Below are 98080 nucleotides of genomic sequence, written 5' to 3' on the forward strand. Positions count from 1 at the left end.
CACGAGCGCAACGCTCACAACTTCCCGCTCGACTTGGCTGCTGCCCAAACCACTCCTGTGGCATTGGTTGCTCCTTCCATCAACGGCTAAGTTTTAGTCCCAGATAACCTCAAGCGCTCCTAGAAATAGGGGCGCTTTTTGTTTGGGGAAATATATTTTTATCACGTTCGTAGTGACGACTTTAGTCCTCTGATTTGGATGAGGACTGAAGTCCGATGCTGCGAACGAATTTGATTGTGGTTGTTATGGCGGACAGAATATAATTAATGACTAATAATTAGGTGGATGGAAATAAATCGGTCTGCGGGGAGGGCTGCCGCTTCTTCTCAATATACTGCTGGTGGTAATCCTCTGCCATATAAAATTCACCAGCGGGTTTGATTTCGGTGGCAATATCTTTGTCGTATTTACCGGAAATTTGCAATTTTTGTTTGGAAGCGCGAGCGGCTTTTTCTTGTTCCCAATTGTGATAAAAAATGACAGACCTGTACTGTTCGCCTCTGTCGGGGCCTTGGCGATTGATTTGGGTTGGATCGTGACAGTTCCAGAATATATCTAGCAGTGCTTCGTAACTCACGATCGATCGATCGTACTCCAAGAGCACTGCTTCAGCGTGACCGGTGACTCGGGCGCAGACATCGAGGTAGCAGGGATTCGGCCAGTGACCTCCTGTGTAGCCCGCAGCAGTCGAGATGACACCCGCAACGGTGCGAAACTTGTGTTCGACTCCCCAAAAACAACCGGCGGCAAATGTGGCTTTTTCCATTGTGTTAAGTAGAAGGAAGTTCGGCAACGGATTGTGTAACGGATGTAACGGATGTAACGGATGGAAGGAACAAGGAACAAGGAAGACGGAAGACGGAAGACGGAAGAAGGCTTTAGTTATCGTCCCGAGAGAAGTGATAAGACATATACAGCAAGCTTTTTAGCGATCGATATTTTATGTTTAATTAGGTAGATTTACTTACTCATGCTATTGGGATAAAAATTGGCACTCTTATTAGGGTTGACAAATTCCCATTAGTGTGCATTCCCAAACTAATCGCGGCTGTACGTAGTTTAGCAAATATTGTCGCGCTTTTTCTAAGGGCTCTAAGGGCGATCGGCTAATCCGCCCTGCTAAAAATTGCTGCCAGTAACAGTGCTGTAAATAATCGATCAACCACAACTGAGATTCAGTATCCAAAGTTTTATCAATTTCCTTCGCCAATTCCAAAGCTGACCGCAGGTTTTGAGGCAATTGCTTGACTTTTTGCAGCAAATCCTCGGGTATTGATTGCAGTTGCTGCCAAATAGCAATTGCTTCCCCAGGGCTTCCCTGAGCCATCCCCATTACCTCGGGATGGGATAAAATCTCGGTGAATCCCGCTTGCTGCAAAACTTGTGCCATTGCTTGGGGATTCAGCCGAGAAAACTGGATTTTTTGACACCGGGAAATCAAAGTGGGCAGCAAAGCTTCCACAGTCGGAGCAATTAAAATTAGGGCTGCTTTTCCCGGTTCTTCCAGCGTCTTCAACAAGCCGTTAGCTGCTCCCTCGCCCATTGTTTCTGCTTGTTCCAAAACTACGACTGAACGCCCAGCTTCTAGCGGCGGCCTGCTCAGGAATTCACCGATTTCTCGAATTTGTTCAAGGCGAATTTGGGGCGGTGCTTTCCGCTTTAAGCCTGCTTCTTCTGCTTCTTTTGGGGACAGCCGTTTGCCTTGGTTCATGTAAGTTGGTTCTACCCAGAGCAAGTCTGGATGGTTTCGCTGTCTCACGCGATTTTGTACGGATTCTATCGATCGCCTTTCGGGAAGATTGACTGAGAATAAAAGTTCGATGAAACACTGAGCTGCTAAACTTTTGCCGGTGCCGTTAGATCCGACAAATAGATAGCCGGGAGCAATTCGGTTGCGCTCGACTGCTTGGGTTAGCAATTCTACTGCTCGATTTTGTCCGATTAATGATGTGAAATAATCCATGTGACAGTTGACAGTTGACAGTTGACAGTTGACAGTTGACAGTTAACAGTTGACAGTTGACAGTTGACAGTTGACAGAAGGAATTCGTCAAGCGTAAGTCGGAAGAAGGAAGGAGGAAGAGGGAAGTTCGGCAACGGATTCGCTCGACGGATGTAACGGATTTAATGGATGGAATATTTTTTTAGTTATTGTAGGGTGCGTCAGGGGGGCTGAATGTGATGAGCACCTATTGAATAATTTTCGCACCCTGTCGCACCCTATGGTGAGTTAGTTACAACGAAGAAACCGCGTTTTTCCTCGATCTTGAGGATTTTTAGCAAATATTTCGTAAAAAACCCGGTTTCTGGCTATCTATGTCAGCTTACTTTTCAGGATTGGGATTATTTAGATAGCCCCAAGCTTCTAACTTGCGAGTTACGATAGCTTGAATTTCCTGAGCGACCTCATCTTCGGTGCGATCGGCATTTATCCGGACAATTCGAGATTTATTTTCCTGGGCTAACTCTGCAAAACCTTGCTGTACCAGGCGGTGAAACTTCAAATCAGCTTGCTCGATCCGATCGCGCTCTCCCCGAGCCCTTACCCTCGCCAAACCCGCTTCCACATTAATATCCAGCCACAAAGTCAGATCGCTTTCCAAGCCGCCGGTGGCAATTGCATTCAACTGCTTAATTAAATTTAAGTTAAGATTGCGGCCGTAGCCCTGATAAGCAATCGTGGAGTCTGCAAAGCGATCGCATAAAACAATCGTTCCCTTGGATAACTCTGGTTTAAGAAAAATTTCGACGTGCTGAGCGCGATCGGCCGCGTACATGAGTAATTCTGCTCGCTCGGATACAGATTCACCCGGAGCTTGTTTGAGTAACAAATGCCGCAGTCCTTTTCCCAACTCCGTACCCCCCGGTTCGCGAGTAGCCACCAACCGGACTTTCTGAAAACAACTTGATTGCAGCAAATGTATCAATCGCTGCATTTGAGTAGTTTTTCCCGCACCTTCTACCCCCTCAAATACGATAAGTTTCCCCTTCATTGCCTAACTTTCCACCTGCATAAAATAAATCTATATTGTTCTGTAAATCTGTTCTAGGTTCGGTATGATGATAAAGTCTAAATGCCTCACGGTTGGAGTTTTCTATGGCTCGCTATACTGGTTTTTTTATCGTTGCCGTTCCGATCGACCGTCTCCGTCAGTCCCTGATTGAAATTTTAGAGTCATGCAATCTTGATATTATCTACAATACAGGAGATTCCGTCATGGCTCGCGAACTTCCCGGTCAAGTTTCGATTCCCAAACTTGTCACCGCCGAAGTCCTAATTGAGAAAAACACGGCCAGCGAATCAGAGGTTCGCATGAATTTCGTGATCAAAAACGAGGAATTGCCCCTGCAAACCAACAACCACTGCCGTCAAATGTTCGAGCTCGTCAGTCGTTCAATTATGAAAAACAATAACTGGCGACTCTTGGAAAGTATGGCACTGTAGCCATACATCATCAGTCATCAGTCATCAGTCATCAGTCATTAGTTCCTGGCTAATGACTAATTACTGATGACTTTTATGTGGAAGGTCTAAATTTAAGCTCGAAACTTCCGGCGCAGCAGCAAAGAATTGGTAACAACGCTAACAGAACTAAACGCCATAAATGCCCCGGCCGCGGCAGGACTGAGTAGAATTCCGGTTGCAGGCAGCAAGATACCCGCTGCAACCGGAATTCCCAGAGTATTGTAACCAAAAGCCCAAAATAAATTTTGGCGAATCTTGTTGAAAGTAGCGCGCCCGAGCTCTATCGACTCAACAACATCCATCAAAGCATTTCGCATCAGCACAATTTGAGCAGTCTCAACCGCGACATCAGTGCCGCAGTGCAAACCGATACCGACATCAGCTTGAGCCAAAGCCGGGGCGTCATTGATGCCATCCCCCACCACAGCCACTTTACAGCCTTGGGCTTGCAAACTGGCGATCGCCCTCGCCTTCCCCTCCGGCCGCACTTCGGCCAAAACATCAGCCGCCGCCAAACCTAGCTGCTGCGCAGTCGCCACCGCCGCCGACGCCGTATCGCCCGTCAGCATCATCACCCGCAATCCCATGCCCCGCAAACGTTCCACCGCCGCCTTAGCATCCGGCCTCAGAGTATCTTTTAGCCCGATTACCCCCAGCAAAACGCCCCCAGAAGCGACGTAAACCGCCGTTTTGCCTTGGCAAGACTCCAAAAGTTCCGCAGCCACAGCGACGCCCTGCTCGCTCATCCACTCAGCATTCCCCGCGAACACCCGCCGGCCCTCTACTAAAGCAGAAACCCCCAAGCCCGGTTCAGTGTAGAAATCCTCAGCAGGTAGCAGCGGCAAACCTTGCTGTTGAGCTTCCTGCAAAATCGCGGCGGAGATGGGATGACAAGCGCCTCTTTCCACCGCTGCGGCAATTTGCAGCAGTTTTGAGTCAATTGTGGAACAGGCATCTTGTTTGTTGCCAACATTAATATCTGAGTTCAAATCCAACTCATAATTCTGGAAAATCGGCAAATAATCTGTGAGTGCGAGATTTCCGGTTGTGAGAGTGCCTGTTTTGTCAAAAACCACGGTATCTAATTGATGCACTCGTTCTAAAACATCGCCACCGCGAATCAACAGCCCGCGCTCCGCCCCGATGCCAGAACCGACTAAAATTGCAGTTGGGGTAGCCAGTCCCAAAGCGCAAGGACAAGCAATGACTAAAACTGCGATCGCCAATTTCAAACTTAACAGCAAAGGCGATTGGTAATCGGTAATTGATAATTGATTTCCCATGCCCAATTGCCCTGTTTGGCCGATGCCCGATTGCCCTGTTTGGCCGATGCCCCATGCCCCATGACCCATATCGTGTCCTAAAAGCACCCCAGGCCAAATATGAGTCCCGGCAAAATACCAAAATAGGAAAGTTAAAGCCGATATCGCCATTACGCCATAGACAAAATATCCGGCGACAGTATCAGCTAAATGTTGAATCGGCGCTTTGCGAGTTTGGGCGGCTTGCACCAAAGCCACCATTTGAGCTACAGTTGTTTCCTGACCCGTGCGAGTTGCCCGCATCACAACTGCCCCGGATTTATTGATAGTTCCCGCCGCAACTGTATCTCCTGGTTGCTTCAAAACAGGCATCGATTCGCCAGTCAGCATCGACTCATCTACGGTTGTTTTGCCTTCGCAAATTTCGCCGTCTACCGGTATTTTTTCCCCTGGCAAAACTTGCAGCCATTCTCCGACTCGGACGCGATCGGCTGGAATTTCAATGTATTGTGGATTGTAGACTGCAGATGTCGAGTTTGCAGGCAATTCTTGAGAGTCCCAATCTAAAATCTGGAGTTTAAAATCAACTAAGCGGGCTTTCGCCGGTTGCAGTGCGATTAAAGCTTGCAAAGCTGATGCAGCGCGCCGTCTGGCTTGCTGTTCGAGAGTTTTGCCCAACAAAATAAAGCCCAGCAGCATCACCGGTTCGTCAAAAAAGCACTCCCATCCCATCCGTGGAAACAGCAGCGCCGCGTTGCTAGCGGTGTAAGCTGTGACAGCGCCTAAAGCTACCAAAGTATTCATGTTCGGTGCATTTCGCCACAAACTGCGGCAGCCGTCAACGATAATCGGGCGGCCCGGTAGCAGCAAAGCTAGGGTGGCGAGTCCCCAGTGAAACCAAATATTGGTGAGAATTGGGGCTTTTGTGCCGAGTACGTGACCTAAACCGGATAGAATAATTAGGATAAGGGCGATCGTCAATTGCTTGATTTGCTGTCTAATTTCTTGTCGCCGCCGTTCAATTGTTGCCGCTTCTGCTTCCGGCTGATTTTCACCTAAACGAGACTGAGAGGGAAATCCATTATCAGTCAACTTTTTCGCTAAAGCCTCTGCATCGACAGCCCCCGGTTGACACTCAACCGTCGCGACTTCTACGGCTAAGTTAACGCAAGCTGAAATTACGCCTGAATGCTGCATGAGTTGGCGTTCAACTGCTTTCGCGCAGCCGGCACATTTCATCCCGCTGACATCGAAAGTAACAAGTTCTGGCGGCGGGGATTCTTTAACTGGGATGATTTCTGGTTGATTTTCGGCGAGTGTTTTGGGAACAAATTGCATTTGTTTTTTCGGTATAGATTAGAATATTTTGGTGAGAAGAGAAAGTGTTTAATGCACGGTTTAGACAAATGTCTATATTTTTATCATAGATAAATTTTCTGGCATCTTCCGAAAGTGTTAGTTTTTTTTAATTCTTATCCCAATGCTGAACAGAAACCGGGCGGTTGAAACCATGTTTACACGAGACTTTACCCGCCTGCGCGGGTTGAAGATTAGACGGCGGTTGAAACCAGGTTTACACGAGACTTTACCCGACGGGAGCGGGTTGAAGATTAGACGGTTATTGTCTTCAGTCGGCCCGAAAGCGGACATCGTTTGTATAGACGCGGTTTCAACCGCCGTCTTATATTAGTTAGTATCCAGTTTTTAGGTGATGAATTTAGCTATGACAGCAACACCAAAATTCTACATTGTCAAACGTCCTGCTGGTAATTGCGAGATTTTGCCCATCGCCCAAATCGCACAGCAAAGCCCCACTATTATAGAACAGTGGGGCCCTTACGATTCTGCAGAAGATGCGATCGCCCGACGCATCGGTTTAATTCGCGCCGGCAAATGTCAACCGCAATAAATTAGATTGCACAAACTGTTCGTAGTAAGGACTTTAGTCCTGCAAAACTTAAAAAAAGACTGAAGTCCTTACGACAAACTTGCTACTTAGATTTAGCAGGTGCCGCACTCGGTTTAGCCTGCGCCACAGTCGGTTTAGCGGGCGCCGCCTTCGGTTTCGACTCAGCCTTACTATCTCCTGTTTTACCAGTAACTTTATTAGTCAAAACTTCCAAAGCTTTCGCGTACTGCGGATCTGCTGCCGTAGCGATTTTATCGCGATCGCGCCTCAACTCCTGTTTTTGAGCGTCAGTGAGTTCAACCACAACATCCGGTTTAATTCCCATGTGATTGATATCAGTGCCGTTGGGAGTAAAATACTTGGCAATTGTCACCGCCAAACCTGCACCTTTTCCCACGCCACGCACTGACTGAACTAAACCTTTACCAAACGTCTTCGTTCCCACTAAAACCACGCGCTTGTTGTCTTGCAAAGCACCCGATAGAATCTCGCTAGCGCTTGCTGAACCGCCGTCTACGAGTACAACTAAAGGTTTGTCTGTAAGCTCTGCCCCCTTTGCGGTTTGTCGATCGGCTTCACCGACGCGATCGACCGTCGAGACGATCGTACCTTCTTTGAGCCACATCCGAGCAATTTCTATACTTCCGTACAGCAACCCGCCGGGATTGGAACGCAAGTCTAGAATATAGCCCGTCACCTTTTTCTGTTCCAAATCCTTAATTGCCGATCGCATTTCCGATGCAGCATTCGCACTGAACTGATTTAAGCGAATATAGCCGACTTCTCCGATCGGGCTTTTCTGCACAGACTTCCGCACAGGATGAATTTCAATTTTAGCGCGCTTCAGCTTAAATTCTAATTCCTTGCTTTGCCGCAAAACAGTCAGCGTCACCTCAGTATTCGCCTGGCCGCGAATCAAACTTACCGCTTGATTCGTATCCATACCTTCGGTGCTCTTGCCGTCAATCTTAGTAATGATATCTTTTGCCAGAATACCAGCAGTAAAAGCAGGGGTATCTTCGATCGGCGAAATCACCACCAACTTTTTAGTTTTCTCATCTTGAGTCAACTGAATCCCCACTCCTGTCAGTTCCCCAGAAGTTTCAACCTGCATATTCTTGAACTCTTCAGGGTCCATAAACCGCGTATAAGGATCGTCCAGCTTCTTCAGCATTTCCCGAATTGCTTTGTAAGCTTCCTCATCGCTGCTATAAGTCCGGTTCAAATAATCATTCCGCACCGCTTTCCAGTCAACCTGGTTAAAAGTGCCATCAACATAACTTTTGTCAATAATTTGCCAAACTTCATCAACCAACTCTTTAGGACTGTCCCTAAAAGAAGGTAGAGATTTAGGATTGCAACCGCTGTTGGCAAGAGTTACAGCAGTGAGTACCACCGCTGCTGCACTTAGAACAAGCCCTCGTTTTGTTATAACCATTTGTCTGACGCGCGGGAGGAAAAGAGTTCAGAATAATCACGCCCAATCTAACACAGGCAAGGCTCGGTCGGATTTTGGATACATATTTATTCAACTTTGCCGAGTTGTATTCCCGAAGCAGAGGCTACCGCAGCCGGATGCGGACGCAGGTGTAGGGGATGGATTTGCGAATGCCTAAAATCCTTTGTCTGCTGTGTATTCGAGCGTCGAGCCCCCTCGCATACCCCGATCGCGCAGGGGAGTAGGGGTTGACTTTGAGAAGGCTTTCTTCTCCCCCCCTCTTCTTAAAGGGGGCTAGGGGGACTGTCGATCGCTCTTGTCCCCCCCCTTAAGAAGGGGGGCTAGGGGGGATCTGGCCTCGGATCAAAGCGAGATTTTTCAACGGTTTCAGGCTTAAGTTGACACCCTTTGCTTTGAGCATCGCCCCAAACCTCAAAACTAAATCCAGTCAAGCCTACTCAGGTTCAACCCAGCGATCGTCCGATTTAATCAAATTAATCAATTCTTCCACGCCTCGGTCTTCCGGCACTTTCTTAATTTCTTCCCGGCCGCGGTACAGAGAAATATAACCCGGTTGCTTCCCAACGTAGCCGTAATCAGCATCAGCCATTTCTCCCGGGCCATTGACAATACAGCCCATTACTGCTATGTCCAAACCCGTGAGATGCTTCGTAGCCTCTCTCACTTTGTGTAACACTTCCTCTAAATTAAACAAAGTGCGACCGCAGGAAGGACAAGCGACATACTCAACCATCGTTTTCCGCAGTCCCAAGGCTTGCAGAATGCTGTAGCAAACAGGAATCTCCTTTTCTGGGGCCTCTGTCAGCGAGACGCGGATGGTGTCGCCGATACCGTCAGCTAACAAGGGTGCCAGGCCTGCGGTGGATTTGATGCGGCCGTATTCGCCGTCTCCTGCTTCCGTGACGCCGAGATGCAGGGGGTAATCCATGCCGAGTTCGTCCATCCGGTGCACCATCAAGCGGTAAGCAGCCACCATCACGGGCGCGCGGGAGGCTTTCAGGGAAATTACGATGTTGCGGAAGTCGAGGGATTCGCAAATTTTGATGAATTCCAGGGCGGATTCTACCATGCCTTCGGGGGTGTCGCCGTAGGTAAACAGCATCCGTTCGGCGAGGGAACCGTGATTGACGCCGATTCGCAAGGCTTTGTCTTGGTCGCGCAGGGAAATTACCAGAGGTTCCAGGGTTTCGCGGATTTTTTCGCCAATTTCGGCGAATTCGCTGTCGGTGTATTCGCTTCTGTCGGCTTTCGGCTTCTCGAACACGTACAGTCCGGGATTGATTCTCACTTTGTCTACGTGTTTGGCGACTTCCAGGGCAATTTTCATCCCGTTGTGGTGGACATCGGCGACGAGGGGTACGGGTTGGTAGGTGGCGTGCAGTTTTTGCTTGATTTCGGCTAAGGCTTTGGCGTGGGCCATGCTGGGCACGGTGACGCGGACGATTTCGCAGCCTATCTCGTGCAATCGCCGTATTCCGGCGACTGAACCGTCGATGTCGAGGGTGTCTTCGTTAATCATCGATTGTACGACGACGGGGTTGCCGCCGCCGATCGTGACGCTACCGACTTTGACGGGTCTGGTTTTGCGGCGTTTGATGGTGGTGTCGAATACTGGTTGGCTAGATGCGGTTTTAGTTGGATTGGGCAGAGTTTGCATAATTGATTGCTAGTTTTCTGTTACCAAGGTCTATAAAATTCTGTTTCCTGTTTTTTAGGTTGCCATAGAAATGACCTGTTTGGACAAACAGGTTTTGGGTTTTGGGATTTGGGATAAAAATGCTCGCGTACCTCTCACTCACATGATGTAGGTTGGGCTTGTCGTGTTACGCAGCCATCACCGGGAGGGCGAAGATACGTTGATGAAGATTTTGGGTATAATTTATCGTTACAATCTGGGTTAGGATCTGGCAAAATTATATAAATACTTTGTTTGGAGCGATCGGCAGTTATGCCAGATGAAATGATTAGCATTGCGACTAGCGGCGATACTCCCGATGAGTCACCGGAAGCACCTGATTTGGAGGGTGCGAAGATTGGGGCACATACAGGAGACTATTCTGGTTTTTTTGATGCACAACAGCCAACTGAGTCTGCACACAAGCAGGTGACAAAAGCGGTGGATAGCTTGCGGCTGCACAAAGTCAGTATCAAGAAATTAGAAAAAGAACTGGCTGAGTTCATGAAAACGGTGGATAAAATGTTCAGTGCAGCGGATCTGGAAGCTGACATGAAGGCGATCGAGTTATCTGAAATTGAGTTATCCGTTGGTATTAATGCTGAGGGTTCTTTCAGTTTAATGGCTATGGGGGCAAAAGTTGCAGATACAAGAACTGTATTGTTAAGGTTTAAACGTAAGTCTTAAGGTGAAATGGGAAGAAATAGGGCAATATCAATTGGCATTAATAAATATGAATTCTCGCAACCGTTGAAGTATGCCAAACTGGATGCAGAATTAATGCGAGATTTTCTTGTCAAAGAAGCGGGATTTGAGCAAGTATTGTTGTTTTCAGAGGACTCGCCCAATATTTCAGGTGAATCGACTCGTGCTTCTTTTAGCAACCTGAGAAGAGTTTTGAGGACGAAGTTTGAAAAACCATTTATGCAAGCTGGGGATAACTTTTGGTTTTTTTTCAGCGGACACGGAATGCGGCATAATGGGTGTGATTATCTGATGGCTTCTGATAGCGATTGGGGGGACATTGAACATACAGCGATTTCCATTAATTACTTGACAGAACGCTTGCGTCGCTGCGGTGCTGATAATGTTGTCCTAATTCTGGATGCTTGTCGGAGTCAAGGAAGTAAATCAGGAGAAGGAGTTGGCAATCAAGCCGCTCAAGTTGCGCGAGAAAAGGGAGTGATTACAATTTTTTCTTGCAGTCCTAATGAGTTGTCCTATGAAATTGATGATTTACAGCAAGGAATTTTTACAAAAGCACTGCTGGAAGGGTTAGGCGCTCAAGGTCGATGTGCAACTGTTGAGCGATTGAATCATTATTTGAATGGGCGAGTTCCCGATTTGATTCGGCAATACAAAAAAGGTGATACGTCGCGACAAACTCCTTATATGATTGCTGAGCCAGCCAGCAAGTATCACTTGATTCTTTGCCCCCAATATGCAACTAAAGCTGATGTTGCACCGATGAAAAATGATGCTTTCTCTGCTGAGATTCACAAAGATTTCGATCTGGCAGAACAGTTATGGATTCGGGTGTTGGCTGCATCTCCTGGTGGCGATATGGATGCGATTAAAGCACTAAAAAGAATTGGCATTGCAGAGACACAGCCAGCAGCTATACCATATCAACCGAGTTCTAAAAATAGTGCTACAACCGACAAATCCCCGGAAGCTGCACCTCCTAATCCTACTCCTATTGAGCCTGATGTTACCCTCAAGTCAGAACGCGGAGTAGACTACACTAAGTTGCGCGATTTATTAGCAACTGGAAAATGGCAAGAAGCGGATGAGGAAACGGTGAATAGGATGCTAGAAGTAAAGGATAGAACAGGCAAATTCTGTCTGAGTTATGAAGATATTGATAGATTTCCCTGTCAAGATTTACGCACCATAGATCTACTTTGGGTGAAATACAGTAATGGACTTTTTGGCTTTTCAGTGCAGAAGCGCATATATGAAAATCTGGGCGGAACTAGGGAAAATGATAAGAAAATTTGGGAAGCTTTTGGCGATCGGGTAGGTTGGCGTGTACAGAATAACTGGTTGTTGTATGAAGATTTAAAATTTGACACCAAAACACCAGGACGACTCCCGCGAGGTAGGATTGGTTGGTTGAATGGTAGGAGAGGGTCTCTCTTCTATCGCATCGATATTTGTAATCTGGCAGTAGATTATAATGAGACATGCTCATCCCCAGTTTGTCCACCTCCACCGCCTACAAATGTATTATTACCTATTCCAATTTCTGCTGATGTTACCCTCAAGTCAGAACGCGGAGTAGACTATACTAAGTTGCGCGATTTACTGGCAACTGGACAATGGAAAAATGCGGATAAGGAAACGACAAATATGATATTGAAAGCAGCCGGGAGAACAGGCGAAAGCGGTCTGAGAATTGAAGATATTGATAGATTTCCCTGTGAAGATTTATGCACCATCGATCAACTTTGGGTGAAATATAGTAATGGACGTTTTGGTTTTTCGGTGCAGAAGCGCATCTATCAAAGTCTGGGGGGAACAAGGGAAGATGATCGGAAAAATTGGGAAGCTTTTGGCGATCGGGTAGGTTGGCATGTGAATAGTGATTGGTTGGGGTATAACGATCTAAAATTTAATACCAAAGCACCAGAAGGACACCTCCCAACCGAGGGTAGGCGGTTGAGGTTCATGGGAGTGGGTTTCTCTGCTCTCGGGTCGAGATTTGTAAAGTGTAACATCTAAGGATTTTGGGATTTCATTAAAATTGGCATAAAATTTACAAACAACGAATGAATCTCAACGAGATCATAGAAGCAATATTAGCAAATCGGGTGCGAATTACAGACCATGCTGATGAAGAAGCAGAGGATGATAATCTCTCATTTGATGAAATCTACTTTTCCGTCCTTTATGGTGAAATCATCGAAAATTATCCCAAAGAAAAACCCTATCCCCGATACTTAATCTATGGTGAAAGCTTTAGAGGCGATCCTATTCACAGTGTTTGGTCTTATGTCCCTAGCAATAAACTAGCTATCCTAATTACAGTTTATCGGCCCGATGCGAATCGATGGATTAATTGGATACAAAGGAGAAATTAACAATGCTATATGTAGAAAAATGCCCGATTTGCGGCGGTGAAATAGTTATAAAAGAAGTCGATAAACTTTTGCGGGGTGGCAAGCATACTGCTATCTTAAAAGTATCCGCTGAAGTTTGCCTAAGCTGTGGAGAACGGTTGTACTCTGTGGAAACAGTTAGGAAATTTGCCAAAATTAGACAGCAATTGCAGCGAGAAGAGACTCAAGAATTTCAAGCGATAGGCCAATCTTTTCGCGTTGGGTAAGTAACAGTGAAGTAGGGTGTGTCGCCTCGAAAATTCCCAAACAAAAATCGACAATCTCATAGCGACGCACCTTACAAAATACTCGATCAAATAAATATTGGCGTAGTTAAATCTTCAAAATATTTAACTTTCCCCCGCATATCCTTAAATAATTCTTCCGTTGAAAGAGACTTTTCATACTGCGAAATTCTCACAACTGGTTTATTCCCATCCATCACTAAAATCTCTTCGCCTTCTAGCTCGACAAGTTGTAATAATTCTAGTAATTGAGCGGTTAATTGACTTTTGTCAACGGTTTTCATAGGACAATGATTTGTGTTGTGTTAAAACTAAATTATATCTCAATGCGATTCACTTAGAAGTAGGGTGCGTCAGAAGAGTGAGATTGTCGCTACTTTCCTGACAGTCTCACAACTGACGCACCACGGAATAAATGGTGCGTCAGAATGAGATTTTCGGTACTCATTGAGAATTACCACACTGACGCACCCTACCGCTTGAGATTGCTTCACTTCGATCGCACCCCGTGACATACAAAATCGCAGCTACCAGAAATCATATCATTTGACACTTAGGCTTTTACTAAATAGAGTCATGGAAGTCCACAAGCGTGAAATTCAAACCTATGAAACCTTAGAGGGAAAAATCCCTTTTGAAGACTGGCTTGATGCTTTGCGCGATCGCGAAGGGAAAGCTAAAATAAAAGGTAGACTTCAGCGAGTTGCTCTTGGTAATTTAGGAGACTGTAAATCCGTAGGAGAGGGTGTTTCCGAATTGAAAATTGACTGGGGCCCCGGCTACCGGGTTTATTTCGCAGAAAGAGACTCAACTATTATACTCCTCCTTTGCGGTGGAGATAAAAGTACCCAAGATCGAGATATTCGCAAAGCCAAAGAATACTGGATAGAATTCAGGAGTAGAGACGATGCCTAAAACGCACAGTTACCATGATTATCTGATTAACTCGCTTCAAGACATTGAAGAAACTGCTGCTTATATTCAAGCAATTTTAGAAGAAAAAGCACCGGAACCCGAACTGTTACTGACGGTACTCAGAGACATAGTTAAAGCTCAAAGTCAAGTCTCTATAATAGCTGAAGACGATTTACAAAATTGGGATCAACTTCAGAAATTGCTGAAAGCATCAGGGGGAGAAGAGATTTATAGATTTATGGATTTGCTGAAGGCTTTAGGATTAAAGACAGAGATTGCAGCTAGTCAAAGCAAAACACCAGAGGAATCAATAAATTCTCGTGAAGTAGGGTGCGTCAGCTAGGGAGATTGTCGCTACTTTCCTGACAATCTCACAACTGACGCACGCCGGAATAAATGGTGCGTCAGAATGAGATTTTCGGCGATCGTTGAGAGTTACTAAACTGACGCACCCTACCACTACTACTTTATGCAAATATGTTGAAGTTTAACTTGGAAACCAAATTTGTAGTTTGCATTAACAATCAAGATTATCAAGCATCCTTGGAAGTCCGAAAAATTTATCGAATTATACCCGATAATCTCGCTGCGGAACATCAATATATCCGAGTTATTGATGAATCAGGCGAAGATTATTTGTATCCAGCCGCATATTTTGTGCCGATCGCATTGCCGAAAGCCGTAGAAGCCGTATTTGCCTAGACAAAGGTTCTGTAGGGGCGGGTTCACCAACATCTATGTCGCTCAATAACAATCTAAATAAACCCGCCCCCGCCCAATGAATTACTCTAATTAATTGGCGGATTTAATCTAAACTAGATGGGAAATTCACCGATAATCCGGTGGGTGGGGGCGGGTTTACAATATTTTTTGTTGTGTCTGATAAATTAGGGTGAACCCGCCCCTACAGGCGTAATAAATCATCCGAATTAATTCACGAAAATTATCTCAAATCCTCAACCGATTTAATTGTAGCCCCCATCAACTCCAGAAATCTCTCTCGCGGATGATGCGATCGCCCTTCCTCCCCAGCCAAACTAAAAAATGTACTGGCAAATCCCTACACAGCCTGAGGCTCAGCAGTTAAAGCATCTGAGGTTTTCCATTGGACGATCGTACAAACTCACCCGCCACCACAGTTAACAACCGCCGACCTCTAATTATCGCAGGAATTCTCCTCGGTATCGGTCAAGCAGGCTTTTTTGACGGCATTGTGCTGCACCAACTCCTGCAGTGGCACCATATGTTTAGCAGCGTTAAAACCGATGCTACCGTCGCCGGTTTAGAATTAAATACCCTCGGAGACGGACTGTTTCACGCTGCGGATTGGTTGGTAACAGTGGCAGGAATCTTCTGTTTGTGGCGTGCGGTGAAGCGCAAAGATGTTCCTTTGTCAACTCAAACTTTTTTCGGTTCCATATTAATTGGTGCTGGATTGTTTGACTTTGTTGAAGGCATTGTTGACCATCAAATTTTGGGAATCCACCACGTCAAACCCGGTGTTAACGAGTTAACTTGGGATTTAGGATTTTTGGCGATCGGTCTTATTTTAGCACTCTTAGGTTGGATGCTCGTACAGAGAGAAGTCCCCGCAGATACTAAAGTTTAAATGAATGCAGAGATTGGGAATTCTACCAAATCCGCGTTAAAAATCCCTGACCGAAAGCATCCATGATACAAGCCCCAGTATTAATTTATGAAAAAATAAAAAATTTGTATCCGATGAAACTTGCCCCCCGAATTTATCCGTGGGGTCAATGCTTCAATTCTTTAATCTAAAATCTAAAATCTAAAATCGCGCAATCGATTGACTCTCTTTTTAACTCATGAGTTCATCCCGCCACCGACTCCAACCACGCCATCAAATCCTCTTGACTCCTAAAATCCAACAAAGCCTCTCCCAAATCATCCAACTGTTCCGCAGATAACCCCTGGATGCGAGTTTGAACTTCCTGTCTAACATCACCCACCCGCCGCACAATCTGACGCATAATTAATCCTATTTCTCCCTCAATTTTACCTCTTTCTATTCCCCTTTCAATCCCTTGTTCGATTCCCCTTTCAATCCCTTGTTCGATTCCTTGTTGTATTCCCTGTTCGATTCCCTGTTCGATTCCCTGTTGTATTCCCTGTTCGATCCCCTGTTGTAGACCAATTTCTATCCCTTTCATAACAGAGCCTAGCTGGTCTTGAATAAACATTTCTCGCTTGTCCAAATCCTCCGCTTCTTTCACTGTTAAATTAGTTCGCTTGGCAATTTCCAGCGCGGTATTAATCTCTTCGACAGACTCCAATGTCTCTGGTACTGCTTCCAAAGAGGGGGCGTTCTTCATGAAATAAATCCACTTTTCCGGCAGAGTTTGGAGTTCATTCAATTCTTTTTTGAATTTCGGCAACTCGACAAACACTAGCTTTAACTCGCAGTTGGGATAGGCGAAGTTCTCTTTGATTTCTTTGAATTCAAACTGAGAAATTAGTTGTTCGGTGTTTTCAAATAAGATAAAGTCAGTGATGGTTAAAGCAATGACCGGATTTAATTTTAAATAACCTTCTCCAGCTTTGAGTTGAGTAGAATAGGTTTTGGCGGCGTTGTACACGACTCGTTTTTCAAAGGCGGCGACGTTGAGTACCTGCATTTCAACTATCACGGTTTTGTTACCGGTAATCTTGGCTTTGACATCTAGGTAAGTGTCTTTCAATCCTGTGACGCTGGCGGCTGAATAAGGGTCAATTATTTCTAATTCTTGGATTGTGGGTTCTCCGTTATACAGCATTGCATTTAGGAAGCTGATTAGGATTTCTGGATGTTCGGAAGATGCGAATATTCTTTTGAATGCAAAATCTGTCTTGGGGCTGATGAAACGCATATATTTTATATAATTTTTTTGAAGTAAATGCAGAGGGCGCTCTTGACCCAGAGGATGAGAAAGATGGACGTTCAGAAATAGGGGAAGGGCTGGATTTTGTGAGGTTGGGTTTTGCTGTCTCAACCCAACCTCTTATTATAAATGCAGTTATCAGCCTGTGGCTTGAGTAGTTGTTACAGGTGACATAACTAGCTTTCCAGCTATGTCCATTGTGGCCAGTTTCAACACTTCATTAAAAGCTAAACCCCGAATTTTGAGTTCCCACCGAATGCCTTTTGCTTTCATCCGCTTGGCTTTTCGCATATCGACATCGGCAGCTTTTTGATGCAGGAGCAAATGTTTCATTGCTGCTGTGGCTTCTACTTTTGTGGGATATGCAATGTAGGTGATAAATCCGCCGTCCCAGTGGTTGGCGTTGCGGATGCTGCTGATAGTCGCGACTCTCGGACTAAATCGGTTCCAGTATAAGTCGCTGTATCCGATCGACTGTGTGTTCACTTGGAGTTTGTTTGCCATGTGACTTAACTCCCATAACCTTGTGTGCGGGGCTAGCAGTACCGTTTTGGTTTTGCTATTTATATTATAGCAAATTATTTAGGAATTGGTCCTGGGGAATTGGTCCTGGGGAATTGGTCCTGGGGAATTAGTCCTGGGGAATTGGAAATTGGAAATTGTCTGAGTATGCAAAGGCCAAGAAACCCGGTTTCTTACAAGATTTGGGTTGGGTGGCAAAATATTTGGGAAGAAACCGGGTTTCTGCGGATATGACAATTATTCGTAATAACTAAAATCTCAATTCGTATTCGGCGGTGACGCGATTGTCTCCTTGGAAATTGGTTGAACCTCTGAGCAAAATTTTGTCGTTTAAACGATACCGCACGTTAAATTCTGTTGGCTGATTTGCTGACAAAACTCGAATGATTGATGCTGAAATATTGCGCGTGATATCGGCCCCAACTTCCAAGCCTATACCGAGGGAACCCGCACCGGCAGCGGCCCCAGAACTGGAACTAGCTGTTTGTCCTTCGTTGCCTCTGATTCGAGTGGGAAATAAGCGAAATTCGCTCAACCCCGTGGCGTTAGTAACCGCAGATTGAATGTTGTTCAATAAACCCGCACCCGCTAAATTTGCGATCGCCAGCGTACTGTCTCCCTGTCCCAATGTTTGCACGAAACTGCCGCCTAATAGCGCTACAATCTCTGTCTGCGATCGACTCGGAGAGCTCCTCAACTCCAGATTTTCCGCTAACCCAGAGGCTTTTCCCTGCACTAACGCTTGAATTCGCACGCTTCGCACGCTGCCGAAACTTGTCGGTTCGTCGGCTATTTCAGAGGCTACAGATGTTCCCGGAGTGCGGAAGCGCGATACTTCCTGTACCGACGTTGCTAATCTCACATCCAATGTCGGATCGAGTCCTTGTGTTGGTACAAAGGTAGCAGTTTGTGGATATCCTTTATCGAGTCTAAACTGCGTTGTAAACAAATTCACCGAGCCCGAAGTCAAGCGAATCGTACCCGCAGGGCGAATATCGTCTAAAGTTCCATTCACCGTCAAAGCCCCTGTCGCCTGAAAATTCAATATCGGCGCACTCGTTACCCGCACTCCCCGGCCCAACTTCAGCCCCAAATCGTTTAATCCAACTTCAAAGGAAGGGGAAGATGTGGAAGGGGAAGATGTCGAAGGGGAAGATGTCGAAGGAGAATCGGAAGGAGAAGATGTTGAAGGAGAATCGGAATCGGAAGGGGAAGAAGAAGAAGCTAACCGAGTTCCGCCCCCGCCGGCGCTGGGGAGAAATACCTCGCCGTCGTACAGTTCAATGTTACCGCTCAACTGCGGCCGCAAAGCCGTGCCCGTTGCCTGGACTTGACCGACTGCGCCGCCGCGGTACAATCCTCTGAGATTCAATGCCAACTTGTCCAGATTGACAGCCAAAGGATTCGCCGCATCGACATCGCCCGCAGCAAAGGGCACAGACAGCGGAATCACGCCCTGGGCTACGACTTCTCCCTTACTCAACTGTCCCCGAATTCCCTCTACCCGAATGCGATCGCCCTCAAAGCGCACCGTCCCAGTCAGCCCTGTCAGCGGTTCTGGGAAAGCCCTCGCCCGGACGGTTGCATTTTCAAAATTCGCAATTCCTTGCGCTACAGGCTGTTGCAGCGTCCCTCCCACGCGAATTTGCACCTGTCCCTTACCGCTGACCCAGGCAACTTTTGGAGTCAATACATTAATAATTGCCAAACCCTCATTTTGCAAATTCGCCCTCAAATCAATTTGATTGCTGTCAGCTTTCACCGCAGCAAACGGCAACTCAAAAGGCAAACTTCCCTGCACTTCAATTGGTTCGGTTTGAGTCACCAAAGCGCTGCCGCCAAAATTCAGGCGGGCGTTGCTGTAACTGAAACTGCCGTCGGCTTTTTTAATCGGTTCTCCGTTTAGCGTCCCGTCAAGCAAACTCAATTCGCCGGTGGCTTGCGGATTTTCTAAACTGCCGGCCAAGTTCGCCCGCAAATTTAAGTTTCCGGTTACATCCACAAAGGGCAATTCCACCAGTTTTGCTAACTCTTCCACGGGTACGTTTTCGATCCGCAACTGCCCGGATTGAGCTTTTTGTCCGAGTTGTCCCGAAAACCCGATCGCACTTTTGCCCGATCGAATTTCCAGAGGCAAAACAGTTAAAATCCCGTCCTGAAAACTGCCATCAATGCTGAACTGTTCGGCGACATATTTTCCCCACTGCCAATTATCGCCTTTGACGTTAAATTGAGCTTGCACGCCCGTTCGCAAAGAACCGGCGACTGCAATTTCCCCGCCAAAAGTTCCCTGCAATTGAGATAAGGGAGGCAATTTTTCCGATGATTTTACTGCTTGCTGCTGCTGCAAAATTACTTCAATTTCTGCCAAGCGGCGCAACTGTTCGATTAGCGGGGCTTCCGGTTCTCCGACTGCTACAGTTTGCACAGAGGCGGCCCTAGCGTAAACCGGAGGTTTTAAGCCGCGGGCGAAATCTCCTAAATTGAAATATTGCAAAGCGGCTAAAACTTGCTGCAAATTCCCCTGCTGGATGTTCACTTTCCCGGCAAATTCGGGGTTGGCGCCTGCTTTGACGTTGCCGGAAATTAAGTATTGACCGCTGCCTTGGCGGAAGATGCCGTTTGTGAGGGTGGCGCTGCCGTTAGCGTAGCTGAATTCGGCTTGGAAACTGTCACCTTTAATGTAGCCGATCGCTGGTTGGGCGATCGCAATTTGTCCGCTTGCTTGCAAAGTCGCTGGATTTAACGGCATCTTCCAACCGGGCACGTTGACTTGTCCCGAAACAGTACCAGTTATCGGCCCCAAACCGGCCTCTTGTCCCGGCGAGAGATTCAAAGCAGCCAGGGGGAAATCGCTTAAATTAACTCGCAAAGTTTCGCCCTCTGTTTGGCCGCGGGCTACCGATTCCCCGCGTTTAACTAAGAATGATGTCGGCAAAAACGACTGATTTAAAGCGACTTCGATTTTGTCTTGGGTGCCGGCCAAACGCAAATCTACACTTTTATCGGAACTCGCAGTCACTTTCCCCGCCAGTACCGGATCAAAAGCGACTTCATTTACTGCTAAATTCCGCACTTCCACGTCGCCAACTAAACTGAGGGCGGCGAGGGTGCCGGTGAGGCGCCCCGTGAAATCCACATTGCCGCGTACAGGCTGATTTTTCTCTGAAGCATTTTTGAGACCAATTGGTCTCAAAAATGCCAACTGTTCTGTCGGTAAGGCTTCCAGGTTAAAATTGGAGAGTTTCACATCCAAATCTAGATTGGAAATTGAGGGCAATCCTTTACCCGCCAACTCGACGTTAATAAAACCGTTGGCCCTCAAACCGGGAGTTGTAGCTTTCTCAACTTCTATCCGCTTGCCGTCCCAATTAAATATCGCCTCCAAAGGTTGTTGCAAAAATGGCAATTGGGAGATGCGGAAACTGCCGCCGGCGCGAACTGTTTGCGCCGAAGCAGCGGCTATCGGGCCGGATAAATTGACATTGCCGTTAAACAGTCCTCGCAGCAGCGGGAGATTTTGGGCTTGGGAGACTAAGCCTCCGGCTTGCAAGCTTTGGCGCTGGGCTTCAAAGGCTTGCTGGAAGCGACTTAGGGCAATTTGGTCGCCTTCGATGGAGGCGCGCCAATTCCCAGATGCAGCGCTACCTGTGGCGTTGACAATTCCGCCGCCGCCCACGAGTCGAATTTGTCCGTCGCCGTTGGCGGTGATGCCGTTGGCGGTTAAATTATCTGTAGTTCCCAAAATTCGGACTTTGCCGTCGAGGGTGCCGGCAATTTCTGGCGGTAAATTGGCTGTCAGTACACCTGTTTGTTTGAGGGTTTGTTCTAAGTTGCTGACGGTAACTCCGTTGGTTTCCAGCAATGCTTGCCAGTTGCCGTTTTCCAATTTGGCTGTAGTGTCGATCGCCCCGAGTCGATCGACCAAAATCCGTCCTTCCCCGCTAGCACGAATTCCTTTAGCTGTCAAGTTATCCAAACTGCCCGCTGCTTGGAATTGGCCGTTAACTCTGCCGTCAAATCCTTTAGGTAAAGTCGCCGTGAGAGTAAACAGTTGGAGATTGCGAACTGTTTGTTCTAAGCGACCCAGAATAACTCGATCGAGATCCGCGACAGCTTGCCATTGTCCAGCATCTAATTTTCCCTTAAAATCAACAGTACCGCCGGCAATATTGAGTTTGCCGCTGCTGTTGACAGCTATATCTGCTGATTTGTCAAGACTTCCCGCCGCTTGAATTAGATTTGATATTTGTCCGTCAAGCGATTTTAGATTTTGGATTTTGGATTTTAGATTGCTATATTGTTGTTGATTTTCGGGATTGAAGGCAGAAGCCACATCTAACAGCGGCAATCCTAAATTTACCAGGCTGCTGATGGAAGTGCGATCGGTTTCTGCGGTTCCTTGCCAATTTCCCTGTGCCAATTCTCCTTGAAAATTGACATTGCTGCCGCCCAGATTTAGTTGGCCGCTACCGTTGAGATTAATTGCGCTAGCCGTCAAATTGTCAAGACTTCCCGAAGCTGTAAATTGACTCGATAACTGGCCCTCGATCGATTTTAGATTTTGGATTTTGGATCTTAGATTGCTATCTTGTTGATTTTCGGGATTGAAGGCGGAAGCTACATCTAAAATCGGCAGCGCTAAATCTACTAAGCGGCTGATGGAAGTGCGATCGGTTTCTGCGGTTGCTTGCCAATTTCCGGCTGTCAATTCTGCTTTGAGATTGACACTGCTGTCAGCAATATTGAGTTTACCGTTGGCGCTAAGATTGATGGCGCTAGCGGTCAAATTGTCAACATTTCCCGCAGCTTGAAATTCACCTGCTAGCTGGCCGTCCAACGATTTTAGATTTTGGATTTTGGATTTGAGATTGTCTAGATTTGCGGCGGGTGATGTCTGAGATTTTGATGCAGATAAAAACGGCAAGCCAATATCAATTAAGCGATTGATAGCAACTTTTTCAGTCTTGCCAGAAGCTTGCCAGCTACCTGATTCCAGTTTGGCATTGACATCAACTATACTGTCAGCAATATTCAGCGTTCCTTTGCCGCTAGCTGCGATCGCATTTAAACTCAAATCGTCCAGATTTCCAGCAGCTTCGGCGGTTCCGGTGAACAAACCTGCTAATTCAGGAGGTAAATCCAGTCCGGGAATCAGTGGCTGTAAACTTTTCAATGCCACGCGATCGCCCTTGATTATAGCTTCCCACTGACGGTCTTTGAGCGCCGCGTCCACATTCACAGCAGCGCCGCCAATTTTCACCACTGTATTTTGCAAATCCGTCGAATTGCGATCGGCTCTAATTTCGCCCGTAGCCGGGAAAGTCCCTTGCGGTGCTTGCCATTGAGCTCGGGCTTGAATGTTGTTTAAGGGGCCGAAAACTTGAGCTTTTGCCCAGACACTGCCAATTTTAACAGTAGCAGGAATCGGGACAGCGTAAATTTGGGCGAGAGCGTCTCCGGGTACATTTTCCGCTTGGAAGTCAAACACCAAACCCGATCGCGAATTGTCACTTCCCAATGTTAGATCGACTTCACCTTTGCCGCCAATTTTACCGCCCGCAGCCGGCACAACCAATATATCGCTCAATGTCAAAGCTAAAGAGGAAAACTGCCCGTTTGACGGTGAAGAATTGGGAGTGGGAGTTTGAGGCATTCTCCCCCGTTCCAATTTAAAATTAGTGCTAATATTGTTTAATTGCAGGCGATCGACTGTCGCGGGTTTTGTGGAGGCGATCGCACCAGCCAAGACTGGCTGCGCCCGAGTTCCAGTCAGCTTAGCATCCGCCTTGACTTCCGCCGCAACCGCGATCGGCAACACGACTTTCTGCCCTAACTCTGTCTCCACCGCACTGAGAACACTTGCAAAAGCGACTGGTTGCACGTTAGTTGTCAGATTGAAGCTAGCTTGTTCGAGATTAAAATTAGCTCCTGTTGCAATTGTTCCTGCTATTTGCAGGGGAATTAAACCGTAATTACCCGTCAAACTATCGACAATCAAATTAGTTCCCTGAAACCGCAATTGACCGCTGCTATTTTGTACGAGCTGTTTCAGCGGCTCAATTCTCGCTTGCAGTCCGGCAAAACTCGCCGTTCCAGTAATTCCCGATAATTTATCATCTCGCAGTTGCACGGTCAAGTTGCCATTTGCCAAGCCTTTTTGTAAAGAAATGCCGGGAAGTTTCAGCAAGCGAGCGAGGTCTGGCAGAGGCAAATTTTGACCTTGCAACTGCAGGTTAGTTTGAGCAGCAGGTAACAGAGAATCAGCTTTAACGATAAAGTTATCGCTGTTAGTAAAGTTACCGTTTAGTTCGTAGAGAACGCGCTGATTTTTCTCGCGAAAGAGAGCGCTGCCATTTTTCAAAATTACAGCAATCGGAGCCGAAGTTTTTTGTCCGACTGCGGGACTAGGCACCAAAACCGCGCCGACATCTTCCACTCGCACGGCATTAATTTCAGTTTTAAATAAACCCGGAGATTTCTGTTGGGCAGTTTGAATGTTAATCCAGCGGCCTTGATTATCCTGTTCGATATAAGCCTGGGGTTTAACTAAAGTAATATCTAATTTGAGCGTGCGGTTGAACAGCAGCGGCCAGATGGAAAATCGCACTTCCACTGCTTCTGCAGAAGCGTAATCGGGATCGGTAGGAGTTGCGGGTAAAGCCGATCGACCAAACCGCAAACTCGTCGGAGAAAATCGCTCCAAACGTCCGATTTGCACGGGCCGCTTCAGTGTCTGACTGACCTCAGTTTCCACTAAGGGAGCTAACTTTTTGAGCACCCACTCCCGTGCGGCTACCGCCCCAAGCAAGGCGAGAATGCCCGCTCCCGTACCGCTAAGCAGCAGCAGACGCCACCAGCGGCGCCCTGGACGGGGTGCGAGTTGTTTTTTGTCATCGTCCGAGTTAGTCATGCGTGTTTCTCAAAGCTTGTGAGAATTCAGGAATTGAGGAAATCAGACAGGAGAAGGAAGTTCGGCAACGAGCAATGTGCGGGATGTAACGGATGTAACGCCTTTAAGGCAGAAGGAAGAATCAATAAAAGTTCATATTTGGGCAATGCGAGAACGTCCTAACCGTCTTCGTGGTGCTATATAACTTTTTTTGATTCGATCGCGTGGCGAATGCCTTTGGTAGACTCAGAACTGAGGTTGGAAGTGCCGACGGTCGCGCCACGCGAGCGAAGCTTGCAGCTATTAAATCGAACTTCCAGATTCACTCCCCCCACCCTGGGGCAGACTCCAGAAACCTTTACCAAACTTAATCAAAACACGCCACACCTCCTAAAACCCAGAGTCAATCTCAAATCTTCAATGCGAAAAATGGAAAATCGCCACACCTCCTAAAACCTGCTGTCAATCTCAAATCTCAAATCTTCAATGGGAAAATCGCCCGATCGCTCCCCCACGCCGGGGCAGACTCCAGAAACCTTTACCAAACTTAATCAAAACACGCCACACCTCCTAAAACCCAGAGTCAATCTAAAATCTAAAATCTCAAATCTAAAATCGCCACACCTCCTAAAACCGACAGTCAATCTCAAATCTAAAATCTCAAATCTAAAATCGCCCGATCGCTTCTAAGATAAAAAAACGGTGGTTAAGAAGGTCTTTAAAACTTATGCGAGTGTTCGTCTTACTCTTCAATGCCCGCACCGAGAATGAGGGAATTCACACCATTCAACTCGGCGATCGCAACAAAGTTCTGATGTTTGAGTCAGAAGACGACGCCACCCGCTTTGGCGTGATGTTGGAAGCTCAGGATTTCCCCGAGCCCGCTGTCGAGGCGATCGACGATGAGGAAATTAAGGAGTTTTGCGACAGTGTTGATTATGATTGGGAACTGGTGCCGGCGGGCGCGCTAGCGATTCCGCCAGAAGACAATGTAGCACAGACTCAGTGGCAGGCCGAGGGGCAGTCGGAACCGGAGTCGCAGCCGGAGTCGGATTCTGACGTTTCCCAAGACGAACTGGATTCTATGCGTCGCCGACTCGAAGGACTTTTGTGAGAAGAAGGAAGAAGGAAGAAGGAAGAAGGAAGAAGGAAGAGGTTCGAGGGAAGAGGTTCGAGGGAAGAAGGATAAATTTGATATCTCCTTTGCATTCTCAATCCTAGACTCGATTTCTAGATACAGGCTTCCAGGCTGAAGCTGGGACTCTGTATGTCTCCTGACTCTGCCCGCCCGATCCCAAAATTGCCAACTGACCATTAATAACTGAGAAAAAATGAAGAATTTGGAAGAACGCGGGCATCTGCTGACGGAACAGGTGAATGCCAACAGCGAGAATTTAGACCAACTTAGCTCGATCGAATTGGTGGACTTGTTCAACCGGGAAGACGCCCAAACCTTAAGTGCGATCGCCCGTGCCCGAGAAGATTTAGCCCGGGCGATGTCGATCGCCGCCGAATCCCTGCGTCAAGGAGGCCGTCTATTTTACGTCGGTGCGGGTACTTCCGGGCGTTTGGGGGTGCTCGATGCAGCCGAATGTCCCCCCACCTTCTGCACGCCGCCAGAACTCGTACAGGGCATAATAGCCGGGGGTGCGGGGGCTTTGGTGCGGAGTTCGGAGGATTTGGAGGATCGGGCTGAGGATGGGGCTGAGGCGATCGCCCACCGTAACATTAACAATCTGGATGTGGTTGTCGGGATTACGGCTGGGGGTACGACGCCGTTTGTGGCGGGTGCTTTGCAGGCGGCGCGCCAGCGGGGGGCGAAAACGGTGTTTATCGCCTGCGTACCCGTCGAACAAGTGAGTTTTGATGCTGATGTGGATATTCGGTTGTTGGTTGGCCCGGAGATAGTCGCGGGTTCGACGCGGTTGAAAGCGGGTACAGTGACAAAAATGGCTTTGAATATTCTTTCGACTGGCGTAATGGTGAAGCTGGGGAAGGTTTACGGCAATCGGATGGTTGATGTGGCGGTGACTAATCAGAAATTGCGCGATCGGGCGGTGCGGATGTTGCAGGATTTAACAGATTTGGGTCGGGATGAAGCGGGTTTTTTGTTGGAAAAAAGTGGCAAGTCTGTAAAGCTGGCTTTGATGATGCACTGGACTGGTTTGGAGAAGGAAGAGTGCGATCGAATTTTGGGCGAATTTCAAGGAAATTTGCGATCGGCCGTGGCATCAATAAAATTGTAAAGTGTCCGAAGAGAGGAACTAAGCAATCGCCAAGACTATGACGCTTCTCAATTAATAAGACTCGGCGGTTGAAACCGCGTCTATACAAACACTCACGCACTCCAAGCGGGTTGAAGATTCGACTGTAACTGGTTCCCAGACCAAGTGCCTGGGAACCAGTAATATTTCGGTTTCTAAATTGCACTCACAAAAACAGAAGATGTAAGCTGACTTTGACTGACGCCCTGCACGATACCCAAATAATTGCTACCCGACTTAATCGCCCAAGAAGCGACGCTTGCGCCTCCATCCAACTGCAAACTCACAGCTTCAAAAGTCAAGTTTGTAAATCCGATACCGTCAGTCAAACCAATCTTATCCCCGATCGCAAAATCGGTAATAACATCCGCACCAATTAAAGTAGCCGAAGCAGACAAACCTCCTGCTAGAATAAACGTATCATTTCCAGCACCGCCGGTGAGAATGTCTTGCCCGCGATCGCCCGCCAAGACATCATCGCCGTTACCGCCAATCAAGATATCGTTTTCCTTGCCGCCCCGGAGAGTATCGTTACCGTCTCCTCCGATCAGTCGATCGTTATCATTGTTGCCGCTGATAAAATCATTACCAACACCGCCATCAATTGAATCCGAATCTTTGCCGCCGGATAAAAGGTCATCGCCGCCTGCGCCGTTAATTGTATCAGCGCCTTGCATTCCATTAATCGTATCAGCGCCTGCTCCTCCAGTGAGATTGTCTTTGCCAGAAAGGGCAAAAATTGGCAATCCCGCAGCACTTGCAGGTATTTGAGTATCAGCAGCATCTGATAGGAAATAATTGCCGCCGCTGGCTGTATTCTTCGGTGCTGTCGTCGGGCTGCCGTCCCCTGTAGCATTGGGTATTGGCGAAGTAATGGAGACTAATGTGTTGGGAGTTGGAGTTGGAGTTGGAGTTGGAGTTGGTGTCGGCGCGGGATTGACACTACCGTCAAGCGAAGTAGCAAAAACTTGCGTCCAATAGTGATTGTAATTGACGCTGCCAGTATCGTTGGCTAAGAAATAGTAACCAATGCCAATTTCTTTCAGATTCGGGTTAAGAATGTTCCTCCGGTGGCCGTCGCTGTTCATCCACGATGATAGAACTTGTTCGGGTGTAGAAGATCCCGCAGCGATGTTTTCTGCTGCCGAGCTAAATTTATAGCCTGTTGCAGTAATCCGACTTCCCATTGACGAACCATCTTTTCCGGTGTGATCGAAAAAGTCTTGCAGCGCCATGTTTTGGGTGTGATTTTGCGCCGCATTCAACAACTGAGTATTTAAGGTTAGGGGGGACAAACTCAATTTGCTGCGTTCTACGTTCGTGAGTTCTAAAACTTTATAAATAAAGTTTTGATTGGTTGTGGCTGGTGCAGGTTGTGATAGTTGAGAAGCCGATCGCTCTCCTGTTAAAATGTCCACAGATTGAGAATCGGAATTTTGTAGTTGTTCAAGCATGGGGATGATAAAAATGTTTAAGACTGGGCTGAGCTGGTAGATGGCTTACCGTCTTAACGATAATTTCCCCGATCGCACGCTGGGCACACTTCAATAATTGTGTTAATCCCTGCCACTGTTGTATCTATTGTTATTATAGCTATTCTTCAACTGCGGATGTCAATATCCGGGATCGGGTTGGGAAAGGGCAGAGTGCGATCGCCTGTAGCATCAATACCACCCACATTTCGCAACCGCGAGCGCCTCACGCAGAACAATTACCCAAAATCTTTTTTTTAAAGTAATTTATTATACTTGCTTATCAAGCTTAACCGTTAATATACGTACAAAAATATAATTTATAGTTTAATTGCTCGATCGAAATAAGTAAAAACCGATTGTGACAGTTGACAGTGCCCAATGTGGGATAGAGTTTTAGATTTGAGATTTTTCCTGATTAGTAAGGTTCATATTGCGCGCCCTGTTCGCGGGCTGGGGGGCTAGAAACCCGGTTTCTACGAGTTTTGCGTTTAGTTACGAAAAATATACGTAGAAACCGGGTTTCACCGATTAGCGATCGCGCACTAATTTTTTAGTAGAATCCTCACAAAAAATTCTCAATTCATTGAAAATTCACCGCTCAAAACTCACAATTTCAAAATATTATCTTGTCCGACTTTAGCCTCCTGAGCAACTTGCTCAACATCATCTTTGGCGAGAATTTCTAAAGCCGCCTCTGCTTCGGCACCGCCCAACCGCCCCAAAGCTTGGGCGACTCTATAACGAATTTGCCAATCTGCATTGGAAGCGTAGGGAAGCAGCAGCGGCAGGGCCCGTTTATCTCCTAATTCTCCTAACGCACTGATGGCAATAGTTTGGATCAACTCGTTTTCAGAACCCAGGGCATTTTCTAACATCGGAAAAGCTTTTGGATCGCCCATTTCTCCCAAAGCTGCGACAATGCTCAGTTGCACCAACCATTCAGATGTACTGCTGTAAACTTGCTGCAAATCTTCTAAAGCATCGGTTAATTTCAAGGCGCCCAAAGCATCGGCTGCTGCTGCTTGCACGTCAGGTTCTGGATCGTTGCGTAAGCTGTGAAGCAGTACCTCTAAAGCGTTTGGCAGATTTTGCTCGCCGAGGGTTGACATTTGGCTGACTGCTGCGTACCGAACCCGCACGTTTTTGTCGCCGATCGCAATTTGAATCAAATTGTAGGCGATCGCAGGTTCTAGCTGCCGCAGTTGGTTGACAGCCCGCAACCTTTCGCCAAAATCCTCGGAATTCAGCAATTGTTCGACAGATTCAGGAGTAATGCTCATGGAATTTGGTAATTGGTAATTGGTAATTGGGAAGAAGGAAGAGGGAAGTCGGAAGAAGGAAGAAGGAAGAGGGAAGAGGGAATAAGGAAGAAATATTTCTGCCTGTATTCCTGACTTTTTTGTCGCGAATCTAGAGACTTATTGCATAAATCTTTGATTAATAGGGAAACCGGAGATCAACGCAAATAAACGCAGATAATTTTCCAAAAAGCGAACGAATCAAAGCAATTAACGTCTTAGGTAATTGGTAATTGCCAAAACTTGAGAGATTATCCGAGCGATCGGCTCATTTTCTGATACAATCCTTCAACTGCAACAATTAATTAAGACTCGGCCGCCATCGCTCGGATAATATCTCCCCTAGTGAGGATGCCGATTACTTTGCCCGCAGTATCCAGCACAGGCAATCGGTGGATGCTGCGATCGTGCATTAGTTTTGCAGCTTCTTGAACAGATTTGTCTGGTTCGATGGTAACGGGCTCTTTACTCATCGCTTCTCCTACAGTTTGTCCTAAAGCCTTGTGAAGTTCTCGCTCGTAACGCGAGGGATTTTCTAGGTAAATCACGCTGTCGAGCACCATAATGTAAGCGGGCGGAGTGACGCCGGTTTCCCGCCACATCAAGTCGGTTTCGGAGATGACTCCTACCAATAAGCCATTCTCATCTACAACGGGAAGGCCGCTAATACGGCGATCGGCTAAAATTTTAATGGCTTCGTTCAAAGGCATTTCGGGACGCGCCAAAATCGGATCGCGGCTCATCACATCGGCTACTGTTTTGGGCATGATTGGCGGTTGATTTAGTTGTTGCTCTACATCCGATCATATAGGGAAAGCGCGGCACAGATAGCAGAAAGGCAGCCGGGGAGAAGGGATTCGTGACAAGCTAGAAGGACCCAAAAAGTTTGAATGCCAGAATTTATAAAGGTTTTTGCGATCGCACTTACGAATTCTGCCGTTTGTCAGGCCCAGACGGGCGATCGACCTCACAACATTGTTAAGATATATTAAACAGCGGATCTAGTAACCGCGCCCGACGATTAGGAAGTTCTGGCGTTGCCGAAACCCCTACCGAAGATGCCCTCTTCCCTCTTCCTTCTATCCTTTACATCCGTTACATCCGTTAAATAATCCGTTGCCGAACTTCCTTCTTCTATAAATCCTTACTGATGCCAGAATCTCTAACCCCAGAAACAGACTCCCAACCAGAATCGCGCTGTGTATTGGTTTGCCAGTATCAATCTTGCCTGAAAAATGGTTCAGCAGCAGTGCTCGCTGCTTTTGAAGCCCAACCAGTTGCAGGGGTAACAGTTGAAGCTAGTAGCTGTCAGGGACAGTGCAACACGGGCCCGACTGTGCGAGTCACCCCAGACGAAATCTGGTATTGTCGAGTTAAACCGAGTGATGTACCGTCGATCGTGGAAGAGCACATTAAAGGGGGAAAACCTGTAGAGGCGTTATTGAATCCGAGAATTCATATGCGTTATTATTATTAATAATTTTGACTTAATTTGGTAATTTTTATCAAATCTGCTTCATCTGATTTGGACTTTTTACCGAAGTCTTTGATTGATGGGTGAACCGCAGATTTCAAGCATAGAGACACAGATACAATGCAGATGTTTTTCACATAAATAGGCGATTTTTACAAGAGGTATTTTGAATAATTATGAGGGAAATTAGGCTGTGAAAATTAAAATAATTGCGGTTAGTTTGTTCGTCCTATTTCTAGGGCGCACTCCGCAGGTAGTCGCTCAAACGCCTGCGGTTGCTGGGGATATTTGTCCTGGGGAATTGGGGGCGAAAGTTGATGCGATCGCCAACCGTCCTGAATTTAGCCGATCGCGCTGGGGCATTTTGATTCAACCGCTATCATCTACCGCGACTCTCTACAGCCGCGACGCCCAAAAATATTTTATTCCAGCATCCAATGTCAAGCTGCTAACCACAGCGGCTGCTTTGCAGAAACTAGGTGCAGATTTTCGGATTAAGACATCGGTTTACAGCGGCGAAAATAAGAGTTTGTACGTTGCCGGTAGGGGCGATCCGAGCATTGGCGAGGCTCAGTTGAAGGATTTAGCGCAGCAGTTGAAACGGCGCGGGGTCGATCGAGTAAACGAGTTGATTGGCGATGACAGCTATTTTCAAGGCAGTGCAGTCAATCCGAATTGGGAATGGGAAGACGCGCAAGCTGGCTATGGCGCGCCGATTAACAGTTTGATTTTCAATCAAAACGCGATCGAGCTTGTTTTGTCCCCGCAGGATCTCGGACAACCTCTAAAAGTTACTTTTGCCGAACCAAAGCTGGCCAATCAGTGGCAAATTCTGAACAATTCAGTGACTGTCGCCCAAAACGAATCCGAGTTTGTTGAGGTGGGCCGGGAATTCGATCGACCCCAAATTCGAGTTAGCGGACAGTTGAAAGTTGGTGCCGAATCTGAATCAGCTTATGTCGCAGTTGTCAATCCCGCGAATAACTTTTTGCAGAATTTTCAGCAATCCCTCGCGGCAGAGGGAATTCCTGTTAAACAAGCTTTAGTTGCATCTAATTATCGCAATTTTACTCAAGAATTAGCAGCCGTTGAATCGCCGCCCCTGGCCCAATTGGTGAAAGAAACTAATCGGGAAAGCAACAATCTTTATGCAGAAGTTTTATTGAGATTGTTGGGGAAAATTACAGGCTCCATGCCTGTGCCACAAGAGGATACAGGTGAAATTGGTTTGCAAGAGTTAAAAACAGCTTTAACTCAATTAGGGGTAAATCCAAACAGCTACATATTGGCCGACGGTTCGGGCTTGTCTCGCCACAATTTAATTAGTCCCGAAGCTTTGGTGCAAACTTTGAGATTGATGGCCAATTCACCTGCTGCATCTGTTTACCGCCAGTCACTGCCGATCGCTGGCGAGAGCGGTACTTTAAAAAATCGCTTAAATAATACACCAAACCGCGTAATTTTGCAAGCAAAAACTGGAACTTTGAGCGGAGTTTCGGCGCTGTCGGGATATATCGAAGTTCCGAATTACGAGCCGCTGGTGTTTAGCATTATCGTCAATCAATCTGACCTGCCGACTTCAAAAATGCGATCGGCAACTGACGAAATTGTGCTATTATTGAATCGCCTCCGCCGCTGTTAAAACAACAGATTTAAGGTGAAAAAGTTGAGATAAGTAGTTACACCTAAAAAACAGGACACAGCAAAACGCTACAAGTTTTAAGTTTAACTACATTACAGCGGCGGGGATCGAAAAGCAGCTAGAATAAAAGCAGAAGAATTACAACCATTGGGCAGTTTGGGCCTGCTACCAGTCGGCGGGTTCTGTGCTTCCCGAAAATAAGTCTAACTTTGCAACTATGAAGTCTTTAGATTCCGAACAGCAACACATCTTTGTCGAAACCAACAACATCCGCTTGCACTGCGTTTCCCAAGGAGAAGGCGAACTCGTTCTACTCCTGCACGGGTTTCCTGAGTTTTGGTACTCTTGGCGCCATCAAATCCCTGCTTTAGCGCGCCATTTTAAGGTTGTGGTGCCGGATTTGCGGGGCTACAACGATTCGGACAAGCCGGAAAGCGGCTATGATTTGGATACGCTGAGTGCTGATATTCGCGGTTTGATCGATCGGCTAGGCTATACAAAAGCTCACATTGTGGGTCACGATTGCGGTGGTGCGATCGCCTGGAACTTAGCTCAAAAATTCCCCGAAAAACTCAACCGTTTAGCAATTTTAAACGCTCCGCACCCGCAGCGATTCGTGCAAGAAATGGCAAGCAATTTAGACCAACTCCGCCGCAGTTGGCACATTTTGGCTTTTCAGGTTCCCGGCATCCCCGAATGGTTGATCCGGCAAAATTTGAAAGATTTTGTGCAAAATATTTTGCAGGGGCAAGCTGTTCGCAAAGGAGCTTTTAGCGCTGAGGAAACTAAGATTTATCAGACGGCTTTAGAAAAGCCGGGAGTGTTAGCGGCGGCGATGAATTATTACCAGCAAATGTTTCACCCGCAGCGGCTTTGGAATTGGGGGCAGAAGTTAGAACCTGTGACAGTGCCTACTTTGGTGCTTTGGGGAGAAGAAGATGCGTTTTTGAGCCACACACTTGTAGAAGGTTTAGATCGGTTAATTACGGCTCCGTTTAAGTTAAAATTAGTTCCTAACTGCGGTCACTGGATTCAGCAGGAAGCGCCGCAAACGGTGAATCGAGAATTACTCAATTTTTTGAGAAATTCTTCTCCTTCTTTGGCTTGGGCATAAAACATTTTAGAGGTTGCAAATAAAAACCCAGTTTCACAGGTAAACTGGGTTTTTATGTGTCTTAGAGTAGCTGTGTGTAGGGTGTGTCACAGGTACAAATCCCCGACACGAGCCTCATGGTCGATTCCAAAATTTTAGACCATAGTTCAAGTTCCCAGATTCATCAAGGCGAGTCAATCTAAGATCTAAAATCTAAAATCTAAAGACGCACCCGACTATCTAGCTGATCCCGCCTCAAAAACAGGTACAAATCCCCGACACGAGCCTCATGGTCGATTCCAAAATTTTAGACCATAGTTCAAGTAAATCTAAAATCTAAAATCTAAAATCTAAAATCGACTTATTAGTCCCAGAGCAAATTTTCTTTAATCAAAAGTGCAATCATCGCAGTTCGGGAACAAACACCGAGTTTGATAAAAATTCGCCTCACGTAAGTAGCAACCGTCCAGTGACTGATATTTAAATTTTTGGCAATACATTTGTTTGGCAGGCCTTGGGCTACTAATTGCGCGATCGCCCTTTCCCGCGGACTCAGGCTAATTTCCGGTTTGTCACTTGTGCTTTGCATACTTTTGCAATGAGGTAACGAGTTAAAATCTAATCACTTAATGGTATAATTCCCAGTTTTTGTCTGACTTCAGACAAGGGAGTTTCCCAATCAGATTCAGGGTTCCAGTCAATTAATCGATCGGCTAATTTTCCGTATTTTAAGCCTTTGATAATTTGTCCGATCGCGCATTTGCCGCTTATCAGTCCAACTAACACTAAAATTGCACAGGAAGGGCGAAATACTTGAGCGCGAGTAAACGCTTGAAGTACCAATTCATCTTCTGTTGAAGGTGAAAGACCTGTCAGAACCGGTTAAACATCGTGGTTTCGCTGAATCCAGTCCCCAGATGCGATCGGCTCAAACCCTTGTTCGTCTAGAAATCGCGCCACTGAGCACCCCAATGTTCCTGCTGGCAGTTGGCGCAATTTTTCCAAGTCTATTTCAAAATGTCGATCGCTCTCAATTTGAGGATTAATTGTTTGAGCCATCTTTAATATAACTTCTAATTGACCGTCAGCCATGATTGATTCTCCCTCCAACAATAATTTAAGTTTCTGGAAAATTTAATTGGTGTTTTTCAAGTTCATTTTTGCTATGAATCAAGACGGCTTTTTTTACAGGCTCAGCTTAGAAATCGTACTTTCTGTCACAGCAATTAAGTTTCCGGAGCTTTTATATTTCTTTACAAACACTCTCAGATTTGAAATCTGCCAGTTGTCAAAATCGCGCTAGTGTGAGTTATCGCAACTTGACCCACCGGGAAGTACCCGTAAAATCCACAGTCTTTAGCGGTGATTGGAACTCCTTTACTTACGTATATAAATTTATTGTGCTGCTAAGTATTTGCACCTGCAATGAGTCAGAAGTTGAAGCGTGCAAACCAAGCGATGCGGGTGCAAGCACGTGAAGAGAGTTGAAGAGAGCTGAAGTAGGGTGAAGTTTTGCAGGGTTGATGCCCGCGCGCGTAGCTCAAATGAGTGACACTCGCTTTAGCGACTGGTGAAGTATTTGGCTGCTAGCTATAAATAAAAGAAAGGAGGACTTACCAGAAAGAATTGGTTTAAAGCCCCAAGCTTTTTCGGGAGAAATTAAAAGAAGACTATTCATTACTCCAATCCTCTTCCTGCCAGGTAGAGGTCGCCCCGCGTGCGGTCAACTGTCCCAGGTCAACTGTCCCAGGTCAACTGAATGAAGCAGGGGTAGTCATCACTTTAGTTTTTCAACTAAAATACACGGGCTTGAAACTATCAATAATAGTTGAAAATATCCGGTTTCTTTCGGGGCAAGTGCGTAAGTCATATCAAGTAGATATTTACAAAAGGTATTGCCATGAAACGAGTTAATCTTTGGTTAGGTGCAGGGATTGGGTCATTAATTTGGTGCGGTGCTGCTAGCGCTACCACTTATATTAATCCCACGGGAAAAACAACTTTAAACCTGTCAGAAAAAGGGAACAATCCCTCGGGCTTTTACTTTACTCAAGTAGGCAATCGCGAATTTTTGGGCAATATTAAAATTACTCGTTCCGAAGGAGCAGTCGGCTCTTACTATTACAACGGAACTTTTACAGACAATGCGATCGGTCCTGGTAGAAAAATTGTTTGTTCTGGAGATATTGCCATTGTCGGGCGTCAAATTGGAAGGAGCGGCCAATTGGGAGCAGAAGTTACTTGGAAGGTGAAAGGAGGACAAAATTGTGCTTCTGTTGGCAAGACATTTAAAGTAAATTTAGTCGAGCCTTTACCGCGTGCTAATTCCAGCGGCGATTATACTTCCAGCAATGCTAATACTTGGTTGAGCGAAACTTCTGGTACTGTAACTTGGCCTGCTTGGCGAGTCACGTCGCGGGATGGAGAACTCAACTGCCGCAAGACGCCAAACGGAGCAATTCAACAAGTTTACCGCGCAGATCGAGATACCGTTGCTGCTGAAACCAGGGGAGCAAATGCGATTTCGCTGGCGAACGGTCAACCTTGGTTGCTGACAAGACAAGGCTGTTACGTGCGCGCTAATTCTCAATACGTGCAGCCTGTTTCTTTGCCTGAGTAAGTGTTAGTCAGCGATCTCGTTTCCGATTAATTACAAGTAAGAAAAAGTGTTTGATCGTTCGGAATGCAAGTTCTCATCAAATGAGAGGACTTGCATTCCGATGCTGCGAACCAAAGAGAGAAAGTGTTTGATCGTTCGGAATGCAAGTCCTCATCAAATGAGAGGACTTGCATTCCGATGCTGCGAACCAAAGAGAGCGGGTTTTAATGTTCGTTTGACAATCTATGTATTGCCATAATAATAGTTTCTAGTGACCTATTAGCATAGCTGCTTCTGCCACTTCTTTGTTTTGATAAAGCTTTGGCTCCTTGAGGATAAAAGCACAAAGGCAGCACACGATCGCAGCAGCAATCCCTAGTAGCTGAAAAAAGATACGGTTGCCTTCCACTGTCTGGGGTAAAAAGCTGTAAACGGTGGCGTAAATCACAGAACCGACACTGCCGTAAGCACCGATATTACCAGCAATTTGACCTGTCACCTCGCGTTTAATTAATGAGGCGATGCCAAAAGTCGCGCCTGCTGCGCCGAAGACGAAGAATGCACAGAGCATTGTCATAACAATGACAAGCGGCAACAGCCACTCTGCCGTGATTTGACTCATCATCAAATACCCTAACCCAACTCCACCAGTCATGACTGTCAGCGTCCACTTGCGGCTGCCGATTTTGTCAGAAATTAAGCCTCCTGCTGGACGGCTGATTAAGTTCATCAGGGGATAGGTGGCTGCTAGAGGCCCGGCGATCGCATGATTTAAATTAAAGGTATGCTCGAAAAATTCAGGCAGCATGGAAACTACAGCGAGTTCTGAACCAAAGCTGACTGCATAAGCTAGTTCTAATACAAATACTTGACTGATTTGGTAGCGTTCTTGAGGCGGGTAATGTTTTTTGCCTGTCACAACTTCTCGGTTAACTTCCCAGGCTTTGTAGGCTTGAATCGTGTAGAGTGCGACTAAGCCAGCACAAATGCCGTACATCACATTGGTAGTGAGAAAATTTGCTTTCTGCAAGCGCCACACAATCAAACCTAAGGCGCCGAATAGAGGAATATTGGCGATCGACAGTGCCCAAAAACTTTTAGCGCTGGTGACTTCCATTGCACCGTTGCGGGCGGGGCGCTGATAAACTTTCCCCGGCGGAGTGTCTTGGACGTTGAGGTAAAAAATGACTCCGAAAACTGCTGTGACAATGCCAGTTAGCGCGATCGCCAGCCGCCAGTTTGTGTGCCCGACTGAGAGAAAAGCTGTGCCGGCGGCGATCGCCGGTAAAGCAGCCTCTGCGGCAAAAGAACCAAAATTGCCCCAGCCGCCGTAGATTCCTTGAGCGAAGCCGATATCTTTTGGTGGAAACCATTCAGCAACTAAACGAATGCCGACGACGAATCCAGCGCCGACAATCCCCATTGCTAGGCGACTCAATACTAATTGATTGAAGTTTTGGGCAGTTGCGAAGGCGAGACAGGGAATTGCTGCATACACCAGGAGTGAAGAGAAGGTGATGCGGGGCCCAAAGCGATCGAGCAACATCCCGATAATAATCCGTGCCGGAATTGTGAGCGCTAGGTTGCACAGACTGATGATTCTGGCTTGGCCGAGTGTCAAACCCAAGTCGTGCTGCACCGTTGTACTGAAGGGTGCGTAGTTGAACCAAACTACAAAGGTTAAGAAAAAAGCAAACCAACTCAGGTTCAGAATCCGAAAAGGCCCTCTGAACGATAAAAGCCCTTGAAGCATATTAAGCGATCCTAATAAATAAATACAAATGATGAAGTTTGATAACAATTAGGGTTTATTCCGGGTGTCCCTCAACCTGTTCCGCTTTCATTCAATTCCATGTCTTGAGGCAAAACTGTATGGTACGTCACTTTTTATCCTGAAAATTGAAGCTAGCGCATCAATTTCATGCAGATACTGCATTTAATGTCAAATTTCTCTGACATAGGTCTTGCATTTAAAAAATTTAAATAGTATATTTGAATACAGAAATTAAATTTGATTCAAGGGCGGTAGGTAAAAATGCTTGTACGCTTCACAAAAATAGAATCTCAGCCAACCGATCGCGACGACCGGGGCCCCATCAGCAAGGGAGCGACCGCGAAATCAAGAATTTTGGGTCTTTTGACTGTTTGCGTAGCGGTGGCGGGATGTTTGGGAACTGCACAAGAGGCGATCGCCCAATCAACTCAATCCCCAGTGAAAGCACAGCAGTCGAATCAAGAGCTAGTCAACAGCACGACAAGTCAAGCTGCTGCACCTCAACTATTTGACGCGGCTCAGCAGGAAGAAATTTCCCAGATGTTGTTGGCATTCCTGTATTTTGTGTTGCCTGTGGGTGTGAGCTTAACTATTTTCCTGCACGACAAGTATTCTCAAAAGCGCTCTGCTACTATCAAGCAGCAGACAGAGGTTTTAGAGGTAACGTTCAACCAACATCCTCAACACTAGAGTCGATCGGGCAAATCATACAATTTTGGATTTTGGATTTTGGATTTTCGATTGACTTATGACTACCAGGGTTGGGAGTTTGCCTAAAGTTGCATTCTTTTGGGGAACTGGTGTCATGTTGTTGATTTCATTATTAAACCTAAAACTTTTAGGGTATTCAGAAACTGGGTTTCTGCGTAAGTTCTGCGATCGATTTCAAAAAAATAATACATACAATAGTAGGTTGGGTTTCTCTACGTTAAACCCAACCTACTATTGCTAATGACTAATGACTAATGACTAATGACCGATCGCCACAAAATTTAGACTTCTTCCAAATCTTGTACATCATCATCATCATCATCATCATCGAGATCCTCATCATCAAGATCCGGATCGACAGGAGCGACAGAATTAGCAGAAACCACAGCCCCAGTATCAAGTTTTTCCCGTACTAGCCGGTGGATCTCATTTTTAAATTCGGTATTTTCCTCCATGTGCCGAATCACGTTATCGCGTCCTTGAGCAATGTTGTCGCCGTTATAGCTGTACCAAGAACCTTTCTTAGTAATTACTCCCATTTCGTCGGCCAAGTCAGTCAGACAGCCTAAAGTAGAAATGCCTTTGCCAAATACAATGTCAAATTCGGCAATGCGGAAAGGCGGAGCAACTTTATTTTTAGCAACTTTAACTTTCGTGCGGTTGCCGTATTCTTCGGTACCTTTTTTCAAGCTTTGAATGCGGCGAATGTCGAGCCGCACGCTGGCGTAGAATTTGAGTGCGTTACCGCCGGTTGTTGTTTCGGGGTTGCCGTAAGTTACGCCGATTTTCTGCCGCAATTGGTTGAGGAAAATGACGGTACAGCCGGATTTGCCGATGTTGCCGGTGATTTTGCGAAGTGCTTGGCTCATCAAGCGCGCTTGCAAGCCCATGTGGGAGTCGCCCATGTCGCCTTCGATTTCGGCGCGGGGGACGAGGGCGGCTACTGAGTCAATTACTACGATATCGACGGCGACGGAGCGCACGAGTTGATCGACGATTTCCAGGGCCATTTCGCCGGTATCCGGCTGGGAAACTAGGAGATTTTCAATATCGACGCCTAATGCTGAGGCGTAGGTGGGATCGAGGGCGTGTTCGGCATCGACGAAGGCTGCGATACCGCCGGATTTTTGGACTTCGGCGATCGCGTGGAGGGCTAGAGTGGTTTTACCGGAACTTTCCGGGCCGTAAATTTCAATGACTCGGCCTTTTGGCAAACCGCCGCCCAAAGCAATGTCTAGTGTCAGGGCTCCGGTGGGGATGGTTTCTACCCTCATGCGAGTGGAGTCTCCCAATCGGACGATCGCTCCTTTGCCAAAGCTGCGCTCGATTTGGGACAGTACGGAAGTTAGGGCTTTTTGCTTTTCTGTGTTTTCAGTAGTTTTTGTAGAAGCTTCTTTTTTTGCCATTTTCGGTACGCGGGTAGACCCCTTGCGGAGCTTGTTGATTAACTGTACAACACGTATGTTAGCAGTTATTTTTGGGGTCTGGAGGTTCTGGGAGGATTTGGTTTAAGATTCTTGATTTTGGGGTGGTTGGGCCTGCTCCAGCTTTCAGAAGGCACTTATGTAGAAGGTATTCGGCATCCGGCAGAGGGTAGAATTATGGTCTGTTGGGCTCTGTACTGGGTATCGCTCGCTTGAGTCAGGTTTAGCATGGTCTAGAGTTCCTCTCGGACGATCGCCACAATTAGGACAAGCATGGTATCTAAAACACATCAAGACACATCTGTTAATCCCAAAAACTCCCGGTGGCTGAGCGGCTTATTGGCGATCGGCATTTTACTAGGTATCGGATTTCGGTTCTTTGAGATCGATCGCAAACTTTACTGGCACGACGAAGCTTACACATCAATCCGCGCCGCTGGTTTCACCCGCCAAGAAATCGACGGCGAACTATTCCAAAACCGGATTGTTCCCGCACCCGAATTGCAAAAATATCAGCGGATCAAACCGGGAAGTACAGCAGCAGACACAATTCGTTCTTTAGCATTAGAAGACCCGCAGCATCCGCCTTTGTACTTTCTGATGGCTCGTTGGTGGATGCAGCAATTTGGCAGTTCTCTAACAGCATCTCGCAGTTTGCCAGCAATATTGAGTTTGCTGTCGCTGCCTTTGATGTACGCTTTAGCTCAGGAACTTTTCGCCTCGAATTTGGTGGCATTATTAGCAACAGCACTGTTGGCTTTATCTCCCTTTGATATCTTGTTTGCTCAGACAGCAAGGCAGTACAGTTTGCTGACAGCCGCAGTTATTGGCAGCAGTTGGCTGCTGCTGAGAGCAGTGCGGTTGCGGGGCTGGCAAAATTGGGCCTGTTACTCGATCGCGATCGCGATCGGTTTCTACACTCACCCTTTCTTCAGTTTAACACTGATCGGACACGGAGTTTTTATAATTGCTTGCTGGCTGTTTGTCAAAAAACGAAAATTGCGAGGTCACTTAACTAATTCCCAATTTTTCTTAGCAGTAACAGCAGCTTTAATGTTGTATGTGCCGTGGATTTACGTGCTGGCGACCAACATGGAACGAGCCTCAGCAACGACTGATTGGACGCGAATATCTCCTGGTTGGCTGTATCTGGTAAAATTGTGGACGCTCAGCTTTACAGCCTTATTTTTTGACTTCGACTTCGGCTTTGACAATATCTGGACTTACCTGCTGAGATTGCCATTTTTGCTGTTAATTGCAGCAGCCATTTACAAAATCGGCCGCCAAACTAGCAGTTCAACTTTGCTGTTTATTGTAACATCAATTTTTGTGCCTTTTTTGATGCTGGCTTTACCGGATCTAATCCTGGGCGGCAAACGTTCCGCCGTCAGCCGCTATCTGATTTCGTGCTTTCCGGGAGTGCAGCTAGCAGTTGCTTATTTGCTCGCAAGTAATCTGAAAACTCAGCAGCGGTTTGGGCAAGTCGTTTTAGCCGGGGTATTTACAGCAAGTATAGCATCCTGTACCCTCAGCGCTGTTTCTGATACTTGGTGGAGCAAAGACTTGAGCTATTTTAATGCTGAAGTTGCGAGAAATATTAACAAAGAGGCAATAGCTAACCGCTCGATTAAAGATACAATAGTAATTAGCGATCGCGGCAACGATTTTACTAACATGGGAGATTTGCTCTCCCTGAGTTATTTGCTTGACAAAGATGTACGGCTGATGCTGCTGAGTCAGTCGCCCCAAATCGAGATGCTGAACAAATATTCGGCTCCTCTGGTGTTCCGCCCTTCGGAAAAATTGCGCTCGGCACTCAAGCAAAATCAACGGCGACTAGAGCCTGTATTGGAATACGCCAAACTTTTTCGAGTGCGGCGAGCTTCTTAGTTCCCGGTAGGGTGCGGAGTGAAAAAAACTGTTTGATTTGTCTCAAATATTTGAACTGAGGCACCTTAAGTCACTATTTGAGAATTTTTGTCAATTTAAATAAAAGTATGTTGTTGCGCTTGGGCGCTCTTTATATATATAAGAGCGCTCTTCGCGCAACAACGTACCTAAAAATTAACCCCTATAAGAGTGCCAGTTGAGTTGCCTCAACTATTGGGGCTGACGCACCCTACATCATCAGCAATAATTATTTGAATACTTAGGAGAAAACGCCATGCAAGAGTCAAACAATTCATCTTCCGAATACTCGCAAAAATTTCGCAATCTTCAGACAGAATTACGCGAACGTTGGCGAGCGATAGAAGAATTTGACAGCGGAGATTGTGACATTATTATCATTCCTTCTCTCAGCTTAGATCAGCAAGAAATGCAGAAAGTTGAGGGTGCTTACCACTACGAAGAGCGGCATTTATTTTCATTGATTCGCCTGCGAAATCCCCGCACGCGCTTAATTTACATTACCTCCGAGCCGCTGCACCCCATGATTGTGGATTATTACCTGCAATTGCTCCCAGGCATTCCATTTTCTCACGCGCGCGATCGGCTTTTGCTGTTCTCGGCTTACGATGCTTCGGCGAAATCCCTCACGCAGAAAATTTTAGAGCGTCCCCGCTTGATGGAGCGCATCCGTCAAGCAGTGCGGCCGACAAAATCTTATATGGTTTGTTACAACTCGACGCCGTTAGAACGCGAGTTATCTGTTAAATTGGGAATTCCTTTGTGGGCGAGCGATCCCGATCTGTTATACTGGGGAACAAAAAGCGGCAGCAGGCAAATTTTTAAAGAATGTGGCGTGCCTTATCCTGACGGTTCCGAGTTGGTTTGGAATGCGGAAGATTTAGCGGAAGCTGCAGCTCTCTTGTGGGAAAGGCAGCCGCATTTGCAGCGGATCGTAATTAAGTTAAATGAAGGTTTTTCGGGGGAAGGAAATGCAATTTTAGATCTAAAACCGATCGCAGGTAAAGCACCTGAAGAAAGAGTTAAAGCAATTGGCGATCGCTTCCAGAATTTGCGCTTTCAAGCAACAGGCGAAACCTGGGAAAATTTCAGCAGCCGCATTCCCGAATTAGGGGCAATTGCCGAAGCATTTATCGAAGGAGAAGAAAAGCTATCGCCCAGCGTTCAAGGTCGAATTGTCCCCAGCGGCGAAGTAGAAATCCTCTCCACCCACGACCAGATTTTAGGAGGCCCGGACGGTCAAATTTTCTTGGGTTGCCGATTTCCGGCGGATGAATCCTATCGGCTGGCGCTGCAAGAATTGGGATGGAAAGTTGGGAAAAATTTAGCTGAAAAAGGTGCTTTAGAGCGATTTGGAGTCGATTATGTTGCCGTGCGACAAGATGACGGGAAATGGGACATTCAAGCAATAGAAATTAACTTGCGGAAAGGAGGTACAACTCATCCGTTTATGGCTTTGAAGCTGTTAACAAACGGTCGTTACGAGCGAACTACGGGATTGTTTTACAGCCAGCAGGGCCGTCCGAAATATTATGTGGCTTCGGACAATTTGAAAAAGGAGCGGTATCGGGGATTGTTGCCGAACGATTTGATGGATATTATTGCTGACAATCAACTGCATTTTGACAGCGGTACTGAGACGGGGAGTGTGTTTCATTTAATGGGCTGTTTGTCGGAGTTTGGCAAACTCGGATTGACGAGTATCGGCAATTCGCAGCAAGAAGCAGAGGAGATGTATAACAAGGTTGTGAAAGTGCTCGATCGCGAAACTTCATTCAGTTGACAGTTGACAGTTGAGAGGTAAGTCGATTTCAGGTTTTCCATTTGAGATTTACGGGCGAGAAACTCGGTTTCTACGAGTTTTGCTTTTGCGTTTGATAGGGAGAAATTTAGGAATAAACCGGGTTTCTGAGGTCACAAAGTTGTGAAAGCGATCGATCGCGAAACGTCATACTAAATCTGGTTTGACCGTTGATTAGTTGGTCGTGGGAAATGGTTAATCGGTAATTTAAGCTGACAACCGCAGGTTTTAAGCTGCCCAATTCGAGGTGGTAGCTAATTTTTAGCGGGATAAAGCGGCGTGGGATCGATCGAGCCTGTGCGGTTGAGAGGCCAAAAACGGACGATCGCCCTACCGATGATATTTTGCCTGGGTACAAAGCCCCAATAATGGCTGTCACAGCTTGCGTTGCGGTTGTCGCCGAGCACCAAGTAAGAATTTTGAGATACAACTACAGGCCCGTAGGGATACTGCGGAATTTCTTCAATATATTTTTCCTGTAGCGGCTGCTTGTTGATAAAAACTTTTCCCTCTTTGACTTCCACAGTGTCGCCCGGGAGTCCGATCACTCGCTTGATGTAGGCATCTTTGATCGGCGGCGGCTGTCCCGTGCACAAACTCGCCGGATCTGGGGGCATAAACACGATAATATCTCCTCGCTGGGGGTCTTGGAGTCGATAGCTCACCTTGTCTATAATTAATCGATCGTTAATTTGCAAGGTTGGGAGCATCGAGCCGGTGGGAATGTAGCGAGCTTCCGCCACCAGGGTGCGGATGCCAAAGGCCAAGAATGCTGCTAAGCCGATCGTCTTAATTCCTTCTATCCAAGGATTTTCGGTATCTTGCGGGGGTTTTTGGTCGGCTGACTTGTCTAGACGAGTCATAATTATTTAAGTCACTGGGCTGGATACAAATTATAGACTTAAGTCGGAGTTTTTTGATGAAATCTGCAAAATCTGCGCCCCAGAGGTGAGTTTTTGTACTATCTGGTCGAGTAAGGTGCGGACGGCGCACCCTAAAAATTACAATTTTTAGGAAATATAGTTATATTTCTTACTATTTTCAAAACTCTTTTGAGGATAAAATTTTTCCAGGTTTCCACGTACACTCCTCACTTAATTATAGCTTATGCAGACGACATCAAGTTTGTTAATCCGCCGCGCTCGCGTTCTTTTGCCCGACGGCGAGTTTTTGGTAGGGGACGTGCAAATTAGCAATGGCAAAATTGTTCGGGTTGCTCCTGAAATTGCCTTGGAGGGCGATCGCGAAATAGATGCGATCGGCTTAACTCTGTTACCCGGAGTAATTGACCCGCAGGTACACTTCCGCGAACCGGGTTTAGAACACAAGGAAGACTTGTTTACCGCTAGCTGCGCGTGCGCTAAGGGCGGCGTGACATCGTTTTTGGAAATGCCGAATACGCGACCCCTAACCACAACTCAAGCGGCCTTAGATGATAAACTGCGCCGCGCTGCTGACAAGTGTTTGGTCAATTACGGCTTTTTTATTGGGGCGACGCCGGAGAATTTGCCGGATTTGTTGGATGCGAATCCGACTCCGGGGATTAAGGTGTTTATGGGTTCGATGCACGGACAGTTGTTGGTGGATGGAGAGGAAAATTTAGAGCGAGTTTTTGCGGCAGGCGATCGATTAATTGCAGTACACGCCGAAGACCAAGCTAGAATTAATCAGAGACGCCAGGAATTTGCCGGAATTTCCGAGGTCGCGATTCACTCACAAATTCAAGACAACCAAGCAGCCTTGTTAGCAACTAAACTAGCCTTAAAACTTTCAAATAAATATCAGCGCCGATTGCACATCCTGCATCTTTCAACAGGCGACGAAGCTGAGTTATTGCGGCAGGAAAAACCGAGTTGGGTAACGGCCGAAGTAACGCCTCAGCATTTACTGTTAAATACCAGCGCCTATCAGAAAATTGGCAGTTTAGCCCAGATGAATCCGCCATTGCGCGAGCCCCGCGATAACGAAATACTTTGGCAAGCTTTATTAGACGGCGTAATTGATTTTATCGCCACCGATCACGCGCCGCACACCTTAGCAGAAAAAGCTCAAGAGTATCCGAATACGCCGTCGGGAATGCCCGGAGTAGAAACTTCTTTGCCTTTGATGCTGACGCAAGCAGTGCAGGGAAAGTGTACGGTGGCGCAAGTTGCTAATTGGATGTCTGCGGCAGTTGCTAAGGCTTATAAGATTCCGAATAAAGGGGCGATCGCTCCTGGTTTCGATGCTGATTTAGTATTGGTAGATTTGGAAAAATACCGCCCGGTGGTCGGAGCAGAAATGGCGAGCAAGTGCGGCTGGAGTTCCTTTGAAGGTTGGAATTTGACGGGATGGCCTGTTGTGACGGTTGTGGGAGGAAAAGTTGTTTTTGAGAACGGCAAATTAGATACAAATGTCAGGGGTGAAGCCTTGAGATTTGACGCTGAGTAATCTCTGTATAATTAAACAAAGGTTTGTAGTTGCGCTGGGGCGAAGACAGCGCAACTACAAACCTCAAACACTGCCAGCAAAAGTTGTGCTAAAATTATCAGCATATATTACCTGACAAGCGAGGCTATATTATATATGCTCCCAGAATTAAAAACACAACTTCTTGCCTTAACTCCAACAGAGAAATCTGAAGCAATACGGCTGTTAACCCAAAGTTTAAGCAATAGCTGGCCGGGAATTACGAAGACTCCCGGAGTTTGTGGTGGCGATGCTTGTATTGCCAAAACTAGGATTCCAGTTTGGGGATTGGTAGAGTCTCGCCGTCTGGGTATAACTGAATCAGAACTGCTAAATGACTATCCTCATATTAGCGCCGCCGACTTAGTGAATGCTTGGAGTTACGCTAATGCAAATCTTGATGAAATTGAAGCAGCCATCAAAAAAAATGAGGAAGCTTGAACTATGGCGCGTATTTATGCGGACGAACATTTTCCGGGCATAGTTAGCGAATTCTTGCGAACGGTGGGCCACGATGTGTTAACAGTTCAAGAAGCAGGCAATGCAAATCTGGGAATTCCCGATCCAGAGGTGCTAGAGTTTGCTGCGAGTAACGATCGAGCTGTTTTGACATTAAATAGGTTTGATTTCATGGGACTGCACAAACATCAGCCAAACCATGCGGGTATTATTGTTGGTAAAGATGACAGAGATAGAAATCGGTTGGCAATACGCATCAATGAGACTATTTCAATGGAAGAAACTTTGAGGGGCAAATTGATTCGAGTCAACCAGTTGCCGCAGTAAGTACGCGCTGTAGCTATCCCTCGGGGTGAATCGCCCTTTCTCAATTTTCCCATTGCCAATCAAATAAATCGCCATTCCCCATCACTTCAACTTGCCGCTCGTTATCTAGATAACTCAAAGAAATTTACAAATAAATCTCTGGTTGATACTGTCTCCAGGACAGAAGCCCAAAATCGTGCTAAACTTATCAAAGTATATTCCCTTATTCTGAAGGCGATATTACCTATGCTCCCAGAATTAAAAACACAACTTCTTGCCTTAACTCCGACCGAGAAATCTGAAGCAATACGGCTGTTAACCCAAAGTTTAAGCAATAGCTGGCCGGGAATTACGAAGACTCCCGGAGTTTGTGGCGGCGATGCTTGTATTGCCAAAACTAGATTACCCGTTTGGCTGTTCGTGAGTTTGCGAAGTCAAGGTGCAACGGATGCTGAAATTCTGCAATTTTATCCTTATTTGAATGCTATAAACTTAGTCAACGTTTGGACTTACGCTGAGGAAAATGCAGAAGAAATTGAAACAGCACTCCGAGAAGAAGCAGCAGCAATGATGCAGGAAGTATAATTTATGGCACGTCTTTATGCAGATGAACAGTTCCCGTTTCCTGTTGTGGCACGGCTGCGAAATTTAGGTCGCGATGCCCTGACTATTCAAGAGGCAGGAAATGCTGGAGATGATGACCCCGAAGTATTAGCCTTTGCTGCGAATAACGATCGCGCGGTGATGACGCAAAATCGCCGGCATTTCATACGCTTGCACGCCGAACAACCCAACCATTCGGGTATTATCGTATGTACAGACGATAAAAATCTCGAAAGGTTGGCAACACGCATTAATGATGCTATTGCTGGTGAAGAAACTTTGAGGGGTAAATTGATTCGAGTCAACCGCCCACCGCAGTAAGTTCGTGCCGTAGCTATCCCTCTTCAAGAATCGCACGCGCTCAATTTTCCCATTGCCAATCCAATAACTCTCCATTCCCAATCACTTCAATTTGCCGCCCGTTATCGAGATAACTCAAAGAAATTTGCAAAGAATTCTCGGGTTTGTAGGGCAATCTTTGGGCCCATTCGATCGCCACAATTCCCAAATCCCTTTCTAATCCGTCCCAATAACTCTCTAAGTGCAAAGCCTCCGCTTCTTCGGGCTCCAGTCGATACAAGTCTAGATGGTACAGCGGAATCCGCCCTGCAAAATACTCGTTAATTAGGGTGAAAGTAGGACTTTCAATAGATTCTTGAATCCCCAAACCTTCGGCGATACCTTGCACTAAGGTGGTTTTGCCGGCACCTAAATCTCCTTGTAACAAGATTACAGTGCCGGCGGGGATCGATCGACCTAATGACACGCCCAACTTGCGCGTAGCTTCAGCATCTGGAAGAGAAAGTATCATCTTAGTCATTAGTCATTAGTTATTAGTCATTAGTCAGTAGTCAGTAGTCAGTAGTCATTAGTTAACGGTTAACGGTTAACGGTTAACTGTCAACTGTCAACTGTCAACTGTCAACTGTCAACTGTCAACTGTCAGCAGCTTAAATATTCTGGGCGCGGCCGTACCAGCGCAGCAACATCCCCGCCAACCTTTGAGAATTGTGGCGAATTAAACCAGTATTTTTATCTTCATCCATCACGTTTGCGATGACAATTCGCCGCCCCAATTGCGTTATGGCTTCGCGATCGAGTACAACTGGATAGGAATTCTCCTGAGAATAGCGGATTAAAGATTTTGCAGATGGGACTTTTCCTTGAACTACTACAGCATCGAACAGGGGGCGGCCGCAAGCCCGATCGATCGCCCGAATGTGATCTGCAACGCTGTATCCGTCAGTTTCCCCCGGCTGAGTCATAATATTGCACACATAAATGCGCGGAACTTGACTATTGGCGATCGCATCAGCAATTTCCTTCACCAACAAATTCGGAATCACGCTCGTATAAAGACTCCCCGGCCCAATAATAATAAAATCCGCTTCTTGTAATGCTTCAACCGCCCTCGGTAAAGCCGGAGGATTAGCAGGAGTGCAGCCAATTTTGACGATTTTTCCGTTAGCTTCGGTGATGCTGGACTCCCCCTCAATCCTCCTGCCGTCAGACAGTTCTGCCCACAAAGAAACGTCGCTCAGAGTAGCCGGCAGCACTTCCCCCCTCACTGCTAAAACTTTAGAACTGGCGGCGATCGCCTGTTCCAAATCTCCAGCAATATCGCTCATCGCCGTCAAAAACAAATTCCCAAAACTGTGACCAACCAAACCGTCACCGGCTTGAAATCGATATTGAAATAACTCAGTTAATAACTTTTCCTCATCTGCCAAAGCCGCCAAACAATTGCGAATATCCCCCGGTGGCAATACCCCAATTTCCCGCCGCAGCCGCCCGGAAGACCCGCCGTCATCAGCCACCGTGACAATAGCAGTGATTTTGGCACTGTAATCCTTCAATCCCCTAAGCAAATGAGAAAGGCCCGTACCCCCTCCAATTGCGACAATTTTCGGGCCGCGGTGCAAGCGCCGGTGGTTGAGGAGTCGATCGACCAATTCCTCATTCCCTTCCGGCATCAGCACTTGAGTAATCGAGTTCAAACTGCGAGTTTGTCCCCACAGAATTAACAAAATCCCGCCAGCAATCACGATCGGGCCAGAGACGTAATTGGGAATAACTTCCGCAATCCAGGTCAAAAAATTTCTCAACAATTGCAACAGGAAAAAGATCGGAGTCATCCCAGTCCAAATCGCTAAACCCAAAGTGGCAAGTACCACACCGCTAGCACTGATCAGCAGCCACCGTTTCACCAACAGTCCGGGGGCCAACCACTTAAACCACTGGTGAACTCGCCCGTTCCGCAAAGAGGGAGGGTAAGGATTTCTGGATTGGGCAAAAACCTGCTTAGCTTTAGCCAAGTGCTTAGCTTTAGCCAAGACGCGCAGGGCTTTAGGAAATGAACTAATTGACATGGTTAATTAGTCTTAAGGGTATTGGAACAGCTCGATGTGACATATTTACCATACAAGAGAGTTTTGATTCGGGCAGTCAATTTAAGCCATTAGTCATTAGCTAGACTGATGACTGAGGACTGATAACTTATTGATAACATCTTATGGCTGAGCCGCTAATCGAACTCAAGGGGGTAAGTAAGTCCTTCGGGCAGAACCCAATCCTCGATCGAGTCGATCTGAGGATTTATCGGGGAGAAGCCCTGGCAATTATTGGCCCTTCCGGGACGGGGAAATCTACAATTTTGCGGATAATTGCAGGTTTGTTGGCCCCGGATGCGGGCGAGGTTTTCGTTCAGGGACAGCGGCGGATGGGATGGGTGGACGACGTGGCAGATCCGATCGGGATTGGGATGGTGTTTCAGCAAGCGGCTTTGTTTGATTCGCTCACGGTGGAGGAGAATGTCGGTTTTTTACTGTACCAGCATTCTAATCTGCCGCGCCGCCAGATTCGGGAATTGGTGGAGGAAAAGTTGGAGATGGTGGGTTTACCCGGAATTGGCGAACGCTATCCGGCGCAGTTGTCTGGGGGAATGCGGAAGCGGGTAAGTTTTGCCCGCGCCATCATGGCGAATCCCGATAATGCGAGGGACAATCCTGAGGTTTTGCTGTACGACGAACCGACGGCGGGTTTAGATCCCATCGCTTCGACGGTAATTGAAGATTTAATCCGCGACTTGCAGGCGGCCCAAGGGGTTTGCAGCACTTATGCGATTGTCACTCACCAAGACAGTACCATTCGCCGGACTGCCGATCGCATCGTGTTTCTCTATCGAGGCAAAGTGCAGTGGGAGGGAACTGTCAGCGACATTGCATCGACAGATAATTTGTTAATTAAACAATTTTTTAGCGGCAGCGTTACTGGCCCTATTCAAGTGATTGGATAGTCAGCCAATTTTAGATTTTTGATTTTAGATTTTAGAATTGAAATGACTAATGACTAATGACGCTCGGAGGCAATATGCGATCGCGAACTGTAAGAGAAGGTTCTGTCGGGTTCTTAATTTTAGTAGGAATCGGTTTATTTGGCGGCTTAGTCCTCTGGCTGCGGGGCGTGCAGCTAGGGAACCGCAGCTACAAATTCGCCGTAGAATTTGCCAGCGCCCAAGGAATGCAAATAGGAACGCCCGTCAGGTATCGCGGCGTCGCCGTCGGTAAAATTACCGCCCTCAAAGCCAGCGCCAACGGCGTAGACGTGATGCTGGAGATAGCCCCCGGTACTTTAGTGATGCCCCGGGATGTGGCGATCGAAGCGAATAAATCGGGTTTAATTGGCGAATCGTCGATCGACATTACCCCCAACTCAATTTTGCCAGAATCGTTACTTACCGCCAATCCCATTAGTGCCGACTGTCCCCCTGAAATTATCTGCAAAAATTCCCGCTTAAAAGGTCAAGCAGGAGTCAGTATCGACGAACTAATTCGCTCCACAGTCCGCCTAGCTAATTTATACACTGACCCCGCCCTGTTCAACAATATTAAATCAATTTCCGAGAATACAGCCAACACAGCCAAAGGTGCAGCTAAACTCACTCAAGATTTATCGGCTTTAACTCAAACAGCCCAAGCCGAAATCAAAAATTTGAATCAATCAGTCAGGGGAGATGTTGGCAACTTAAGTCAATCAGTAAAAACCGAATTAGCCAGTTTAAATCAATCATTAAAAGGAGAAGCCAACAGTTTGAATCAATCTTTAAAGGGTGAAGTGGCAAGTTTAAATCAATCATTAAAAGGAGAAGCGAGCAGTTTAAATCAATCGCTAAAAGGGGAAATATCAGGAGTCGCCGCAGATGTTTCTAAAGTAGCCGCCACGGCGGACACTTCCACAAAAGCCGTATCGGCAGCCGCTATAAATTCTGCTAATTCAGTAACTCAAGCAGCCAATCAAATTACCTTAACAGCCAACCAACTCAATTCTTTAGTAGCAACCAACCGCGCCAGTTTAGTCTCAACCCTGAATAACATCAATCAAAGCAGTCAGGAACTGAGGGTAGCTGTCAGCAGTTTAAGTCCGACAATTAATCGAATCAACCAAGGACAATTGCTGAACAATTTAGAAGTTTTATCAGCAAATGCGGCCCAAGCTTCTGGTAATTTGCGAGATTTATCCAGCCAAGTAAACAATCCCGCCACTTTGCTCTTACTCCAGCAAACTCTAGATTCAGCACGAGCTACATTTCAGAACGTGCAGAAAATCACTTCCGACGTGGATGAATTGACAGGAGATCCGGCTTTCCGCAACAACATTCGCAGGTTGTTTAACGGACTGGGAGGCTTGTTGGGTTCGACCGAACAACTGCGGCAGCAAGTTAAAGTCGCTCAAACATTAGCGCCCCTTTCTGAGAAAGTAAATGCGAGTAAAACTGCGGGAAATCAATCAGTAGAGCCCAAATTTCCCAGCTTGCACAAAAAAGAAAAATTGCCTGTTATTCCTTCTCAAACTGCAAGGTCAGCAGAATTAGTTGCTCCCGAAAATAATCCTTAAAATATGGTATCATTGAATCACCGTAATTATTGCAAGATTCGCGAGTTACTCTAGTTGGGTTCGGTGCGCAGTGCGCAACCCGGTATTAAATATTTTGTGCAGATGCTATTGAAAAAACCTTTTAGCCGAAACAACAAAAACCAATGACCCAAACATTATCGAAACCGCCCGAAACCAAAACCAAGTATACTATCACTTGGGAAAAATTGCCAGACGACTTTAAATTACCCGACGAGCCCGTGGAAAACATCGACCAACCACTTTTAGCCGCCGCCCTGCGAGAAGCCTTGGATCTGGCAGGATTTATCCTAGCTTCAATGCTGATAGCTTCCAATTTTGGACTCTGTGCGAAAGTCAACGACAAAACAGTAGTAAAAGCACCAGATTGGGTGTACGTTCCCTCGGTATTGCCACCAGAACCAGGAGAAGTTCGCCGCAGTTACACGCGCACTGCTGAGGGAGAAGTTCCGGCAGTAGTGATGGAATTTTTATCGGATATGGACGGCAGTGAATATTCAAATAAACCGACATATCCTTACGGCAAGTGGCGGTTTTACGAGCGAATTTTACAAGTACCAGTTTATGTAATTTTTGAGCCAAAATCGGGAGTTTTGGAAGTGTACAAACTATCTGAATCGGGAGAGTACGAACTGCAAGAACCGGATGCTAATCAGCGATTTTGGATAGAATCAATGGGTTTATTTCTGGGGGTTTGGGAAGGTGAAAAATCTCAGAGAAGGGGTTATTGGTTGCGCTGGTGGGATGAGAATGGCAATTTGTTGCTTTGGGGTGCCGAACGGGTGGAACAGGAACAACAGCGGGCCGATGAGGAACAACAGCGGGCCGATGAGGAACGCCAGCGGGCCGATGAGGAACGCCAACGGGCCGATGAGGAACGCCAGCGGGCCGATCGCCTAATGGCATACTTGATCGGTCAGGGTATCGATCCTGATGCCATTTGAAGGTCGATCGATTTTAGATTTTAGATTTTAGATTTTAGATTTTAGAATTGGGAATCAAGGAGCGAGAGCGATCGATTTTAGATTTTACATTAGGAATAAAGGAGCGATATCCATGACTGCAACAACATTAGAAGACAAATTAGATCGGCAGTTGCTATTTCCCGGATTAAGCTGGGAACAATTCAAAACCTTAGAACCGATGCTGGATATTCCCGGAGTTCGGCTGTCATTTTTAGATGGGATACTGGAGATTCAGAGAATGCCTGGAAGAAAACAGGAAATAGGGAAAGAACGAATTGGTGCTTTACTGGAAACATATTTACTGAAAGCAGGAATCGATTTCACTCCAACGGGTTCGTTGACTTTAGAAAATGAATCGGAACGAGTGAAGTGTGAAGCAGACAAATCTTACGAATTGGGTGCTGACAGAGAACGTCCAGATTTGGCTATTGAAGTAGTCGTCACTAGCGGCGGAATTGATAAGCTGGAGGCTTACAAACGCCTGCAAATCCCCGAAGTCTGGTTTTGGGAAAACAGCCGACTGTCTCTGTATGCTCTGGGACAGGAAGGATACGAACAGATTGGGAGTTCTCAATTGCTCCCAGAACTCGATATTGATTTACTTGTCAGGTGTGTTAATATGACCAGTCATGTTGAGGCAGTTAAGGAATTCAAAAGGGCGATCGATCGGGATTTGTAGTCAAAAATAGATAATACATATCCCCTACTTCTTAAACAAGTCGGGTATCTAGCAACGATCCAACGTTGTTGATGAAGTACACCCCGATCGCGATCGCTCCCCGTAGGCAGTTACCCTGGATCGTGTCCCTATAAGAGCTGGAACTCCTAAACTTCAGTGTATTCTTTGCCTTTTTGAGACTCTAACCAACGTTGATAAGCTTCCTTGTCTCCTCGAAAGGAATCGACAGAAACTTGACGTTCTGGCATGGGTTTGAGGGGAGCATCAATTGGCGAATATTGGCAATAGCAGATTACTACCATATCAAATTCCCCGATCGGAATATCGGGAGTATAAGTCTCAACCCGCGCAACTTCCCAATCGCCTGTGCGATAATGAGTGCTGTAACCGTGTCTATCTGGATCGTGTTCTGTTTCCACACGAACAAACTCTGGGGGACGATAGCCAACTTCAGGAATTGGGCCATCAGAAGAGTCAAAGTGTTCAGCTAGAATGCGAGTCAATGATTGAGTGTGCTGTAGTTTTCTATCTTTCCACCCAGGAGTTCTAGGTTCTGCTCTGAAAATAATGTATTTATGCATCGTCGTCCTCACTTTCTGTGTCGTAGAATGATTTAGGAAACTCTGTTTTGCCTCGGAAAACACAATCGACTTCTAGACCATTTATATCAGTCTCCTCAATGTCAATTAGTTTCCAACCATATTTTCTTTGCATCTCATAGCAACAAGCTTCGTCGGCCGCTCCATGCCGAGACTTATCTTCGTCTGGATCGTAACGCAACCAGTTTGGATTATTTGGCATAATTGTATTGCTCCCTGTGTTGGGTTGACAACATTGGAGAAGTCGTCTGGACTCGGTATTTGCGGTACTGCGTCCGGGCGCGTCTTTGCAAAATTATAGGATAATTCAGTCCAGGACCCACTCCGACCAAAGAAACCGGGTTTTTTACCGAATCTGCCGATCGCAGTGAAGTATTCTCGTAAAAAAACCCGGTTTCTGACCACCCGTGCGTCTAGGACTATAATTGTTACAAGCTCGGCCCGCTTCTGAACCCAACAATTGGTTGAATTTGCTTGACAAATATCATTTAATATGGTTCCTAGTTTTAAGCAAAAATTTTAAATGGCGAAGGGCGATCGATTTGCGAGCAAAGTTGGGCATTATAAGGAGAGGTGACTAGGAAGTCAGGAGGATAAGAGATTGGCAATGGATGACGCTCAGCTTGAAAAACAATATGGAAAAGTCCGCGTGCAGCGGATGCAGCGGTCTAAGCGGATACAGCAAATATTGGTGCTAGTGTCAATGGTATCGTTTGCTGGCTCGACCGTGTTTGGTCTTGGTAAACTATTTAGTCGTCCTCCGGCTCAGCAGCAACCTGCTAATGTGGCGGTGGCTCAAGAGTCGGAATTGGCGGCCAAGGAGCGGGGATATGAGTTAGTGTTAAAGCGGGAGCCGGAAAATCAGACGGCTTTGGAAGGGTTGGTAAATGTGCGGTTGGAAATGAAGAATGGAAAGGGGGCGATCGAACCTCTGGAGAAGTTGGTGAGGTTGCATCCTGAGAGAGCGGATTATCAGGGGTTGTTGCGGCAGTTGAACTCGCAGGGTGAGGGGAAGAAGTAGTGCAAGTAGGGGCGAACGCTAGGTTTCTGCTTTTGAGGCTAATAGTGCTAGTTAGGTGTAAATCCTATGAATGACCTAGAGCAAAGCAGCTTTTCTTTCTCTACAGAAATCAAGGAGCAATTGCTAGTAAAAAGGCTTGTTTCTTCAGGCATGACTGTGTTTGATGTAGGAGCAAATATTGGCAACTATTCAATTTTTCTAAGTCAACTTGTTGGCAGTTCTGGGAAAGTGTACTCATTTGAACCTACTTCAAGTACGTTCAGGCAATTATTGCGTCGCTTTCAAGAATTTAATTGCTCTAATATCTATGCTTTTCAAAAAGCTATTTTCTCGGAAAATAAGCAAATAGAATTCAATGAATTCCCAGAAGAATACTCATCTTGGAATAGCCTGGGTTTTCCCAAAATGATTGATCCTGAAAATCACGCAGCCTATGTACCTATTGTTCATACAGAAATAGTTGAAGCAATGACTCTCGATCGCTTTTGTCAGCAAAACAAAATAGAAACTATTCATTATTTAAAAATAGATGTAGAAGGAGCTGAAAGTGATGTTTTAAAAGGAGCAGTAGAACTTCTCAAAAGAAAAGCAATTCATTTTATCCAGTTTGAAATTTCTCAAAAAATGTTAGAGGGTTTGAGCCGTAAAGCTAAAGATACTTTTGACGTACTGAGTGAAAATGGATATGAGGCTCATCAAATTCAGAGCGATGGCAGCATTGGTGACATCGCGACCGATTCGCAATCTTTTTATGAAAATTATGTCGCTTTTCCTTCACTGGCGACAGAACTATCAAATGTAATAGATAATATTTATAACTGCGTAAAAGCGTATCGGCAAGAACCTACTCAAATTTCGATTAATAACCTTCAGCAAGCACGTCAACAATTTGCAGAACTGTTGCTTAATTTATCCGCAGATCAACTAGAAATTAATTATTTTTTTAAAATAGGAAAAATTTATGAAATGTTCCTGAATAGTGAAATAAAGCGTGAAAATTTCCCGAAAAACGAACTAGCATTTTTTGATTAAATAATCCTATGATAAATAAAGTTTTAAATTAGTAGTGCTAAGAGATGGTAGTTATTACGTTAAACAAGGAAACAAAAAATGTTTTGGGATGATATCAAGCTAGTAACAGAACAAGTACAAAAATATGGACTCAGAAAACCTTTTGTAGATTTAGGTGGACTGGAAAAACCTACGATTGCTGATTATGACTTAACGATTAAAACAGGAGACCAGTCTGCTAGATATGTCGGTTTGAGGCAAAGACCTTTTGACCATATAGATCCAAGTTATTTAATTTTAAATCCTGAAAAGGGCGATCCCGGAATAGAGGCTCTACCTAAAAAATACATCAATTTCTTCGGGACGGCTGTCTGCCTCAATGTCATTGAACACATAGAAAATCCCCTTGAGGTATTTCGTGCTTTTTACGAAATAATGAAGCCCAATGGTTTATTAGTAATCTCAACTGTATTTTTATTCCCCTACCATCCATCTCCTCGTGACTACTGGCGTTATTCACCAGAGGGTTTGCGCTTTTTGAGTAAAGAAGCGGGCTTTACAGTATTAGAGTGTGATTGGAGGCTTTCTATTCCGGCTAGTGCAGGAATATTGGATATTCATACTCTAAAACCTCAAGAAATAATTTCAGTTTTTGTCACTTTAACTAAAGGAGAATTCGCCACTTCAACAGGGGGAACTTATTCCCTGCCACAGCGTGAATCTCGAAATGAAATAGCTAATAGATTAATTGAAATAGAAAAAATTGCTGCTAAAATCTCCAATTATGTGGAACAAACGCGAACATCTTTAGATAGTGATTCAACAATTGCGGGTATGCAAAAAAGTCGCAGGCAAATAGCAGATGTGTTGCTGAATTTGCCTGTAGAGCATTTGCAAAATATTTACTTATCTGAACTAGCGAAGATTTCTCAAAAGTTAGTTTCCAGCGCTATTAAAGAGCAACCCCTGACAGAAAATGAAAGAATTTTTGTTGAAGAAATCCTAGAGCAACAACGCCAATGTTATTCACTTCCTGAATGGGAGTATATTCCAGAAAAATGGGCTAAAAACAATTTAAAAGTTAAGGGTTGGAATGTAGAAAGTATTTTAGAAATCCGCAAAGCAAATTGGTCAAAATTTCGGGAATTGCTTCAGATGGCTCAACCTGTAGCAAACAACTATGGAACTCACAACACCTACATGGCTTATGCCTATGTGTTAGCTTTGACGGCTCAGAGAAAGGAGCGCATTTCTATACTCGATTGGGGAGGGGGTCTAGGAGAGTATTACCTACTCAGTAAAGCTTTATTGCCTGATGTAAAAATTGACTATCACTGCAAAGAGGTGTCTGTGCTTTGCGAAGCGGGTCGTGAACTTTTGCCAGAAGCCAGGTTTTATGAGGATGAGAGCGAGTGCTTCAAACAAAGTTACGATTTAGTCGTGGCAAGTTCATCTCTGCAATACTCTGAAAATTGGCAGAGAGTCCTAAGTCAGTTAGAGGCGGTGAGCCGTTCATATCTTTACATAACTCGTCTCCCAATTGTCCACAAAGCAGCTTCTTTTGTCGTCTTACAAAGACCCTATCAATATGGATACGGAACAGAATATTTGGGTTGGTTTTTGAATCGAGGAGAGTTTTTGAATTACATGAATAGGGGGAAAATGGAATTAGTGCGGGAATTTATAATTGCAGAGGGGTTTCCAGTGCCAGGAGCACCGGAGCCTGGAGAAGGTAGAGGGTTTTTGTTTCGTCCGCGAGGCACAGCAAAATGATTGACGCATTTTTTAAAGAACGGAAGGTTTTGATCACGGGTGGATTAGGTTTTATTGGCAGTAATCTAGCCAGACGTTTGGTAGGAATAGGGGCGGAAGTGTTGGTGGTAGATAGCCTTATCCCTGAATACGGTGGCAATATCTTCAACATCGCTGGTATTGAAGACAAAATAAAAGTCAATATCTCCGATGTTCGCGATGAATACAGTATGCGCTATTTAGTGCAAGGGCAAGATTATTTATTCAACTTAGCTGGGCAAACCAGCCATTTGGATTCGATGCACGACCCCTATACTGACTTGGAGATTAACTGCCGAGCGCAACTGTCCATTTTAGAAGCTTGCCGCAAATATAACCCCGATATTCAGGTAGTTTTTGCCAGTACCAGGCAGCTTTACGGCAAGCCTGATTATTTGCCCGTAGATGAAAAGCACCTACTGCGCCCCGTAGATGTCAATGGCATCAATAAAATGGCTGGAGAATGGTATCATATTCTTTATAACAATGTTTACGGCATTCGCTCCTGCGCTCTGCGGTTAACCAACACCTACGGTTCCCGGATGCGAGTAAAAGATGCTCGTCAAACCTTCTTAGGCATCTGGATTCGCTTGCTAGTTGAAAGCAAACCTTTTGAAGTTTGGGGAGGTGAGCAATTGCGAGATTTTACCTATGTAGATGATGCTGTAGATGCCATGCTAATAGTAGCGGCTAGTGAGGAAGCCAAAGGGCAAGCTTTTAATCTGGGCGGCGATTGCGTGATTAGCCTGAAGGATACAGCAGAATTGTTGATTAAAGCCAATGGGGGCGGAGAATTCACAGTTCGTTCTTTTCCAGCGGAACGCAAACTGATTGATATCGGGGATTACTATGCAGACGATAGATTGATTCGCGAACTGTTGGGATGGAAACCCAAAGTTTCTTTACTAGAAGGACTAAGCCGGACGATCGCTTTTTATCGGGAAAATCTACCGCATTATTTATGAATTATGGTCAACGAAACCGTCATTTTCCAATCCAATCCCAAAGCTAATTACCAGGCTCACAAGGCGGAAATTGATGCAGCGATTCACCGAGTGCTAGACAGCGGGTGGTACATTCTCGGTCGAGAAGTTGAAGCTTTCGAGCAAGAATTCGCTGCTTATATTAGCGCGAGTCATTGCATAGGAGTTGCTAACGGCACAGATGCTCTAGAAATAGCGCTGCGTGCCTGTGGCATTGGCAGCGGGGATGCTGTGATTACAGTATCTCATACTGCGGTAGCAACAGTTGCAGCGATAGAATTAACGGGGGCGACGCCTGTACTCGTGGACGTTGACCCAGTTACTTTCACAATGGATGCGAATTATTTAGAGGAAGCGATCGCGCAAACGCGCCAAAACTCATCTCTGGGTAATCTTAAAGCTATTATCCCCGTTCACCTCTACGGCCATCCAGCGGATATGCCAGCAATTGTAGAGATTGCCCGCCGCCACGAGTTGTATGTGATTGAAGACTGCGCTCAATCTCACGGCGCAACAATTGAGGGGCGCAAAACAGGCATCTGGGGAGACTTAGGGACTTTTAGTTTCTACCCAACAAAAAACCTGGGAGCTTTGGGAGATGGCGGTGCTGTCGTCACGAATCATGCTCCATTAGCAGAAAAAGTGCGGAGTTTACAACAATATGGCTGGCGTGAGCGCTATATCAGCGATATTCCCGGCATGAATACCCGCTTAGATGAGCTGCAAGCAGCGATTTTGCGCGTGAAGCTAGCGCACCTTGATGAAGAGAATTACCGGAGGCAGCAAGTTGCTAACCACATCTATGATACTTTGCTTTTCAATACCCCTCTGAAACGGCCCCAAAAATCTGGGAATATCGATCATGTATACCATCAATATGTTGTGCGTGACAAAGAGAGGGATGACCTCAGAGCCTTTTTGAAAGATAATTCAATTGGCACTTTGATTCACTACCCATTGCCAGTTCACTTACAACCTGCTTATCAGGGGAGGGTAGCGGTCGCTGGCATGGGACTAGAAGTGACAGAACAAATAGGACGGGAGATTTTGAGCTTACCGATGTATCCTCAATTAAGCGATGAGCAGGTTCAGCAGGTGAGTAAAAAGATTACTGTGTGGTATCAAAAAATAGCGGAAAAAGCCTAATGTACTACTATTGCAGTTATTTCGACCATCGCTATCTGCCAAGAGGACTGGCACTTTATCGCTCATTGAAGCAGCATTGTCCCGAATTTAAATGGTGGGTGTTGTGCTTAAGCAAAACTTGTTATGACGTTCTTTCTGAGTTGGCTCTACCAGATATCCACTTGATAGCTCTCGAAGAATTTGAGCGGGGGGATGAAGCCCTGATCGCTGCCAAGCAAAACCGCACCCTGGTTGAATATTACTTCACCTGTACTCCGTCTTTACCCTTATTCATCTTCAGAAATTACCCCGAAGTCGATTTAATCACTTATCTTGACTCCGACCTTTTCTTTTATTCTAGTGTAGAACCAATTTATGAAGAACTGGGTAAGCAATCGGTCGGAATTATTGAACACCGTTTCTCACCAGAACGCCTCGACTTAAAAGTATTTGGAACTTACAATGTGGGGTGGGAGTCGTTTCGACGCGACGAAAATGGTTTAAGCTGTCTGCAATGGTGGCGGGAACGATGTATTGAATGGTGTTACGATCGACCAGAAGGCGATCGCTTTGCCGACCAAAAATACTTAGATGACTGGCCAACTCGTTTTCCGGGCGTGGTAGTCTTGCAACACAAGGGAGCCAACGTAGCTCATTGGAATACTAACAATTACCAAATTTATGGTGAGGGAAATCGGGTGTGGATAGATGAGAAACCTCTCATATTTTTCCACTTTCACGGGTTTAATCATTACAAGCAGGAGTTTGAGCTTTTTGGTCTTAACCCAGCTTTTAAAGTAAAACGATTTAGCGATCGAGTCATTTTTCGAGATATTTATGGTCCCTATCTTCAGACTCTAAGAGAAATAGCAAAAGAAGTTTCACCACTTTTGCCAGAAGTTTCTATTCAAAGCACTATTAGAGGGATAGCAATTCCTGCTATTTCCGCCAATAATAGTTGAATAGAAACCGCAGCAGAAACCGAGTAAAGTTAAATAATGATGAGAGTTGCCCATGACCGACTGGCAGTTAAAAACTCCTGTATGCTTAATTATATTTAAGCGCCCTGATACCACTGCAAAGGTATTTGAAGCAATTAGCAAAGTCAAACCTCCTAAACTATTGGTAATTGCTGATGGTCCACGCCCAGATAAATTGGGTGAATCGGAGAAGTGTGAAGCTACCCGTCAAATTATTGAGGGCGTAGATTGGGATTGCGAAGTCTTGAAAAATTACTCTGACGTAAACCTCGGCTTGAAGCATCGCGTGGCGAGCGGCTTAGATTGGGTATTTGAAACAGTAGAAGAAGCTATCATTCTCGAAGATGACTGTTTGCCAGACGCAACATTTTTTCGATTTTGCGAGGAACTCCTCGAATACTACCGCCACAACCCGCAAATTATGGTGATAGCAGGCACAAATTTTTTATTTGGATGGAAACCAAATAATGATAGTTACTATTTCACTCGCTACATCGACTGCTGGGGATGGGCCACTTGGAGGCGTGCTTGGCAACACTTTGACTTTGAAATGAAGCAATGGCCAGAATGTAGAGATCGGAACTGGCTAGCAGAATTTTTACAAGATTATCAAGTGGCAGAACGGTGGACACAAACATTTCAGGCTACTTATGATGGGTACATTAATTCCTGGGCTTTTCGCTGGAAATTAGCTTGCTGGCTACAAAATGGTTTCACAATTATTCCTGAAATTAATTTAGTTTCTAATATAGGATTTGATAATCCTGATTCTACAAATACAATCACTGTGGACAGCTTATTAGCTAATACGCTGGTACAGACCCTAGAATTTCCTTTAAGGCATCCTTTGTCTATCAGCCGTGACCCTCAAGTAGATGAATTCATTCAAAAAATTGTTTTTAGTGGAGATTCATCATACTTGCGAAGTAAAATGGCTAATGTGTGGTTGAATTTAACTAGGGAGGAACTGGAGGATATCCCCCAGCAGGATATTATAATAAGAATTCTCTCTTCTTGCACGATTGGCCAAGCTATCACAAAGAAAGAAAAAAGTTTTGTACAGGAGTTAATGGTAAATATGTCTACTGAATTGAATGAGACAAAAGCTATTCAGAATTTACTGGTAGCGATGCTATACATCTATCCCCATCAGTTACCGTTGCAGTATGACCTCTCCCGAATTCCCCAGTGGCTACTTAACAATTATATAAAATTTCTCTTAGAATCTCCCATTTTCTTTAAAGAAATGGGTGAATCAGAGGAATATTCTCACCACTTGCGAAAAGTAATCAATACTCTCCACACCTACATTTTTAGCAACCCCACGGCAACAAATTCCCAAGAACTAGCTCTCCTTTTAACCCTGAATGTCAAGTTTTTTATGGATTTTAGTCCAGAAAATTTGAAGGAAATTTACAAAAAACGAGCAGAAATCATGGAATTTTCTTTGACGACCCAGGGGTATCAACTAGAGTATGATTTTCCCGAACGAATACCAGCTAGGAGTAAAATCCGCTTGGGTATTATTGTGACTAACTTTGAGCCGAATCCAGAGACATTTGCCACTTTGTCAGTTTATAAACACTTAAATAGAGATTTATTTGAAATAATTCTCTATTCTACCCAAGCTAGTGGACACCGGATTGAAAGGTACTGTTCAGGCCATGCTGATGCTGCAGTACAACTTCCTGAAGACCTGTATAATCAGGTGAAGACTATCCGCGATGACGACCTCGATCTCATTTTCATTGCTTCCGATATAACATCACAAACCAATTTAATTACATTGCTTTCCTTGCATCGTTTGGCACGAGTTCAAGTAGTCGGCATGAACTCAACTGCGACTACTGGTATGAGTAATGTTGATTACTTTATCTCAGGTAAACTGACTGAGGTAGAAAATTGCGCTCAAGAACACTATACAGAGACATTAGTGATGGTGGAAGGGCCGTCTCAGTGCTTCGATTTTGCCACTGAAGAGCAACTCCTAGTGACAACAAGTATTAGCCGAGAAAGTTTAGGAATTGCTCAGAATGCTGTAGTTTACATTTCGGGGGTTAATTTTGACAAAATTCTTCCAGAAGTACAAGCAGCTTGGGCGCAAATCCTTGCTAGGGTGCCTAACTCTATTCTCGTGTTATATTTCTTGAATCATCACAGTAAACTTAACTCTTCAGAAAAAGCGTTTAAAGACCGTTTTTTGCAGGTGCTAGGGAAGCACGGTTTAAATGAAAATCAGTTAAGATTCCTTGAGCCATTACCGAATCGTGCTGATATTAAGGAATGTTTAAAAAATGCTGATATATATTTAGATTCTTACCCCTCCTCTGGCATGGCTTCGCTGATCGATCCGTTGGAGGCTGGTTTGGCAACGGTTGTCAAGGAAGGAGAATCTGCTCGTTATCGCCTGGGAGCTTCGCTGTTACGAGAACTCGAAGTAACTAACTTAATCGCTAATAGCGAAGAAGCCTATATTCAGCTAGCAGTTGCTTTGGCACTTAACTCACAGTTGCGGGGAAAAACGAGTGAGCAAATCAAGGAAAAAATGCAGAGAAAGCCTAGATTTTTAGACAGCCGCTCTTACTCGGCTCAAATGGATGCGCTATTCCAACAGTTCTTTAGCAACTACCAGGCAAATGCTCTCACTAAAAATTTGGGGTTAAGAGAAGTTAACCTGCTTATATTTCCAGATTGGAGTCAATCAGAAGAATCACTGTATGAGCAATTGGGTGCTGTCCTGATTGCGATCGCAACTCACCCAGAAAAAAGTAAAATAACTCTCCTAATAGACAACAGCAACATTTCTGAAGAAGATGCCCACCTGCTTTTATCCAGCGTTGCGATGAACCTTTTGATGGAAGAAGATTTAGATGTTTCTGAGGGGCCGGAAATTTCACTAATTGGACAGTTAAGTGAAATCCAGTGGGAAGCTTTAATCCCCCGGCTTCATGGGAAAATTGGATTAGAGCATGAGAATAAAGAGGCGATCGCTCATGCAAAAGCAGAGAAGATAGCCTTATTTAAATTAGACAGGTTAAAAATATAAAATTCAATCCTCTGTTTCCGGTGATATCGCATTTAATTCCGCTTCAACTACTCAAATGTATTTGTGCAACAAGGTGTTCCACAAATTGTATCAAATCCGGTAGCATCGGACTTATATGCGCGGGGGCGGGTTTACTATATTGTCTATTATGGGCAATTATTGCTGGTGAACCCGCCCCTTGTATCTTAAAAGAATGAGTTAGTCGATCGCCACGCCATTGATTTGATCGTAGCGACAATCAGGCGATCGAGCCGATCATCAGGCGATCGCTAGCAAAGTGAATCTAAAGAAACAAGGAAAGTTTCGTACAAATGGTTCTGTAACAGCAGAAAGTGTTGTTCAAGGACATCAGAAATCGGTGAAGTTGGCCCGCCCCTTAGACTAAACTAACAATATTCAAGGGTTTGAGAGTTTACATAACTGGCTTCAACAACAAAATGTAGTCGCGCTCCATAATTCCTGGCATTGGCGATTTAACCGCGCACATAGGAGCCAAATATGCCTAAATATACGATGCTATAGCGCTTTTGCAGATCGGGCAATAGATTTTTCAGGGTAGTTTTGATCTCACTAAGAGTTTTCATACTAGGTCATATTATGTAGGATAATTTTAATCTTAACTTGTCATATAGCAGTCCTAAGTTTTAATGTGAAAATCGTGCCGTATTTTCTTGCTGAACCCTAGCTTCATAACTGAAATAGGATTGCTATAGCTGACAAATTTATGTTCAGGTAATTAACGATTTTTGTCCACATATATCTGCCACATCTGCTCGTAAGCTTTTTCCATCTCTCGCGTAAACTGCTTAGCATTCCACAGCGGAGCCGTTTGTCGTGACTGTCGCAGTTTCCAGGATATTTGCTGCCGCAAAACAGGATCTTTCCCTAACCGAATACCCCATTCTACATACTCTTCATCAGTCCAAGCAATCCCTTCGGAAATACCAGCATTCATCATCATGGTGTAGCTGTTGCGGCTAGCAAATTGCTGCCCTACGCGGGTTACTATAGGAACACCCATCCACAGCGTCTCCATTGTAGTTGTAGCTCCGTTGTAGGGGTAAGTATCTAATACTACGTCAGCTATGCCTAAATTAGCGCGGTGGACTTGCTCTGAAGGAGCAGAGGGTAAAAATCTTAGACGTTCTGCCCTTACTCCCTCAGATTCTGCAATTTGAAGAAAGAAGTTTTTTAGAGATTCTTGATCGGCTACTCCTTTCACTAAAAAATAGCTATTGGGAACTCCTTTAATAATTTGCATTTGCAGCCTTGCTGTATCGGGGTGATATTTGTACCCCCTCTGAGCAGTAAGATAAATAACAGCATCAGTAGGAATATCCAATTGATCGCGCCGGAGATTAGGTACACTTACCTCAAAACCATCTACAGCTATATAGGTTTGAGGCAAACGCCAGATTTTTTCTGTATAGTAATCCTGGGCAGATTCCGGTAAAACATAAGGATCTGCAATAAAATAATCAACAGCAGGAATCTCGGAGGCATCCCAACCTAACCAAGTTACTTGTATTGGTGCTGGTTTCATTGCTATTGCCTCGCAAGTGGTATTCAGCGTTAAACTATCGAGATCTATCAAGATGTCAATTTCATCTTCATAAATTTTTTCAGCAGCTTCTTGACCACTGAGTCCTAATTTGCAAGCCTTAGAAACCTGACCCACAAACCATTCTTGTAATGGATTATAACTCCCTAAATAGCTCATAAAGTAACCATTAATCTCAAAACGCTCTCGATCGTGGTACTGAAATACCCATCGTGCTAACCAACCTACAGAATGAGTCCACAGGCAGTGGGAGATATATCCAATTTTCAAACGCCTTGTAGAAACATCTGTTTTGATTAACCTAGAATTCCACTGGCGACACCGATCTACCTTTTCTTTCAGAGATGTTTCGATTTTTGACTGTACTAATCGAGCTACTTGACTGCGAATTTTTAAATTTTCCTCAAGTCGATCTTGAAAATAAGGAAAGAAAAAAACCGATATAAATAATCGCAGCGCTGATGTCTCCGATAGCTCATTAATATATAGCTTATTAATATTTTGTTCTTCGATCAAAGAAGCTAGCATGGACTTCTGCAATTCAAAAGCTAAGCAAAATTCATTCCAGTAGCCACCGGCACCCATCAAGCCGCGCATAATTAGCAAGTTAGCATAAATTTTATTTACTAACTTATCTTCAAGTGAAAAGTATAATTTAGCCGTTTCTATTCCCTTCGTATATTCATGGCTATCTTGATAAAAAGAAGCCAACACCGATAAAAGTTCTAGATGTTTAGGAAGAAACTTTAAACCTAGTTCGGTAAAACTGGCAGCCAAATCAAATCGCTTAAATGAGTAACCAAGCTTATAGACAAATGGGAGTATTAACTCTTCTAAAATTGATGTATCGTCTTTAACATACACCAGAGCTGTTTCGGCAAAATCGAAATATGAAGGGTGAAACGGTGCCAAATCTAAAACATTTTTCAGGACTTGTATTAATAGCTCAGTATCCACTTCTACTACTTCCGACTTGAGCAGTTCAAGGATATTCAGCTCATGCAACATTTCTCCCTGGTATGTTTTGAGCAAAGTGGACAGCCCGATTAAATGTAACAAGTTATTAACTCCTTCTGGGTTAATTTCCCGTATATGCTGCCGGATTGCCCATGCTATGCAATAGTCTTGTTCCTTTGTTCCCTGTAATCGTCGTCGCTCTGCTTCTGTTTCCAATACCTCTATCAGTTCTTCTGTCCACTTTTCTATGTCTTCTGGCTCTCCATTTGCCATTGCCACGAGCCATGTTGTCTGAGCTTCACTTTCTTGGCCCTGCAATAGAAAAATCAGACCTAAGTGCCAGTAGTAGGAGTTAACATTAGGCTCTTGTAAAATCGCCTCTTCGTAAAGTTTCGCTGCTTGATAATAGTTGTCTGAAAAAATATATTGATCGGCTTGCTGCTGCCATCCGGCAACTAATGAATCACTAGAAGTCATAAACTATTCAAGGAATTTTTATTTAAATTTTAAAGCGGGTAGCGCTTTTTGCTACCCGCTTATGCAAGACTATTAAGTAGGATGAGTGATGCAACTCAAAAATTACTTAGTAACAGCAGTCATACTTGCCGGAGCACAATCAGTGATACCTTCTACTACTGTACCCTTAGCACCTGCTACGCCTTCGCATAGGATGCTAGTAGTTGTTTTTGCATCTCCAGCCGTAATTAAAGCCACACTCCCCCCATATCCTTTGAGAGCAGTAGCAATTGGATTGGCATTAACAAATCCTCCTCCCGTGCCACCGCCTATTATATAGCTGTAATTATTGGTGATGGTTTTTATACCAAGACCCAACGAGGTCCCAGTTGTATCGCTAGAAAACTTGCCATCCTCTGCGTAGACTGCTTGCTGACCTTTGTTCATTGAAGCGACATACTGTTTGGCTTCAGACTGCTTGGCTTTGTTTGCTTGGCTGAGGAAGGAAGGCAAAGCGATAGCAGACAAAATACCGATAATGATGATAACGACGAGTAGTTCAATCAGGGTAAAACCTTTATCTTCTCTTCTCTGATTGATGTGTTGCAGGAACTTGGCTTTAAATTCAGTTTTCATGTGTTGTTACTCCTAGAGGCGTGGGATGCTTGATTTCTAACTCGTGAGACTAACTTACCCACTTCTGAGGGCTTTCATATCACCGCCCGCCAAATTTTTTGACTTTCCTCAAGCCGATCGCTCCAAAAGCACGTACAGAAAAGCTTCCAGCCTGCTCAACAGTTCCTTGACCTCATCAAAGGCCTTGTCCTCAGTTACAGGCCCTAGATTAGCATAATGCAGAGTTCCGAGCTGGAGCCACCACTGCACCAAGGAGTTCACAGACTGCACTCCCTCCCACAGAGGTAGCAGGCAAGCGGCGATCGCACTTTCGATCGTCACTGGCGCTAAAGTAGGCACAATAACATAACGGCTAATTTCAAACGGCATCTTGCTGGCAATGCAATTGCTCAAATCTTCCCTCGCCTCAGCAGTCCTCAGTTGAGGATGCAAATGCACGCGCGCCGACTCCCAATCAGCCTCCGTCCATTCCGCCACTGGCACAAAAGCTTGAGTTCGATCGGGATTGCCGCACCAGAAATCAAACAAACGGTGCAGGGGATGTAACAAGTCAAATAAATGTAGTCGCTCTTCCACAGAAGCTTCTGGCAGACTCATCGCCAAAAACGGAGGCAAATCCTCTGGATCTTTGAACAAATCCATCAACTCCCAACGCCGCCAAGCCACCATACTGATAAACTCTAGATCGGCACCTCTCAACATAGCAAACACTTCAGGAATGGTACAACCTTTATCACCCACGAATAAATAGTTAACCATAATCCATCCCTCATCCTGTGCGAAATCGGCATTCCACCCTGCCGCCTTGATCCCGATTTCATCTCTCAAGGCTTCCATTGTTTCCCGGACTATTTCTCTCTCCAATTCTCCCGGACTTCCATCCATTAATCCCATTGCTTTGAAAGCAGCTTGAGCGCGAAATACTCCGGCTCTACCATGTGAACTGTGAAGGTTTGTGCGGATGATGCCATCTGGCGTCATAACAGACTTCATCGCTTGCAATCCAGCAATAGCATCGGGCAAGAGATACAGAACTTCGTCAGCATTGATATAGTCAAACTGTAACCCTAAACTTGGTAAGTCTTCTATCTTCAAAGCATAAAATTCTGCATTGGCAACCCCATGATATTGCAAACGTTGCTCAGCTAGTTTTACAGATTCTTCTGATAAATCGATGCCTACTATTTTCGCTCCCGGATTGGCTATAGCTAAAACCAAGGATTTATAACCGGTGCCACATCCGGCATCTAGGACAACTTTACCGGAAGTATTGATAACTTTTCTATTTCTGAAGTAGTAAGCACTTACAAGATTATGAAGGTAGAGCAATTCACTGTTGTCTTTTGGAGATTGTTCTAGGGGGATTCTGGGAAAAGGAGTATTGTCAAATTGCTGGCGAATGTTTTCTATTAACTCTAAATTTTGGTGATCCATTTTCAATTATGCTTAATGCTGGCAAATTATCTTAGTATCTCAGAAAATAGCCGATCGCCCGCCCGGCCACCACACATACTGGCCATAATAGTCTAAAACCCCCGCCCTAACCAGAAATCCCCCTCCTAAACTCCCTCATCGCTTCCACACTCGAAGCCATCAGCAAGCAGCGACACAGTAAATTAATATCTAAATCTGGCAAAACAACACTTGAAGAAATTTTTTCATAACCCTCAGCAGCCAAGCGATACATAGCCAATACACCATCCTCCCAGAACCAGACTTCACCAACTCCCAATACTCGATAGCGCTGCAATTTTTTGGCAGTACCGCTAGTGAAGATAACCTCTACTGATAAGTGGGGAGGGGTTCCAGTTGACCTACCAATAAGATATGATTCGTCAGGTTGTGCTGAAGCTTCGCCTTCTGTTTCTAGAGTAAGGCTTCCTGTCGGTTTAAATTCAATGTCTTTGATGTCAAAGTAAAGAGCCAAAAGAATAGTGAGGGTGCGGCTTATCGCTTCGTGGTCTTCTGAAACTGCCAAGATTTCTACCTCTCCTTTGTAATAAAACAACCTCGTCCCTGGGGAGTCAGAAAACCCCTTTTCAATTAGCTTGAACTGTTCCCAGCTAATCCCGGACTGAATGAACCGTTGGTCTAGTGGCTGTAAGAGTGTCTGTGCCATCATGCGAACCTCCATCAAACTACTGAAACATTTTAAAACAATCCTCATCAACCTCCCAGGTAAGCTTCAATCTCCACTGCAATCTCCTCCTCAGTAATTTCTTGAACTCCTGGTATCGCTTGCGTTTTAGCAAATAAAGTATTTACTTTACGAGCAATGATTCGGCGACTATTTCGCTCAGATAAAATCCTTAACGCTACTCTGGGCATCGCTTCTACATTTTTATATTTTCCAGTATCTAACTCAGATTGGATCGACTGTTCTAATTCTGGGTTTAAAACAACATTCATCGTCACTTTCCTGTTAAAAGCTGTAATCTCCGATCGCAATAACGGCAGAGACTTGGCATAATAATCTCAATGCCTAATTATACAACCAACTACCACCTCCATGAACACCAACATCAGCCCCATCCTCAAAGTATTCACCCTCTCCGCCGCCCTTTCCCTAGCCATCAAGTACGCAGGGCCTAGCTTATCCATACCCTCTACCGACCTCAACGCCCTAATCGCCGTCTTTACCCCCAGCCTGATCGTAGCAGCTATCCTCGGCTGGCGGGCATTGCAGCAGCAGTAGAGACGCAATCAAAAAGTGCGATCGATCTACACTTGGTCTTTAGACTATGCCAAAAACTCAATTCCTGCCTGTTTCCCCGTACAGTTATCCAAACCAAACTCAAGGCACTCACCATGATTCAAACCATAACAGAATTAGTAACCTTCGATGAATTCGTTGACTGGTATCCTGAAAATTCAGAACACCGCTACGAACTACACAATGGAGAAATTGTTGAGATGCCAAAAGCAACAGGGAAACACTCTAAAGTAGCCGGTTTTACCGCGCTGAAGGTAGGAATTGAGATTGAGCGTCTAAACCTACCCTACTTCATCCCCAAAGAATGCGTCATCAAACCCATGCGCGAGGAATCGGGATATGAGCCAGATATCATTGTACTCAACGAACAAACCATTGCAAACGAGCCGCGGTGGGAGAAATCATCAATTATCACAATGGGTTCATCAGTCCCGCTAATTGTAGAAGTAACTAGCACCAACTGGGCGGATGATTATGCCCGCAAACTAGAGGCTTACGAGTCAATGGGCATCCAAGAATATTGGATTGTAGACTATCTAGGAGTGGGCGGGAGACGGTTTATCGGCAATCCCAAGCAACCAACTTTTTCGGTTTACCAACTAATTGATGGGGAATACCAAGTTAAACTGTTTAGAGGGGCTGAGGTGATTGAGTCCCCAACTTTCCCAGAATTGAATCTGACAGCGCAGCAGGTGTTCGCCAAAGGGAATTGAGCAGGCTGCGTTGTAGGAGTATATTGTAAAGAGGCGATCGCGCGTATCTAAGCTATCTTGTAGAGACGCGATTTCAAAAGCGTCTAAAGCAACGCCGGCAATTCCCCACTATAGTATCTAAAATCGCATGAAGCTAGGACAGTGGATGGGCTTATTAGCCCTCATCGCATCTTGTTACATCCTGTGGCAAATCAGGCAGGCTCTACTGCTGCTGTTTGCCGCCGTCGTCTTAGCCACGGCCTTAAACAGACTAGCACGCTACTTGCAAAAAAAATTCCGGTTCAAAAGATCGATCGCCGTACTTTGCTCAATTAGCTTCTTATTCCTCGTCTTCGTCGGCTTGTTCCTGATAATTGTACCGCCCTTTGCCCAGCAATTCCAACAACTTACCCAAAGAGCCCCTCAAGGAATAGCAAGATTAAATGATTGGGTAGATCAAATCGAAACTCGCTTCTCCGGACAAATCGGCCAGCGACTGCCCAATCTCGATGTTAACGACATTATCCGACAACTGCAACCTTTATTCAACCAACTCGTCGGCGGTGCAGGAGCCTTTGTCGGCAACACATTAGGCGTTATCCTGAGCTTTTTGCTAGTCTTAGTTTTGACCTTGATGACCTTAGCAGATCCCCTCTCTTACCGCAAAGCATTTATACAACTATTTCCCTCTTTTTACCGGCGGCGAATCGATGTAATTTTAGATGAATGCGAAATAGCTCTCGGCCGATGGGTCATCGGCGCTTTAATTAGCATGAGCGTCATCACTTTGTTAAGCTTAATTGGTTTGTCAGTTTTGCAAGTTCCCCTAGCATTAGCTCACGCTGTCTTAGCCGGCTTGCTCAACTTAATCCCCAATATCGGGCCTGGGTTGAGCGTCATTCCCCCAATGACGATCGCACTTTTAGACACTCCGTTAAAATCCGGTTTAGTCCTCATCCTTTACTTCCTCATTCAACAGTTTGAAAGCAACATCCTCACTCCCTACGTCATGGCACAGCAAGTATCATTGCTGCCCGCAGTAACATTAATAGCTCAAGTATTCTTCGCCACCTTCTTTGGATTTTTAGGCTTATTGCTAGCCCTTCCCCTCACCGTTGTCGCTCAAGTTTGGATTAGGGAAGCCCTAATTAAAGACATTCTCAACCAGTGGGACGCCAATCCTAAAAGGTTGGCCGCAATCGATTCGGCTATCCACGAAGAATATGAATCTATAGGAGTCACACAAAGCCGGTCAGAAAAGTTACCCGAACACAAACCAGACATCTCCGATGATGCAGACAATGACGCAAATGAAGTTCCGGGAAATCAGTAATTCAGGTTTGTACTCATCCCAAATCTGGCTTAAATAGCAGTTTATTTTTGAGTCCGCGAAGGCGGACTTTGTTTTTATAGAAGCGATTTTAAGATCCGATTTTTATAAATCTCTATCTTCTATCCTAGCACTCTAAACCGCATCTTGTCCAGCGCTAAAAATCTGTTGCACAGTCAAATTCAACTCTGGAAATGTGGGCGAAACAATCCTATCGCTCCCCCGAAACTGACTAACTTGATACTCGCCATCAACCAAATGGTGAACAAAAAAAGTAGGTTGTTTCGGATTGCCAATATAGCGTCTGCCGCCAAGTCCCAAATAGTCCGCAATCCAGTATTCAGAAATACCCAAAGCTTCGTAATCAACCAACTTGTAGCCGTAATCATCCCGCCAATTGGTACTGACCACCTCCACAATTAGCCGGACAGAACTACCCATTGTAATGATAGATTGCTTTTTCCATCTCGGTTCGCCGTTCGTCCCTTGTCTGTCCAAAACGATCGCATCCGGTTCGTAACCAGATAGCTCGTTATCAGCTTTGACAACGCATTCTTTCGGTACGAAGTAGGGCAACCGCAGCCTCTCGATTTCCATCCCTAGCTTCAGGCAGAGGAAGCCAGCTACTTCTGAATGTTCTCCGGTTGCTTTAGGCATCTCAACAATAGCTCCATTGTGCAGTTCGTAACGGTTTATCGAATTTTCAGGATACCAGTCAATAAATTCATCGAACGTCACTGGTTTTAATATCGCTTGAGTCATGGATCTCGCTCCTTATGTTATTTATTTATGTAGGACTTATGCAATCATCGTCATCAACCCGGTTTCTGACCATATTTATCGCGGTCGAACCCAAGATTTTCGTAGAAACCGGGTTTTTTAGCCTCAGTCTTATTATGATATTATCAGATCCGTTATAATGTCTTCCTTTCATTTTAAATCTAGACCGATCGCCAAAACTGCATTTACCCGAGCCATTCCACCCAACTAAAATCTAAAATCTAAAAACTAAAATCTAAAATAGTCTTATGAGATCGATCGACGAAATCAACGATAAAATCAGCCAAGGCAAAGCCACAGTCTGGACAATCGAAGAACTCAAAACTAGAGTTCAAGAAACCAGCATTACCCAAGCCGCAAAAGAAGTCGATGTGATTACCGCAGGCACCTTCGAGCCGATGGAATCCTCCGGCGCCATCATCAATCTCGGCCATACCGACCCCCCGATCAAAATCCGGCAGTGCTGGCTGGACGGCGTTTTAGCCTACTCCGGCTTCGGCGCCGTAGACCTGTACTTGGGAGCCACCCAAGTAGCCGAAGACGGCGAAGAATCCCGGGAACGGGGCGGCGGACAGGTCATCGAAGACTTAATCGCCGGCAAACCCGTGCAGTTGCGGGCGCTGGGGCAAGTTACAGACTGCTACCCCCGCGCCTCCTTTGAAACCACGATTACCCGCGATACCATCAACCAGTTTTATTTATTCAATCCCCGGAACGCCTATCAAAACTTTATTGTAGGAGTCAACGGGGGCGATCGCCCGCTGTTCACCTACCTCGGCCCCCTGCAACCGAACCTCGGCAACGCCGTCTATTCGAGCCTTGGAGCCATGTCACCCCTGCTCAACGACCCCGACCTCGAAATCATCGGCATCGGCACCCGCATCTTCCTAGGAGGCGCTCAGGGCTACATCACCTGGGAAGGAACCCAGCACTTCCCGCTGCAAAAACGGCAGCCCAACCGCACCCCCATCGGCCCCGCCGCCACCCTCGCACTCATCGGCGACGCCAAACAGATGAACTCCAAATGGGTGCGCGGCTGCTACTTCAAAAACTACGGCCCATCACTGATGCTGGGAGTCGGCATTCCCTTTCCCGTCTTAAACGAAAGAGTCGTCGCCAACTGCGCAGTCTCAGACAAAAAAATAGTCGCGCCGGTGGTAGATTTCTCTATCCCCCGGCGCGTGCGTCCCACATTCGGTTTAGTCAGCTATGCTCAATTAAAAACAGGTCGCATTCTCATCGAGGGCAAACCAGTGCGGGCCGCCCCTCTTGCGAGTATGTTTCTCTCGCGCCAAGTAGCAGCACAATTGAAGCTGCAAATTGAAGCTGGTCAATTTACTCTCACGGCCCCAGTTACTCCCCTACCCACCGACAGAGTATTTCTCCCGCAAGATTTGTGGGGCGCCCAAGTCAGGCTCGAATAAACAATTTTAGATTTTCCATTTTTCGATTTTAGATTATTTGTGGACGCACAAGGTCTGAGAAACCGGGTTTCTTGTCGCCGGCTTTGCCTGAAAGCGATAGTTTTGGTCAAGAAACCCGGTTTGGGATCTTCGCGAGTTCGTCCAGGATTCTAGATTTTCGATTGAAAAATTCTGGTAAATAACTGCACGCATCCAAAACTGACGCACTCACCTAAAATCCCAAATCCCAAATCCCAAATCCCAAATCCCAAATCTCAAATTGCCTTATTCCTAGGGCTTAGGCTTCTTAACCGGCTTAGGAAGAGGTTCCTTGGGGACAGGCGGTGGTGCTGCTGCGGACTTGATGTTAGGACGTTCTATACGAGAACCGTCACCGCTGGGCCTAGGAGTAAAGGGACGCTTGCTTCCCCCTCCTTTGTAGCCGCCACCGGGCTTGCCGCTTCCTGGGGGGAATTTCCGTTTCTTAATCGGCAGGGCGCCAATGTTGTTAGCCTGCTCAATCATCAGACTGTCAGCTTTTAATTTGACGTGGAAATCCCAAAAAAAGCCGATCGCCTTTGTTCCTAAATCCCCCTTGAGTTTCAACTTAAAAAACTTCATCTTGTCGTCATTCTTGCGGGGAGCTTGCTTGATTTTGACGATGACATACTTTTCTTCATCTTGCGATTGTTGATAAATCACCTCGCCTCGAATCGAAAAATAGCCATCTTCAACATCAGCTTCCGAGGGCGCTAAAGATGCGGTAGAGGCTTCGCCGCCCTGCTCAATCTCCCCTGCTTCCTGATTTTCCTCGTCAGAGGACGGTTCGGGAGATTTCTTGAGGGTTTCCGGCTCCCAAACACCCATAATCTGGGCGTGCAAGTTGCCATCTTCTTGCCTGGTGCGGGGATAGACCACCCACAGGTGTTCTTGTTCCAGATCCAGGTGATTTTTGACTAAACTCATAACTCTACCCAGCAAAACTGCATCGATGGCAGTTCCGTCGGCTGCTATCAGCATACCCCGGGTGAATTGCTCTTCCGATTGGGTGTAGCGGCCCCGCACCAAACCAACAGCTCGGTACTGTCTGGGTTCGCTGGGAGGGGGAATGGGATGTTGGCGCATGACGGAGGGTATGTCATCATCGGCCTGACTTTCGTTAGTGGCAGGCTTGGGGGTTGGGGGCGGTGCGACTGCAATGGCTGGAGTGTTACTGGCCCCTGGAGCAGGCGCAGCTTGCTCCGAGAGTGCAGGAGCATCGCTGGGCGTGTGTTTTGGCTTTGTTTTGTCCTTATCGAGGACAGAACTGTAGCGCGGGCGTTGCAGCGTATCCTTTGGCGCTGGGGCGTCCGTTGGCGCTGGGGCGTCCGTTGGCGCTGGGGCGTCCGTTGGCGCTGGTGGTCGATCGAAGTCAACAGGTGGAGCCGGCGGGGAAGACAGGGGACTTTCGTCTGGTGTCTCGGGCACGGAGGCTGTAACTGCGGGCTGATTCACGGCGGGCTCGCTGGGCTGAGCCTTGCGAGCTGAAGTAGATTTGGACGATTTGGAAGACCGGTTCGGAGAGGGGTTCATAAAAAACTCCTTGCAGCGGAGACACATCCCTTGAGGGAAATTAGGAATAAATTGAAGAAACTGCTTTAAAAACTACTAGCACCAGACTTGGGGCTTGCGCCGGAAAGTTTGGTTTTGACCCGTCAACGCCAACTTTCAACTTCGCTACGAGGGCTCGGGGGTGGGCTGGCTGCTCTAATCCTTGCTGGCAAAGAGTTTGAGAGTTGCTAACCCCAGGCTCGGGTCGATCGGCCAAAAGCTGGCGTTGCTGGCTAATAGCATTTAGGATATTCAGATACTTCAAGCCCGGACAATCTAGGATATATCCCGACATAGCGTGCTGAATACCTGAGCATCCAACCCGGCAATATCTCGCAATGCTTTGAGGAAAATCCCCAAAGCGCCATTCCAATCTCTCTGGAGTAGCTTGCCTATTTTACTTAATCCAATTACCTAGCGGGCCGATCCGCCATCTTTTTGGTAATTTTTAGCTCGACCAAACTCTCATTGGACGCCAACCGCAGTCTTTGGGGCTGCGGGTATGAGTGTCCAAAATTGTTTGGCTAGCGTGGAGTTGCGGGTCTGTTACCATATTAGCTGCAAGCAAAAGACAGGTTTGTCAATTGGGACTTTGAAGTTAAGAACTTTTATGGTTGCATGGATCTGGTTAAATCGCAGACGCCCCCTGGCGATGCCTTAATTCTTAGAAAATAGTAGATTTTAAGTTGGGAATAGTTGAATTATGGAAAAAACAAACAAGCGTCGCGGGTTGATTAGTGTGGTGGTGGTGCTTGCGCTCATCGCTTTTGTGGGATTTTCTCTGGTTCCAATTTTGGACAGTATTCTCAAGGGGAGCCAAGCGCAAAGTCGATCGACTCCAACGCCAACTCAGACGGCGGCATCTAGCGACAAGCAATCGCAGTTGCTGCAAGATCAGGTGAGGGGGTACGAATTGGTTTTGCAGCGGGAACCTGACAATGTAACGGCTCTGCGGGGACTTTTGCAGGTGCGGCTGGAGTTGATCGGACAAGGAGTGGGGGAAATTAAGGATGCGATCCCACCTTTGGAAAAGTTGGCCAAGCTGAATCCTGAAACTACGGAATACGGGATTTTGCTGGCTCAGGCTAAGGAACGCACGGCCGATCGCGAAGGGGCCGCTCAGGCTTACAGGTCAATTTTAGCGTCTAAGCCTGGGGAAATTAAGGCTTTGCAGGGGTTGGTGAATTTGCTGTTGGTGCAGCAGCGGCCCGAAGCTGCGATCGGACTGCTGCAAGATACGCTGAAGGCTGCTCCGGCGCAGAATCAGGCGAAACCGGGAAGTATTGATGTAACTTCGGTGCAGTTGATTTTGGGCCAGGTTTATGCTGTGCAGAAGCGCTACCCAGAGGCGATCGCGATTTACGACGAATCGGCTAAGGCGAATCCGAAAGATTTTCGCCCGACTTTAGCTCATGCGATCGTCCTGAAGGAACAGGGCAAAACTGACGAGGCAAAAACGCTGTTTGATAAAGCTACTGAGTTAGCTCCTCCTAACTATAAAGACCAAATTAATCAGTTAGCTAGCGGCACTCCTTCGCCTGCTCCTGCACAGAAAGCGAGTCCAGAATCGGCTGCTTCTCCTAGTCCAGAATCCGCTGCTTCTCCTAGTCCCGAAGGTGCGTTACCGAAACCTTAAGGAAAGTTTTGAGTGAAAGACTTTTGAGTTTTAAGTTAAATAGTTTTTAACTTAAAACTCGAAAATTATTGTTTTATTCCCAATTACCGATTAGATAGTATCCGAAAAAATAACAATTAGAAGGTTAGTAGTGAGGACTTTAGTCCTCTGAATTTTATGCGGACTGAAGTCCTCACGCTCGATCCTATTTAATTGCGATCGTTCGAGCAGAGATGATATGATGAATTAAGCAAGATATCGGAGGGAATTATGACCCAAAGCGTTGACCGCATTGTTCTACCTCCTGCTTTTCCCGATCGCACTCAATTACCAGAGTCAAATGGTACTTTTGTAAAAAATTTCCAGGAGCACCCGCAAAGTTTAATTTTAACTGATTCGATCGGTCTGATTTTGCAGCAGCGGCATCCTGACGGACAATATGCGATCGGTCAAGACTGCGGCATTTACTGGCGAGAAACCGATCCAGCAGAAAAAGGCGCAGAAGCTCCTGATTGGTTTTATGTTCCCAATGTACCTCCCCATTTAGACGGTGAAATTCGCCGTTCCTACGTGCTGTGGCGGGAACACATAGCACCGTTAATTGCCTTGGAATTTGCGAGCGGGAATGGCGATGAAGAGCGCGATTCCCTTCGGGATAGCTTCGCTTCACGTACTCCTTTGTCGCGCACTGAGGAAGGGGTGGTAACGAAACCCGGAAAGTTTTGGGTTTACGAACAGGTGATGCGAATTCCCTATTACGGCATCTACGAAATTAACAGCGGCAGGCTAGAAGTTTATCGGTTGATTGACGGGTATTATCGGCTGTTAGAACTTAACGAGCGGGGTCATTTTCCTATTGTACTTTTAGGCGTAGAATTGGGACTTTGGCAAGGAAGTTATCAAAATCAAACCATGCTGTGGCTGCGCTGGTGGGATGAGGAAGGTAATTTGCTGTCGATCGGCGATGAAAGAGCCGAATTGGAGAGAGAGATTGCGAGGGAACAGCGGGAAATTGCCGAGAGTGCAGAACAAGCAAGACAGCAAGCTGAGGAAGCACGACAAGCTGAATTTCAGGCAAGAAGGGATGCAATTCCCCGGTTGTTGGGAATGGGTTTGAGTGCCGAACAGGTGGCGGAGGCGTTGGGTTTATCCGTGGAGGAAGTTGCGGTCGCTTAAATTAAAGGGCGAAGCTGAGGATTTTTACGAACTAACTTTTTGAAACAGTCCTGGACGCATCAATACCAAAGAAACCGGATTTTTTATCTAATTTGCGGGTTACAACTCAGGATTTTGGTAAAAAAACCCGGTTTCTGACCACTCGTGCGTCCAGGACTATGAAAGAACGAATAGATTTGGGAGTCCAACCAATTTTTATTAATCATCTAACTCCGCCATAAAATCAGCTACCGACCCAAATTTAACATTGCCTTCAGCAGACTCTTGACGAACTTCTGCCACTTCCTTGAGCAATTCATAGTGTCGCTGTTGTGGCAGACGATTCTGAAGAATATCTAGAAGCATGGCTCGATTTTCTAGTGAGAAAACTTCTACCGCTTCAAGAGCTTGCTGGAATTGAGATGTCTTTGTCGCTTTACTCATATATTATTTTGAGCTACTTAGAACCACGATATTTTTTATTTGTTTTAGCAATAATTATCCTCTGCTAGCATTTTTCACTTGTGATGTCGAGAATCCCAGAGATGACTGTCAAAAGTAAGTAGGGTGCGTCAGCCATTTGGTAATTATGTAAGAAACGAAATTTAGTGAGGGCTGACGCACCCTACAAATTAATACTTTCTCTCCTGCGGCTCAAACATCGTAATCGCCACCGGCATATAAGCCAAATCAATCCCCGCAGGCGAATAATACGCCAGCGTATGCTTCAAAAACTTCTCATCATCGCGATCGGTAAAATCTTCCCGCGAATGAGCTCCCCGACTTTCCTGTCGGTTCAAAGCCGAAGTTAAAATCATTTTCCCGACAACGATCAAACTCCGCAATTCCAAAGCTTCCACAATTTCGGTATTCCAAGATTTACCCTTGTCGTCCAAGTAAACTTCTTGATATTGTTTTTCCAATTCCTCCAATTTATGCAAACCTTCCTGCATCAATTCGGCGCTGCGAAATACTCCGCAATACTCAGTCATCGTATCTTGGAACTTTTGCCGCACTTGATTGATTCGGTATTGTCCGGGACGGTCTACAAGTGCTTGAATTTGCTCTTGGGTTTCCTGGATGTAACGCTGTTCGTCTAATGCGGGCAACTTGCGATTTTGCACGAATTGTGCTATGGTTGCGCCAGTAACTTTGCCGTAAACTACGCATTCTAAGAGCGAATTGCTGCCCAAACGGTTTGCGCCGTGAACTGACACGCAAGCTGCTTCGCCGGCGGCAAAGAAACCGTCTACTAAACTGTCAGCACTGCTGCGAACTTGTCCGCCTGTATTAGTGGGAATTCCGCCCATTGAATAGTGTACTGTCGGACGCACGGGCATCGGCTGATTTACAGAATCAATTCCTAATAAGCGGTGGGCTTCTTCCCAAGCAAAAGGTATTTTGCTCATGATTTTTTCGCGTCCCATATGCCGCAAATCGAGGTAGACAAATGGGCCGCCAGCACTACCATCGAGATTTATGCCGCGACCTGCGCGAATTTCTAAGGAAATCGATCGCGATGTAATATCTCTGGGCGCTAATTCCATCCGCGACGGGGCATAATTCGCCATAAATCGATCGCCCTCGGAATTAATCAAATAAGCACCTTCGCCCCGCACAGCCTCCGAAATCAACACTCCCACGGGATACAAACCCGTCGGGTGAAACTGCACAAACTCCATATCTTCCAGGGGCAATCCAGCCATCGCCGCCATCGCCAAACCGTCTCCAGTCGAGGCGTAATCGTTCGAGGTGGTGTTGTAAACCCGACCGTAACCCCCCGTAGCAAACATCACCGCCTTCGCGCGCACGACAGCAATTTCGCCGTCTAACAGGCGGTACATAACTACGCCCTTGGCTTGACCTGCTTCCAAAATCAGGCGGGTGACATACCACTCCTGATAGATGTGAACTCCGTAACGGCGGAGATTGCTGACTAATTCGTGCAGGATGGCGTGGCCGGTTTTGTCGGCGGCGTAGCAGGTGCGGCGGTGGGAATGTCCGCCGAAAGCGCGCTGGGCAATTCTGCCGTCTGGAAGGCGCGAGAAGAGGACTCCCATGTGCTCTAAATCGATGATGACACCGGGTGCTTCGCGGGTGAGGATTTCTACGGCGTCTTGGTCGGCTAAATAGTCTGAACCTTTTACTGTGTCGAAGGCGTGGGCTTTCCAACTGTCATCTGGATCGACATTTTGGAGGCTGGAGGCCATGCCGCCTTGGGCTGCGACGGAGTGCGATCGAATCGGGTGAGTTTTGGCGACGACAGCTACCTTTAAACTCGGGTCAGTCCGGGCAATTTCTACAGCCGCGCGGCAACCTGCTAAACCGCCGCCTACAATGATTACGTCGTGTTCTAGCATTTTTTTGAATTATTGTGAGTGTTCTGCTCAACTTATCGTGACGCAAAAAAAAACTTCCTACCAAAAGATCGGGAAGTTTTTTAACTTTTGATTGGAATCGAAAATCAAAGTCTAAAATTTCAAATTGGACTAGCCGACGGTTTCGACAGACCTCTGATTGGACTGATTTCCCGTTGCAGAAGGTTGATCTTCGGTGGCGGGGTCTACAGAAAGCACTTCAATGTTATTGAGCAGAGTTGTCACGAAAGCAAACAGCAAGAATGGCAGAGACAGCACTAAAATCAAGCCGACGGTAGCCAAGGCGTAGATTTGGCGGGCGCTGCTCCACAGGGCCAGTGCCGACGCTAGACTCAGGAAGATGACTATCAGCCAAACAATGATTTGACCGTAAATGTCGCCAAAGGTGAGGGTACATTTAAGGCGATAGTTTTGGATGTTATTCATTTGATGCCTCGGGAGATTGCTATTACGACTTGTCGAAAAATACTTTGACAGTGCGTCAGTCGATTTTAGATTTTAGATTTTAGATTTTAGATTTACTCCGCAACAGATGGATCTGGGAGCTTGAACTTTCGTCTAAAATTTTGGAATCTCTCCGACTTAAGTGGGGGGGGCACGGTACCCATTTTGGGGCGGGTCAATGCCGACTGTGAGTTTATAATTTTAGCTGCTGCAACTTGGTTTTGCCGTTGTTTTAAACATTTTTATAGAAGTTTGCAACAAGACTTTATAAAATTTTACTTCTGACTCGGAAATCTTGCCGAAACAAGACTTACGCACTCCGACAAAGAAACCGGGTTTTTTACTATTTTGGCGCCTGTAACGAGTCTTTTCGCAAAAACCCGGTTTCTGACCCCCCGTGCGTGCAGGACTACGAAACGAGACTTACCCACTCCGACAAAGAAACCGGGTTTTTTAGTGTTTTGGCGGGCTGTAACCTTTGTATTTTGGCAAAAAACCAAGGTGATGACCTAGGAGTGGGTGCAGGACTACGACAGAAATGCCCAAGGGGAAAGTATACTTTTTGGCTGAGCCCCGACTTGGTAAAGTAATGTTAAGCTGCATGGGGATGGAATCAACGTTTATAGTGTCGCACCTGTCTTTTCGCCCATGTCTTCAGAGAGCAAATTGCTGATTTCGCGCTGTTTCCTGGCTGGTTTGGGAACGCAGATGTTTGTGCACCACCAGCACCGGATTCCCCGAGAGAGTCCGGTGCTGGTGGTGAGCAATCACCGCAGTTTCTTAGATCCTGTGGTGCTGACGGCGGCTTTGGATCGATCGATCCGGTTTGCGTGTCATCATTACATGGGTCAAGTTCCGGTGATTCGGGAAATTGTCACGACTTTCGGGGCTTTTCCGTTAGAAGCACCGGAGCACAGACAGCAGCATTTTTTCTCTCAAGCCACGGCGCTGCTGCAAACTGGGGAGATGGTGGGGGTGTTTCCTGAGGGTGCAGAACCGATGGTGAACTTTACTCAACCGAATACTATGGGGAAGTTTCAGCGGGGATTTGCTCATTTGGCTTTGCGGGCGCCGGTGCGGGATTTGGCGGTGTTGCCGGTGGCGATTGCTTCGATGCAAGAACTGTCGGTACCATCGGGTTTACCGCTGAAGTTGTTGAGTTTGTTCGATCCTTCCGAACCTTTGTTCGATCGGGCGGGGTGGCATCCTGTGATAGTTTATCAGCGAGTTAATGTTTTAATCGGCCGCCCTTACTGGATTACAGTCGATAGACAGCAGCAGTATCGAGGCAAAAAAGCCAAAGCAGTTGTGGCTGAACTTACAGAACACTGTCAGGGAGAAATTGCACAATTACTCGATCGAGGGTGTTTGTAAAGAAGGAAGAAGGAAGAAGGAAGAAGGAAGAAGGAAGAGGGAAGAAGGAAGAAGGAAGAAGGAAGAAGGAAGAGGGAAGAAGGAATTCGTCAAGCGTGAAGAAATTTTAGATTTGGGCTTGCATTTTTCTAATGTCGCAGTCCTCGCCTGATTCTCAGTCGCTTTCCGGTTCAAGGTTCCCGATTCGTCTGATGTCTTAATTGATTGCTCTGGCTCTCTGATTATCCCGTTTTCTTTGCAGCAATCGCAGACTTATAGAGTTCATACAATTTAATTTCTGATTTTAATCATGCCAACTGCTAACAACAAGGTTCGTTTTCTCAGCCCGAAACCGCCGAAGGCCGATCGCCCTTTATTTGTATTTCTGCCCGGTATGGACGGGGGAGGTTTGCTGCTGCGATCGCAAATTCCTAAATTAGCTCCGCATTTCGACATTCGCTGCTTAGCTATACCGGCCGACGACATGGCTAGCTGGGAGGTACTGGTTAAGGAAACAATTGCCTTAATTGAAGCAGAAAAGCAAGCCGGAAAGCCGAAGCGGCCGGTTTATCTGTGCGGCGAGTCATTTGGGGGCTGTTTAGCGATGAAAACTGTTTTAGAAGCTCCTCAATTGTGCGATCGACTAATTTTAGTTAATCCTGCTTCTTCATTCCGACAGCAGCCTTGGGTGCAGTGGGGTTCTCACCTGACTCAGTGGCTGCCGGCGAACCTTTATCCGCTGTCGGTAATCGGTCTGTTGCCGATATTAGCATCATTAGGAAAGATTGGGCGCGACGATCGGCGAGCTTTGCTAGAAGCGATGCAAGCGGTACCGCAAAACACGTCTGTGTGGAGATTGGCCTTAGTGCGATCGTTCAATGTGGATGAAAATCAGTTGCGCGGCATCAAACAGCCGACCTTAGTAATTGCTAGCGGTGCCGATCGGCTGCTGCCTTCTATGGCAGAAGGGAAGCTTTTAGTCAAGGTAATTCCCAATGCTGAAATGGTGATGCTGGCTAACAGCGGTCATGCTTGTTTGTTAGAAACAGATGTTAACCTTTACGAGATTATGCAAGCTCGCAATTTTTTGACAAAATCCGAAGAAAATCGGTCATTAGTCAGCAGTCAATAGTCAATAGTCATTGGGCATTGGGCGGAGCGAAGCGGAGGGATTGGGCATTGGGCATCTCCGAAAAACAATCTTATCGGCATCAGCAATTAGCAATTAAGTAGATGAGTGGGAAAATACATAAGTATGTCATAGCTGCATGAAACGAAGTGAAACGAAGCAATCGCAATGGTTCTGGCAGCTTTACATTCCGTTACATAGCGAGGTTTCTTTGCGCCTACCTACTTAATACCTCTTGGATGTCGATGGTCAGGAACTGCAATAATAGCTTCAATTAAGTTCATTAGCGATACACCGAGTTAGGATAGTATTTGCGATCGGGTCTGACCCGATCGCAAATACTATGATACATTTAAGTAGATGAGTGGGAAAATACATAAGTATGTCATTGTTCGTTAAACGTCGCAATTGCTTACGGTTCTAGCAGCTTTACATTCGGTTACACAGCAAGGTTTATTTGCGCCTACCTACTTATCCTCTGACAATAAATCCACCCTGCTTTACTACTCGTGAAACATACTTAGTCTGGTCAGATTCTGACTTTTTCAAGCCTATGCCTTTAGATGTGCGCTTCCTGACGTAATTCTTTATTCCTGCGTCGCACGTACACGAACAGATCGACTAAACTCAGGCCTATTTCTTTGCATATTTATTACCCTTGCCGGATATATACCCATTCTTTTGGATATACATTGTTCTTTAGCGCTAGCCTGTAAATCTTCTATTTTTACGTCTATTCCGCCTTCCCTGTCGGTGATATAAAGCAATTTTAGGTTACCCACTAAGTTATCAGTTGTCTGGAAGCAAAGCGTTGTATTCCTCATATCTTTTGGCCTTACGTCCAATGTCTCTTGAGGACCGAGAGTCTTCTCTCCTAATAAAATCGTTTCTGCTAAGGCTGTACCAACGAAACCAAAAGAGATGCCAACGGCAGCAATTAAAACCGCTGGTAGTTTTTTGACAATACTCATACGACAATACCTCGTTTGTTGAAATTTACGTTGATTAGTAGTTTTTTCTTCCCACTACTTTATTAGACGTTTCCCCACCCCAATTTGGTAATTTTTCGAGTTACAAGCATTATTTTCTCCCCAAAAATCCACCCTCAACTCCTAGAACCCTTCCCCTTCTTACCCTTCAACCGCAGCAAACTCTTCTCAACCTCCCCGCGAGCCGGATACAACAACTGCTGACTCAAAGCACTTTCATAAGCCTGTACCGCTCCCAACCGATCCTTCAACCCCACCAAGGCTCTCCCTAACCAGTAGTCAGCCATAGCCCCGTTAAACGCTCTCAATTCCTGACATCCCTCACCGGCAACTTTCCACCATCGCTGACTCGCCCCAACATCCCCCAGCACCTGGTAACTCTCCGCCAGCCACAGCGCCACCGGCACGAATTGCAGAGAAATTCCGGCTGGTAACAATTTCCATCCTTTCTCCAACGCCTCCACCGCTTGTTGATGTTTAAGAGCCAAAGCCAACACCCGCCCATGACGAAACCAAGCATCAGCTAACTGCGGCTGAAGTTTCGTCGCCTGAACAGAAACTTTACATCCTCGTTCAATCTCTTTGAAATGTTCCACCAACACCCGCCCCGCAGTCGCCCACACACTCCAACGTTGAGGAAATCGTTTCAGCATCTGTTCTACCACAAAACGCAATTCTTCCCAGCGTTTGGCAGCCGGTAAAATTTCACACAATGCCTGATAAATTGCACAATCATCGGGATACAGTTGATAAGCATTCGCCATCATCTGTGCTGCTTTTTGATATTCTCCCGTGTCGTATAAGCACTGGCCATAGTAATACCAACCATAAGGATGATTGGGGTGTTGGGCGGTAAACTCTGCTAACACCTCCACACCTTGCCGCCAATCGCCTCGGAAGATGTGATAATAGCCCAGAGAATTGTGAGCCTCAGCCCCATGAGGAGTTTGTAGCAGTAAAGAGGTAATCATCTTTTTCGTCAGTTTCCCTTCTTTACCAGAAACTAATCTCATCTGAAGACGTTGCTCAATTTGTCGTTGCAGTACCCTAAAATCATTGGGAAATAGAGCTATAAGCTTGCTCAACTGCTCTGTTGCTGCGCTCATCTCCCCCACCGCCAGATTCGCATCATGGCTGTAAATCAACGCCACAACATCATCTGGGTTGATTGCCAAAATTTGCTCCACAGCACTGAGCACGCCAAGATGATTTTCTATCTGCTGATGCACCTGTGCCAAAGCCAGCCGGTGAACAACTTTTTCAGGTTCTAAATGAGTTGCTAAATTAAAGGCAATAATTGCTTGGTCACTCTCCCCCCGACAAACTGCAATCAATCCCTTGATATGATGCTGAGTCGCTTCGTTTTCGGAACACGACAAGGCTTTTTCATAGACTTCTATTGCCTCTTTTTCTCGTTTCATTAGCTGCCATAGTTTCCCTAGTTGCAGCCGCACACCCATTAATTGCGGTTGTCGCTCAATCACTTGATGATATTCGGCAACCGCTTGTTGCCAGTCTCCCATCTGGTAAAGCAAATTAGCTAGTTCTAACCTTTTTTTCCATCCTTGGGGATATTTCTGAACATACTTACTTAAACTGCTCAATTTCTGCTTTTGTCTAGTTGGCTTTTCTTCTAAGAACAGGTGAACATTCATCTCCAGCCCAGAGGATTGGCAGAACTGCACCAATGATGTGGCAAAGTGTCCAGACATAATTTAGACGGGCTATAGATCAATACGGTTCAGTTAAAACTGTTTATTCCTCGGAGATCCCCCTCGCATCCCCGAGTAGGGGGCAAGAATTCGGGGGGATCGGGCTTAACTGAACCGTATTCCGTATTGGGCTATAGATAAGGGGAAATAGAAGAATTTACGTCGATCAGATTATGCCTTAGTTACTCAAACTGAACAAGCTAAAAAAGATTAATTATTATCAAGGAAAATCAATGTGAACACGTCAATCAATGGCTCTCTCGTAAACAAAAAGCGATATCTACGACGGGCGTTGCCTACGCACTCCGAAAAAAAAGCGATCGCGCCCTTCGTCGAGTGGGCCAGATCGCTTTTTTTTCAAGTTTTTGAACACTGAAATGGAGCAGCACTAAATTGGTAATTTTATTGCTTCTCTAAATATATTGTTTAGCTCATGGTACTTTTCTTGCTTCATCAAATATATTGTTTAGCTCATCGGAGTCCTTACGGTTGGCAGATTCCCCTGTATCGTCTGCCCAAACTGTTAGCATTCTAAAACATAGCTTAACTGATAACGCTTTTTGAGTGTTGCAGTAATCAAATAATCTTTTCTTCCTGTCTGCTGGATTCTTCCATATCTCGTCAAATGCTTTGAACGTGTCATATCCCCCAGGTACTCTACTCAGCATATCCCTGAACTGACCAGCAATTAAATAAGTATCTGGTGTTAAATTTAACTGCCTAGATGGAATACTTTCCACAGGAACTTTCACAGTGTCTGACTGAAACTTTTCAGAGGTAATCGAGTTGGTAGCAGCAAAACTGCTTATGGATGTAGATGACCACAGCAGACTTGCCACGAGTGCGATCTGGATTTTGCGGGATGTACTCATTTTTTGTTAAGAAAGATGTAACTAATACATGGACTCTAAGCGGTTTTCTCTGACCGCTTATTTATTAGACGTTTTCCAAACCCATTTTGGGAATTTTTCGAGTTACAGGCAAATTTTCTCTCCAAAAATCTCCCCTCAACCCCTAAAACCCTTGCTCCTCTTACCGTTGAGCCGCTGCAATATCGTCTCAACTTCCCCACAGGCGGGATAAACGGCTGACTCAACGCACTTTCATCTCCAGACTGGAAGAGTAGTAGAGATGTAGGAATGATGGGGTAAAGTTTCCAGACATAGTACGGTGACTTGATAGCTAATTTCTTCATCCTGGCTTTTTGGGGGAATTAGTGATTCCCAATTGCATTGGGGTTGAGACTTTTCTGGCCAAGGAATTACCAATTTTAAGGCGGGCGAGGAAGAATTTAGAGGAGTATCATCTTCACCGGCCAGATATTTGGTTAAATGCCTTTGCAGAATTCGGCAGGCTTTGCTCACGCATTTGCGGACGTTTTCTTCAGAGCATAGAAAGAGCTTGGCAATATCTTGATAAGATTTATTTTGGTAGTGGTATAAGATAAAAGTCTCGCGGAGTCTGGGAGGCAAGGAGTCAATTTTGTGGTAGATATATGCCTGCAATTCCAGGTCTATAAGATTAGGTTCAGTAAATCCTAAGTTAGAATAAAGTGCTGGATAATCTTCAAGTTTAATCTCGTCTATGTTTTTAATTATTAGTGCATCTCGTTTGCGTTTTCGATGCAAATCCATGCAGAAGTTATGGACAATTTGAGTTAACCAAGCTTTAGGACATTTAATTTTACTTCCATAGTTTTGCCATTCTGTCCAGGCTTTAAGCATTGCCTGACTCAATACTTCTTCGGCATCAATTGGGTTTGAGTTCATCCACTTGAGACAGCAAGGGGAAAGATAATCTTGATGCGCCTGCCATTCTTGCCAAAAAATTGTATTTTTATCTTCAGTTTCATCCCACAGGATTGATGGAGCCACTGATTGAGAAGATGACCTGATTTTCTGAGTTCTATGGCTATTGCTTTCCATTTACATTTACAGCAGATTCCACATTTATGAAGTACACCCGCCTATCGTGAGCTTCCCCGTAGGGATATTCCAAGAGCCCATAGGTGTCAACAATCGCCTGAAAGCCTTGATTAATCTCGTTTTTACCCCTGTCCAGATCCCCCTAAATCCCCCTTAAGAAGGGGAGTAGGGGTTGACTTTGAGTAAGTTATTGTCCCCCCTCTTCACTCCCCCCTTGGGGGGGGCGGGGGGGTTGGGGGGCTAGGGGGCTCTAGATTTAATAGTCAAACAGCATTCTGTGACTGAGTTTGACGTTAAGTTGACACGGCTTTGGGCATTGCCCTGTCCCTAAAATTCACCAACCTGGAATACGCTGTATTTCAGCTTACACGGCTCCTCCTTTTCTTATCCCGAACTCCGGTTAATTAAGATTGAGCCATTTTTGAGCGTTAAGCCGCTGGACTACGCCAAACACCATGAGGTCTAGAGTAACCTTGCGCTCGTCTATCAAAAAAGGCTCTAAAGTGCTGGTTTTGGTATTATTTTCAGCGCAGGAAAAGGCTCTTTGACTTTGAATATTTTCTTGAGGAAAATACAAGTTAAATTGGCGCTGACCTTCTTGGAATTTACCAATTACCTGCCAGCAATCGCCGGCGGAACTCATCCCAGCAACGGGGAGTTTTTGCTTGGCCAAACTCACCTCTAAATCCTTAACACCCTGCTTAGTCAAAGCAGTTTGCAAGGCGGGCAAATAATCTTGTTGAATAAATTCGGCAAAGGGCTTGTCTTCAACAGCAGGTGCTTTTTCCTTTTTTGCTTTAGCTGGGGGCTTATCGCCTTCAGCGGCCTTGGCTGCGGGCTTTTTAGCAGCGGCTTGAGGCTTGTCAGTGCTGGGAAAGTCGGTTGTCTCGGGCGTGTCGGAACTCGGGGCGTGCTCGATCGACGCACTGGGAGTTTCGGATTCGCCAGCGGTAGGATTTTTCGGTTCTTCTGACATTAACGCTTCCTGTTAAAAGTGTTCGGTAAGGAGTTATGAGTTGAGCTGCGGGCGATCGACTTTCTCGATCGCACACACATTTTATCGAAAACCCACCTTAAAGAATTGCTCCTTCAATAAAAATTGAACTCAAAACACTCGCTTGGGGGCGATCGGCCCGCAAACATCACAACTCCTGCGGTTATTTTAAATCTCAGCGACAGCTCGTTCAATCAAACGGCGGGCGAGAGTTTGAACGCCGGTGTGTTCGTAGTAATTGGTAGTCATGTCGAGGAAAGCGCCCACGTAGTCCACCTTATCGGCGGAAATATCCACAAAATTCTGCAAGTGGCCTAGTACGTTTTGGGGAGTCAAACCTCGATCGCTCACAAAAGAGCTCATCCAGCCGGAAACCGAGTTAAAGCTTTCGCCGATAAAGCCTAGTTGGCCAGCCGGAGATCCGCCTGGAATCATGCCGCCGATCGACTTAAACGCCTGATTATCTTGCAAATCTTGGGGGGAGAGCTTTTGAATCCAGGACTGAGTAGCCATGATAAAGTCTGGGCCCAGGGGAATCAAACCGTCGAAACAAACCAAAGCAGCCATCCGCATCAGGGATTCGCCGCCGTAGTCGCCGAGAGATGCGGCAAAATCGCCGATGCTGTCGCCGGGAATGCCGTTAATTTGGCAAAAAGCGAGCAACTCGGTGACTAATTTCAAAGAAAGGTCGATCGTTTGAGCTTTTTCGGGCTTGGGGGTGAGATTCCCCAGCACGGACAAAAACGGGACATTTTGGGCGACTTTGTTGGCGAGGGCTGCGGTACCGAGGGCGCTAGAGGCACTGTCGATGGTTTGGTAGAGCCAGAGAGCGCGCTGGTAGCCCTCTGATTTATCGTTGTAGAGGTAGATGGCGCGATCGCCAATTTGCTGGATCAAATCTTCGTCTGTTTCGCCAGTAACGGTGCGAATGGTATTTTCAAAGCCAACTAAATTGTTCCACTCGCCGGGAACTACAAAGTCAAGAGCTCGTAAGGCTTTGACAGTCATGTTGTCTTTAGGCAGTGTATCGACTAATTCAAAGACTGTTTTGCTCACAAAAAACTCCTTATGGTTGAACGGGAATCAAAGGTATTACTTTTGGCAGATGGCAAAAACTTCACAATCTCATTGTGGCAGACGCAAGTTGTGATAGCGCCAGACCCGAGTCGGGCGCAAAGTTTGACAAGAGACACTGCTACTTGACGCGGGCGAGGCCGCCGAGGTTAAATTTTGAGAGCCAAGCTTCGCGATCGCTAGCGGTAAAAGAGGGATTGCGGGATTGAACTTTCACCTGATAGCGATTTCCCACTAAAACAGCAGTGATGTTAGCACCCTGATTAATGGCGGGATAGCCGCCAATTTGCTTGGTACTTTGCTGGAATTTTGTACCTGCTGAGGGGTTGCCGGCGATGTCGCTAATCGAGAGCACCGCGACATTTTTACCGTCTTTGTTCAGCTTAGCTTCAGCAAAACCGGATTTTTCTTGAGCGAAGACGCGATCGAATCCGCCGCCAGACGACGGGAAGTATTTATTTAACTTGCCGCCTGCAACTGCCTTCTTGGGCAGGTTTTGATTACTAGCAGTTGATTTGTCAGCAGTTGTCTGCTTGGCTTTAGCAGGTTTTTGGGTGCTTTCCTCCTGGGCTTTGTCCCAGCGAGAGGGGGGCTGATTCTGACCGCAGGAAGTCACGAGCAGCAGTACCGAGATCAGGAATGGAGCTAAGATTCGGCGTGCGGGGGGAAATTGCATCGCTGTCTCCTCATGAGTAGGTTTCCGATCGCAATTATGGCTCAGGATTTCGCAATTTGTCTTGTCCGATCGGGTGATTTGTGCCTGCGGTAAAAAAATATGAGTAAAAAAATCCTCTGCCGTGCGGGCAGAGGATTTTTTGCGATCGCGAATTCAGATGGAAGAAGACAGAAGGATTGCTCCACACAGTCGAGTCTGGGGGTTGGGGTAAAGAAACCAAATTTCCTAATTACCAGCAATCTCAAAACAATTTTTTCTGATTTTCCCTAGATTTATGAGAGAGGTTTCAGAGCAGTTGTCTGTCAGTCTTCCAACTTAGGTCTTGCTCTGCGCGTAAAGCTCAGGCGTCGCTTTCAATGTAGATAAACAACAAACCCATTACCACAACCGGCATCAGCCATGTAATAACCGGAATCAAAATCCAAGGCAAGAAAGAAGCAGCGTAGGAACCTGTCATATCAAATTCTCCAAACTAAAGTTAGTGCATTCCAACAGGGATATGTGAGAGTGGAGTCTAATTGTTGACTAAACCCCGGAAAATGGCATCGATGCCCTTAAAGTTTTCGAGTAAGAAGTAGGCAACAAAGACGCCGCCCATCCCGCCAATGAAGAAACCAGCGGTAAACTGGCTCCACCCTTCAGCATTTCTGAGGGCATCGGGGGTCATGGGATTAGCGCTCGGGTAGCTGGTATTGTCTTGTTTGAAAGAGACCCAACCGTAAGCAGACATCCCTAGTGTGCCGAGCAGAACTAAGACGAGGGCTGTATATAATCCGCCGAGATTAGCTGCTTCTGGATAATCCCGCAGGGGTCCGAAGACGATTTGGGGGCCGACAAGGAAATAGCCGTGTGCCAAGCCAATTTCCAGACCTCGAACTAGGGGCGAGAGTCCTTTGCGGTAGGCGGGCAGGTTGCCGATGAATGCTTTTGTGAAATCAGAAGCACTGATGGGGGTGGCTAGATGACCCGTGAAGGGGTCGCCGTTAAAGGGTTTAATAAGCTCTGCATCTCTGGGATCGGCCATATTCTGTTTGTCCTCGCAGTTTAAAAAGTTGAGGCGTTCAAGTCATATTTTACGCAGGGACGTGTTTCCTATTTACATAATTAACGGCGAGCTTTAGAAAAGTTCACTATTCTTTAGTTTTTGGAAGAATTTTTCTTTTGCCTCTTATACCAGAAAGCGAGTCGATCGGGCGACACTCCCAGGAAATAAGCGATGATTACTATTTGATTGATGGCGGTGGTTTTGAGTACCCCAAGCTGCTGCCAGCGGCGGGCGGATGTGAGGACTGGCTGGGGTACTATGGCGATGCGGCCTTGTTTTTTCAACCGGCGCACAAATTCAAAGTCTTCCATAACGGGCAAGTCGGGAAAACCGCCGATTTTGTCAAAGGTAGCTGAATAGAGGAAAATGGCTTGGTCGCCGTAGGGCATTTGCAGAAAGTTCGATCGCCAGTTTACCCCTATTTCTACCAGCCGCAGACTGTGCCCGCGGGCGTCAATCTTAAGTTCAAAGGCCCCCCCTACGGCGGACGGCTTAGCTAGTGCCAGACGCGCGCTAGAGTCGTAGCCTGGAGGCAAAAGAGTGTCTGCGTGGAGAAACAGCAGGATATCTCCAGTAGCCCAGGTCGCACCTGCATTCATTTGGGCAGCGCGGCCTGGGGCGGTGGAGATAACTCGGACGCCCAAAGATTTTGCTAGATCTGCGGTACAGTCGCTGCTGCCGCCGTCGGCGACAATTATTTCCACATTTTGGGCATTTCGGGCAGTGGAGATGACTGAGGCAATTGTAGGTGCTTCGTTTAAGACTGGAATGATAATGGAGATTTTGAGATTGGGATTTTCTGGCGGCATACAGAATTAAGCACCGCTTGAGAGAGAGAGCGGGTTTTGTAGAAAGCTTATCTGTTATTTCAACACGTAGCGACAGTTTCATGGCCCCGGTATGGGGGATAGAAACCCGGTTTCTCTGAGTTTTGCGACGAGGAACGAGAAATAGAAGGAAGAAACCGGGTTTCTGAGGTCGTGAGTGCGATCGCCCCGAAGAGCGTTTTGAGGTCTTAGTCTGAAACCCTTTATTTTCACCAATGCCGATAGTCTGCCTCGCAAGCATTACTTGCTTTTATCAGCTCGCCCTCAAACCCTGATTCTACGATCGGAAATCAAAAACCTTCCGAAGCGTCATTCTTTGGCGGCTAATTGAACTGCTAATTTTTGGCTTTTTCTCGCGCTTGCGACTATTGTCGCAAGCGCTGTCTAACCGCTGCATTTGGTTAGACAAATACAATTACTATATTATGACGTTGTGGTTTCACAATCAAGTGTTTTTTATCAAAAATAGATGATAACTACTAATGAATTAACTCGTTTAAATATAGTTTAGTTATTTCAGAATATTAATATCTAAACCGAGCAAGTCCTCCGGTAGATCGATATCTGCAAGAGTGGGAAGATAAGCAATATTGAGGTTGAGGTTTTGGGCGATCGCCCGCACAGAAGCAAATACTTCACTGGTTCCCCAGTTAATCCCGCGAAACAATTCCGGTATCGATCGCCGCAGCCCGATCAGATAATAACCTCCGTCTTTTGCCGGGCCCAAAACTAAATCGTGCTGGCTCAGTTTGTCAAAAGCTTGTGCCATGATTTCTGCTGTCAGATCGGGACAATCAGTCCCGATAATTGCAGCTTTGTCAACCCCTGAATTAAAAGATTGTTGAAACGCTGCTGTCATTCTTGCGCCCAAATCGCCGTCTATTTGATTTTGATAAATAATATCTGTTCCCAACCACTCTTGCATCAGTTCCTGGCTGCCGCCTGTGTGGTGAATTTCAACTGATAATCGGCCCGCTTTTTGGAGAGAGAGAGCGCGGGCGATCGTCCTTTGGGCCATCAAGCGGTGAAGGTTGGCAGCGCCTGCTTTTCCCAGCACGGGAATTAGTCGAGTTTTGGTTGTTCCCGCTTGAGGATAGCGAGTGAAAACAATCAGTTTTTCTGGAATCATTTATCGCTCCTGATTTTTAAAGGAATGAACCGCTTTCATTAGACGAGCAATGGCATAATTTTTTGATTGATAGAGCGACCGCAGATCGAAGGCAGATGCAACCGACGATGAACGCAGATGCCTTTCAAGATATTTTTAGAGTTTTGCAATTGCTCGTCTATTGCAGGGGAAGAGAAGACAAAGAGTGCAGAACTGATGCACGGATTGCTGATGAATGTTGGTGGTTGGGCGCGGCGGTTTAAGATTTGTTTATTGGTGACTTAAGTTAATCGCCGCGCCCAACCCACCCTACAATATGTTAACTGACATTTAGTGATTGGCTGTTAGCTCATTTCTAGCATCCGCTGGATCGGTTGCAAGGCTGCTATTTGCAGGTCTTGGGACATAGTAATTTCGGGGGTTTGATTTTTCAGGGCTAGATACAATTTTTCCAAAGTATTTAATCTCATGTGCGGGCATTCGTTGCAAGCACAAGTATTATTGTTGCCAGGAGCGGGAATGAAGCGTTTGTGAGGTGTTTGCTTTTGCATTTGGTGAATGATTCCCGGTTCAGTCGCGACAATAAAAGCTTGGCGGGAGCTGGATTGAGAATATTTGAGCAAAGCGGTGGTGGAGCCGATGTAATTGGCGTGGCGAAGTACGGGAGGTTCGCATTCTGGGTGGGCGATTATTTCGGCTTCGGGATTTTCGATTTTGAGTTGAACTATCTTTTTTTCTGAGAAGTTTTCGTGGACGATGCAGGCTCCTTGCCAGATTTCCATGTGTCTGCCGCTTTGTTCCATGACGTAGCGACCGAGATTGCGATCGGGCCCAAAAATTATCGGCTTGTCTTTGGGAATTTGATTGACAATTTTGACGGCGTTGGAGCTGGTACAAATTATGTCGCTCATTGCCTTAATTTGGGCGGTACAGTTAATGTAGGAAATTACTAAATGCTGTGGGCGATCGGCTTTGAAAGCTGCAAAGGCTTCGGGAGGGCAACTGTCGGCGAGCGAGCAACCTGCATTTAAGTCTGGCAATAATACTAATTTGTCGGGATTGAGAATTTTGGCGGTTTCTGCCATGAAATGAACTCCGGCAAAAACTATGACCGAAGCCTTGGTGTTGGCGGCTTTGCGGGCAAGTTCGAGGGAGTCGCCAATGAAGTCTGCGATGTCTTGAATCTCGGAGTCTTGGTAATAGTGGGCGAGAATGACGGCGTTTAACTCTTGTTTGAGGGCGTTAATTGCTGCAAACAAGTCGTCGGGCAGTCTGGTTTGGGTCAAGTTTTGAGCAGGTGCGGTGGTAAACACAGTTAGAATATTCCGGGAAAGGTGGCGGCTGGACTCAAGTGTATTTTGAATTATAGTTGAATTCACCAAAAACGGCGGGCAGTTGGGTGGAACCAATCTAAAATCTAAAATTGGCTGGGGGAGAGTGCAAAAATGGGTCGCTGTTTCTTATGCTGATAAGAGGGGGCTAGGGATCGATCGCGCATGACTAATCAAATGAATCAGACTAAATCTATCAAAATTGCGGTGGTGGGGGACGTTCACGATCAGTGGGAACCGGAAGACGGCGAAGCCCTGAAGCATCTGGGCGTTGATTTGGTGCTGTTTGTGGGGGATTTTGGGAATGAGTCGATAGAGGTGGTGCGGGCGATCGCATCTTTGGACATTCCGAAAGCAGCAGTGTTTGGGAACCACGACGCTTGGTACACGGCGACGGAGTGGGGCCGCAGTCAGTGTCCGTACGATCGCACTCAAGAGAATCGGGTCAAACAGCAGTTAGATTTAATGGGAGAAGCCCACGTCGGTTACGGGAAACGGGATTTTCCCGAATTGGACATAACTGTGGTGGGAAGCCGCCCGTTTACTTGGGGGGGCTCGGAGTGGAAGTACAACGATTTTTACTCGGAGTGGTTTGGGGTAGAGAGTTTTGAGGAGTCGGCGAGGCGCATTGCTCTTGCTGCTGCGGATGCTCCCTGCGAAAATGTGATTTTTTTGGGTCACACGGGCCCGACGGGGCTGGGAGAGGCTCCTGAAGACCCCTGCGGGCGTGATTGGAAGCCGCTGGGAGGGGATTGGGGCGACCCGGATTTTGCGCAGGCGATCGATCGAACTCGCGCTTCTGGTAAGCGGATACCTCTGGTAACTTTTGGTCATATGCACCACAAACTGCGGCACACAAAGCACGAGTTGCGGAAGTCGCTGGTGAGTGCGGGGGGTACGGTGTATTTGAATGCGGCGAGCGTACCGCGCATTGTGGAGAGAGAGTGCTCGAAAATGCGGAATTTCTCGATCGTCCTGCTAGAAAATGGAGCAGTGTCGGAAGTATCTTTGGTTTGGCTGGGCGAGGAATTCGCGGTGGAAAGAGAACAAATTCTTTACCGACAGACTGAATCTGCAACTGCTTGTAGTTAGAGCCAAGTGCTGGTATGATAAAGTTGATGCGCCCGGAGAGGTGGCAGAGTGGTCGAATGCGCTCGACTTGAAATCGAGAGAAGCACGAAAATGTTTCCGTGGGTTCAAATCCCACCCTCTCCGTATCCCTTGTTTGACAAGAGGTTCGCGAATTAACAAGTTCTTCTGTGTTGACACATATACCAACTTGGTATATAAGGTGGTATATATACCAAGTTGGTATATGTGTCGTTTTAGTCGCCGTGCTAGCTTAGTTGGAGAGCATTATTTATTTCGGTCTAGCGACACCACACAGTATCTGCACGTGACCCCAGGGGGCGTAGATTTTCGTTACCCTTGTCAATCGCCTCTTTCCACCACAGTTCACCGTACCCGTCCCGCACGGCGTCGCCGTAGGGCA

92 protein-coding genes and 1 tRNA gene are annotated in these 98080 nt (G+C 46.1%); 47 read left to right on the top strand and 46 right to left on the bottom strand.

Features of this window, described 5'->3' with window-relative positions; genetic code table 11:
* On the top strand, nucleotides 1-90 hold a 90-nt coding region (locus tag QUB63_RS26950), incomplete at its 5' end, for a photosystem II protein D1 (protein ID WP_332948520.1).
* Between the two features lie 187 nt (nucleotides 91-277).
* On the opposite strand, the gene msrA is transcribed toward QUB63_RS26950, so the two are convergent.
* The 3 genes from msrA to tmk all read right to left on the bottom strand — a co-directional run bounded on the left by msrA (nucleotide 278) and on the right by tmk (nucleotide 2993).
* Nucleotides 278-766, bottom strand: coding sequence for a peptide-methionine (S)-S-oxide reductase MsrA (gene msrA / locus QUB63_RS26955; RefSeq protein ID WP_332948431.1), 489 nt, complete (start codon nucleotides 764-766; stop codon nucleotides 278-280).
* Nucleotides 767-1000: 234 nt separating this feature from the next.
* Nucleotides 1001-1963: a DNA polymerase III subunit delta' gene (locus QUB63_RS26960; RefSeq protein WP_332948432.1), complete on the bottom strand. Its 963-nt coding sequence runs from the start codon at nucleotides 1961-1963 to the stop codon at nucleotides 1001-1003.
* A 361-nt stretch (nucleotides 1964-2324) separates the two neighbouring features.
* Nucleotides 2325-2993, bottom strand: a complete 669-nt coding sequence (gene tmk / locus QUB63_RS26965) for a dTMP kinase (RefSeq protein ID WP_332948433.1) — start codon at nucleotides 2991-2993, stop codon at nucleotides 2325-2327.
* 104 nt (nucleotides 2994-3097) lie between these two features.
* Here tmk and QUB63_RS26970 point away from each other — a divergent pair, with 104 nt between their 5' ends.
* A complete protein-coding gene (locus QUB63_RS26970; RefSeq protein ID WP_332948434.1) occupies nucleotides 3098-3445 on the top strand; it encodes a hypothetical protein in 348 nt (115 codons plus the stop codon).
* A gap of 92 nt (nucleotides 3446-3537) precedes the next feature.
* Here the strand turns inward: QUB63_RS26970 and QUB63_RS26975 are convergent, their stop codons facing one another.
* Complete coding sequence (locus QUB63_RS26975) at nucleotides 3538-6066, bottom strand: heavy metal translocating P-type ATPase (RefSeq protein WP_332948435.1); 2529 nt, start codon at nucleotides 6064-6066, stop codon at nucleotides 3538-3540.
* Nucleotides 6067-6451: 385 nt separating this feature from the next.
* Here QUB63_RS26975 and QUB63_RS26980 point away from each other — a divergent pair, with 385 nt between their 5' ends.
* Nucleotides 6452-6637, top strand: a complete 186-nt coding sequence (locus QUB63_RS26980; RefSeq protein WP_332948436.1) for a DDE transposase family protein — start codon at nucleotides 6452-6454, stop codon at nucleotides 6635-6637.
* 82 nt (nucleotides 6638-6719) lie between these two features.
* On the opposite strand, the gene ctpC is transcribed toward QUB63_RS26980, so the two are convergent.
* Together ctpC and ispG are read right to left on the bottom strand one after the other, a co-directional pair.
* Nucleotides 6720-8075 carry a carboxyl-terminal processing protease CtpC gene (gene ctpC, locus QUB63_RS26985; RefSeq protein WP_332948437.1) on the bottom strand — a complete coding sequence of 452 codons (1356 nt, stop codon included), beginning with the start codon at nucleotides 8073-8075 and terminating at the stop codon, nucleotides 6720-6722.
* A gap of 454 nt (nucleotides 8076-8529) precedes the next feature.
* Nucleotides 8530-9753, bottom strand: a complete 1224-nt coding sequence (gene ispG / locus QUB63_RS26990; protein WP_332948438.1) for a (E)-4-hydroxy-3-methylbut-2-enyl-diphosphate synthase — start codon at nucleotides 9751-9753, stop codon at nucleotides 8530-8532.
* A gap of 291 nt (nucleotides 9754-10044) precedes the next feature.
* On the opposite strand from ispG, the gene QUB63_RS26995 reads away from it, so the two are divergent.
* From QUB63_RS26995 to QUB63_RS27010, 4 genes are read left to right on the top strand one after another with little or no spacing between them, the layout of a single operon-like run.
* On the top strand, nucleotides 10045-10458 hold the full coding sequence (locus tag QUB63_RS26995) for a Pepco domain-containing protein (RefSeq protein WP_332948439.1): 414 nt from the start codon (nucleotides 10045-10047) through the stop codon (nucleotides 10456-10458).
* Between the two features lie 6 nt (nucleotides 10459-10464).
* Nucleotides 10465-12495, top strand: a complete 2031-nt coding sequence (locus QUB63_RS27000) for a GUN4 domain-containing protein (protein WP_332948440.1) — start codon at nucleotides 10465-10467, stop codon at nucleotides 12493-12495.
* 47 nt (nucleotides 12496-12542) lie between these two features.
* Nucleotides 12543-12854, top strand: coding sequence for a DUF4258 domain-containing protein (locus QUB63_RS27005; RefSeq protein WP_332948441.1), 312 nt, complete (start codon nucleotides 12543-12545; stop codon nucleotides 12852-12854).
* A 2-nt stretch (nucleotides 12855-12856) separates the two neighbouring features.
* The gene (locus QUB63_RS27010; RefSeq protein ID WP_332948442.1) at nucleotides 12857-13099 is read left to right on the top strand and encodes a YgiT-type zinc finger protein; all 243 of its coding nucleotides are present in this window, start codon (nucleotides 12857-12859) and stop codon (nucleotides 13097-13099) included.
* 86 nt (nucleotides 13100-13185) lie between these two features.
* On the opposite strand, the gene QUB63_RS27015 is transcribed toward QUB63_RS27010, so the two are convergent.
* Nucleotides 13186-13401 (bottom strand): prevent-host-death protein, encoded by a 216-nt coding sequence (locus tag QUB63_RS27015; protein WP_332948443.1) that lies wholly within the window; start codon nucleotides 13399-13401, stop codon nucleotides 13186-13188.
* 292 nt (nucleotides 13402-13693) lie between these two features.
* Between QUB63_RS27015 and QUB63_RS27020 the strand changes: the two genes are divergently transcribed.
* The 4 genes from QUB63_RS27020 (at nucleotide 13694) to QUB63_RS27035 (ending at nucleotide 15641) form a co-directional block, all read left to right on the top strand.
* Nucleotides 13694-14032, top strand: coding sequence for a type II toxin-antitoxin system RelE/ParE family toxin (locus QUB63_RS27020; protein WP_332948444.1), 339 nt, complete (start codon nucleotides 13694-13696; stop codon nucleotides 14030-14032).
* Nucleotides 14025-14375 (top strand): helix-turn-helix domain-containing transcriptional regulator, encoded by a 351-nt coding sequence (locus QUB63_RS27025; protein ID WP_332948445.1) that lies wholly within the window; start codon nucleotides 14025-14027, stop codon nucleotides 14373-14375. The genes QUB63_RS27020 and QUB63_RS27025 overlap by 8 nt, the downstream gene beginning before the upstream one ends.
* Before the next feature lie 134 nt (nucleotides 14376-14509).
* Entirely contained in the window at nucleotides 14510-14734 is a 225-nt protein-coding gene (locus QUB63_RS27030; protein WP_332948446.1) for a hypothetical protein, read from the top strand.
* Nucleotides 14735-15137: 403 nt separating this feature from the next.
* Nucleotides 15138-15641 (top strand): DUF2243 domain-containing protein, encoded by a 504-nt coding sequence (locus tag QUB63_RS27035; RefSeq protein WP_332948447.1) that lies wholly within the window; start codon nucleotides 15138-15140, stop codon nucleotides 15639-15641.
* Between the two features lie 223 nt (nucleotides 15642-15864).
* Here QUB63_RS27035 and QUB63_RS27040 read toward each other — a convergent pair whose 3' ends face one another.
* From QUB63_RS27040 to QUB63_RS27050, 3 genes are all read right to left on the bottom strand, one after another.
* On the bottom strand, nucleotides 15865-16899 hold the full coding sequence (locus QUB63_RS27040; RefSeq protein ID WP_332948448.1) for an Rpn family recombination-promoting nuclease/putative transposase: 1035 nt from the start codon (nucleotides 16897-16899) through the stop codon (nucleotides 15865-15867).
* Nucleotides 16900-17049: 150 nt separating this feature from the next.
* Nucleotides 17050-17415 (bottom strand): hypothetical protein, encoded by a 366-nt coding sequence (locus QUB63_RS27045; protein WP_332948449.1) that lies wholly within the window; start codon nucleotides 17413-17415, stop codon nucleotides 17050-17052.
* Between the two features lie 268 nt (nucleotides 17416-17683).
* Complete coding sequence (locus tag QUB63_RS27050; protein ID WP_332948450.1) at nucleotides 17684-24346, bottom strand: translocation/assembly module TamB domain-containing protein; 6663 nt, start codon at nucleotides 24344-24346, stop codon at nucleotides 17684-17686.
* 706 nt (nucleotides 24347-25052) lie between these two features.
* Here QUB63_RS27050 and QUB63_RS27055 point away from each other — a divergent pair.
* Together QUB63_RS27055 and murQ are read left to right on the top strand one after the other, a co-directional pair.
* Nucleotides 25053-25439: a DUF3110 domain-containing protein gene (locus QUB63_RS27055; RefSeq protein WP_332948451.1), complete on the top strand. Its 387-nt coding sequence runs from the start codon at nucleotides 25053-25055 to the stop codon at nucleotides 25437-25439.
* Between the two features lie 217 nt (nucleotides 25440-25656).
* On the top strand, nucleotides 25657-26571 hold the full coding sequence (murQ, locus tag QUB63_RS27060; RefSeq protein ID WP_332948452.1) for an N-acetylmuramic acid 6-phosphate etherase: 915 nt from the start codon (nucleotides 25657-25659) through the stop codon (nucleotides 26569-26571).
* A gap of 173 nt (nucleotides 26572-26744) precedes the next feature.
* On the opposite strand, the gene QUB63_RS27065 is transcribed toward murQ, so the two are convergent.
* The 3 genes from QUB63_RS27065 to QUB63_RS27075 all read right to left on the bottom strand — a co-directional run bounded on the left by QUB63_RS27065 (nucleotide 26745) and on the right by QUB63_RS27075 (nucleotide 30129).
* Nucleotides 26745-28043, bottom strand: coding sequence for a CAP domain-containing protein (locus QUB63_RS27065; protein WP_332948453.1), 1299 nt, complete (start codon nucleotides 28041-28043; stop codon nucleotides 26745-26747).
* Between the two features lie 626 nt (nucleotides 28044-28669).
* Nucleotides 28670-29344, bottom strand: coding sequence for a phycobilisome degradation protein NblB (nblB, locus tag QUB63_RS27070; RefSeq protein WP_332948455.1), 675 nt, complete (start codon nucleotides 29342-29344; stop codon nucleotides 28670-28672).
* 323 nt (nucleotides 29345-29667) lie between these two features.
* Entirely contained in the window at nucleotides 29668-30129 is a 462-nt protein-coding gene (locus QUB63_RS27075) for a CBS domain-containing protein (protein ID WP_332948456.1), read from the bottom strand.
* Nucleotides 30130-30512: 383 nt separating this feature from the next.
* Between QUB63_RS27075 and QUB63_RS27080 the strand changes: the two genes are divergently transcribed.
* The 3 genes from QUB63_RS27080 (at nucleotide 30513) to QUB63_RS27090 (ending at nucleotide 33592) form a co-directional block, all read left to right on the top strand.
* The gene (locus tag QUB63_RS27080; RefSeq protein ID WP_332948457.1) at nucleotides 30513-30839 is read left to right on the top strand and encodes a (2Fe-2S) ferredoxin domain-containing protein; all 327 of its coding nucleotides are present in this window, start codon (nucleotides 30513-30515) and stop codon (nucleotides 30837-30839) included.
* 190 nt (nucleotides 30840-31029) lie between these two features.
* A complete protein-coding gene (dacB, locus tag QUB63_RS27085) occupies nucleotides 31030-32478 on the top strand; it encodes a D-alanyl-D-alanine carboxypeptidase/D-alanyl-D-alanine endopeptidase (RefSeq protein ID WP_332948458.1) in 1449 nt (482 codons plus the stop codon).
* Nucleotides 32479-32695: 217 nt separating this feature from the next.
* Nucleotides 32696-33592 carry an alpha/beta fold hydrolase gene (locus QUB63_RS27090; protein WP_332948459.1) on the top strand — a complete coding sequence of 299 codons (897 nt, stop codon included), beginning with the start codon at nucleotides 32696-32698 and terminating at the stop codon, nucleotides 33590-33592.
* A 343-nt stretch (nucleotides 33593-33935) separates the two neighbouring features.
* On the opposite strand, the gene QUB63_RS27095 is transcribed toward QUB63_RS27090, so the two are convergent.
* The 3 genes from QUB63_RS27095 to QUB63_RS27105 are packed head-to-tail and all read right to left on the bottom strand — an operon-like array spanning nucleotide 33936 to nucleotide 34663.
* On the bottom strand, nucleotides 33936-34160 hold the full coding sequence (locus tag QUB63_RS27095) for a response regulator transcription factor (protein WP_332948460.1): 225 nt from the start codon (nucleotides 34158-34160) through the stop codon (nucleotides 33936-33938).
* A 29-nt stretch (nucleotides 34161-34189) separates the two neighbouring features.
* Entirely contained in the window at nucleotides 34190-34414 is a 225-nt protein-coding gene (locus tag QUB63_RS27100; RefSeq protein WP_332948461.1) for a hypothetical protein, read from the bottom strand.
* Nucleotides 34415-34453: 39 nt separating this feature from the next.
* Nucleotides 34454-34663, bottom strand: coding sequence for a hypothetical protein (locus QUB63_RS27105; protein WP_332948462.1), 210 nt, complete (start codon nucleotides 34661-34663; stop codon nucleotides 34454-34456).
* A gap of 808 nt (nucleotides 34664-35471) precedes the next feature.
* Here QUB63_RS27105 and QUB63_RS27110 point away from each other — a divergent pair.
* Complete coding sequence (locus tag QUB63_RS27110; protein ID WP_332948463.1) at nucleotides 35472-36191, top strand: hypothetical protein; 720 nt, start codon at nucleotides 35472-35474, stop codon at nucleotides 36189-36191.
* Between the two features lie 247 nt (nucleotides 36192-36438).
* Here QUB63_RS27110 and QUB63_RS27115 read toward each other — a convergent pair whose 3' ends face one another.
* Nucleotides 36439-37923, bottom strand: coding sequence for a NarK family nitrate/nitrite MFS transporter (locus QUB63_RS27115; protein ID WP_332948464.1), 1485 nt, complete (start codon nucleotides 37921-37923; stop codon nucleotides 36439-36441).
* 282 nt (nucleotides 37924-38205) lie between these two features.
* On the opposite strand from QUB63_RS27115, the gene QUB63_RS27120 reads away from it, so the two are divergent.
* Nucleotides 38206-38634, top strand: a complete 429-nt coding sequence (locus tag QUB63_RS27120) for a hypothetical protein (RefSeq protein ID WP_332948465.1) — start codon at nucleotides 38206-38208, stop codon at nucleotides 38632-38634.
* A gap of 302 nt (nucleotides 38635-38936) precedes the next feature.
* Here QUB63_RS27120 and recA read toward each other — a convergent pair whose 3' ends face one another.
* Complete coding sequence (gene recA, locus QUB63_RS27125; RefSeq protein ID WP_332948466.1) at nucleotides 38937-40061, bottom strand: recombinase RecA; 1125 nt, start codon at nucleotides 40059-40061, stop codon at nucleotides 38937-38939.
* 291 nt (nucleotides 40062-40352) lie between these two features.
* Between recA and QUB63_RS27130 the strand changes: the two genes are divergently transcribed.
* Both QUB63_RS27130 and QUB63_RS27135 read left to right on the top strand, forming a co-directional pair.
* A complete protein-coding gene (locus QUB63_RS27130) occupies nucleotides 40353-41969 on the top strand; it encodes a glycosyltransferase family 39 protein (RefSeq protein WP_332948467.1) in 1617 nt (538 codons plus the stop codon).
* A gap of 274 nt (nucleotides 41970-42243) precedes the next feature.
* Nucleotides 42244-43770, top strand: a complete 1527-nt coding sequence (locus tag QUB63_RS27135) for a peptide ligase PGM1-related protein (RefSeq protein WP_332948468.1) — start codon at nucleotides 42244-42246, stop codon at nucleotides 43768-43770.
* Between the two features lie 272 nt (nucleotides 43771-44042).
* Here QUB63_RS27135 and lepB read toward each other — a convergent pair whose 3' ends face one another.
* Complete coding sequence (gene lepB, locus QUB63_RS27140) at nucleotides 44043-44651, bottom strand: signal peptidase I (protein WP_332948469.1); 609 nt, start codon at nucleotides 44649-44651, stop codon at nucleotides 44043-44045.
* Nucleotides 44652-44895: 244 nt separating this feature from the next.
* On the opposite strand from lepB, the gene QUB63_RS27145 reads away from it, so the two are divergent.
* The 5 genes from QUB63_RS27145 to QUB63_RS27165 all read left to right on the top strand — a co-directional run bounded on the left by QUB63_RS27145 (nucleotide 44896) and on the right by QUB63_RS27165 (nucleotide 47925).
* On the top strand, nucleotides 44896-46218 hold the full coding sequence (locus QUB63_RS27145) for a dihydroorotase (RefSeq protein WP_332948470.1): 1323 nt from the start codon (nucleotides 44896-44898) through the stop codon (nucleotides 46216-46218).
* 135 nt (nucleotides 46219-46353) lie between these two features.
* The gene (locus tag QUB63_RS27150; protein WP_332948471.1) at nucleotides 46354-46677 is read left to right on the top strand and encodes a DUF433 domain-containing protein; all 324 of its coding nucleotides are present in this window, start codon (nucleotides 46354-46356) and stop codon (nucleotides 46675-46677) included.
* Between the two features lie 3 nt (nucleotides 46678-46680).
* A complete protein-coding gene (locus tag QUB63_RS27155) occupies nucleotides 46681-47022 on the top strand; it encodes a DUF5615 family PIN-like protein (protein WP_332948472.1) in 342 nt (113 codons plus the stop codon).
* A gap of 225 nt (nucleotides 47023-47247) precedes the next feature.
* Entirely contained in the window at nucleotides 47248-47586 is a 339-nt protein-coding gene (locus QUB63_RS27160) for a DUF433 domain-containing protein (protein WP_332948473.1), read from the top strand.
* Nucleotides 47587-47589: 3 nt separating this feature from the next.
* On the top strand, nucleotides 47590-47925 hold the full coding sequence (locus QUB63_RS27165; protein WP_332948474.1) for a DUF5615 family PIN-like protein: 336 nt from the start codon (nucleotides 47590-47592) through the stop codon (nucleotides 47923-47925).
* A 40-nt stretch (nucleotides 47926-47965) separates the two neighbouring features.
* Here the strand turns inward: QUB63_RS27165 and tsaE are convergent, their stop codons facing one another.
* Both tsaE and QUB63_RS27175 read right to left on the bottom strand, forming a co-directional pair.
* Nucleotides 47966-48415: a tRNA (adenosine(37)-N6)-threonylcarbamoyltransferase complex ATPase subunit type 1 TsaE gene (tsaE, locus tag QUB63_RS27170; RefSeq protein WP_332948521.1), complete on the bottom strand. Its 450-nt coding sequence runs from the start codon at nucleotides 48413-48415 to the stop codon at nucleotides 47966-47968.
* 139 nt (nucleotides 48416-48554) lie between these two features.
* On the bottom strand, nucleotides 48555-49973 hold the full coding sequence (locus QUB63_RS27175) for a gluconeogenesis factor YvcK family protein (RefSeq protein ID WP_332948475.1): 1419 nt from the start codon (nucleotides 49971-49973) through the stop codon (nucleotides 48555-48557).
* A 143-nt stretch (nucleotides 49974-50116) separates the two neighbouring features.
* Between QUB63_RS27175 and QUB63_RS27180 the strand changes: the two genes are divergently transcribed.
* The 4 genes from QUB63_RS27180 (at nucleotide 50117) to QUB63_RS27195 (ending at nucleotide 54159) form a co-directional block, all read left to right on the top strand.
* The gene (locus QUB63_RS27180; protein ID WP_332948476.1) at nucleotides 50117-50899 is read left to right on the top strand and encodes an ABC transporter ATP-binding protein; all 783 of its coding nucleotides are present in this window, start codon (nucleotides 50117-50119) and stop codon (nucleotides 50897-50899) included.
* Nucleotides 50900-50955: 56 nt separating this feature from the next.
* Nucleotides 50956-52497 carry an MlaD family protein gene (locus QUB63_RS27185; RefSeq protein ID WP_332948477.1) on the top strand — a complete coding sequence of 514 codons (1542 nt, stop codon included), beginning with the start codon at nucleotides 50956-50958 and terminating at the stop codon, nucleotides 52495-52497.
* Nucleotides 52498-52640: 143 nt separating this feature from the next.
* Nucleotides 52641-53459 (top strand): Uma2 family endonuclease, encoded by an 819-nt coding sequence (locus tag QUB63_RS27190; RefSeq protein WP_332948478.1) that lies wholly within the window; start codon nucleotides 52641-52643, stop codon nucleotides 53457-53459.
* A gap of 112 nt (nucleotides 53460-53571) precedes the next feature.
* Nucleotides 53572-54159: a Uma2 family endonuclease gene (locus QUB63_RS27195; RefSeq protein WP_332948479.1), complete on the top strand. Its 588-nt coding sequence runs from the start codon at nucleotides 53572-53574 to the stop codon at nucleotides 54157-54159.
* A 146-nt stretch (nucleotides 54160-54305) separates the two neighbouring features.
* Here the strand turns inward: QUB63_RS27195 and QUB63_RS27200 are convergent, their stop codons facing one another.
* Both QUB63_RS27200 and QUB63_RS27205 read right to left on the bottom strand, forming a co-directional pair.
* Nucleotides 54306-54740, bottom strand: a complete 435-nt coding sequence (locus tag QUB63_RS27200; RefSeq protein ID WP_332948480.1) for a hypothetical protein — start codon at nucleotides 54738-54740, stop codon at nucleotides 54306-54308.
* Complete coding sequence (locus tag QUB63_RS27205) at nucleotides 54733-54960, bottom strand: hypothetical protein (protein WP_332948481.1); 228 nt, start codon at nucleotides 54958-54960, stop codon at nucleotides 54733-54735. The genes QUB63_RS27200 and QUB63_RS27205 overlap by 8 nt, the downstream gene beginning before the upstream one ends.
* Before the next feature lie 405 nt (nucleotides 54961-55365).
* On the opposite strand from QUB63_RS27205, the gene QUB63_RS27210 reads away from it, so the two are divergent.
* The 7 genes from QUB63_RS27210 (at nucleotide 55366) to QUB63_RS27240 (ending at nucleotide 64715) form a co-directional block, all read left to right on the top strand.
* Nucleotides 55366-55779 (top strand): tetratricopeptide repeat protein, encoded by a 414-nt coding sequence (locus QUB63_RS27210; protein ID WP_332948482.1) that lies wholly within the window; start codon nucleotides 55366-55368, stop codon nucleotides 55777-55779.
* A 66-nt stretch (nucleotides 55780-55845) separates the two neighbouring features.
* Nucleotides 55846-56811, top strand: coding sequence for an FkbM family methyltransferase (locus QUB63_RS27215; protein ID WP_332948483.1), 966 nt, complete (start codon nucleotides 55846-55848; stop codon nucleotides 56809-56811).
* Between the two features lie 78 nt (nucleotides 56812-56889).
* The gene (locus QUB63_RS27220) at nucleotides 56890-58563 is read left to right on the top strand and encodes a methyltransferase, TIGR04325 family (protein WP_332948484.1); all 1674 of its coding nucleotides are present in this window, start codon (nucleotides 56890-56892) and stop codon (nucleotides 58561-58563) included.
* Nucleotides 58560-59546, top strand: a complete 987-nt coding sequence (locus QUB63_RS27225; protein ID WP_332948485.1) for an NAD-dependent epimerase/dehydratase family protein — start codon at nucleotides 58560-58562, stop codon at nucleotides 59544-59546. The genes QUB63_RS27220 and QUB63_RS27225 overlap by 4 nt, the downstream gene beginning before the upstream one ends.
* A 3-nt stretch (nucleotides 59547-59549) precedes the next feature.
* Nucleotides 59550-60710 carry a DegT/DnrJ/EryC1/StrS family aminotransferase gene (locus tag QUB63_RS27230; protein ID WP_332948486.1) on the top strand — a complete coding sequence of 387 codons (1161 nt, stop codon included), beginning with the start codon at nucleotides 59550-59552 and terminating at the stop codon, nucleotides 60708-60710.
* Nucleotides 60710-61651, top strand: a complete 942-nt coding sequence (locus QUB63_RS27235) for a hypothetical protein (protein WP_332948487.1) — start codon at nucleotides 60710-60712, stop codon at nucleotides 61649-61651. The genes QUB63_RS27230 and QUB63_RS27235 overlap by 1 nt, the downstream gene beginning before the upstream one ends.
* Nucleotides 61652-62090: 439 nt before the next feature.
* Nucleotides 62091-64715, top strand: coding sequence for an O-linked N-acetylglucosamine transferase, SPINDLY family protein (locus tag QUB63_RS27240; RefSeq protein WP_332948488.1), 2625 nt, complete (start codon nucleotides 62091-62093; stop codon nucleotides 64713-64715).
* A 736-nt stretch (nucleotides 64716-65451) separates the two neighbouring features.
* Here the strand turns inward: QUB63_RS27240 and QUB63_RS27245 are convergent.
* The 5 genes from QUB63_RS27245 to QUB63_RS27265 form a co-directional block, all read right to left on the bottom strand.
* A complete protein-coding gene (locus QUB63_RS27245) occupies nucleotides 65452-67710 on the bottom strand; it encodes an O-linked N-acetylglucosamine transferase, SPINDLY family protein (RefSeq protein ID WP_332948489.1) in 2259 nt (752 codons plus the stop codon).
* Between the two features lie 102 nt (nucleotides 67711-67812).
* Entirely contained in the window at nucleotides 67813-68325 is a 513-nt protein-coding gene (locus QUB63_RS27250) for a type IV pilin-like G/H family protein (protein WP_332948490.1), read from the bottom strand.
* A gap of 108 nt (nucleotides 68326-68433) precedes the next feature.
* Nucleotides 68434-69759 carry a class I SAM-dependent methyltransferase gene (locus QUB63_RS27255; RefSeq protein ID WP_332948491.1) on the bottom strand — a complete coding sequence of 442 codons (1326 nt, stop codon included), beginning with the start codon at nucleotides 69757-69759 and terminating at the stop codon, nucleotides 68434-68436.
* A gap of 106 nt (nucleotides 69760-69865) precedes the next feature.
* Nucleotides 69866-70447, bottom strand: coding sequence for a Uma2 family endonuclease (locus tag QUB63_RS27260; RefSeq protein ID WP_332948492.1), 582 nt, complete (start codon nucleotides 70445-70447; stop codon nucleotides 69866-69868).
* A gap of 44 nt (nucleotides 70448-70491) precedes the next feature.
* Nucleotides 70492-70734 (bottom strand): ribbon-helix-helix domain-containing protein, encoded by a 243-nt coding sequence (locus tag QUB63_RS27265; RefSeq protein ID WP_332948493.1) that lies wholly within the window; start codon nucleotides 70732-70734, stop codon nucleotides 70492-70494.
* Nucleotides 70735-70834: 100 nt separating this feature from the next.
* Here QUB63_RS27265 and QUB63_RS27270 point away from each other — a divergent pair, with 100 nt between their 5' ends.
* The 3 genes from QUB63_RS27270 (at nucleotide 70835) to QUB63_RS27280 (ending at nucleotide 73063) form a co-directional block, all read left to right on the top strand.
* Nucleotides 70835-71020 carry a hypothetical protein gene (locus tag QUB63_RS27270; RefSeq protein ID WP_332948494.1) on the top strand — a complete coding sequence of 62 codons (186 nt, stop codon included), beginning with the start codon at nucleotides 70835-70837 and terminating at the stop codon, nucleotides 71018-71020.
* A gap of 113 nt (nucleotides 71021-71133) precedes the next feature.
* Nucleotides 71134-71751: a Uma2 family endonuclease gene (locus QUB63_RS27275; RefSeq protein WP_332948495.1), complete on the top strand. Its 618-nt coding sequence runs from the start codon at nucleotides 71134-71136 to the stop codon at nucleotides 71749-71751.
* 127 nt (nucleotides 71752-71878) lie between these two features.
* Nucleotides 71879-73063, top strand: coding sequence for an AI-2E family transporter (locus tag QUB63_RS27280; protein WP_332948496.1), 1185 nt, complete (start codon nucleotides 71879-71881; stop codon nucleotides 73061-73063).
* 132 nt (nucleotides 73064-73195) lie between these two features.
* Here the strand turns inward: QUB63_RS27280 and QUB63_RS27285 are convergent, their stop codons facing one another.
* Nucleotides 73196-73822, bottom strand: a complete 627-nt coding sequence (locus QUB63_RS27285; protein WP_332948497.1) for a Uma2 family endonuclease — start codon at nucleotides 73820-73822, stop codon at nucleotides 73196-73198.
* 266 nt (nucleotides 73823-74088) lie between these two features.
* Between QUB63_RS27285 and QUB63_RS27290 the strand changes: the two genes are divergently transcribed.
* Nucleotides 74089-75264 carry a homocysteine biosynthesis protein gene (locus QUB63_RS27290; protein ID WP_332948498.1) on the top strand — a complete coding sequence of 392 codons (1176 nt, stop codon included), beginning with the start codon at nucleotides 74089-74091 and terminating at the stop codon, nucleotides 75262-75264.
* Nucleotides 75265-75534: 270 nt separating this feature from the next.
* On the opposite strand, the gene QUB63_RS27295 is transcribed toward QUB63_RS27290, so the two are convergent.
* Complete coding sequence (locus QUB63_RS27295; RefSeq protein WP_332948499.1) at nucleotides 75535-76815, bottom strand: hypothetical protein; 1281 nt, start codon at nucleotides 76813-76815, stop codon at nucleotides 75535-75537.
* Between the two features lie 40 nt (nucleotides 76816-76855).
* The gene (locus tag QUB63_RS27300; RefSeq protein WP_332948500.1) at nucleotides 76856-77128 is read right to left on the bottom strand and encodes a hypothetical protein; all 273 of its coding nucleotides are present in this window, start codon (nucleotides 77126-77128) and stop codon (nucleotides 76856-76858) included.
* A gap of 408 nt (nucleotides 77129-77536) precedes the next feature.
* Between QUB63_RS27300 and QUB63_RS27305 the strand changes: the two genes are divergently transcribed.
* Both QUB63_RS27305 and QUB63_RS27310 read left to right on the top strand, forming a co-directional pair.
* Nucleotides 77537-78469: a tetratricopeptide repeat protein gene (locus QUB63_RS27305; RefSeq protein ID WP_332948501.1), complete on the top strand. Its 933-nt coding sequence runs from the start codon at nucleotides 77537-77539 to the stop codon at nucleotides 78467-78469.
* A 249-nt stretch (nucleotides 78470-78718) separates the two neighbouring features.
* A complete protein-coding gene (locus tag QUB63_RS27310; protein ID WP_332948502.1) occupies nucleotides 78719-79624 on the top strand; it encodes a Uma2 family endonuclease in 906 nt (301 codons plus the stop codon).
* 198 nt (nucleotides 79625-79822) lie between these two features.
* On the opposite strand, the gene QUB63_RS27315 is transcribed toward QUB63_RS27310, so the two are convergent.
* The 3 genes from QUB63_RS27315 to QUB63_RS27325 all read right to left on the bottom strand — a co-directional run bounded on the left by QUB63_RS27315 (nucleotide 79823) and on the right by QUB63_RS27325 (nucleotide 82407).
* Complete coding sequence (locus tag QUB63_RS27315; protein WP_332948503.1) at nucleotides 79823-80047, bottom strand: hypothetical protein; 225 nt, start codon at nucleotides 80045-80047, stop codon at nucleotides 79823-79825.
* Nucleotides 80048-80235: 188 nt separating this feature from the next.
* A complete protein-coding gene (locus QUB63_RS27320; protein ID WP_332948504.1) occupies nucleotides 80236-81963 on the bottom strand; it encodes a succinate dehydrogenase/fumarate reductase flavoprotein subunit in 1728 nt (575 codons plus the stop codon).
* Nucleotides 81964-82092: 129 nt separating this feature from the next.
* Complete coding sequence (locus QUB63_RS27325; protein ID WP_332948505.1) at nucleotides 82093-82407, bottom strand: hypothetical protein; 315 nt, start codon at nucleotides 82405-82407, stop codon at nucleotides 82093-82095.
* 666 nt (nucleotides 82408-83073) lie between these two features.
* Between QUB63_RS27325 and QUB63_RS27330 the strand changes: the two genes are divergently transcribed.
* A complete protein-coding gene (locus QUB63_RS27330) occupies nucleotides 83074-83799 on the top strand; it encodes a lysophospholipid acyltransferase family protein (RefSeq protein ID WP_332948506.1) in 726 nt (241 codons plus the stop codon).
* A gap of 289 nt (nucleotides 83800-84088) precedes the next feature.
* The gene (locus QUB63_RS27335; RefSeq protein WP_332948507.1) at nucleotides 84089-84910 is read left to right on the top strand and encodes an alpha/beta fold hydrolase; all 822 of its coding nucleotides are present in this window, start codon (nucleotides 84089-84091) and stop codon (nucleotides 84908-84910) included.
* A gap of 584 nt (nucleotides 84911-85494) precedes the next feature.
* Here QUB63_RS27335 and QUB63_RS27340 read toward each other — a convergent pair.
* From QUB63_RS27340 to QUB63_RS27390, 11 genes are all read right to left on the bottom strand, one after another.
* Complete coding sequence (locus tag QUB63_RS27340) at nucleotides 85495-85878, bottom strand: hypothetical protein (RefSeq protein WP_332948508.1); 384 nt, start codon at nucleotides 85876-85878, stop codon at nucleotides 85495-85497.
* 134 nt (nucleotides 85879-86012) lie between these two features.
* The gene (locus QUB63_RS27345; protein ID WP_332948509.1) at nucleotides 86013-87608 is read right to left on the bottom strand and encodes a tetratricopeptide repeat protein; all 1596 of its coding nucleotides are present in this window, start codon (nucleotides 87606-87608) and stop codon (nucleotides 86013-86015) included.
* Nucleotides 87609-88039: 431 nt separating this feature from the next.
* Nucleotides 88040-88447 carry a hypothetical protein gene (locus tag QUB63_RS27350; protein WP_332948510.1) on the bottom strand — a complete coding sequence of 136 codons (408 nt, stop codon included), beginning with the start codon at nucleotides 88445-88447 and terminating at the stop codon, nucleotides 88040-88042.
* Nucleotides 88448-88711: 264 nt separating this feature from the next.
* A complete protein-coding gene (locus QUB63_RS27355) occupies nucleotides 88712-89482 on the bottom strand; it encodes an RNA polymerase sigma factor (protein WP_332948511.1) in 771 nt (256 codons plus the stop codon).
* 451 nt (nucleotides 89483-89933) lie between these two features.
* Entirely contained in the window at nucleotides 89934-90509 is a 576-nt protein-coding gene (locus QUB63_RS27360; RefSeq protein WP_332948512.1) for a DUF2996 domain-containing protein, read from the bottom strand.
* A gap of 186 nt (nucleotides 90510-90695) precedes the next feature.
* On the bottom strand, nucleotides 90696-91583 hold the full coding sequence (locus QUB63_RS27365; protein ID WP_332948513.1) for a hypothetical protein: 888 nt from the start codon (nucleotides 91581-91583) through the stop codon (nucleotides 90696-90698).
* A gap of 139 nt (nucleotides 91584-91722) precedes the next feature.
* On the bottom strand, nucleotides 91723-92277 hold the full coding sequence (locus QUB63_RS27370) for a hypothetical protein (protein WP_332948514.1): 555 nt from the start codon (nucleotides 92275-92277) through the stop codon (nucleotides 91723-91725).
* 340 nt (nucleotides 92278-92617) lie between these two features.
* Entirely contained in the window at nucleotides 92618-92734 is a 117-nt protein-coding gene (locus QUB63_RS27375) for a photosystem I reaction center subunit VIII (protein ID WP_015174678.1), read from the bottom strand.
* A gap of 57 nt (nucleotides 92735-92791) precedes the next feature.
* On the bottom strand, nucleotides 92792-93301 hold the full coding sequence (locus QUB63_RS27380; RefSeq protein ID WP_332948515.1) for a photosystem I reaction center protein subunit XI: 510 nt from the start codon (nucleotides 93299-93301) through the stop codon (nucleotides 92792-92794).
* A 113-nt stretch (nucleotides 93302-93414) separates the two neighbouring features.
* Nucleotides 93415-94131: a TIGR04283 family arsenosugar biosynthesis glycosyltransferase gene (locus QUB63_RS27385; protein WP_332948516.1), complete on the bottom strand. Its 717-nt coding sequence runs from the start codon at nucleotides 94129-94131 to the stop codon at nucleotides 93415-93417.
* 529 nt (nucleotides 94132-94660) lie between these two features.
* Entirely contained in the window at nucleotides 94661-95278 is a 618-nt protein-coding gene (locus QUB63_RS27390; RefSeq protein ID WP_332948517.1) for a TIGR04282 family arsenosugar biosynthesis glycosyltransferase, read from the bottom strand.
* A 107-nt stretch (nucleotides 95279-95385) separates the two neighbouring features.
* On the opposite strand from QUB63_RS27390, the gene QUB63_RS27395 reads away from it, so the two are divergent.
* Nucleotides 95386-95520, top strand: coding sequence for a hypothetical protein (locus QUB63_RS27395; RefSeq protein ID WP_332948518.1), 135 nt, complete (start codon nucleotides 95386-95388; stop codon nucleotides 95518-95520).
* Nucleotides 95521-95601: 81 nt separating this feature from the next.
* On the opposite strand, the gene nadA is transcribed toward QUB63_RS27395, so the two are convergent.
* Nucleotides 95602-96570 (bottom strand): quinolinate synthase NadA, encoded by a 969-nt coding sequence (gene nadA / locus QUB63_RS27400; protein WP_332948522.1) that lies wholly within the window; start codon nucleotides 96568-96570, stop codon nucleotides 95602-95604.
* 183 nt (nucleotides 96571-96753) lie between these two features.
* Here nadA and QUB63_RS27405 point away from each other — a divergent pair, with 183 nt between their 5' ends.
* Together QUB63_RS27405 and QUB63_RS27410 are read left to right on the top strand one after the other, a co-directional pair.
* Entirely contained in the window at nucleotides 96754-97680 is a 927-nt protein-coding gene (locus QUB63_RS27405) for a TIGR04168 family protein (RefSeq protein WP_332948519.1), read from the top strand.
* 34 nt (nucleotides 97681-97714) lie between these two features.
* Nucleotides 97715-97803: transfer RNA gene (locus QUB63_RS27410), tRNA-Ser, on the top strand.
* The last annotated feature ends 277 nt before the right edge of the window (nucleotides 97804-98080 follow it).

Origin of the sequence: Microcoleus sp. ARI1-B5 (assembly GCF_036705795.1) — a bacterium.
Classification (GTDB): Bacteria; Cyanobacteriota; Cyanobacteriia; order Cyanobacteriales; family Microcoleaceae; genus Microcoleus.

Bases quoted from the DNA above. Each gene is read 5' to 3' on its own strand.
- QUB63_RS27080 (WP_332948457.1), top strand. From the start codon at position 30,513: ATGCCAGAATCTCTAACCCCAGAAACAGACTCCCAACCAGAATCGCGC.
- QUB63_RS27155 (WP_332948472.1), top strand. From the start codon at position 46,681: ATGGCGCGTATTTATGCGGACGAACATTTTCCGGGCATAGTTAGCGAA.
- tsaE (WP_332948521.1), bottom strand. From the start codon at position 48,415: ATGATACTTTCTCTTCCAGATGCTGAAGCTACGCGCAAGTTGGGCGTG.
- QUB63_RS27250 (WP_332948490.1), bottom strand. From the start codon at position 68,325: ATGAAAACTGAATTTAAAGCCAAGTTCCTGCAACACATCAATCAGAGA.
- QUB63_RS27210 (WP_332948482.1), top strand. From the start codon at position 55,366: ATGGATGACGCTCAGCTTGAAAAACAATATGGAAAAGTCCGCGTGCAG.
- QUB63_RS27200 (WP_332948480.1), bottom strand. From the start codon at position 54,740: ATGCATAAATACATTATTTTCAGAGCAGAACCTAGAACTCCTGGGTGG.
- QUB63_RS27300 (WP_332948500.1), bottom strand. From the start codon at position 77,128: ATGTCGGGATATATCCTAGATTGTCCGGGCTTGAAGTATCTGAATATC.
- QUB63_RS27045 (WP_332948449.1), bottom strand. From the start codon at position 17,415: ATGGCAAACAAACTCCAAGTGAACACACAGTCGATCGGATACAGCGAC.
- QUB63_RS27145 (WP_332948470.1), top strand. From the start codon at position 44,896: ATGCAGACGACATCAAGTTTGTTAATCCGCCGCGCTCGCGTTCTTTTG.
- QUB63_RS27185 (WP_332948477.1), top strand. From the start codon at position 50,956: ATGACGCTCGGAGGCAATATGCGATCGCGAACTGTAAGAGAAGGTTCT.
- QUB63_RS27075 (WP_332948456.1), bottom strand. From the start codon at position 30,129: ATGCCCAAAACAGTAGCCGATGTGATGAGCCGCGATCCGATTTTGGCG.
- QUB63_RS27175 (WP_332948475.1), bottom strand. From the start codon at position 49,973: ATGTCAATTAGTTCATTTCCTAAAGCCCTGCGCGTCTTGGCTAAAGCT.
- lepB (WP_332948469.1), bottom strand. From the start codon at position 44,651: ATGACTCGTCTAGACAAGTCAGCCGACCAAAAACCCCCGCAAGATACC.
- QUB63_RS27005 (WP_332948441.1), top strand. From the start codon at position 12,543: ATGAATCTCAACGAGATCATAGAAGCAATATTAGCAAATCGGGTGCGA.
- QUB63_RS27020 (WP_332948444.1), top strand. From the start codon at position 13,694: ATGGAAGTCCACAAGCGTGAAATTCAAACCTATGAAACCTTAGAGGGA.
- QUB63_RS27305 (WP_332948501.1), top strand. From the start codon at position 77,537: ATGGAAAAAACAAACAAGCGTCGCGGGTTGATTAGTGTGGTGGTGGTG.
- QUB63_RS27180 (WP_332948476.1), top strand. From the start codon at position 50,117: ATGGCTGAGCCGCTAATCGAACTCAAGGGGGTAAGTAAGTCCTTCGGG.
- QUB63_RS27190 (WP_332948478.1), top strand. From the start codon at position 52,641: ATGACCCAAACATTATCGAAACCGCCCGAAACCAAAACCAAGTATACT.
- QUB63_RS27215 (WP_332948483.1), top strand. From the start codon at position 55,846: ATGAATGACCTAGAGCAAAGCAGCTTTTCTTTCTCTACAGAAATCAAG.
- QUB63_RS27195 (WP_332948479.1), top strand. From the start codon at position 53,572: ATGACTGCAACAACATTAGAAGACAAATTAGATCGGCAGTTGCTATTT.
- QUB63_RS27090 (WP_332948459.1), top strand. From the start codon at position 32,696: ATGAAGTCTTTAGATTCCGAACAGCAACACATCTTTGTCGAAACCAAC.
- QUB63_RS27265 (WP_332948493.1), bottom strand. From the start codon at position 70,734: ATGAATGTTGTTTTAAACCCAGAATTAGAACAGTCGATCCAATCTGAG.
- QUB63_RS27395 (WP_332948518.1), top strand. From the start codon at position 95,386: ATGAACGCAGATGCCTTTCAAGATATTTTTAGAGTTTTGCAATTGCTC.
- QUB63_RS27065 (WP_332948453.1), bottom strand. From the start codon at position 28,043: ATGCTTGAACAACTACAAAATTCCGATTCTCAATCTGTGGACATTTTA.
- QUB63_RS27105 (WP_332948462.1), bottom strand. From the start codon at position 34,663: ATGGCTGACGGTCAATTAGAAGTTATATTAAAGATGGCTCAAACAATT.
- QUB63_RS27230 (WP_332948486.1), top strand. From the start codon at position 59,550: ATGGTCAACGAAACCGTCATTTTCCAATCCAATCCCAAAGCTAATTAC.
- QUB63_RS27290 (WP_332948498.1), top strand. From the start codon at position 74,089: ATGAGATCGATCGACGAAATCAACGATAAAATCAGCCAAGGCAAAGCC.
- QUB63_RS27340 (WP_332948508.1), bottom strand. From the start codon at position 85,878: ATGAGTATTGTCAAAAAACTACCAGCGGTTTTAATTGCTGCCGTTGGC.
- QUB63_RS27055 (WP_332948451.1), top strand. From the start codon at position 25,053: ATGCGAGTGTTCGTCTTACTCTTCAATGCCCGCACCGAGAATGAGGGA.
- QUB63_RS27335 (WP_332948507.1), top strand. From the start codon at position 84,089: ATGCCAACTGCTAACAACAAGGTTCGTTTTCTCAGCCCGAAACCGCCG.
- QUB63_RS27315 (WP_332948503.1), bottom strand. From the start codon at position 80,047: ATGAGTAAAGCGACAAAGACATCTCAATTCCAGCAAGCTCTTGAAGCG.
- QUB63_RS27330 (WP_332948506.1), top strand. From the start codon at position 83,074: ATGTCTTCAGAGAGCAAATTGCTGATTTCGCGCTGTTTCCTGGCTGGT.
- QUB63_RS27310 (WP_332948502.1), top strand. From the start codon at position 78,719: ATGACCCAAAGCGTTGACCGCATTGTTCTACCTCCTGCTTTTCCCGAT.
- QUB63_RS27375 (WP_015174678.1), bottom strand. From the start codon at position 92,734: ATGACAGGTTCCTACGCTGCTTCTTTCTTGCCTTGGATTTTGATTCCG.
- QUB63_RS27285 (WP_332948497.1), bottom strand. From the start codon at position 73,822: ATGACTCAAGCGATATTAAAACCAGTGACGTTCGATGAATTTATTGAC.
- QUB63_RS27235 (WP_332948487.1), top strand. From the start codon at position 60,710: ATGTACTACTATTGCAGTTATTTCGACCATCGCTATCTGCCAAGAGGA.
- QUB63_RS27165 (WP_332948474.1), top strand. From the start codon at position 47,590: ATGGCACGTCTTTATGCAGATGAACAGTTCCCGTTTCCTGTTGTGGCA.
- QUB63_RS27295 (WP_332948499.1), bottom strand. From the start codon at position 76,815: ATGAACCCCTCTCCGAACCGGTCTTCCAAATCGTCCAAATCTACTTCA.
- QUB63_RS27040 (WP_332948448.1), bottom strand. From the start codon at position 16,899: ATGCGTTTCATCAGCCCCAAGACAGATTTTGCATTCAAAAGAATATTC.
- QUB63_RS27370 (WP_332948514.1), bottom strand. From the start codon at position 92,277: ATGCAATTTCCCCCCGCACGCCGAATCTTAGCTCCATTCCTGATCTCG.
- ctpC (WP_332948437.1), bottom strand. From the start codon at position 8,075: ATGGTTATAACAAAACGAGGGCTTGTTCTAAGTGCAGCAGCGGTGGTA.
- murQ (WP_332948452.1), top strand. From the start codon at position 25,657: ATGAAGAATTTGGAAGAACGCGGGCATCTGCTGACGGAACAGGTGAAT.
- QUB63_RS27225 (WP_332948485.1), top strand. From the start codon at position 58,560: ATGATTGACGCATTTTTTAAAGAACGGAAGGTTTTGATCACGGGTGGA.
- QUB63_RS27260 (WP_332948492.1), bottom strand. From the start codon at position 70,447: ATGATGGCACAGACACTCTTACAGCCACTAGACCAACGGTTCATTCAG.
- QUB63_RS27205 (WP_332948481.1), bottom strand. From the start codon at position 54,960: ATGCCAAATAATCCAAACTGGTTGCGTTACGATCCAGACGAAGATAAG.
- QUB63_RS27360 (WP_332948512.1), bottom strand. From the start codon at position 90,509: ATGTCAGAAGAACCGAAAAATCCTACCGCTGGCGAATCCGAAACTCCC.
- tmk (WP_332948433.1), bottom strand. From the start codon at position 2,993: ATGAAGGGGAAACTTATCGTATTTGAGGGGGTAGAAGGTGCGGGAAAA.
- msrA (WP_332948431.1), bottom strand. From the start codon at position 766: ATGGAAAAAGCCACATTTGCCGCCGGTTGTTTTTGGGGAGTCGAACAC.
- QUB63_RS27270 (WP_332948494.1), top strand. From the start codon at position 70,835: ATGAACACCAACATCAGCCCCATCCTCAAAGTATTCACCCTCTCCGCC.
- QUB63_RS27015 (WP_332948443.1), bottom strand. From the start codon at position 13,401: ATGAAAACCGTTGACAAAAGTCAATTAACCGCTCAATTACTAGAATTA.
- QUB63_RS27115 (WP_332948464.1), bottom strand. From the start codon at position 37,923: ATGCTTCAAGGGCTTTTATCGTTCAGAGGGCCTTTTCGGATTCTGAAC.
- QUB63_RS26980 (WP_332948436.1), top strand. From the start codon at position 6,452: ATGACAGCAACACCAAAATTCTACATTGTCAAACGTCCTGCTGGTAAT.
- QUB63_RS27110 (WP_332948463.1), top strand. From the start codon at position 35,472: ATGAAACGAGTTAATCTTTGGTTAGGTGCAGGGATTGGGTCATTAATT.
- QUB63_RS27385 (WP_332948516.1), bottom strand. From the start codon at position 94,131: ATGCCGCCAGAAAATCCCAATCTCAAAATCTCCATTATCATTCCAGTC.
- QUB63_RS27255 (WP_332948491.1), bottom strand. From the start codon at position 69,759: ATGGATCACCAAAATTTAGAGTTAATAGAAAACATTCGCCAGCAATTT.
- QUB63_RS26960 (WP_332948432.1), bottom strand. From the start codon at position 1,963: ATGGATTATTTCACATCATTAATCGGACAAAATCGAGCAGTAGAATTG.
- QUB63_RS27325 (WP_332948505.1), bottom strand. From the start codon at position 82,407: ATGAATAACATCCAAAACTATCGCCTTAAATGTACCCTCACCTTTGGC.
- QUB63_RS27150 (WP_332948471.1), top strand. From the start codon at position 46,354: ATGCTCCCAGAATTAAAAACACAACTTCTTGCCTTAACTCCAACAGAG.
- QUB63_RS27280 (WP_332948496.1), top strand. From the start codon at position 71,879: ATGAAGCTAGGACAGTGGATGGGCTTATTAGCCCTCATCGCATCTTGT.
- QUB63_RS27095 (WP_332948460.1), bottom strand. From the start codon at position 34,160: ATGCAAAGCACAAGTGACAAACCGGAAATTAGCCTGAGTCCGCGGGAA.
- QUB63_RS27390 (WP_332948517.1), bottom strand. From the start codon at position 95,278: ATGATTCCAGAAAAACTGATTGTTTTCACTCGCTATCCTCAAGCGGGA.
- QUB63_RS27120 (WP_332948465.1), top strand. From the start codon at position 38,206: ATGCTTGTACGCTTCACAAAAATAGAATCTCAGCCAACCGATCGCGAC.
- ispG (WP_332948438.1), bottom strand. From the start codon at position 9,753: ATGCAAACTCTGCCCAATCCAACTAAAACCGCATCTAGCCAACCAGTA.
- QUB63_RS27345 (WP_332948509.1), bottom strand. From the start codon at position 87,608: ATGTCTGGACACTTTGCCACATCATTGGTGCAGTTCTGCCAATCCTCT.
- QUB63_RS27130 (WP_332948467.1), top strand. From the start codon at position 40,353: ATGGTATCTAAAACACATCAAGACACATCTGTTAATCCCAAAAACTCC.
- QUB63_RS26995 (WP_332948439.1), top strand. From the start codon at position 10,045: ATGCCAGATGAAATGATTAGCATTGCGACTAGCGGCGATACTCCCGAT.
- QUB63_RS27010 (WP_332948442.1), top strand. From the start codon at position 12,857: ATGCTATATGTAGAAAAATGCCCGATTTGCGGCGGTGAAATAGTTATA.
- QUB63_RS27405 (WP_332948519.1), top strand. From the start codon at position 96,754: ATGACTAATCAAATGAATCAGACTAAATCTATCAAAATTGCGGTGGTG.
- QUB63_RS27050 (WP_332948450.1), bottom strand. From the start codon at position 24,346: ATGACTAACTCGGACGATGACAAAAAACAACTCGCACCCCGTCCAGGG.
- QUB63_RS27025 (WP_332948445.1), top strand. From the start codon at position 14,025: ATGCCTAAAACGCACAGTTACCATGATTATCTGATTAACTCGCTTCAA.
- QUB63_RS27220 (WP_332948484.1), top strand. From the start codon at position 56,890: ATGTTTTGGGATGATATCAAGCTAGTAACAGAACAAGTACAAAAATAT.
- QUB63_RS26975 (WP_332948435.1), bottom strand. From the start codon at position 6,066: ATGCAATTTGTTCCCAAAACACTCGCCGAAAATCAACCAGAAATCATC.
- nblB (WP_332948455.1), bottom strand. From the start codon at position 29,344: ATGAGCATTACTCCTGAATCTGTCGAACAATTGCTGAATTCCGAGGAT.
- QUB63_RS27245 (WP_332948489.1), bottom strand. From the start codon at position 67,710: ATGACTTCTAGTGATTCATTAGTTGCCGGATGGCAGCAGCAAGCCGAT.
- QUB63_RS27240 (WP_332948488.1), top strand. From the start codon at position 62,091: ATGGTGATAGCAGGCACAAATTTTTTATTTGGATGGAAACCAAATAAT.
- QUB63_RS27160 (WP_332948473.1), top strand. From the start codon at position 47,248: ATGCTCCCAGAATTAAAAACACAACTTCTTGCCTTAACTCCGACCGAG.
- QUB63_RS27275 (WP_332948495.1), top strand. From the start codon at position 71,134: ATGATTCAAACCATAACAGAATTAGTAACCTTCGATGAATTCGTTGAC.
- QUB63_RS27000 (WP_332948440.1), top strand. From the start codon at position 10,465: ATGGGAAGAAATAGGGCAATATCAATTGGCATTAATAAATATGAATTC.
- QUB63_RS26970 (WP_332948434.1), top strand. From the start codon at position 3,098: ATGGCTCGCTATACTGGTTTTTTTATCGTTGCCGTTCCGATCGACCGT.
- QUB63_RS27030 (WP_332948446.1), top strand. From the start codon at position 14,510: ATGTTGAAGTTTAACTTGGAAACCAAATTTGTAGTTTGCATTAACAAT.
- QUB63_RS27380 (WP_332948515.1), bottom strand. From the start codon at position 93,301: ATGGCCGATCCCAGAGATGCAGAGCTTATTAAACCCTTTAACGGCGAC.
- QUB63_RS27320 (WP_332948504.1), bottom strand. From the start codon at position 81,963: ATGCTAGAACACGACGTAATCATTGTAGGCGGCGGTTTAGCAGGTTGC.
- QUB63_RS27135 (WP_332948468.1), top strand. From the start codon at position 42,244: ATGCAAGAGTCAAACAATTCATCTTCCGAATACTCGCAAAAATTTCGC.
- recA (WP_332948466.1), bottom strand. From the start codon at position 40,061: ATGGCAAAAAAAGAAGCTTCTACAAAAACTACTGAAAACACAGAAAAG.